Origin of the sequence: Neorhizobium sp. LMR1-1-1.1 (assembly GCF_040675795.1) — a bacterium.
GTDB classification, from domain to species: domain Bacteria; phylum Pseudomonadota; class Alphaproteobacteria; order Rhizobiales; family Rhizobiaceae; genus Neorhizobium; species Neorhizobium cellulosilyticum.
This window is the reverse complement of sequence record NZ_JBEGHE010000091.1, coordinates 1-115,343: the sequence shown is the minus strand read 5'-3', so window position 1 is coordinate 115,343 and position 115,343 is coordinate 1. Positions and strand designations below refer to the sequence as shown.

General features: G+C 59.9%; 94 protein-coding genes and 2 pseudogenes (1 of these 96 running past the window's edge). 51 read left to right on the top strand and 45 right to left on the bottom strand.

The window, feature by feature from the left end:
• Together MRBLMR1_RS29650 and MRBLMR1_RS29645 are read left to right on the top strand one after the other, a co-directional pair.
• Positions 1-597: the 3' portion of a hypothetical protein gene (locus MRBLMR1_RS29650; protein WP_500067175.1), read on the top strand. It extends 276 nt beyond the left edge of the window; the window shows 597 of its 873 coding nt (coding positions 277-873); the start codon falls outside the window, past its left edge; its stop codon occupies positions 595-597.
• Between the two features lie 110 nt (positions 598-707).
• Positions 708-1,679: a hypothetical protein gene (locus MRBLMR1_RS29645; RefSeq protein ID WP_500067174.1), complete on the top strand. Its 972-nt coding sequence runs from the start codon at positions 708-710 to the stop codon at positions 1,677-1,679.
• Between the two features lie 168 nt (positions 1,680-1,847).
• On the opposite strand, the gene MRBLMR1_RS29640 is transcribed toward MRBLMR1_RS29645, so the two are convergent.
• Entirely contained in the window at positions 1,848-2,729 is an 882-nt protein-coding gene (locus MRBLMR1_RS29640; protein ID WP_500067173.1) for an AraC family transcriptional regulator, read from the bottom strand.
• A 136-nt stretch (positions 2,730-2,865) separates the two neighbouring features.
• Between MRBLMR1_RS29640 and MRBLMR1_RS29635 the strand changes: the two genes are divergently transcribed.
• From MRBLMR1_RS29635 to MRBLMR1_RS29615, 5 genes are all read left to right on the top strand, one after another.
• Positions 2,866-3,609, top strand: coding sequence for an SDR family NAD(P)-dependent oxidoreductase (locus MRBLMR1_RS29635; RefSeq protein ID WP_500067172.1), 744 nt, complete (start codon positions 2,866-2,868; stop codon positions 3,607-3,609).
• A gap of 15 nt (positions 3,610-3,624) precedes the next feature.
• Complete coding sequence (locus MRBLMR1_RS29630) at positions 3,625-4,020, top strand: VOC family protein (protein ID WP_500067171.1); 396 nt, start codon at positions 3,625-3,627, stop codon at positions 4,018-4,020.
• 1 nt (position 4,021) lies between these two features.
• Positions 4,022-5,005 (top strand): saccharopine dehydrogenase family protein, encoded by a 984-nt coding sequence (locus tag MRBLMR1_RS29625; RefSeq protein ID WP_500067170.1) that lies wholly within the window; start codon positions 4,022-4,024, stop codon positions 5,003-5,005.
• Positions 5,006-5,018: 13 nt separating this feature from the next.
• Entirely contained in the window at positions 5,019-5,345 is a 327-nt protein-coding gene (locus MRBLMR1_RS29620) for a YybH family protein (protein ID WP_500067169.1), read from the top strand.
• A gap of 104 nt (positions 5,346-5,449) precedes the next feature.
• On the top strand, positions 5,450-5,920 hold the full coding sequence (locus MRBLMR1_RS29615) for a nuclear transport factor 2 family protein (RefSeq protein WP_500067168.1): 471 nt from the start codon (positions 5,450-5,452) through the stop codon (positions 5,918-5,920).
• Between the two features lie 246 nt (positions 5,921-6,166).
• On the opposite strand, the gene MRBLMR1_RS29610 is transcribed toward MRBLMR1_RS29615, so the two are convergent.
• Entirely contained in the window at positions 6,167-6,409 is a 243-nt protein-coding gene (locus MRBLMR1_RS29610) for a DUF2188 domain-containing protein (RefSeq protein WP_500067167.1), read from the bottom strand.
• Positions 6,410-6,909: 500 nt separating this feature from the next.
• Here MRBLMR1_RS29610 and MRBLMR1_RS29605 point away from each other — a divergent pair, with 500 nt between their 5' ends.
• The 3 genes from MRBLMR1_RS29605 to MRBLMR1_RS29595 are packed head-to-tail and all read left to right on the top strand — an operon-like array spanning position 6,910 to position 10,440.
• Positions 6,910-7,998: a caspase family protein gene (locus MRBLMR1_RS29605; protein ID WP_500067166.1), complete on the top strand. Its 1,089-nt coding sequence runs from the start codon at positions 6,910-6,912 to the stop codon at positions 7,996-7,998.
• On the top strand, positions 7,995-9,323 hold the full coding sequence (locus MRBLMR1_RS29600; RefSeq protein WP_500067165.1) for a hypothetical protein: 1,329 nt from the start codon (positions 7,995-7,997) through the stop codon (positions 9,321-9,323). The genes MRBLMR1_RS29605 and MRBLMR1_RS29600 overlap by 4 nt, the downstream gene beginning before the upstream one ends.
• 37 nt (positions 9,324-9,360) lie before the next feature.
• Positions 9,361-10,440 (top strand): ComEC/Rec2 family competence protein, encoded by a 1,080-nt coding sequence (locus tag MRBLMR1_RS29595; RefSeq protein WP_500067164.1) that lies wholly within the window; start codon positions 9,361-9,363, stop codon positions 10,438-10,440.
• A gap of 144 nt (positions 10,441-10,584) precedes the next feature.
• On the opposite strand, the gene MRBLMR1_RS29590 is transcribed toward MRBLMR1_RS29595, so the two are convergent.
• Positions 10,585-12,864, bottom strand: a complete 2,280-nt coding sequence (locus MRBLMR1_RS29590; protein WP_500067163.1) for a CDC48 family AAA ATPase — start codon at positions 12,862-12,864, stop codon at positions 10,585-10,587.
• A 41-nt stretch (positions 12,865-12,905) separates the two neighbouring features.
• Positions 12,906-13,097, bottom strand: coding sequence for a hypothetical protein (locus MRBLMR1_RS29585; protein ID WP_500067162.1), 192 nt, complete (start codon positions 13,095-13,097; stop codon positions 12,906-12,908).
• 224 nt (positions 13,098-13,321) lie between these two features.
• Between MRBLMR1_RS29585 and MRBLMR1_RS29580 the strand changes: the two genes are divergently transcribed.
• From MRBLMR1_RS29580 to MRBLMR1_RS29565, 4 genes are all read left to right on the top strand, one after another.
• Positions 13,322-14,500: an efflux RND transporter periplasmic adaptor subunit gene (locus tag MRBLMR1_RS29580; RefSeq protein ID WP_500067161.1), complete on the top strand. Its 1,179-nt coding sequence runs from the start codon at positions 13,322-13,324 to the stop codon at positions 14,498-14,500.
• The gene (locus MRBLMR1_RS29575) at positions 14,497-17,661 is read left to right on the top strand and encodes an efflux RND transporter permease subunit (RefSeq protein ID WP_500067160.1); all 3,165 of its coding nucleotides are present in this window, start codon (positions 14,497-14,499) and stop codon (positions 17,659-17,661) included. The genes MRBLMR1_RS29580 and MRBLMR1_RS29575 overlap by 4 nt, the downstream gene beginning before the upstream one ends.
• Before the next feature lie 543 nt (positions 17,662-18,204).
• Positions 18,205-19,497, top strand: coding sequence for a cytochrome c (locus tag MRBLMR1_RS29570; RefSeq protein ID WP_500067159.1), 1,293 nt, complete (start codon positions 18,205-18,207; stop codon positions 19,495-19,497).
• A gap of 70 nt (positions 19,498-19,567) precedes the next feature.
• Positions 19,568-20,530: an XdhC family protein gene (locus tag MRBLMR1_RS29565; protein WP_500067158.1), complete on the top strand. Its 963-nt coding sequence runs from the start codon at positions 19,568-19,570 to the stop codon at positions 20,528-20,530.
• Between the two features lie 12 nt (positions 20,531-20,542).
• Here the strand turns inward: MRBLMR1_RS29565 and MRBLMR1_RS29560 are convergent, their stop codons facing one another.
• The 6 genes from MRBLMR1_RS29560 to MRBLMR1_RS29535 form a co-directional block, all read right to left on the bottom strand.
• Positions 20,543-21,424: a LysR substrate-binding domain-containing protein gene (locus MRBLMR1_RS29560; protein WP_500067157.1), complete on the bottom strand. Its 882-nt coding sequence runs from the start codon at positions 21,422-21,424 to the stop codon at positions 20,543-20,545.
• Between the two features lie 135 nt (positions 21,425-21,559).
• Positions 21,560-22,714: an L-dopachrome tautomerase-related protein gene (locus tag MRBLMR1_RS29555; RefSeq protein ID WP_500067156.1), complete on the bottom strand. Its 1,155-nt coding sequence runs from the start codon at positions 22,712-22,714 to the stop codon at positions 21,560-21,562.
• Positions 22,715-22,735: 21 nt separating this feature from the next.
• Complete coding sequence (locus MRBLMR1_RS29550; RefSeq protein ID WP_500067155.1) at positions 22,736-23,749, bottom strand: zinc-binding alcohol dehydrogenase family protein; 1,014 nt, start codon at positions 23,747-23,749, stop codon at positions 22,736-22,738.
• Positions 23,750-23,758: 9 nt separating this feature from the next.
• Positions 23,759-24,742 carry a DMT family transporter gene (locus MRBLMR1_RS29545; RefSeq protein ID WP_500067154.1) on the bottom strand — a complete coding sequence of 328 codons (984 nt, stop codon included), beginning with the start codon at positions 24,740-24,742 and terminating at the stop codon, positions 23,759-23,761.
• Positions 24,743-24,763: 21 nt separating this feature from the next.
• Positions 24,764-25,747 carry a zinc-dependent alcohol dehydrogenase family protein gene (locus MRBLMR1_RS29540; protein WP_500067153.1) on the bottom strand — a complete coding sequence of 328 codons (984 nt, stop codon included), beginning with the start codon at positions 25,745-25,747 and terminating at the stop codon, positions 24,764-24,766.
• Positions 25,748-26,007: 260 nt separating this feature from the next.
• Positions 26,008-26,586, bottom strand: a complete 579-nt coding sequence (locus MRBLMR1_RS29535) for a TetR/AcrR family transcriptional regulator (RefSeq protein WP_500067152.1) — start codon at positions 26,584-26,586, stop codon at positions 26,008-26,010.
• 142 nt (positions 26,587-26,728) lie between these two features.
• On the opposite strand from MRBLMR1_RS29535, the gene MRBLMR1_RS29530 reads away from it, so the two are divergent.
• From MRBLMR1_RS29530 to MRBLMR1_RS29515, 4 genes are all read left to right on the top strand, one after another.
• A complete protein-coding gene (locus tag MRBLMR1_RS29530; RefSeq protein WP_500067151.1) occupies positions 26,729-27,943 on the top strand; it encodes an MFS transporter in 1,215 nt (404 codons plus the stop codon).
• Between the two features lie 63 nt (positions 27,944-28,006).
• The gene (locus tag MRBLMR1_RS29525; RefSeq protein ID WP_313198820.1) at positions 28,007-28,765 is read left to right on the top strand and encodes an SDR family oxidoreductase; all 759 of its coding nucleotides are present in this window, start codon (positions 28,007-28,009) and stop codon (positions 28,763-28,765) included.
• A 110-nt stretch (positions 28,766-28,875) separates the two neighbouring features.
• A complete protein-coding gene (locus MRBLMR1_RS29520) occupies positions 28,876-30,282 on the top strand; it encodes an aldehyde dehydrogenase family protein (RefSeq protein ID WP_500067150.1) in 1,407 nt (468 codons plus the stop codon).
• A 75-nt stretch (positions 30,283-30,357) separates the two neighbouring features.
• Positions 30,358-31,059 (top strand): glutathione binding-like protein, encoded by a 702-nt coding sequence (locus MRBLMR1_RS29515; protein WP_500067149.1) that lies wholly within the window; start codon positions 30,358-30,360, stop codon positions 31,057-31,059.
• Positions 31,060-31,085: 26 nt separating this feature from the next.
• On the opposite strand, the gene MRBLMR1_RS29510 is transcribed toward MRBLMR1_RS29515, so the two are convergent.
• The 4 genes and pseudogenes from MRBLMR1_RS29510 to MRBLMR1_RS29495 all read right to left on the bottom strand — a co-directional run bounded on the left by MRBLMR1_RS29510 (position 31,086) and on the right by MRBLMR1_RS29495 (position 37,622).
• A complete protein-coding gene (locus tag MRBLMR1_RS29510) occupies positions 31,086-33,824 on the bottom strand; it encodes an ATP-binding protein (RefSeq protein WP_500067148.1) in 2,739 nt (912 codons plus the stop codon).
• 186 nt (positions 33,825-34,010) lie between these two features.
• A complete protein-coding gene (locus MRBLMR1_RS29505) occupies positions 34,011-36,134 on the bottom strand; it encodes an ATP-binding protein (RefSeq protein WP_500067232.1) in 2,124 nt (707 codons plus the stop codon).
• Positions 36,135-36,437: 303 nt separating this feature from the next.
• Positions 36,438-36,683, bottom strand: a pseudogene (locus MRBLMR1_RS29500) (winged helix-turn-helix domain-containing protein); the annotation flags it as partial.
• A gap of 213 nt (positions 36,684-36,896) precedes the next feature.
• Positions 36,897-37,622, bottom strand: coding sequence for an SDR family NAD(P)-dependent oxidoreductase (locus tag MRBLMR1_RS29495; protein ID WP_500067147.1), 726 nt, complete (start codon positions 37,620-37,622; stop codon positions 36,897-36,899).
• Between the two features lie 275 nt (positions 37,623-37,897).
• Here MRBLMR1_RS29495 and MRBLMR1_RS29490 point away from each other — a divergent pair, with 275 nt between their 5' ends.
• From MRBLMR1_RS29490 to MRBLMR1_RS29480, 3 genes are all read left to right on the top strand, one after another.
• Positions 37,898-38,473, top strand: coding sequence for a helix-turn-helix domain-containing protein (locus tag MRBLMR1_RS29490; protein ID WP_500067146.1), 576 nt, complete (start codon positions 37,898-37,900; stop codon positions 38,471-38,473).
• 285 nt (positions 38,474-38,758) lie between these two features.
• On the top strand, positions 38,759-39,208 hold the full coding sequence (locus MRBLMR1_RS29485; RefSeq protein ID WP_500067145.1) for a (2Fe-2S)-binding protein: 450 nt from the start codon (positions 38,759-38,761) through the stop codon (positions 39,206-39,208).
• A gap of 11 nt (positions 39,209-39,219) precedes the next feature.
• Positions 39,220-41,367 carry a xanthine dehydrogenase family protein molybdopterin-binding subunit gene (locus MRBLMR1_RS29480; RefSeq protein ID WP_500067144.1) on the top strand — a complete coding sequence of 716 codons (2,148 nt, stop codon included), beginning with the start codon at positions 39,220-39,222 and terminating at the stop codon, positions 41,365-41,367.
• 142 nt (positions 41,368-41,509) lie between these two features.
• On the opposite strand, the gene MRBLMR1_RS29475 is transcribed toward MRBLMR1_RS29480, so the two are convergent.
• The gene (locus MRBLMR1_RS29475) at positions 41,510-42,736 is read right to left on the bottom strand and encodes a phthiocerol/phthiodiolone dimycocerosyl transferase family protein (RefSeq protein ID WP_500067143.1); all 1,227 of its coding nucleotides are present in this window, start codon (positions 42,734-42,736) and stop codon (positions 41,510-41,512) included.
• A gap of 252 nt (positions 42,737-42,988) precedes the next feature.
• Between MRBLMR1_RS29475 and MRBLMR1_RS29470 the strand changes: the two genes are divergently transcribed.
• From MRBLMR1_RS29470 to MRBLMR1_RS29445, 6 genes are all read left to right on the top strand, one after another.
• A complete protein-coding gene (locus MRBLMR1_RS29470) occupies positions 42,989-44,020 on the top strand; it encodes a sensor histidine kinase (RefSeq protein WP_500067142.1) in 1,032 nt (343 codons plus the stop codon).
• 208 nt (positions 44,021-44,228) lie between these two features.
• Positions 44,229-44,738: a cupin domain-containing protein gene (locus tag MRBLMR1_RS29465; RefSeq protein WP_500067141.1), complete on the top strand. Its 510-nt coding sequence runs from the start codon at positions 44,229-44,231 to the stop codon at positions 44,736-44,738.
• A 47-nt stretch (positions 44,739-44,785) separates the two neighbouring features.
• Complete coding sequence (locus MRBLMR1_RS29460) at positions 44,786-45,538, top strand: gluconate 2-dehydrogenase subunit 3 family protein (RefSeq protein WP_500067140.1); 753 nt, start codon at positions 44,786-44,788, stop codon at positions 45,536-45,538.
• A gap of 11 nt (positions 45,539-45,549) precedes the next feature.
• Positions 45,550-47,319, top strand: a complete 1,770-nt coding sequence (locus tag MRBLMR1_RS29455) for a GMC family oxidoreductase (protein ID WP_500067139.1) — start codon at positions 45,550-45,552, stop codon at positions 47,317-47,319.
• Positions 47,316-48,536, top strand: coding sequence for a c-type cytochrome (locus tag MRBLMR1_RS29450; RefSeq protein ID WP_500067138.1), 1,221 nt, complete (start codon positions 47,316-47,318; stop codon positions 48,534-48,536). Before MRBLMR1_RS29455 ends, MRBLMR1_RS29450 begins: the two co-directional genes overlap by 4 nt.
• Before the next feature lie 76 nt (positions 48,537-48,612).
• A complete protein-coding gene (locus MRBLMR1_RS29445) occupies positions 48,613-49,986 on the top strand; it encodes a dihydrolipoyl dehydrogenase family protein (protein ID WP_500067137.1) in 1,374 nt (457 codons plus the stop codon).
• Positions 49,987-50,023: 37 nt separating this feature from the next.
• On the opposite strand, the gene MRBLMR1_RS29440 is transcribed toward MRBLMR1_RS29445, so the two are convergent.
• Positions 50,024-50,389, bottom strand: a complete 366-nt coding sequence (locus MRBLMR1_RS29440; RefSeq protein WP_500067136.1) for a cyclic nucleotide-binding domain-containing protein — start codon at positions 50,387-50,389, stop codon at positions 50,024-50,026.
• 374 nt (positions 50,390-50,763) lie between these two features.
• Here MRBLMR1_RS29440 and MRBLMR1_RS29435 point away from each other — a divergent pair, with 374 nt between their 5' ends.
• The gene (locus MRBLMR1_RS29435; RefSeq protein ID WP_500067135.1) at positions 50,764-51,663 is read left to right on the top strand and encodes an NmrA family NAD(P)-binding protein; all 900 of its coding nucleotides are present in this window, start codon (positions 50,764-50,766) and stop codon (positions 51,661-51,663) included.
• Between the two features lie 212 nt (positions 51,664-51,875).
• Here MRBLMR1_RS29435 and MRBLMR1_RS29430 read toward each other — a convergent pair whose 3' ends face one another.
• Complete coding sequence (locus MRBLMR1_RS29430) at positions 51,876-52,748, bottom strand: MBL fold metallo-hydrolase (RefSeq protein ID WP_500067134.1); 873 nt, start codon at positions 52,746-52,748, stop codon at positions 51,876-51,878.
• A 98-nt stretch (positions 52,749-52,846) separates the two neighbouring features.
• On the opposite strand from MRBLMR1_RS29430, the gene MRBLMR1_RS29425 reads away from it, so the two are divergent.
• A complete protein-coding gene (locus MRBLMR1_RS29425) occupies positions 52,847-53,230 on the top strand; it encodes a winged helix-turn-helix transcriptional regulator (RefSeq protein ID WP_500067133.1) in 384 nt (127 codons plus the stop codon).
• Here the strand turns inward: MRBLMR1_RS29425 and MRBLMR1_RS29420 are convergent.
• The 4 genes from MRBLMR1_RS29420 to MRBLMR1_RS29405 form a co-directional block, all read right to left on the bottom strand.
• Positions 53,227-53,487: a type II toxin-antitoxin system ParD family antitoxin gene (locus tag MRBLMR1_RS29420; protein ID WP_500067132.1), complete on the bottom strand. Its 261-nt coding sequence runs from the start codon at positions 53,485-53,487 to the stop codon at positions 53,227-53,229. The two genes, MRBLMR1_RS29425 and MRBLMR1_RS29420, sit on opposite strands and share 4 nt — an antisense overlap.
• 153 nt (positions 53,488-53,640) lie before the next feature.
• Complete coding sequence (locus MRBLMR1_RS29415) at positions 53,641-54,516, bottom strand: alpha/beta hydrolase (protein ID WP_500067131.1); 876 nt, start codon at positions 54,514-54,516, stop codon at positions 53,641-53,643.
• Positions 54,517-54,568: 52 nt separating this feature from the next.
• Complete coding sequence (locus tag MRBLMR1_RS29410) at positions 54,569-56,854, bottom strand: FdhF/YdeP family oxidoreductase (protein WP_500067130.1); 2,286 nt, start codon at positions 56,852-56,854, stop codon at positions 54,569-54,571.
• A 25-nt stretch (positions 56,855-56,879) separates the two neighbouring features.
• Positions 56,880-57,926, bottom strand: a complete 1,047-nt coding sequence (locus MRBLMR1_RS29405; protein ID WP_500067129.1) for a cation diffusion facilitator family transporter — start codon at positions 57,924-57,926, stop codon at positions 56,880-56,882.
• A 312-nt stretch (positions 57,927-58,238) separates the two neighbouring features.
• Here MRBLMR1_RS29405 and MRBLMR1_RS29400 point away from each other — a divergent pair, with 312 nt between their 5' ends.
• Complete coding sequence (locus MRBLMR1_RS29400) at positions 58,239-58,766, top strand: Dps family protein (RefSeq protein WP_500067128.1); 528 nt, start codon at positions 58,239-58,241, stop codon at positions 58,764-58,766.
• An 18-nt stretch (positions 58,767-58,784) separates the two neighbouring features.
• On the opposite strand, the gene MRBLMR1_RS29395 is transcribed toward MRBLMR1_RS29400, so the two are convergent.
• Both MRBLMR1_RS29395 and MRBLMR1_RS29390 read right to left on the bottom strand, forming a co-directional pair.
• Entirely contained in the window at positions 58,785-61,520 is a 2,736-nt protein-coding gene (locus tag MRBLMR1_RS29395; RefSeq protein ID WP_500067127.1) for an ATP-binding protein, read from the bottom strand.
• A 17-nt stretch (positions 61,521-61,537) separates the two neighbouring features.
• The gene (locus MRBLMR1_RS29390) at positions 61,538-62,122 is read right to left on the bottom strand and encodes a redoxin domain-containing protein (RefSeq protein WP_500067126.1); all 585 of its coding nucleotides are present in this window, start codon (positions 62,120-62,122) and stop codon (positions 61,538-61,540) included.
• A 382-nt stretch (positions 62,123-62,504) separates the two neighbouring features.
• On the opposite strand from MRBLMR1_RS29390, the gene MRBLMR1_RS29385 reads away from it, so the two are divergent.
• Complete coding sequence (locus MRBLMR1_RS29385; RefSeq protein ID WP_500067125.1) at positions 62,505-62,906, top strand: response regulator transcription factor; 402 nt, start codon at positions 62,505-62,507, stop codon at positions 62,904-62,906.
• 169 nt (positions 62,907-63,075) lie between these two features.
• A complete protein-coding gene (locus tag MRBLMR1_RS29380) occupies positions 63,076-63,699 on the top strand; it encodes a response regulator transcription factor (RefSeq protein ID WP_500067124.1) in 624 nt (207 codons plus the stop codon).
• Between the two features lie 16 nt (positions 63,700-63,715).
• On the opposite strand, the gene MRBLMR1_RS29375 is transcribed toward MRBLMR1_RS29380, so the two are convergent.
• The 7 genes from MRBLMR1_RS29375 to MRBLMR1_RS29345 all read right to left on the bottom strand — a co-directional run bounded on the left by MRBLMR1_RS29375 (position 63,716) and on the right by MRBLMR1_RS29345 (position 70,797).
• Positions 63,716-65,194 carry an ATP-binding protein gene (locus MRBLMR1_RS29375; protein WP_500067123.1) on the bottom strand — a complete coding sequence of 493 codons (1,479 nt, stop codon included), beginning with the start codon at positions 65,192-65,194 and terminating at the stop codon, positions 63,716-63,718.
• Positions 65,195-65,502: 308 nt separating this feature from the next.
• Positions 65,503-65,892 carry a hypothetical protein gene (locus MRBLMR1_RS29370; protein ID WP_500067122.1) on the bottom strand — a complete coding sequence of 130 codons (390 nt, stop codon included), beginning with the start codon at positions 65,890-65,892 and terminating at the stop codon, positions 65,503-65,505.
• A 45-nt stretch (positions 65,893-65,937) separates the two neighbouring features.
• Positions 65,938-66,957 carry an alcohol dehydrogenase gene (locus MRBLMR1_RS29365; RefSeq protein ID WP_500067121.1) on the bottom strand — a complete coding sequence of 340 codons (1,020 nt, stop codon included), beginning with the start codon at positions 66,955-66,957 and terminating at the stop codon, positions 65,938-65,940.
• A gap of 149 nt (positions 66,958-67,106) precedes the next feature.
• A complete protein-coding gene (locus MRBLMR1_RS29360; RefSeq protein WP_500067120.1) occupies positions 67,107-67,826 on the bottom strand; it encodes a hypothetical protein in 720 nt (239 codons plus the stop codon).
• A gap of 24 nt (positions 67,827-67,850) precedes the next feature.
• Positions 67,851-68,681, bottom strand: coding sequence for an alpha/beta fold hydrolase (locus MRBLMR1_RS29355; RefSeq protein WP_500067119.1), 831 nt, complete (start codon positions 68,679-68,681; stop codon positions 67,851-67,853).
• A 150-nt stretch (positions 68,682-68,831) separates the two neighbouring features.
• Positions 68,832-69,854: a dicarboxylate transporter/tellurite-resistance protein TehA gene (gene tehA, locus MRBLMR1_RS29350; RefSeq protein ID WP_500067118.1), complete on the bottom strand. Its 1,023-nt coding sequence runs from the start codon at positions 69,852-69,854 to the stop codon at positions 68,832-68,834.
• A gap of 76 nt (positions 69,855-69,930) precedes the next feature.
• The gene (locus MRBLMR1_RS29345) at positions 69,931-70,797 is read right to left on the bottom strand and encodes an aldo/keto reductase (RefSeq protein ID WP_500067117.1); all 867 of its coding nucleotides are present in this window, start codon (positions 70,795-70,797) and stop codon (positions 69,931-69,933) included.
• Positions 70,798-71,225: 428 nt separating this feature from the next.
• Here MRBLMR1_RS29345 and MRBLMR1_RS29340 point away from each other — a divergent pair, with 428 nt between their 5' ends.
• From MRBLMR1_RS29340 to MRBLMR1_RS29330, 3 genes are all read left to right on the top strand, one after another.
• Positions 71,226-71,603 carry a response regulator transcription factor gene (locus MRBLMR1_RS29340; protein ID WP_500067116.1) on the top strand — a complete coding sequence of 126 codons (378 nt, stop codon included), beginning with the start codon at positions 71,226-71,228 and terminating at the stop codon, positions 71,601-71,603.
• Positions 71,604-71,708: 105 nt separating this feature from the next.
• Entirely contained in the window at positions 71,709-77,318 is a 5,610-nt protein-coding gene (locus tag MRBLMR1_RS29335) for an AAA family ATPase (RefSeq protein WP_500067115.1), read from the top strand.
• 137 nt (positions 77,319-77,455) lie between these two features.
• Positions 77,456-78,727 carry a class I SAM-dependent methyltransferase gene (locus MRBLMR1_RS29330; protein WP_500067114.1) on the top strand — a complete coding sequence of 424 codons (1,272 nt, stop codon included), beginning with the start codon at positions 77,456-77,458 and terminating at the stop codon, positions 78,725-78,727.
• Positions 78,728-78,754: 27 nt separating this feature from the next.
• Here the strand turns inward: MRBLMR1_RS29330 and MRBLMR1_RS29325 are convergent, their stop codons facing one another.
• Positions 78,755-79,177 carry a hypothetical protein gene (locus MRBLMR1_RS29325; RefSeq protein WP_500067113.1) on the bottom strand — a complete coding sequence of 141 codons (423 nt, stop codon included), beginning with the start codon at positions 79,175-79,177 and terminating at the stop codon, positions 78,755-78,757.
• A gap of 73 nt (positions 79,178-79,250) precedes the next feature.
• A complete protein-coding gene (locus MRBLMR1_RS29320; RefSeq protein ID WP_500067112.1) occupies positions 79,251-79,868 on the bottom strand; it encodes a hypothetical protein in 618 nt (205 codons plus the stop codon).
• Positions 79,869-80,284: 416 nt separating this feature from the next.
• Here MRBLMR1_RS29320 and MRBLMR1_RS29315 point away from each other — a divergent pair, with 416 nt between their 5' ends.
• From MRBLMR1_RS29315 to MRBLMR1_RS29295, 5 genes are all read left to right on the top strand, one after another.
• Positions 80,285-81,031, top strand: a complete 747-nt coding sequence (locus MRBLMR1_RS29315; protein ID WP_500067111.1) for a cysteine hydrolase family protein — start codon at positions 80,285-80,287, stop codon at positions 81,029-81,031.
• 303 nt (positions 81,032-81,334) lie between these two features.
• Positions 81,335-83,659, top strand: a complete 2,325-nt coding sequence (locus MRBLMR1_RS29310) for an AAA family ATPase (RefSeq protein ID WP_500067110.1) — start codon at positions 81,335-81,337, stop codon at positions 83,657-83,659.
• A 268-nt stretch (positions 83,660-83,927) separates the two neighbouring features.
• Complete coding sequence (locus MRBLMR1_RS29305; RefSeq protein ID WP_500067109.1) at positions 83,928-84,860, top strand: LysR family transcriptional regulator; 933 nt, start codon at positions 83,928-83,930, stop codon at positions 84,858-84,860.
• Positions 84,861-84,928: 68 nt separating this feature from the next.
• Positions 84,929-85,822: a GIY-YIG nuclease family protein gene (locus MRBLMR1_RS29300; protein ID WP_500067108.1), complete on the top strand. Its 894-nt coding sequence runs from the start codon at positions 84,929-84,931 to the stop codon at positions 85,820-85,822.
• Positions 85,823-85,905: 83 nt separating this feature from the next.
• Positions 85,906-86,547, top strand: a complete 642-nt coding sequence (locus tag MRBLMR1_RS29295) for a hypothetical protein (protein ID WP_500067107.1) — start codon at positions 85,906-85,908, stop codon at positions 86,545-86,547.
• A gap of 48 nt (positions 86,548-86,595) precedes the next feature.
• On the opposite strand, the gene MRBLMR1_RS29290 is transcribed toward MRBLMR1_RS29295, so the two are convergent.
• Positions 86,596-87,021 (bottom strand): cupin domain-containing protein, encoded by a 426-nt coding sequence (locus MRBLMR1_RS29290; RefSeq protein ID WP_500067106.1) that lies wholly within the window; start codon positions 87,019-87,021, stop codon positions 86,596-86,598.
• A 38-nt stretch (positions 87,022-87,059) separates the two neighbouring features.
• Positions 87,060-88,514 carry a catalase gene (locus MRBLMR1_RS29285; RefSeq protein WP_500067105.1) on the bottom strand — a complete coding sequence of 485 codons (1,455 nt, stop codon included), beginning with the start codon at positions 88,512-88,514 and terminating at the stop codon, positions 87,060-87,062.
• Positions 88,515-88,714: 200 nt separating this feature from the next.
• Here MRBLMR1_RS29285 and MRBLMR1_RS29280 point away from each other — a divergent pair, with 200 nt between their 5' ends.
• Positions 88,715-88,867, top strand: coding sequence for a hypothetical protein (locus MRBLMR1_RS29280; protein WP_500067104.1), 153 nt, complete (start codon positions 88,715-88,717; stop codon positions 88,865-88,867).
• Between the two features lie 37 nt (positions 88,868-88,904).
• Here the strand turns inward: MRBLMR1_RS29280 and MRBLMR1_RS29275 are convergent, their stop codons facing one another.
• Positions 88,905-89,870, bottom strand: a complete 966-nt coding sequence (locus MRBLMR1_RS29275) for a magnesium and cobalt transport protein CorA (protein WP_500067231.1) — start codon at positions 89,868-89,870, stop codon at positions 88,905-88,907.
• Positions 89,871-90,136: 266 nt separating this feature from the next.
• On the opposite strand from MRBLMR1_RS29275, the gene MRBLMR1_RS29270 reads away from it, so the two are divergent.
• The 5 genes from MRBLMR1_RS29270 (at position 90,137) to MRBLMR1_RS29250 (ending at position 97,508) form a co-directional block, all read left to right on the top strand.
• Positions 90,137-91,555, top strand: a complete 1,419-nt coding sequence (locus tag MRBLMR1_RS29270) for a cytochrome ubiquinol oxidase subunit I (protein WP_500067103.1) — start codon at positions 90,137-90,139, stop codon at positions 91,553-91,555.
• Between the two features lie 13 nt (positions 91,556-91,568).
• The gene (gene cydB, locus MRBLMR1_RS29265; protein ID WP_500067102.1) at positions 91,569-92,576 is read left to right on the top strand and encodes a cytochrome d ubiquinol oxidase subunit II; all 1,008 of its coding nucleotides are present in this window, start codon (positions 91,569-91,571) and stop codon (positions 92,574-92,576) included.
• Positions 92,576-92,713, top strand: a complete 138-nt coding sequence (locus MRBLMR1_RS29260) for a DUF2474 domain-containing protein (protein WP_500067101.1) — start codon at positions 92,576-92,578, stop codon at positions 92,711-92,713. The genes cydB and MRBLMR1_RS29260 overlap by 1 nt, the downstream gene beginning before the upstream one ends.
• 143 nt (positions 92,714-92,856) lie before the next feature.
• Positions 92,857-97,005, top strand: a complete 4,149-nt coding sequence (locus MRBLMR1_RS29255; protein WP_500067100.1) for a GAF domain-containing sensor histidine kinase — start codon at positions 92,857-92,859, stop codon at positions 97,003-97,005.
• A gap of 326 nt (positions 97,006-97,331) precedes the next feature.
• Positions 97,332-97,508 (top strand): hypothetical protein, encoded by a 177-nt coding sequence (locus tag MRBLMR1_RS29250; RefSeq protein WP_500067099.1) that lies wholly within the window; start codon positions 97,332-97,334, stop codon positions 97,506-97,508.
• 93 nt (positions 97,509-97,601) lie between these two features.
• Here the strand turns inward: MRBLMR1_RS29250 and MRBLMR1_RS29245 are convergent, their stop codons facing one another.
• Entirely contained in the window at positions 97,602-98,372 is a 771-nt protein-coding gene (locus MRBLMR1_RS29245; RefSeq protein WP_500067098.1) for a PIN domain-containing protein, read from the bottom strand.
• A 161-nt stretch (positions 98,373-98,533) separates the two neighbouring features.
• The gene (locus MRBLMR1_RS29240; RefSeq protein WP_500067097.1) at positions 98,534-99,406 is read right to left on the bottom strand and encodes a LysR family transcriptional regulator; all 873 of its coding nucleotides are present in this window, start codon (positions 99,404-99,406) and stop codon (positions 98,534-98,536) included.
• A gap of 140 nt (positions 99,407-99,546) precedes the next feature.
• On the opposite strand from MRBLMR1_RS29240, the gene MRBLMR1_RS29235 reads away from it, so the two are divergent.
• Together MRBLMR1_RS29235 and MRBLMR1_RS29230 are read left to right on the top strand one after the other, a co-directional pair.
• Complete coding sequence (locus MRBLMR1_RS29235; protein ID WP_500067096.1) at positions 99,547-100,257, top strand: SDR family oxidoreductase; 711 nt, start codon at positions 99,547-99,549, stop codon at positions 100,255-100,257.
• A gap of 4 nt (positions 100,258-100,261) precedes the next feature.
• Positions 100,262-100,642 carry a VOC family protein gene (locus MRBLMR1_RS29230; protein WP_500067095.1) on the top strand — a complete coding sequence of 127 codons (381 nt, stop codon included), beginning with the start codon at positions 100,262-100,264 and terminating at the stop codon, positions 100,640-100,642.
• On the opposite strand, the gene MRBLMR1_RS29225 is transcribed toward MRBLMR1_RS29230, so the two are convergent.
• From MRBLMR1_RS29225 to MRBLMR1_RS29210, 4 genes are all read right to left on the bottom strand, one after another.
• The gene (locus tag MRBLMR1_RS29225) at positions 100,623-101,033 is read right to left on the bottom strand and encodes a hypothetical protein (protein WP_500067094.1); all 411 of its coding nucleotides are present in this window, start codon (positions 101,031-101,033) and stop codon (positions 100,623-100,625) included. The two genes, MRBLMR1_RS29230 and MRBLMR1_RS29225, sit on opposite strands and share 20 nt — an antisense overlap.
• A gap of 275 nt (positions 101,034-101,308) precedes the next feature.
• Positions 101,309-101,896 (bottom strand): response regulator transcription factor, encoded by a 588-nt coding sequence (locus MRBLMR1_RS29220; RefSeq protein WP_500067093.1) that lies wholly within the window; start codon positions 101,894-101,896, stop codon positions 101,309-101,311.
• Between the two features lie 86 nt (positions 101,897-101,982).
• Positions 101,983-103,329 (bottom strand): COG3904 family protein, encoded by a 1,347-nt coding sequence (locus MRBLMR1_RS29215; protein ID WP_500067092.1) that lies wholly within the window; start codon positions 103,327-103,329, stop codon positions 101,983-101,985.
• A gap of 155 nt (positions 103,330-103,484) precedes the next feature.
• Entirely contained in the window at positions 103,485-104,249 is a 765-nt protein-coding gene (locus MRBLMR1_RS29210; protein ID WP_500067091.1) for a metallophosphoesterase family protein, read from the bottom strand.
• Between the two features lie 233 nt (positions 104,250-104,482).
• On the opposite strand from MRBLMR1_RS29210, the gene MRBLMR1_RS29205 reads away from it, so the two are divergent.
• Positions 104,483-104,917 carry a hypothetical protein gene (locus MRBLMR1_RS29205; protein WP_500067090.1) on the top strand — a complete coding sequence of 145 codons (435 nt, stop codon included), beginning with the start codon at positions 104,483-104,485 and terminating at the stop codon, positions 104,915-104,917.
• Positions 104,918-104,984: 67 nt separating this feature from the next.
• Here MRBLMR1_RS29205 and MRBLMR1_RS29200 read toward each other — a convergent pair whose 3' ends face one another.
• From MRBLMR1_RS29200 to MRBLMR1_RS29185, 4 genes are all read right to left on the bottom strand, one after another.
• Complete coding sequence (locus MRBLMR1_RS29200; protein WP_500067089.1) at positions 104,985-107,207, bottom strand: DEAD/DEAH box helicase; 2,223 nt, start codon at positions 107,205-107,207, stop codon at positions 104,985-104,987.
• Positions 107,188-108,510, bottom strand: a complete 1,323-nt coding sequence (locus MRBLMR1_RS29195) for an ATP-binding protein (protein ID WP_500067088.1) — start codon at positions 108,508-108,510, stop codon at positions 107,188-107,190. Before MRBLMR1_RS29195 ends, MRBLMR1_RS29200 begins: the two co-directional genes overlap by 20 nt.
• Positions 108,507-111,596, bottom strand: a complete 3,090-nt coding sequence (locus tag MRBLMR1_RS29190) for a TerB N-terminal domain-containing protein (RefSeq protein ID WP_500067087.1) — start codon at positions 111,594-111,596, stop codon at positions 108,507-108,509. The genes MRBLMR1_RS29195 and MRBLMR1_RS29190 overlap by 4 nt, the downstream gene beginning before the upstream one ends.
• A 583-nt stretch (positions 111,597-112,179) precedes the next feature.
• Entirely contained in the window at positions 112,180-112,683 is a 504-nt protein-coding gene (locus MRBLMR1_RS29185) for a hypothetical protein (protein ID WP_500067086.1), read from the bottom strand.
• 672 nt (positions 112,684-113,355) lie between these two features.
• On the opposite strand from MRBLMR1_RS29185, the gene MRBLMR1_RS29180 reads away from it, so the two are divergent.
• Positions 113,356-114,357 carry an IS30 family transposase gene (locus tag MRBLMR1_RS29180; RefSeq protein ID WP_500067085.1) on the top strand — a complete coding sequence of 334 codons (1,002 nt, stop codon included), beginning with the start codon at positions 113,356-113,358 and terminating at the stop codon, positions 114,355-114,357.
• Between the two features lie 125 nt (positions 114,358-114,482).
• Positions 114,483-115,104 (top strand): annotated as a pseudogene (locus MRBLMR1_RS29175) (helix-turn-helix domain-containing protein).
• Positions 115,105-115,343: the final 239 nt, after the last annotated feature.

The following is a 115,343-nucleotide window of genomic DNA, read 5'->3' as shown; positions in this document are numbered from 1 at the left end:
ATGAGCGTAGCACCGTCACGAAGCCTACCGTCTTCAGAGGTTAGCTTCATTCAGGTAGGCCCTCACTTCCCTCGACCTCGCGCGATGGGATTAGGTTTTCAATCATCCATTGATACTGCGATGTTCAAACAGAATCTTGAGGCATTTGTCTTAGGATACCCGGCCGTCGACCCGATTGAGAAAATACGCCTTATATCCCACCACTTTCTGGATGCACTCGCCTTCTGGTCGATCGAGGACCTCGTACTCAGCACGACAACAATTCTTGAGATTATCGCTATTACCGCCAAAACTGTCGGGGGACCGCTTGGGCAGCCAGTCGGAAACTACGCACAACGGCTAGCTTATGCAGCAAGCCGCTTTGCGTTGCCGCAAGTGCCGCACGATTTCCGCGATATGCGCAATGATCTCGTTCATGAGGGCACACTGTCCGGCACGGGATTTCCGGGCAAGACCGCAGGTGACTGTGGGCTGGCAACTGCAGAAGCGCTGGACTGGATAGACGTCTACATTTTCGCAGCAATGAGGATGGGGCGACCGGGTCGCGCCAGATTCACAGCGGAGCCATTCACCCAAGCAAACAGTTTTTCTCTTTAATAGATTGGCCGCGCTGGCCGTTTTCGCCATTGAAGGTGTGACAACAACGGAGGCAAGCCATCGCGATATCCAGGTAAGGGCGGACAATGAATGTACTAGAAGCACGAGACATGCTGCGTTCGGCGGACGAGGAAGAGCCGGTTGTCTTACCTGCCTCAGTGCTCTCAAGGCTCGATTTGATCGATATTCGCGACGGTTGTGGTTTCCAAATCGGTTCCGTTGCGGGAAATGTGCACAATCTCGCCTGGAATGGGACCATCTATCGGCGAGGTGGTAAGCTGGTCGGAGAAGCCGACCATACCTGGACGCGGAAGTATTGGTATTCTCCGATTGGGCTTGAACAATACCTCGATCTTGTACGTAGAGCTGTTGAGGCTCGACAGAAAGCGTGTGGTGATGTCGAAGTCACTTACCAGGATGACGACGGCGCTTACGTCGCTCTGCGTTTTGAAGTGTCGACATCGGAGACCAACCTCGGAGCGGCTTACAAGGCCGTGCGCAAAATTGCGGACCAAGTCGAAGAAGCTGCGCAAGGTGCCGCTGACGAGGTAGGTAAGCGTATTGCTGAAATCGCTGCACGTCTCTCAGGATGGGGGACTGATAGCTTGGACGCCCTCGTAGATGCTGTCGAGAATGCATCGACCACTCAAGCCAAAGGTCGATCACTTGAGGAGCTATGTAGTCGGTTGTTCGAGACAGTGCCGGGCATGGCGGTGACACAGCGCATTTTGACAGAGACCGAAGAGATCGACATCTCGATCGTGAATGGCAGTGATGAACCCCGCCTTAGGCGGGAGGGCGCGATTATTCTAGCGGAATGTAAGAATTGGTCGGGAAAGTGTGGCAAAAACGAGTTCGTAGTATTCCGCGCCAAATTGGAAAACCGTAGTCAAAGAACGACGCTTGGTTTTCTAATCTCATGGAATGGTTTCGCGGAAACGGTGACGAAGGAAATGCTTCGGGGGAGCCGCGAAGAGCTCTTGATCGTGCCACTCGCGGGCGATGATCTGCGAAGGGCTGTGCGGGCCAATAATTTCGCAGAGGTAATGTTGCGAGCGTGGGACACGGCAGTCACGCTTTGACTGATGTCTGGTTCATGGTCGACTTTCGATGACCTATATTGGTGATGTGAAGGTCTGGTTTTGGGTCGGGAGCGGACCTTCATAGCCGCTTCGAGGAATGTCCGCATCTGGCGCTTCAGCGACATGGCGGCATTCGATCGGATGAGGTGGTTGGAGGAAAGCATCCCGTTACGCAGGCACGCCCCGAAGGCGCAAGACATCCTTCGAGGGTGGTAGCCCGAACTGCCTTGCGTATTCCCGGCTGAACTGGTTCGGGCTTTCATAACCAACGCCGAAGGCGACCGACGTTGCCGTTCCTTCACCAGCCATCAAAAGCCTGCGCGCATGCAGTAGCCGGACCTGCTTCTGGTATTGGATCCGGCTGAGCGCCGTGATTGCCTTGAAGTGTCGATGGAACGCCGATACGCTCAATGCTGCCATCTCCGCGAGAGCCTCGACCCTCAGGGGCTTGGCAAAGTTTTCTCGAATCCACTGGATCGCAACGCCGATCCGCGACAGTGCCGCATCGGGCGCTGCAATGTCCCGCAGCATCCAGCCCAGCGGGCCCTGCAACACCCTGAAGAGGATCTCACGTTCGTAGGCCGGTGCAAGCACGGCGATTTCGTCCGGACGGTCCATCAGCCGGAGCATCCGCACCCAGGCGTCGAGGAATTCCTCGTTGACCGGCGCGACGGAAAAACCGGAGCCGAACAGCTTGCTGCACACCTGCACGGGCAGATCGCTGATAAGGGCGGCGACCGTCGGTGGGTGGAGCGTCAGGCTGACCGCGAGGTAGGGTTCTCCCGCCACCGAAGGGTGAACCGACCCCACCGCCGGAAGGTCGATCGACATGACGAAATACGTCGCCGGATCGTAGGCGAATGCCCGGTCGCCGACCGTCATCGTCTTCGACCCGGTCAGGATCAGGTTGATCATCGGCTCATAGACGGCCGAAAGCCGATGCTCCGGGATCTCGCCCTGCACCATCGCGACGCGTGGAATTCCCGTTTCCGTGCGGCGGTTTTCCGCCCCCGATGCCAGAGCGCGCAGCTCCTCAAGTTGTTTTTCCATGAAGGTGACCGTGGCATGTCAGGATCGCCTCCGCAACGGGGAAGCAGAAATAGGCAAGCTTCGGAGAGGAATAGGTGAGCGGGCGAGACGGCACAGGCCTAGCTTCAGGGCACAGCAAACAGCCAAGGAAACAGCCATGAAGATCGTCATCGTCACCGGAGGAAGCCGGGGTCTTGGAGCCAGCACTGCCATCGAATGCGCGGCTAAAGGAATGGGCGTCGTCGTGACCTACAACAGCAACCCGGCGAAAGCGGACGATGTCGTGAAGACGATCATGGAGATCGGCGGTCAGGCCGTTGCCCTAAAACTCGACGTCGGCGACATCGGCTCGTTTCCGGCCTTCCGGGATGCGGTTGCATCGAAACTGCAGTCTATCTTCGGCCGAGGCGACTTCGATTATCTCGTCAACAATGCCGGATACGGCCTCTTCAATCCGATCGCGACTGTTACGGAGGAACAGTTCACCGGGCTGTTCAACGTCCATCTCAAGGGGCCGTTCTTCCTGACCCAGATCCTGCTGCCGCTGATGGCCGACGGCGGCCAGATTATCAACATCACCAGTGCAACGACGCGCGTGGCGACTGCAGGCGTCGCGCCCTATGCCTCCTTCAAGGGTGGTCTTGAGGTCCTGACCCGCTACATGGCCAAGGAGTTCGGTGAACGAGGCATCCGGGCGAACTCGATCGCCCCCGGCGCGATCCGCACGGAACTCGGCGGCGGCCTGAACGACGAGTTCGAGGCGATGCTTGCAGGCCAGACGGCACTCGGCCGCGTTGGCGAGCCTGAAGAGATCGGTGGCGTCGTCGCCAGCCTTCTGTCTTCCGAGAACCGCTGGATCAACGCCCAGAACATCGAGGTCACGGGCGGCTACATCATCTGAACGAAGGAGAGCAATATGCTCGACCATGTCTTCATTTCCGTCAGCGACATCGATCGCTCGATCACCTTCTACGAAGCGGCACTGGCCCCTCTCGGCATCGTTCACGCCCATGACTACGAGGGAAAGGATGGCCCTCCCGGTCATCCTGATCTGAAGGGGTTCGGCGCGAACGGCCGGGTATTCTTTTGGCTCCGCGAAGGCGTGGTCGAAGGCCGCGCAGCCCATGTCGGCTTCGTCGCCGATGGCACCTCCCAGGTCGACGCCGCCTTCGCTGCAGCTATCGCTGCGGGAGCGTCAAAAATCCATCCGCCGGGAGCACAGCTCCACTACGACCCCCGCTATTACGCCGCCCAGGTCCGCGATCCGGACGGCTACAGCCTCGAATTCGTCTACAAGGAATGGCAGCACTGACATGACAAAACTGATGATCTACGGCGCATCCGGCTATACCGGCCGTATGGCTGCGGAGCATGCGAAGAAAGCAGGCACGCCGCTTGTTCTCGCCGGTCGCAACGAAGCGACCCTTTCTAAGCTTTCCGCAGAACTCGGCGTCGAATACCGCGTCTTTGGTCTCGACGATGCTGCAGCGATCGATGCCGGTCTGGCCGGCATCTCCGTCCTCCTGAACTGCGCCGGCCCGTTTATGCGTACTGCCGATGCCCTGATGAATGCGGCTATCCGCAACGGTGTGCACTATCTCGACACCGCGGCCGAACTCGACAGCTATCGTCTGGCCGAGAGTTTGGACGACAAAGCGAAGGCTGCAGGTGTCATGCTCATGCCGGGTGGCGGCGGAAGCGTCGCCATGCTCGGCAGTCTCGCGGGACATGCGGTGTCGCGTGTGAAAGACCCTTGCAAGATCAGGATCGCGCTGCATGTGGCGGGCGGACTGTCACGCGGATCGGCGATCAGCGCCAGCGAGAACGTCACCGTCGGGACCCTAGCGCGGGTGGACGGCGAGCTTGTCGCCATTGCCGCCGACGGCATCCGGAAGTTCGATTTCGGCAAGGGTGCGGTCGATTGCTTCCCGGTGACGTTGCCCGATCTCGTCACCATCTGGCGGGCGACAGGCATTCCCGACATCGAGACTTTTGTACATGTCACCGGCGATGGTTTCCCGCGGGGTGATCTGTTTCTCCTCCCGGACGGCCCGAGTGAAGAGGATCGGCTTGCGAACCGTTACCAGGCGGCCGTCGAAGTTACCGATGCCGACGGCGTGGCCAGCCGTTCCATCCTCGATACGGTCAACGGCTACACCTTCACGGCAATGGCGGCGGCCGAGGCCGGCCGGCGTGTGCTGGGTGGCGAATTCCGTCCCGGCTTCCAGACGCCGGCGGCCCTGTTTGGAAACGGCTTCGCCCAGACCGTCGCCGACACGACGATCGTCGATGCCTAAGGAAGCCGGCACTATGCAGAAGCTCGTTGAATCCTTCATCGCGACCGCCAATGCTTTCGATGTCGAAGGGGCGCTGTCGCTGTTCGCACCCGACGCCGTCATCGACGATGTTTCGGTTGGCGACACGTTCGTCGGTCGCGATGGTGTCCGTCAATACCTTGAGCGGTTCTTCGTCGGTTACAACACCGCGAGCAAAATGCTGTCCATCGAAGAACTGGACAGCGTCCAATCGTATGTCCGGCTCGATTTCACCGGCGACTTCGGACACGAGATCGGCATCTTGAAGGTCGCGATCAACCGCGACGGTCTGATCGAGTGCATCGACGCCGATCTCGAGTAACTCATCAACCAGCAGTCCTATCAAACCATAACCATCGGCGCACAGCGCCGATGCCGGGAAAGGCGTGCATTCCGCAGGCCTCCGGCGCAACAAGGGGTAAGTTCATGACCATTTCGCCATCGTTCGCACAGGGCGCGGCAGACAGCCTAGCCGTCGTCGAGGCCCTCTACCGCTTCGCCGCCGGCATCGATCGTCGCGACAGCAACCTCCTTGCCTCATCGCTGGCGGAAAATGCCGTCTCCGACTTCCGTCCGGCGGCGGCCAAGGCCGGTTTCGAATATCCGGTCATCGAGGGCCGGGATGTCATCGTCTCGGCGCTAACGACATCGCTCGCCGCCCTGGACACCACGCATTCCGTCAGCAATCCGCGGGTGACGATCGACGGTGACACGGCACGCATGGATGTTCTGGTCGAGGCTCAGCACGTTCCGCGCAGCGACCCCTCGCGCTACTACCTGATGAAGAACCGCTACGACGTCGAACTAAAGAAGAGCGGCGACATCTGGGTCATCACCCGCAACACGGTCGATAATATCTGGCGCTCCGGCGACATCGGAGTTCTTTCTGGCATTTAGCCTCTATTATGTGTGCTCAAGAGGAACGGCGGCGAGACATCGTCTCCGCCGCCGTCTCCATATCCTCCAGGTTCAGCAGCCGAACAAATGCTCAAGCAATCTGGTAGCAGGGCGGCTCAGAGGCGCACGAGTTCTAGGGGCAGCGCCAATGTCCGCTCCTGCGCCATTTTTGCCGTGAGTTTCATACCTGATTTTCGGTCTTGCGCTGTCGTGCTTGGTTGTTGGATGCCAATGATCAGATATCTCCTAGCCGTCGTCCACCACTGCCGTCTCCGGCCTGTCGCCGCCCAGAGCGTGTTCGCTTCGCCAGGTACCATCCGCGGCCTGGTAGGTGATCTCGGCGTCGCGACCCTCAAGATGCTGGCGCTCCGCCGCAGCCTTGGCCGCCTTGAGCGCCTGTCTGTGCGTTGCGAACGGTTCGGACCAGACGTTGTCGAGACGATAGGCGTAGCCTCCGTCATGCTGGCCGACGTGATAGGTGATCTTCATGGAGGTTCTCCGGAAAGGGCCGTGTGAGACCGCTGCTATTGCTTTGACCGTGAATCCTGCAAATGTGGACTGCCCGGTGGAGTCTCACAATAGCGACCACTGTGCCCCCAGATTGTCCAATACATCCCCGTCAAGCGGATCAACCGTCGAAAACAAGCACAGGTCAATGGGAGCGGAGGCAATCGACGAGCCCTTTCCGCGGTTGTCGTGCTTACAAAGCGGCGAAATAGATGTGGGAGCGGAGCGCTATATCCTCACACAAGAGGCACCCGGTTCTGGGGGCGAGACTACGCAGACTATTTCGTGAAGACGCACGGTCTTTGCTTGCGAAATGGTCCGATTTCATGAAGTTTATGCACAACTTTGAAGTTACTTACACGCGGGATTGAAGTGCCGTCTGACGCAGCTAGGGGAATGGTCAATAGATGAGGCTAGAGGCGGCCAGGGTTTATGACGACGGAGTAACTGACAACCCTCGCACCCACGTCCTGATAGTCGGGGTGGGCAGCTATATTCATGGTGAAGATGGAAGGAATCCGACAGCAGTCGGCAGCAGTCTCGCTAGGTTGACCTCTCCACCGAAGTCCGCGGTCGCAGTAGCTGAATGGTTTACGAGAGAGTTCGACCACCCTGATCATCCGTTGGGGACCGTGACGATGCTCGTTTCTGCCGAGACACCGGTTAAATTCGCCGCATCTGACGGCGAGAGGGAACTGCCGGAAGCCGACTGGGAAAACCTCCGTCTTTGCCTAGCCGACTGGAAAGATGCGTTCCAAGGCCATCCCGACAACATGATCGTGTTCTATTTCTGTGGCCACGGGATCTCGCTAGGTCAAAAGGCCGCTGCTTTGTTGTCCGATTTCGGCAACGATGACAACGCCTATGAGCCAGCGATCGATATCGACGCGCTGCTGGGAACCCTGCGGAACGCCCGGCCTAAGAAACAGATGTTCATCGTCGACTGCTGCCGGACACGGGCGGATTCCCTTTACAAGGACGAGGCACGGATCGGCGGCAGGGCTCTGTCGATCGCGCCCAATTTTGAATCGGTTGCCAGGCAATGTGTCATCTTTCCATCGATCGACGGGCAGAGGGCGTTCGGCTTACCCGATGAGGTCAGTGTCTTCACATCGTGTTTCCTCGATGCTGTCAGGTACGCCGGCTTCGATGACGCCACTGGGCAGTGGACAAGCACGACGGGGCTTATCTTGAACGCGATCGAGCGTCTCGTGTCATGCCGCCTTCACGCCGACATGCTCGGTCGCACTGTGCCGACGGCGATGAACGCCGCCATCTTCGAGTTCAATCAGATCGCCGATCCGCAATTGGCTCGATCGGTAGTGACGATCGACTCTTCGGTACCTTGGCCCAATGCAGTCTTCACGGCTTCCTGCATCAACAACACGACCCTCGCCGCGCAGGAACGTGCCTCGTCCCGCGACGACCCGTATCGTTGTTGCGTATTCGAAGTAGAGTTCGGGAAATGGGAATTCGCAGGAGAAGCGGCGAGCCGACCGCCTCGGATATTGTCAACTCAGCGGACCGTCACGCGACCCGTCGCCTATGTCAAACTTGAGGTGACCCCATGATCCAGTTGGAAATTGGAGTGGTTGCGGAGTCGAAAAAGGACGCTCTCCAGCGTGGCGCGATCGTAACTATCACCCAGATAGCCAATTTGGCGGGCGAGAAAGTCAGGAGTCCCCAACCACGGACCAAGGTGATCGACATTTCGGGCGACTTGCCGTCCTACAGCGTATTCTCTTTTGAAGATCCGGGCGTCTACGAGATCGCCGTCCGATCTCCCTATGGCACGGATTGGAAGGAAATAGCGTTGCAAGAGGCTATGAAGGTCACGATGCGGATCAGACATCGCAGACGAGAGCTGGACTACGCGTCAATAGTCGAGCTCCCGCGGCTGTCAAATTCGTGGTTGGAAACCCCAAAGCTTCCGAACGGAAATGATGCCCCGGAAGTGGGGCGGAACGAGATCGCGAGTGCTACGGATCTTATAAGCTATGGCCGGGTCTTCAATTACTTCAATCAGCTGGCGATCCGCGCGATCGACGCACCAACTTTTTCAAACTTTTCCCACACCAATTTACTTCGGCCACTCGATCGGGCTGCCGCTTCGCCATCTGTCGAGTATGGTTTCACTGTCCCGCGCTTTTCAGATTCGGCTAGGATCGACGCACCGACTGTGGGTGAACTTAACAATCTGTATTTCAGTCTTCGTGGGCAACAGAATGACGGGATTGTTCCCACTCGATGGCAAAACTCCTTTGGAAGGAATGGGCGAGATCTCGTGTCGATTCCGTGGCTCTGGTTTCCGCTTGTCGACGATTCCGACCGCAGCGTCGAATTCACGCTCCGGCAAAGTCGATCCCACGTCGGGCCGACGACCGTTCTGGACGTGCAGGACACCAAGTGGGGGGCGTTGCTCGAATTCGTAACTCAAGGCCGTATGTTCGAAGCCTCCCGAGTGGTCGACAGCCTTATGCAGGACGATGCCATCGGGCCTGCCAAAAGCCTTCCGGAGTACGCATTGCAGGGCAAGCTCCAGGATCCGCTTGTAGCAGTGCTCGGAGGTATCATTCTCGTCTCCAATGTCGTCGAGCTCCGCGACGAACGGTGGGATGCGTGGCTTGAAAATCTCGCGAACTGGTTTCCGAATCTGCCCGACGCGGCGGCCATCTATGGCTATCGATGCCTTCAGCGAGGGCAGGGCGACCCGGCGAGCCATTGGCTGAGGCGTTCGATCGATCAGGGACTTCCATACTTCTCGGCGACATTTCGCCTTCTGACCTTGAGCCTCTCGCAGTTGGGAGATCGGGAAACGCTCGATCTGATCTCTCCCGCCGCCGCAGCCGTCGACGTAACCCAGCCGTTCACGGTTATTCACGTCCCTTGGGGTTGATCGATTCACAAACGGGCGAACACAAAGGGTGCCGGAAATGTTGAAACTGACGATGTATCCCGCCACCGACGGCGATTGTCTGGTTCTGACCTGGGGAGAAGGGAAGGAGCTTTCGAATGCTATCGTGGATCTCGGCCGGGGCCCCACCTGGAGAGCGGTGCGGCAGGTTATCAGCGATCTCGAAAACATCGAGCTTTTGACCATCAGTCACGTCGACTCCGATCACATCGCCGGCGCGGTGCAAATGGTACGTGAAAAGACGCCGCCCTTCCAGCCTCGCCGCGTCTGGTTCAACGCCCTTCAACAACTCGAGCGGGCGATGGACCGCGGAAGGTTCGAGCCCTTTAGTCCGGTCGAGGGCGAGAAGCTTTCCAAAGGGATCTCCGACTTCAAATGGCCACGTAACGCCGAGTTCGAAAGCCGGGTGGTCTCGACGGATAGCCCCGAGGCCTCCGGGTGGATGGAACTGGGTGGCGGAATGAAATTACTTCTTCTTTCACCTGACGACAGAAGCCTGGCAAAGATGTACCCGATATGGGAAGCGGCCCTAGAGGATGCAGGCCTGCGGACGTTCGATCCCGACGATGAGGTCGACGACGGCGGCCTCGCATTCGAGGTTTTCGGAACGCTCCCCGACGTCGAGGAGCTGGCCTCCGTTCCTTTCGAGCCGGACGACAAGGAGGCGAATGTTACGTCCATTGCCTTCGTGGTCGAGTTCTGTGGCAAGCGCGTGATGTTGACGGCAGACGCGAATTCCGAGGTCATTGAGCAACGGTTACGACCCTTTGCAGAGGCGGAAGGCGGTCGGTTTAAGGTCGATTTGCTCAAAGTTTCTCATCACGGTTCGAGAAAGAACACATCTCCGAACTTCTTTAAGATGATCGACTGCCAGAGGTTCGCCTTCTCGACGGATGGGTCGCGCAGTCACGGGCACCCGCACCCGGAGACTGTCGCCCGCATCCTGGTGAACGATCCGGAGCGACAGAAATCGCTGTATTTCAATTATCTCGGCCCCCATGCCAAAGCGTGGAGGAACGGGCTGTTGGAAGCAAAATGGAAGTACCAGGCGGTATTTCCGGATGCTGCGGAGCCGGGAACCCTCGAAATAGAACTTTGAAACGGGTAGGCCGCCCAAGGCGGCAGGTCACCGTGATCAGCACAGTTTAGACCCGTGAATTCAATCCAGCTGGCGAGAGAAGCGGGCGACATCCGCAGCCGGGAGAGGAGACAGGCACTCCTGGCGGCGGATGTCGATCCTGACTTAGCTGCCCTGCCTCAGCTGGACAAAACCGATGCCTTGCCGGGTAGGGGCCTCCTGCCTTAGCGTCTTCACCATGTCCTCGTATTCGCGCTCGACTTCCGGAGTCACCGACGGGCGCGTCTCGTGGAATGCCCGTTCGAAATCATCGGCACGGACCTCGGCCACGTCGATGTTGGAACGCAAGGCCAGAAGTCCGGCTCGTCTCGTCAAATCCTCGAGGTCGGCCCCCGTAAAGCGCTCTGTGCGCTCCGCGAGAGCGTCGAGGTCGACGTCAGCGGCGAGGGGCATTCCCTTGGTGTGGATGCCGAGGATTTTCCGACGCCCCTTTGCTTCCGGGACGGGAACGTAGACGAGCTCATCGAAGCGACCCGGCCGGAGAAGCGCGGGATCGAGAAGGGTCGGCCTGTTCGTCGCGGCCAGGACGACCACGCCCTGAAGCTCTTCGAGGCCGTCCATCTCGGCGAGAATGGTGTTCACCACGCGCTCCGTCACCGCTGGTTCCCCGAGACCGCCTCCGCGGGCAGGAGCCAGCGAGTCGATCTCGTCGATGAACAGAACCGTCGGCGCGACCTGACGCGCGCGTTCGAACAGGCGGGATACCTGCTGTTCGGACTCGCCGTACCACTTCGAGAGGAGATCGGAGGATTTCGTCGCGATGAAGTTTGCTTCGGCCTCCCGCGCGACGGCCTTTGCCAGGAGGGTTTTCCCGGTTCCGGGTGGCCCGAAGAGCAGGAAGCCCTTGGCAGGGCGAATGCCGAGACGCTTGAAGGACTGGGGCGACTTGAGGGGAAGCTCGACACCCTCCTTGAGCCGCATCTGGGCGTCGTCCAGCCCGCCGATGTCGTCCCATGTGACGTTCGGAGCCTGGATCATGATCTCGCGGAGAGCCGAAGGCTGGATTCGTTTAAGTGCGCTCAGAAAATCGGCCTGCCCGACGCTGAGGTTTTCGAGGACGGCGGGCGGAATGCCTTCCCGCAGATTGATGTCCGGCAGAATACGCCTCAGGGAATCCATCGCCGCTTCGCGGGCGAGAGCACCGAGGTCGGCACCGACGAAGCCGTAGGTCGTCCTCGCGATCTCCTCCATGTTCACGTCTTCGGCCAGAGGCATGCCGCGGGTGTGGATGGCGAGGACTTCCTGTCGCCCTTTCTGGTCGGGGACGCCGATGACGATTTCACGGTCGAAGCGACCAGGACGCCGCAGGGCCTCGTCGATCGCGTCACGGCGGTTGGTCGCGCCGATGACCACAATGTTCTGGCGTGGCTCGAGGCCGTCCATGAGCGTCAGCAACTGAGCGACGATCCGACGTTCGACTTCTCCAGTGACGTTTTCCCTCTTGGGTGCGATCGAGTCGATCTCATCCACGAAGATGATCGCCGGGGCATTCTGCGACGCTTCCTGGAATATCTGGCGCAGGCGCTTCTCCGACTCACCGTATTGGCTGCCCATGATCTCGGGTCCGGCAATATGGTAGAAGCTTGCCTCCGTCTCGTTCGCGACGGCGCGGGCCAGCAGCGTCTTGCCAGTGCCCGGCGGACCGTGGAGGAGCACGCCCTTGGGGGGATCGATGCCAAGGCGCTGGAAGAGTTCCGGATGCCTCAGGGGAAGCTCCACCATTTCTCGGACCTGCTCGACCGCGTTGCCGAGCCCGCCGATATCGTCATAAGTGACGTCCGCGCGCCTTGCGTCCTTGGGCTCCTCGAACTGGGGCCGGAGTTCGACTTCCGTCGTTTCCGTCATCTGGACGATGCCGCGGGGCTGGGTGGACACCACGACCAGGCGGATTTCCTGAAGACCGTAGGACGGCAGTTCCGCAAAGCCCCGCATGGCGGCGCTCATCCGGGGGTCGCCCGACCGCGCACGCTGCTGGACGGAGGTGGAGATCACATCCCCGGCGACCATCGGGCGCTGGTAGAAGGTTCGCCGCAACGCTTCGCCGGAGCCCTGTAGCCTGAGGTTCTTCTGCGCGGGCGCTAGCACGACGCGGGTCGCGGGTTTCACGTCCGCCTTCTTCACCTCGATGTAATCGCCGCTTGTCGCTCCGGCATTGACGCGCTGGAGGCCGTCGAGGCGGACGATGGCGAGGCCTTCGTCCTCCTGATACGAGTCCACGGCGATGGCGGCCGTGTGCCGTTTGCCGACCAGTTCGACGATCTGGCCTTCCGTTATGCCGAGCGAAGCCATCGTATTGCGCGGAAACCGGGCAAGACCGTATCCGGCGTCCTGGGGCTGCGCATTTGCGACCTGCAGCTTGAGTGTTTTGTCATCAGCTTCCGCCAACGTACCTCTCCTTTTTATGTGATGAATCGCGACGGATGACGTCAGCGCTTGGCGACGGGCTTCCCGTAGAGTTCGGGCATGTCGGCGATGTAGACCCGAGGTGTCGGGCTTGCCCGGAAGGCCTCGCCAAAAGCGACGAGATATCCGAGCATACAGACCATCAAGCAGAGGATGAAAAGGATCACGGGGCCCGTGCCGTAGCTGGCCGGGGCGGGTGGATAGCTGTCTCTCATCGGTTTTCTCCTTTCTGGAGGCGTTGATGAGAGGGAGGCTATGACCGTCGGTGCGGCTGTTATTGTATGAAATGGCGACGCGCATGCGGGGGTGGTTCGAGGGGATAGGATTGTCCAAAAGCGCTGAACTCCGGACCGCGCGAGGGCCGTAAGTTACAATAGCCGCGCCGGGTCCGCGGACAGAGTGTCTCCCTGGAAATACCTCGAGAGACAAGGCTCCGACCATGAAACCCCACCTACCCGCCAGCTCGCGGAAGCATGTGCAGTCAGCCATCTTCGCGACGTTGGCCACATTGTATTCCGCTACGGCGACGCTGGGACAGGATATGTCAGCGCCCCCGCCCGTCACCGTCGCCAAGCCGCTGGTCCGCGAGGTCACGGAGCAGGACGACTTCATCGGCAGGTTCCAGGCCGTGGAGGAGGTTCTCGTTCGCGCGAGGGTCGGAGGCTATCTCGACAAGGTTCAGTTCACGGACGGTTCTCTCGTCAAGAGCGGGGACCCGCTGTTCGTGATCGACCAGAGACCTTTCAAGACAGCGCTCGAGGAAGCGACTTCCGCCCTCGAGGTCGCGAAATCCACCCTCACTTACGCCGAGGCCCAGTTCCACCGCGCGGAAACGTTGTCCACCAACGGCAGCCAGTCGATTTCGATACTGGACGACCGCCGACGGGAATGGATATCGGCGCAGGCCAATGTGCGTGGCGCGAAAGCGAGCGCGGACCGCGCTCAACTGGACCTCGACTATACGCAGATCACCGCGCCGTTGAGCGGGCGGATCGACAGGCACATGATCTCCCCCGGAAATCTCGTCCAGGCCGACCAGACGGAATTGACGACGATCGTATCGCTGGATCCGATCGATTTCTATTTCGACGTCGACGAACGCAGGTTGCTCTCCTACGCGGCGCTCGCACGCGAGAACGGACGGTCGCTGCAGGAAGGCGGCGGCGGTCTCGACGTCGCCGTGACGATCGCTGACGGTTCCTCGAAGCCTTTCCACGGAAAGCTGAACTTCTCCGAGAACAAGGTGGACAGCCAGTCCGGCACCATGCGGGTGCGGGCACGTTTCCCGAATCCGGATTTCGTCCTTCAGCCTGGCTTGTTCGGCAGGATCGAGGTGGGGGCGTCGAAGGCCTACTTGGCGATCCTCGTTCCCGACGAAGCGCTTTCGGCGGACCAGAACCAGCGCGTCGTCTACATCGTCGGAGAAGACGGAACGGTAACGACGAAGGCTGTGCGGACCGGACCAAAGCTCTACGGTTACCGGGTGATACGCGAAGGCCTTGGCGGCGATGAAACGATCGTGGTCAACGGCCTCATGCGGGTGCGCCCCGGCCAGAAGGTAACGCCCAAGATGACACAGCTTCCGCAGGAAGCTCCGGTACTGGGAGCGGTCCAATGAGATTCTCGCACTTTTTCATCAGGCGGCCGATTTTCGCCTCCGTCCTTTCGATCGTCCTGCTGATCGTCGGAGGGATCGCCTACTTCAACCTGCCAGTCGCTCAGTATCCCGACATCGCGCCGCCCACGATCGTGGTGCGCACCTCCTATCCGGGTGCGGATTCTCAGACCATCGCGGACACCGTCGCGACGCCGATCGAGCAGGAAATCAACGGCGTCGAGGACATGCTCTACATGTCGTCCTACTCGAGTGCGGACGGCGCGATGTCGATCACCGTGACCTTCAAGCTCGGAACGGACCTCGACAAGGCGCAGGTCCTCGTCCAGAACCGCGTCGCGATCGCGGAGCCCCGTCTCCCGGAGGACGTCCGCCGTCTCGGCGTGACGACGGTGAAGAGCTCGCCGGACATCATGATGGTCGTCCATCTGCTTTCTCCGGACAGCCGCTATGACCAGCTCTACATCTCGAACTACGGCCATAACCGCATCCGTGACCAGCTCGTCAGGCTCGAAGGGGTAGGGGACGTCACCCTGTTCGGCGAACGCGAATACTCCCTCCGTATCTGGCTCGATCCCGAGAAGCTTTCCGCGTATGGAATGACGTCAGGCGACGTGGTGCAGGCATTGCGCGATCAGAACGTCCAGGTCTCCGGCGGCTCGATCGGCAGCCCTCCGGCGGCAGGCACGAACGCGTTCGAATACACGGTGAGGACCGAAGGCCGCTTCAGCGATGCCCGCCAGTTCCGATATGTCATCGTCAAGTCGACGGATAGCGGCCGTCTCGTTCAGCTTCAGGACGTCGCCCGCATCGAACTCGGTGCAAAAAACTACGTCACGAACAGCTACCTGGACGGCATCCCGGCGGTCGGCCTCGGTATCTTTGCCCGTCCGGGCACGAACGCCCTGGAAGCGGCGGCGGCGGTCAGAAAGATCATGGAGACCGAAGCCAAGAACTTCCCTCCGGGCCTTGAGTACAAGATCGTCTACGACCCGACCAAGTTCATCTCGGAGTCCATCGACGAGGTCTACAAGACGATTTTCGAAGCCGCCGTGCTTGTCGCCATCGTGGTTCTCGTGTTTCTCCAATCCTGGCGCACGGCGCTTATCCCGATCGTCGCGATCCCCGTGTCGCTCATCGGCACGCTCGCGTTCCTGCTTGCTTTCGGCATCTCGCTGAACATGCTTTCACTCTTCGGGCTGGTTCTCGCGATCGGCATCGTCGTGGACGACGCCATCGTCGTCGTCGAGAACGTCGAACGAAACCTCAGGAACGGCCTGACTCCCAGCCAGGCGGCGCACGTGACGATGGACGAAGTCGGTACCGCCGTCGTGGCTATTTCCCTGGTGCTTATCGCCGTTTTCGTTCCGACGGCGTTCATTCCGGGGATCACGGGACAGTTCTATCGGCAGTTCGCTGTCACGATCTCCGTCGCGACGGCGATCTCAGCCCTGAATTCGCTCACGCTGTCTCCTGCCCTGGCGGCCATCGTGCTGCGCCCCCACGAGCACGGCAAATCTACGGGTATCTTCGCCCGCTCCGGTCAGTGGGCGGCCGACAAGTTCAACGGTGGCTTCGATCGGCTCAGCGACGGATATTCCTGGATCGTCCGCCACATGGTGCAGACAACGCTCGGATTGGCGGTTTCGATCGTGGCATTCCTCGCGCTGCTGGGCGGTACGTTCTACATGACGCAGATCGTGCCGCGGGGCTTCATCCCGACGATGGACCAGGAATACGCACTGGTGGTCGTCCAGCTTCCGGATGGCGCTTCCCTCGGCCGTACCGATGACGTCGTGAAACGCGCTTCCGCGATCATGAACAAGATGCCGGGGATTGCCCATACCGCGTCGTTCGCCGGATTCAGCGGGGCGACGTTCACCAACGCGTCGAACCAGGGTCTGATCTTTGCCACCTTCGACCCGTTCGAAGAGCGCCTCAAGAAGGGGCAGTCAGCCGAAAAGCTGATCGGCCAGCTCTACGCCAACCTCCAGTCGATCGAAGAAGCGTTCATCATCGCCATTCCTCCGGCCCCGGTCCGCGGCGTGGGGAACTCAGGCGGCTTCAAGATGCAGATCAAGGATCTCGACAACTCGGACATGAAACGCATCCTCCCGCTCGCCTACGAGGTCATGGGAGCCGCCAACAAGACAAAGGGGCTGACTGGTGTATTCACCACGTTCAGCGCCTCCAGCCCGCAATACTTCCTGGACATTGACCGCGACAAGGCACGCTCGCTGAACGTTCCCATCCCGAACATCTTCGAGGCTCTGTCGGTCAACCTCGGAACCTCTTACGTGAACGATTTCAACGCTTACGGCCGAGTTTATCAAGTGCGGGCGCAGGCGGAACAGAGCCACCGGATGGAAAGGGACGACATCCTGGCCCTAAAGGTGCGATCGGCAACCGGAGCGCTCGTTCCCATGGGCACCCTGGTCGACATCAAGGATACAACGGGTCCGTCTCTCGTGCAGCGATACAACATGTACGTATCGGTTCCGATCCAGGGAAGCGCGGCACCCGGTGCCTCCACGGGGAGCGCACTCGACGCGATGGAGCAGGTAGCAGCCAAGGTGCTGCCGCCGGGGACGAGCTTCGACTGGACCGAGTTGTCTTACCAGGAGCGCAATACCGGAAACACGGCGACCTACATCTTCATCCTGTCGGTGGTCTTTGTCTTCCTCGCCCTGTCCGCGCAGTATGAAAGCTGGACGTTGCCGCTGGCTATCATCCTGATCGTGCCCTTGGCGATCCTCGCCGCGCTCATCGGCGTGCATCTGCGCGGCCTGGACAACAATATCCTCGTGCAGATCGGTCTCATCGTGCTGATCGGCCTCGCCGCGAAAAACGCGATCCTGATCGTGGAGTTTGCCAGGCAGGCCCAGGACGAAGGGGCGTCGGCCGTCGAGGCGGCCATTAACGCAAGCAAGTTGCGGCTGCGCCCCATCCTGATGACCGCATTCGCGTTCATCTTCGGCGTCGTGCCGCTGATGATCGCCGAAGGTCCGGGTGCGGAACTGCGGCAATCGCTGGGCACCGCCGTGTTCTCGGGAATGCTGGGCGTGACGTTCTTTGGCCTGTTCCTCACTCCCGTGTTCTTTGTCCTGCTGCGGTCACGTTACAAACGTCCCGCCGCCGAGCCCGAAATGAAGATCGCTGCCTGACGCCACCGAAATCGACGTCATGGAAGAAAGCGCCGCCCCCCCCCGGGATCGGCGCTTTTTCTTTGAGATAGCAAGCACAGGGGCGGATCTTACAAAATCTTATCTACCGGAAATCGAATCTTGCAAGAAAACCGCGATGATTTCGGGCCTTATACATACAGGCGAGGCAACACGGTCGACCTCCTCCTCCCATCGACCGCCTCTCCGCGAAGGTGAACCCGTCGCCTTCCAATCGTAGTCCATCCGCCATGGCTGCGACTTTGCGATCCCTGCTCCTGGCCGCCCCTCCCAGACAGAGCAGGGATCGCCGCCTTCGCGGCACCAAGGCGACATCACTCACGCAAGCATGATTTCAGCGGTAGCCGTATCGCGGGTGCAGGATTGTGCAATCCGGAAGCCGGGAAATAGCGTCCTCTCGGAAGTTAAGCGCCGAGCGAACGCGGGTTCGAAGGACCAAGGGTTCGCCCGGCATGACGGAATGGAGCGGCGGGCGCATCCAGGGTGCGAATGGAACGCCGGGGTTCAAACGGAAAAGGCACGGCCATGGGACGCTGGCGGAAATACATCATCGGGATCTGTACCATCGTGGTCGTCGGCCTTTTTGGCGCGGCCTGTTTTTTCTTCTGGCCTCATGCACTTCCGGAAGTCCAGGCGAGCAAGGCCCAGCCGACAGGAGCCGAACTCATCGCTCGCGGCGAGTATCTCACGGTCGCAGCGGACTGTGCCGCCTGTCACACCACCAAAGGCGGCAAGGCTTTCGCGGGCGGTCTGGCGTTCAAGCTGCCGTTCGGAACGATCTACTCGCCCAATATCACGCCGGATAAGACGGTCGGAATCGGTGATTGGAGCGATGCCGAGTTCGTCAGGGCGATGCGCTCGGGTGTCGGCAAGCATGGCGAGGATCTCTATCCGGCTTTCCCATACACCTCCTACGCGCTCCTCTCGACGGACGACATCCTCGCCATCAAGGCTTACCTGACGACACTCGCTCCGGTTACCGAGGCCGCGCCGGAGAACGCGTTGGCGTTCCCGTTCAACCAACGGCCGCTGATGCGCGGATGGAAGCTTCTCTTTGTTCCGCGGGGTCCTTTCGAACCGGATCCCGCCAGGGACAAAGTCTGGAACGACGGTGCGTACCTCGTCGAAGCCTTGGCGCACTGTGGCGAATGTCACACGCCACGCGGCCTGATGTTCCAGCGGAAGCAGGGTGTCGCCCTCTCCGGCGGTGACGTCGACGGCTGGAAGGCGTGGAACATCACTTCCGACAAGGAATACGGACTTGGAAACTGGAGCGACGAACAGATTGCGGGAATGCTGTCGGCCGGGCACGCGAAAGGCCGGGGCGTGGCCGCGGGTCCGATGCGCGAGGCCATTGACCTCAGCCTTAGCAAGCTGCCCAAATCCGATATCGATGCCATTGTGGCGTACCTCCGAACAGTCCCGGCAGTAGCGGGTGATCCCGATCTCAAGGCAGTGAGGCGCAAGGAAGAAGAACTGGGCGCGACGTCGACTCCGGTTTCCTCCGATACTCAACCCGGAAAGCAAATCTACGCCGGAGCCTGTGCGAGCTGTCACGGATGGGATGGCGAAGGACAGTTCAATCCGCGCGCTGCGATCCTCGGCGGGCACGCCCTGAGTGATCCGACGGCAAGCAATGTGGTGAGGGTCGTCCTGCAGGGCTCGTCCGACCACGGGGCGGCTCCGGGAAGGACCATGCCTTCATTTGCGAAGATCTATTCGGACGAAGATGTGGCCGCGCTCGCGAACTACGTCGTCGAGCACTTCAGCGGGCGAACGGGGACAGTCACCGCCAAGCAGGTCTCCGAAGCACGCTAATCGATGACGGCCCGCGGAAAGGGCAGGGCACGCCCCATTGCCGCAAGCCCCCAAAAACCGGACAACCGTGATGAACGCTTACAGTCAGCTCATCGAGCACATCGCGCCACGCAGCGAGTTCGCCACGGATGACCCCGTCTTGATACTACGCCATGCCCGGGACTCGCTGGAGGAAGGCGTCCCGGTGGCGCTTGTGACCCTGGTCGAAATAAGGGGAGGCGCAGCCCGCCCCTTGGGCGCGCAGATGAGCGTTCGCGTCGACGGTCGATACTGCGGCTTTGTGTCCGGCGGATGTACAGAACCAGCCGTCGCAGCCGAGGCAATAGAGGCACTCAGAGCAGGGCATGACCGCTTCCTTCTTCTTGGAGAAGGCTCGCCGTTCTTCGACATCATTCTCCCCTGCGGGGGCGGTATCCGGCTCTCGATACACGTGCTCAAGGATGCCGGGGCCATCGACCAGGTGTTGGCCCATATCGGCGGGCGTCGTGAGGCAGCTCTCTTGTACAAGCCAGCTGAGGAGTGCCTGGTCTGTAGCCCGGCTGACAAAACCGGGTGGCAGAACGGCTGGTTTGCCAGGATCTACAGGCCGCCCACGAAGATCGCGATATCGGGCAACGCCTTGGAAATCGATGCCACGGCAAGGGTTGCCGGGGCGGCCGGATATGGCGTCGATCTCTTCGGAATATCCTATGGGAGAAAAGCCACCGATCTGACGCTGGACAAGTACACGGCGGTGGTCCTCCTCAGTCACGATCTGGATGCAGAGCTCGCAACCCTGAAAACTGCACTGAAGTCGGAAGCCTTCTACATCGGCGCGCTCGGGAGCCGCCGCACGCACGAAAGGCGACGGAAGACCCTTGAGGAGATGGGCTATGGAGAAGCTGACATCTCGCGGATCAAAGCGCCGATTGGGATATTCGACAAGGCGAGAGACGCTTCGTCGCTTGCCCTTTCGGTGGTAGCGGACGTCGCGGCCGCGGCCTCCGCAGGCACGTCCCGATCCGCCATCGCCGGCACGACCGGGAAAAGTTGAAACTGGCGGGCCTCATGCGGCCATGAGCGGTCCACTGCCCTTTGTCAGGTGTTCGGTCAGAAAAGAGACGATCGCCTTGACGAGATGACCGCTCTCGCCGTCCTCACCCAGCACCGCGATCTCGGTCATGGGCAGAGCTGGCCAATGGTCCGGCGCACTCAAGATCTGCATGCCCTCCTGGACGAGGGAGCCAGCCAGTACGGTCACGCCAAGTCCGCCCGCTACTGCTGCCTGGATGCCCATGAGGCTGCTTGCCGTACAGACGGCAACCCACTCCCGACGCACGTTGTCCAAAGTGGAGACCATGATGTCTCGATAGGAACAGGGAGCCCTCAGCATCACCAAACGGGCGGGCTTCGAAAAATCCAACTTGAAATCGGCGGAGGCCATCCAGACGAGGGGTTCGCGCCAGATGACGCGCCCCCGGTTGCCGTGGCCGTCTTTCTTGCAGATCACGGCGTCCAACTGTCCGTCGTCGTAGGCCTCGAGAAGGTCGCCGCTCAGCCCGGTCATCAAGTCCAGATAAACGCCCGGATAGAGGCGGCCGAAGCGAGCCAACAGGCGCGGAAGCTGGTCGGGAACAAAGTCTTCCGAAACCCCCAGCCTCAAAGACCCGCTCGCCGGAGGTTCGGTCAGTTCGCGAACGAGCGAGTCGTTGAATTCGAGCATTCGTCTCGCGGCGACCAGAAGACGTTCCCCTTCGCGGGTCAGCGTCAACGATCTGCTCGTGCGCTCGAAAACCTTCTTCTGCAGGAGTTCCTCGAGGCGCAGGACCTTCTGGGACACCGCCGACTGGGAGCGGCCGACGATATCCGCCGCAAGCGTGAAGCTTCCGGTCTCCGCGACTGCGACGAACGCTCGAAGCAGGTCTATTTCCAGGTCCGGATACTTCATGCGGGGCCTCAGCTCGATCAGGTTGCTCATAGCTTAACTACCAATACGGCGTACTCAAAATAGACGACCACGCCCAGTCATTCGAAGCCCGTAAGGGCTCGGATAGGTGGGCGTGGTCTGTTTAAATCGATGGCGTCAGGAACGCTGGCCCTTCTTGAGAAGGACGGGGCCGCCGTCGATCTTGATGCGGAACAGTTTGTAAGGCTTCACGCGAAGGTCTTTTCCGTTGTGGAACCCGGCCTGCCGATTGAGCTGGTTGGCGGTGAAGTACAGATATCCGTCCGAAGCGACCGAAAGCGTATCCGGCCATTGGATTTCCTTGGACTGCGCGATCGTCGACCACTTGCCGTTCTCGAGCATCCTGATGCTGTGGTGCTCGTAGTCGCCGCCATAGACGCGGCCCTTGTCGTCGGATTCGAGGCCGTCGGAAGCGCCTTTGAGTCCGAGGTCGACCACCTGTGCTGCGAGTTTGTCTTCAGGAAGTGTGGCGTCACGCAGCGAAGCGGTCGGAACGGAGTAAAGATGACGACTGGACAGCGGCGAGAAATAGAGGGTCGCACCGTCAGCCGAGATCGCGATGCCGTCGCTCGCGATCTTCACCAGGGATGTCTGACCGCCCTGCGGGCGGTTGAGAAGCTTCTGATCGTCGATCTCGGCAGTGAATTCCGGATCAGGCGCTGTGGTCTTGTCGCCGGAGAGTCTCCGGGTGGCCGTGCCGGTCGCCAGATCGACGACGATAATGGCTCCCGGACCTGTCAGTGAGGAGTCGGTGATGTAGGCGACGCCCTCGCTTCCCTGGGTGAGGTCGAAGCGAACATCGTTGACATAGGTCGACGTCAGGATGACGTCCTTGGGAAACACGATCGTCTTGACGATCTTGTTCGTCTCGAGATCGACCGCGATCATCTTCGGACCTTCCGCCAACGGCGGCTTGAAGCCGGGCGCGGCAGTATCCAGGATCCACAGCCTGTTTTCCGCATCCACCACCACGCTCTGTACGCTGATCAGCGACTTGCCGGGGTTCGAGGGATCGGCCTTGTTGATTGCGGCATCGGGGTAGGCGACGGCCTTACCGTTGACGACCTCCGCGACGGTGAACGGCACGTCGTCGCCCCAGCGCGGGTAGTTGACGAAAATGCGGCCGTTGGCGGACACCGTCACGCCAGTCAGCATCGCATCGGGGAACGACGCGACCGCTTCGATCTTGCGATGCTCGTCTGCGGCCAAAGCCGCGGTGGAAGCCAAGGTGATCGCGATGGCGGTACCGATTTTGAGTAATTTCGTGTTCATGACATTCTCCAAAAATCCGGGTTAGAACCCGCTGAGTACGGTTTTGCCGAGACCACGCCCGCTCTCGAGGAGAGCGTGAACGTTCTTGAGGTTTTCGGCGGTGATTTTTCCTGCGTTTTCGCGCATCGTCGTCTTGATCACTCCGCTGTCGACGAGAGCGGAGATTTCAGTGAGGATGCGATGCTGCTCGTCCATCTCCGGCGTCTGGAACAATGTCGGGGTGAACATGAGCTCCCAGTGAACCGAGAGGCTCTTTCTCTTGAATTTCACGACGTCGAAGGTATCCGGGTCATCGATCATGGCCAGCGCGCCACGTGGCTTGAGGATTTCCAGGATGGCCTGCTGATGGCGGTCGGTCGCCGTCAACCCAGCCACGTACTTGACGTGAGGGATACCGATGCGGCGCATCTCCTCATCGAGCGGCTTTCGATGATCGACGACGTGATGGGCACCCATCTGCTTGACCCAGTCGATCGTCTCGGGGCGCGAGGCGGTCGCGATGACGGTCAGTCCTGTCAGGCGACGCGCTACCTGGGTAAGGACGGACCCCACGCCACCCGCGCCGTTGATGATCAGGATCGCCTCCCGGCTCGACTTCGTGCCATACGGGACGCCGAGCTTTTCGAAGAGGAGCTCCCAGGCAGTGAGAGACGTCAGAGGCAGCGCTGCTGCCTCTGCGTTCGAGAGGGTCTTGGGCTTGGGGCCGACGACCCGCTCGTCCACCGCATGGTATTCGGCATAGGTTCCCTGCCGATTGATCGCGCCCGCATAGAATACGGCGTCGCCCGGCTTGAAGAGCCGGACCTTGGAGCCGACCTCCTCGACAGTCCCGACGGCATCGTATCCGAGTATTCTGGCCTGCCCGTCGGTGGGGCTGGAATTGGCGCGTTGCTTGACGTCCGCGGGGTTGACCGAAATGGCCTCGATCTTCACCAGCAGGTCATGCGGTCCCGGTTCCGGCTTAGGCACTTCGATATCGACAAGCGCATCCGGCTCGGTCACCGGCTTGTTCTTGTAGTATCCGATCGCTTTCATTTTTGTCTCCTAGAGGTCTTGCCTGTTCGGTTTCTGGCGAGGGATCGCGTTCAGCATTATGCCGATCACGATCGCAGACGTACCCGCGGCAAGGGGGGCGGTCAGCGGCTCGCCGAGGAGCAGGAGCGACAACAGGACCCCCGTGACCGGAACGCCCAGCATGGCTGTCGACATCGTCGTCGCCGGCAGCCATGAACTGGCCGCGTTGACTGCGACAAAGCAGAAAGCAGTCGCTACTGGACCGACGAATACCGTGGAGGCGAAGAACGTTATTGTATCATCGGCCGAGAAACCGCCTTCGATAATCCAGGCGAGTGGGACCAGAACGATCGTAGCCAGCAGCATCTGCCAAGGGGCGAGGTCGAAGGCCGATGAGACGGCCTTGAAATAGCGCAGGTGGATGATGCAGAGCGCCCAGCATATCGACGCGATCAGCAGCGCTCCGTTGGAAGCGACGACCACCGGATTGCCCCAGTCGATAGCAGAAGGATTGACCAGTATGGCCACCCCCACGGCGGCAAGCATGATGCCGCCGATGCGCAGACTGCCTACCTTCTCTTTGAATATCACGATCGCGATGGGCGTCACCCAAAGCGGGGTGGTGTAGCTCAGAATCGCTGACCTTCCGGCCCCAAGATGGGTCATTGCCAGAGCGCCCAGCATAGTGAAGGCCGCCATCTGTAACAGGCCGATCGAGACGATGAACGGCAGGTCACCGCGTTTCGGAAGGCGTATCCCTCCACGGAACATTTGTGCCAGGAAAAGGGCGGCACCGCCCGTGCCGAACCTCAGTGCGGAAAACCAGACGGGCGTAACGTGGGCCAAGCCAACCTTCATCACCGGCCAGTTTGCACCCCAGAGTACGATTGCCACGACCAGGCTCAAAAGCGGTAGCAGTGCTGCCTTCTGGCGGTTGTCCCGCCATGTCGTCGCTCTGGGAAATTCGCATGGGGGCGCGTTACGCAGGCCCTCGCGAGATGCGTTCGTGGACATTTTTTGTCTCCGGAGAGGTCGCTATGCGACGTCGATAACTATCTTGCCTTTGGCAGAGCCCGATTGAAGCAGGTCATAGCCCGTTGGCGCGTCCGCGAGGCCGAAACGGCGCTCGTCTATCAGCGGCTTGAGAAGTCCGCTGTCGACCTTGGTCGCCACCTGCCGCAGGATATCGCCGTGCCTATCTGCACCGATTTCGTACAGCATCGGTATCAGCGTGAAGACGACACCGAACGTGAGCCCCTTGCTGTGTAGTGGGGTCAAGTCGAGCGTTGCGCGCGCTGCCGTTGTCGATATCCGACCGCTGATCGCCGCTGCCTGGAACGAATTCGCGAGGTTTTCACCCCCGACAGTATCGATGACGACAGGGAAACCGTGGCCTTGGGTGATCCTGGATACGTAGTCCGCGGGGTTTTCCTGCTTATAGAAAACGACGTGGTCGGCACCGAACCTCCGGACTATGGCTTCATCCGACTCTTTGCCGACCGTCGCGGTCACGACCGCCCCGAGATCGCGGGCGAGCTGGACGGCGATGTGGCCCACGCCGCCAGCCGCCCCGTGGACGAGGACATGTTCAGACGCTTGGAGATTCGTTCGGGCGATCGCTTCCCAGGCGGTAATCGACACAAGAGGAAGCGCGGCGGCCTGACGCATCGAGAGGTTCCGAGGCTTTCTGGCGATGAGGCGCGCATCGGCGGCAATAAACTCCGCCAACGTTCCGCCATGTCCTCTGACGCCGCCGGCCAAGCCATAGACTTCGTCTCCGGACGAATAGCCGGAGACGGCCTCGCCCACCTTGACGATAGTCCCGGAGAAGTCACATCCAAGCACCGCCGGCAACGCCGGGCCGATGGGTAAACCTTCGCGGATTTTGTTGTCGATCGGGTTGAGAGATGCAGCTGCTATGCGGACAAGGACCTGTCCCGGCTTCAATACTGGATCAGGGATACTCTCTACGGCGAAGTTGTCGATGCCGCCAAACGCACTGAGGACGAGGGCTTTCATTGTTGGCTCCATTATTCATGTCGATAATAGTGTGAGCCACCTGCCCATAAGGCAAACGCATAATTCTTTTGGCAACAATTCGATTTACAGCTAGATCGCGTACGATTGCTCGTCAAACGAAGGTGTCCGCGAAAGCACGACAGCTGCTTCGGGCCGTGGCGGCTCTATGCATCCGCTACGGCCCCCGGGATATATTGAACGATTGGGGCTATTTGATTTGCAGACGTCGGAATACGTTTCCGGCAGCTATCAAGAACGGATCAGGCTTGGTTGTTGTCGAGAAGTCCCATGCCGATCGACATGAAATCGTCCAATGGCCGCCGATCGTTCGTGATTTTCATCCGGAGAACAGTACCCTCCCAGCTATTGATGAGGAAGCGTGACATCGCGGCCGGATCGAGACCGGGTTTGATTTCTCCGATAGCCTGTCCCTCGACTATGACGCTCGACAACAAGTCCGCCCACGTCGATAGCGAGTCCTTGAGCGCCTCCCGTAAAAGCGGAACATCGTCCGAGCTTTCCGCTGACAGGTTGCCGATCAGGCAGCCCTTGTCGAAGCCGTCCTTCTCGTATCGGGAAATGAAAAACCCGAAATGCTCCCGGATCCGGGTGAGGGGAGACAGGGCAGCATTAGACAATATTTCCCGCTTCGACGATGCGACATACATCTCCAACACTTCAAGAGCGAGACCCTCCTTGGTCTTGAAGTAATTATAGAAACTGCCTTTGGGGACGCCGGCGGCGTCCACGATTTGCTGCACGCCACACGCGCTGTAGCCAAGAGCGTGGAACCGGTCCTGAGCGGCCGCGAAAATCTTCTCTCTGGTCGGTGAGGCCATGAGTTCTCCTTCGGTCCCGGGATATGAACGAGGCCATCTGAATTCAAGTGTCGGCGGTCATCGAGCGATAAAAATAAACTCGATTGACAGCATAATACGACCGGTCATATTAAAACGCAAGACGGAACGGAGGCGCGTTGCCATGGCGACTGAAATCCAAAACCAAAAGCTCACACCGGCCTGGGTGATGGCGCTGGGAACATTTGCGATCGGAACCGAAGGTTTCATGATCGTACCGCTGCTGCCCAACATGGCTGACGACCTGCAGCTGTCCATCGCGACGCTCGGAACACTCGTGACCGTGTTCACGCTTACCCTCGCGTTCAGCTCGCCGATCCTGACGACACTGTTCGGCAGCGTGGATAGACGACGCCTCTTGATCTCAACGATGGCGTTCTTTGCCTTGGCCAACCTCGTCGCTTGGCAGTCGAGCGGGTACTGGGGCATTTTTGCCGCCCGTGTGCTTCTCGCCCTTGCCGCAGGACTTTACACCCCGAACGCCAACGCGCTGATCGGCGTCCTGATCGCACCGGAAAGACGTGGCAGGGCGCTTGCCATCGTCAACGGCGGGATGACGATCGCAATCGCACTCGGGCTGCCGATCGGATCGCTCGTGGGAAATGCGCTCGGGTGGCGCGTGACGTTCCTCGGCGTCGGCATACTCGCAGCGATCGCTGTCGTCGGTTTGATCGTCGGCCTCGATCGGTCCGCCGGGGCCGGACTTCCGGTGCCGAGCCTTTCCGCCAGGATCGCAGTCGCGAAGCGGCCGCCTGTCCTCGTTGGTCTTGCTGTCACGCTGTTCTGGGCCGTCGGTGCCTACACGGTCTGGACCTATATCGCCCCATACTTGACCTCTGTGGCGCACTTCGGCCCGAACGGAATCAGCTTCATCGTCTGCCTCTGGGGCGTCGGCTCGGCAGTCGGCGTGTTCAGCGGTGGTTCCCTCAGCGATAAATTCGGGGCCAAGACAGTAATGGGCACCAGCCTCGCAATCCTGGCAGTCGCGTTCCTGGTTCTGTCCTTCACTGCGTTCTTCCTCACGCCTTCGCAGGCCGTCGTCCCAATCGTTATTTCGGTGGCCGTATGGGGCGTCACTGTCTGGGCATTCTTTCCGGCGCAGATCTCCCATCTGATCCAGACGGGCGGCCAGTCATCCGCCCCGATCGTCCTCTCGCTCAATGCCAGCTTCATGTACGGCGGCTTCGCGATCGGAAGCGCCATCGGCTCCTTTGTTGTCGCCCACGGGAAGGTCGCCGATCTCGGCCTCGCAGCGGCGCTCGCGGAAATGATCGGCGTTGCACTCCTCTTCGGTTTCGCCTCCAAGGCGGCATCCCCAAACACGTCGCCCGCCCGCTGAACGACAGCGGTCTCGACGCGGACCACAAACCTCAAACCCAAATCAACCCCAAGGAGAATGACCATGAAAATGTCCGGCAACACGATCTTCATCACAGGCGGTGGCTCCGGTATCGGCCGGGGTCTGGCCGAGGCCTTCCACAAGCTGGGCAACCAGGTAATCATCTCGGGACGCCGCAAGGCCAACCTCGATGAAACCATCAAGGCGAACCCCGGCATGGCAGCCTACGAGATGGACATCACCGATCCGGCAAGCATCGAGCAGGTCGCCGCCAAGATCATCGCAGACTACCCGGCGCTCAACGTGCTGTTCAACAACGCCGGCATCATGCCGTTCGACGATGCGGCCAAGGCGATCGATGAGAAGACGATGCAGAACATCGTCACCACGAACTTCCTGGGCCCGATCCGAATGACGTCCGCCCTGATCGAGCATCTCAAGAAGCAGCCTTCGGCGGTGATCATCAACAACACCTCGGTACTCGCCTACGTGCCGCTCGCCTACAATGCCGTCTACTCGGCGACGAAGGCAGCCCTTCATTCCTTCACCATGTCGCAGCGCTTCACCCTGCGCGACACGTCCGTGAAGGTCCATGAAATCGCTCCGCCGTGGGTCGATACGGACCTTATCAAGAAGAGCGGCGATCCTCGCGCGATGCCGCTCGACGCCTTCGTCAAGGAAACGATGGAGAAGCTCGCGACCGACCGGGAAGATATCTACGTCGACGCGATCCAGATGCTCCGCGACAACCCAGGTTCGAAGGAGCACGAGTTCTTCTTCCAGTTCAACGAAGTGATGGTGAAGGAACCGATCCCGGTGTGAGGCCTACCGGCCGAATTCGGAGCGGTCGGTACACGGCCGCTCCGGCAAGCCGCCTGCAAAGGCACGTTAGAACGACGCCCGGAACGTGGCGCTTTCAAGAGGACATACCAATGAGCTACAAACTTCTCGTGGACGGGGAACTGATCGACGGAGCAAAGGACGTCGGTGTCATCAATCCGGCGACCGCGCAGGAATTCGAGATCGCTCCGCGTGCCGACAAGGCCATCGCATTGAGAGCCATCGCCGCGGCGAAAAAGGTGTTCCCCTCGTGGGCGGCGCTTACCTACGAGCACCGGTCCGGCTATGTCGAGGCGTTCGCGGCCGCTCTGGAAGCCCGCGCTTCGGATTTCTCCCGTCTTCTCACCCTCGAACAGGGGAAGCCACTGCCGCAGGCGGAAGCCGAAATCCGGGGTTCCGTCGCGGCGCTCCGCTTCTTTGCTTCCCAGGAAATCAAGCCGAAAGTGATCCGGGACAACGAGCACGAATACATCGTCGAACAGCGTTATCCCCAGGGCGTCGCCGCCGCGATCACGCCGTGGAACTTTCCGATCTCCCTCCTGGTCTACAAGGTTGGGGCCGCGCTGATGACCGGAAACCCGGTGATCGCAAAGCCAGCGCCGACCACCCCTTTGACGACCTTGCTTCTCGGCGAGTTGGCTGAGAAGATCTTTCCCCAGGGCGTATTCCAGACCCTCGCGGACACCAATGATCTCGGACCGCTACTGACGAGCCACGAAGACATCGCGCATGTCAGCTTCACGGGATCGACGCCGACCGGGAAGAAGGTCCTGGAAAGCACGGTAAGCACGCTCAAGCGCTTCACGCTTGAACTCGGCGGCAACGATGCGGCCATCGTGCTGGACGACGTCGATATCGACAAGGTCGCTCCAGCAATCTTCCGCGCGGCAACCCTGAATGCCGGACAGATCTGCTTCGCGACCAAACGCGTCTATGCGCCAAAGACGCTCATCGAACCGCTCACCGAAGCTCTGGTCGCCCTCGCCAATGATGCCAAGGTCGGTGACGGCCTGGAACAGGGCACCACCATCGGTCCGATCCAGAACAAGATGCAGTACGACAAGCTGCAGGGGTTCATCGAGGACTCCCGTCGCAACGGCAGGATTGTCGCGGGCGGCGTGCCGGCGGAGGGCGACGGCTATTTCATCAGGCCGACAATCGTCCGTGACTTGCCGAACGACGCGCGCCTCGTCAAGGAAGAGCAGTTCGGCCCGGTTCTTCCGATCCAGGTCTATGACAGCGTGGACAGCGCGATCGCCGAAGCCAACAGCGTCGAGTTCGGGCTGGGCGGTATCATCTGGACGAGCGACTTCGAAAGAGGCGTCTCCGTCGCGTCCAAGATCGAGACCGGGACCATCTGGGTGAACCAGCACATGTCGCTCCCCTATGATGTCGCCTTCGGCGGCGCAAAGCAATCTGGTCACGGCGTGCAGAACGGCATCGAAGGGATGGAGGATTTCACCCAGCGCCGTATCGTAAACGCCCGCAAGGCGGCTTGATAGCGGTCGTCTGAAAGATACGTCGGCGGCAAGGCTGCCGGCGTCCCGTTCAACAGTCACTTGAGGTCGATAACCTTGAAACTCTTTGCTCACCCAGGTGCCAGTTCCCTTTCCGTGCACATCCTGCTCAGGGAGACCGAGCTGCCGTTCGAACTCGAGGTCGTCAACGTCACGGAGAAGATAAGGGCCTTCGGCGGCGATTACCGCGAGATCAATGCAAGGGGCATGGTTCCCGCCCTCGAACTCGAGGATGGAACGATCCTAACCGAAAACCTCGTAATCGCGCAGTACATCTGCGATGCCGCCGGACGTGTTGACCTGATGCCCGCAGCCGGGACACGGGAGCGCTACGCGGTGATGGAATGGCAGAGCTTCATCGCCACCGAGCTACACAAGGCGACTTCACCCCTCTTCTGGCCGCTCGACGAAGAAGCCAAGTTCTTTGTGCGGAAGCGTATTTCCGGCAAGTATCAGGTGGTGGAAGAAGCACTGCGGGGCAGGCCGTTCCTGACCGGCAACCATCTGACCGCGGCCGACGCGTATCTTTTTCCGATCCTGAGCTGGGCCCTTTTCTTCAAGATGGACCTGTCAGAGTTTCCGAATATTCAGGGTTTCCTTCACCGGATGGGCAAAAGGCCGAGCGTGCTGAGCGCGCTGGAAGCAGAGGGCAGGGGGCTTGTCACCATCCTTGCGGACGAGATCGAAGTGCGGCCGTTTGAAGCGTACGACCCGGCCGCCCGTGCTCGCAGCGCCCCCGGGTTAGAGGCGAGCCGTTGATAATCAGGTTGTTCCCCAGCTGAAGCTCACGATGCGAGAAGCTTGCGCGCCGTATCGATATCGGCGATCGGATGAGTGCAGTCGAACTTGGCCAGTGACGACACGAGTTCATCCTTGGCAGCTGCCACTTGCGAAGGTGGCACGAGGCGGACGAGGCATATTGCGCATCGGAGCTCCCAGAACGCAGCCCCCATGGATCGCGCCAAATTCAAAGCCTCTCGTAGAAGATCGACGGCCTTTTCGCGGTCTCTTTTGATCAACGTCACCGCCTTGAGTCTCAACAGCTCCGGTCTGCACCATCCCGCATCGCCGCACAGCGCCCTATCGAGGGCGGCGGCGGAAGCCCTGCATCCTGCGAGAACGGTCATATACTCCAGGCGCATGCCAACGCCTTCCAGCAGCACACCCTGCAGTGCCGTCTGCACTTCGTCGGTCTGGGTGTTGTCCGGCACGATCATGTCATAGCCATCCACCCACTCCTGCCAGCGAACCAGCATGTCTCTTGCAGTCAGTTGTCGGACTGTGTCGAGCCTGGCCCGCGCTTCGACGGTATTTCCGGAGAGATATGCGACGGGTACAGCGGTGAGGCAAAGCATCAGGCAGCTCGATATGGAATGCCCGAGCTGTTCGGAACCCGCGAGCATCTCGCGGACTGCGACAAAGCTCTGGTCGATCTTTCCCTCAAGAAAGTCGATCATCGCGACCACGGCCTTCGCGATTGTTCCCTGGTCGTAGCCAGTGCCGTTGTTGAGCGTCGTCCTGACTGCCCGGCTCGCTTCGAGAAGAGATATCTCTGCCTGCTCCCTGGACGAGGAAAGCTCGCCATGAAAGAGATAGTTGTGCTCCAGGAACCGACTGTAGCTTGCGGCCCCCGGAAATCGCTGCTGCAGATCCTGGGCGATCGCGATCGAATCTGTGTAGCGCCCGTTTGAACTCGCAACCGAGGCCTTGCCCCCGTAGGCCCTCATGATGCGGCCGGGATTTCCCAGTTGCTCGGCTATCACGGCGGCGCGCTCGAATTCGGCGATCGCCTCTTCGTCGCTCTTAAAACCGCGGATGTGATAAAGACCGCTACCGCGAGATACCCGAAGCTGAAGCTCGATGTCCGTACCGACATGCTTCGTGGAAGGGAGGAGGTCCAGAGCCTTCTCGACCGCGATCAGCTGCTCATGCATCACACCGAGTTGCGTCCACAAGACATTGGATATCGCGATCAGTTCGACGGCCAGATTCAGGTCGCCTTGCGGGGAGAGCGCCCACTTGGACGCTGAGCGCAGATCGTTGATGAGCGCGCCGTACCGCCGCATCCAATCGTGAGTCGGGAGGGCACGCCAGTCGTATTCGGCCCGCAGCAGTTCCTCACGACAATAAAGTGCGTGAGCCGAGCGGTACTGCGGTTGTAGTCCGCTCGCCGCGAGCTTCTCTGACGCGTATCCTTTCGTCGTGTCCAGAAGGCGATACCTGCCGTCGTTGTTGGACACCGCAATCAAGGACTTCAGGACGAGGCCATCGAAGGCGTTGTCGAAGCGCTCTCCCATTAGCCATTCGCGGGCTATTGCCTCAGCGCCTTGATCGGAAAACGTACCGGGAAAAACCGCTATTTGCGCAAACAGCGTCCTTTCGTCTTCGGTGAGGCTGTCATAGCTCCAATCCAGGGTGGCCCTGAGTGTCTGCTGGCGAGGCGGCGCTGTTCTCCTGCCCCTACGCAGGATCGACAGGGGATCGTCGAGCGAATCGAGCACGCTCGCCAGACCGAGATTGCTGACGCGCGATGCGGCCAGCTCGATCGCCAACGGGATACCGTCCAGACTGCGGACGATGTCCGCGGCCGCTAGAACGCTCTCGTCGTCATCGAAGGTCAAGGTCTCCGAGGCAAGCCTGACCGATTCGACCAAAAGCTCCACCGAAGGAAAGGCGAGGAGTTCGACCCGCGACGTCTCGGTATCAGGCACGGGCAGCGAGGGCAGTTGCCTTACCCTCTCGCCCGCGACGCGTAACGGCTCCCGGCTGGTGGCCATCACCGCGATTCCTTTGGTCGCCTTGAGGATCTGGTCCACTGTGACCGCTACGGCCTCAATAAGGTGTTCGCAGTTATCAAACAGAAGGAGCGCGTTGCTTTCCTGAAGCGCGTTCAACACCGCCTGACGATAGTCCTCGGTAAAAACGATCAAGCCGAGCGCCGATGCCAATGTCGGCATAATCAGGCTTTGGTCTGTAAGGGAGGCTAGGTCGATGAAAATGACCTTTCGCGTCTCGGATATCCGCCCGGCGATCTCGAGAGCGACAGCCGTCTTCCCCATTCCTCCAGCGCCGGATATTGTTAGTAGCCGGGTCGAACCCAAGGCGGAAAGGGATGATTCCACGAAGCTCTCACGACCGATCAGCCGGCCCGGAAACCGCGGCAAATTGGAGTCCGGAACGGCAGACGGACTGCCATGGAAGGTATAGCCAGCGTTCGAGACCTCGACGGGTGCGACGAAGATGTAGCCTCGACCAGCGATGTTTTCGATGTAGCGACGCCCGCTGTTTTCGCCGAGTGCTTTTCTCAGGGTGACGATATGCACTCGAAGAGCGCCTTCTTCGACAGTTGTCGTGGGCCAGGCCGCCTGTAGCAAGTCCTCTTTCGAGACAATTTCCCCGGCTCGGCTTGCTAGAACGACAAGTATTTCGAGGGCTTTCTTGCCCAACTGATAAGGCTTCCCAGCTTCGGAAAGCCTTTTGGTGGTCAGATCCAGCTCAAAGCTTCCGAATTTGAGAAAAGACATCGTATTCGCCGCAGTACCCGCTGGATTGAAGGAATACAGCGGGTATCACATCTGAACGACCGTCTTGCAACGGATATCGGATCTATCGGACGTCAACTCGTGAAGACGTGATGACTGCCGGTGCGATGTCCGAAAACGCGCGACGCGCGGCGGGTACGCGATCAAATTATCGGACTGACGCGGACGTCAAAGGAAACGCGCGATCAGGTCCTGTTCTGGGCCCGACGGTATCTCCGGGTATCTCGCGACCGTGCCCTTTAGGGCGTCGATACCGCGCGGCGTCAGGCTTGCGAGGCTGGACGCGCACCGGAGTTCCCAAACCAAATGGCCGTGCTGACGGGCGAATTTTATCCCGGCGTCGAGTAAATCCACAGCTTGCGAAGGGTCCTTGGTCGCGATCCGCTCGGCCTTGAGTCTGACGACTTCGGCGTGGCACCATCCCGCATCACCCTCGAGTATCCAGTCCAAAAGCCCTTCTTCCAGGTTCTGCCCGCCTACGACTGCCATGTGCTCCAGCATATAGCGCTCCGAGTGCAGCCACGGCTCGATGGATAGGACAGTGCGCGCCGCGTTCTCGCTCCCCGCCCTCGCCAGGCTCTCGAACTGGTCGGCCCAGATTTTCAGCCTGCCAAACGAGCTTTTCTCCGAAATTTCCTGGAGCCACTGAAGGTGTCTCCTCGCTTCGTCGGCAAGGCCGAGTGACGAATAGATCGGATAGGCTCCAGCGGCGAGTAAGAGGGCAAGGGAAGACGGCTGATCGATCTCGACGGCTTCGCGGATTGCATCCTCGATCGTCGCTCTGGCTACCGCAGCCTTCCCGCTCAGCCATGCCGACTTCGCCATCAACGTGAAATGCAGGACGCGATGGTCCTGTCCGATCGCGCTTGTGGTCGTCCTGGTCGACCTCGCGGGATTTGCGAGAAAGTACGCGCTGGAAATCTCTCTGGTTCTGTCGATAGCGCCGGCATAAAGCGATGCGTATGTGGTCAGGCATTCACTGGCCGCAGCGGCGGCTCCGGTGTCGCCGGGTATCTGTCTTTGTGCTGTTGTTACCGCTTCCGTGTATCGACCCCGAACCATCAACATCGAGAATAAGCCGCTTCGAGCCAGAACGGCCGTCCGACCGTCCTGTACGGTATCTGCGAGCTCGGAAGCGGTAGTGAACTCTCGGATAATGTCTTCGCCCGTCTCGAGACTTCTCACGTGGAATAGCAGACCGCCACGCAGGACGCGTAATCGCGCTTCGAGGGCGGAATCGACGATCGCGCTTGTCTCGAAATGGAGAAGGGCGGATTCAACAGCCTCGAGACCCTCCCTGTAAAGACCGAACTGTAACCATACCGCGTGCGACTGGATCATTAGCGTCGCGCCGAGCAGCATGTGCTGGGACCGCATGCACCAGTCCAGGGCACCTCGGAGATCCCCGATGAGATCTCCATGAACCTCGTACCAGCGCGGGACGGAGAGAACTTTCCAGTCGGTTTCCGATGCCACTAACCGCTGGAGGACATAGTGGGCATGATTTTTGCGGAAATTGGCCTCGTCGGCTGGCGATTTCTGGACCATCACCCTGACATAGGCTCTGGTTGTTTCGAGAAGCCGGAAACTCCCCACCTTGAGGGAGATCAGCGATTTCGCGACGAGGCCGTTGAACGCGTCGTCGAAATCTTCAGCTGGGAGCGCATCCCCGGCGATCAAACGAGCCGATTGGATCTGAAAGCTTCCGGAAAACACTGACACGGCCGCCAGGACGGTCTGCTCTTGCGAGTTCAGCAAGCGATAGCTCCAGTCGAGCATCGCCTCAAGCGTCTGATGCCTTGCCGGCGCGGTTCTCCTCCCTTTCCTTAGAGTGGCGATCGGATGGTCAAGCGAGGCCAGGAGGTCCGAGACGCCGAGGTGCACGGCACGGGATGCCGCCAATTCGATAGCCAACGGGATGCCATCCAAGGCCCGCACCACATCGGCCGCAGCGCTCATTGTCTCAGGCTTCGAAAAGTCGAGATGCCCGGAAGCAAGCTCGACCCTATCGGCAAAGAGTCTAAGGGCGGAATATTCCGATACATCGCTGGGGACCACGCCCTCTTCGGGAAACGTCAACGAGGGGAGTCGGCTGACGTATTCGTCCATGACACCCAACGGCTCCCGGCTGGTCGTGAGTACCGTCGTTGCAGCGGTGCGATAAAGTATCGTCTCCACCACCTCCGCGCAGCTGTCGATCACGTGCTCGCAGTTGTCGAATACGAGCAGGTATGGATTCTCGGCGAGGGCAGCCAACACCATCGGCATTGGCTCGTCGGCGAAGCTGATCAATTCCAGTCGCATCGCCAGATAGGATACCAGCTGGCTTTCTGCCGTGAGAGTGGAAAGATCGAGGAAAATGACCGGACGTCCGGCCGATCGGAAGTGATTTCCGATCTCGACTGCAACCGAAGTCTTGCCGATCCCTCCGCTCCCGATGATACTCAGGAGCCGATGGCTCCGCAGCACCTCAAGCGATGATGTGATGAATGCGCTTCTGCCGAAAATTTCCGATGAAACATGCGGAAGACCGGGTTCGACATGACCGGAAGAGGCCAGCCTGCCCAACTCGACCGTTTTTAGGAAAAGGTATCCACGGCCAGGAATAGCCCTGATCCAAGGGTCATCTGGTTTCGTGCGAAGTACCTTCCGAAGCTCGACGAGATGGACACGGATAGCGATGTCGTCGACGGTGGCTTTCGGCCAGACCGCCTCCAGCAACTCCGCCTTCGAAAGGATACGTCCGGCATTCAGCGCGAAGTACCGCAAGAGGTCGAAGGCTCTCGCGCCCACTCGAACAGGTTGGCCACTATCGAGCAGTCGCCTTGAGTTGACGTCCATTTCGTAGGTTTCGAAGCGAATAACTGTCAATTGAACACCGGGCTCGCAGGCATGCCGGAGAGCTGAAGGTTCTAAACGAGTAGGGTGCTATCGGGGCCGTGCCCTTGGATTGCACCCGACATCTGCCGCGGTAGCTCTCCCTAACCCGGCACGGATTTCGTCAGTGGCGAGCTCGATCTTTGCAGCGCTACGCCGCCGATCCGAGCCCGACGGTCAAGCGTTGTATCCGCCGTCGACGTTCAGGACGCTGCCCGTGATAAATGTCGCCCCGGGCCCTGCGAGAAACATGATCGCATGAGCCACCTCGGATGGCCGCCCCAGCCTCTTGAGCACGTTCGCCTCCCGTTCCGCCGCGAGCGTTTCCTGCGAATGCACGCCTTCGCCATCGCTTTCCAACGCCCCGACCTGCACGACATTGACGGTTATTCCCCGCGGACCGAGGTCATGCGCGGCTCCCTTGCAGAAGGCGGCTATCGCCGCTCTCGTCGCCGCGAATTCGGCCAAACCTGGCGTGCCTACCCGGTCTGCTATGCTCGAGCCCAAGGCGATCACGCGGCCACCATCGTTCATGACCTTCGACGCCGCCTTTATCAATGCGAAAGCGCCTTTGACATTCATCGAGAGCTGCTCGTCGAGAGCCTCCTCATCGACGTCCTCGTCATCGACCTGGCCTTCCACGCGGCGGAAATTGTTCGCGACCAGCACATCCAGCCGCCCGAATGCGGCCATGACCGCTCGAACGAGTTGGGTGGCCTCAATGGTGTTGGGTCGACTGCTCGTCGGAAAACAGACAACACGTCCCCCATACGACCGGAGCGACTCGAGGAAGTGAGCGTCAGGCTCAATCTCAAGCGCTAGCGCAAGATCCGAACCTCCCTCGGCGAGCGCCTGGACGGTTGCCTGGCCAATGCCACTATCCGCCTGGGTTACAAGAGCCACCCGGCAAATCGAGGCCCGATCCGAATTTTGTCCCACCACGTTCACGAGAGCCTCATCAAGCTTGCATTGGCGAATGGAACCCCACTATCTATCTGATTTATCGGGGAACCTCCGCCCGCAACTACGCGGCTCCAAGACGGCGGTATTGTAAAATCCGGTCCCGGCAACTGTTAAGGCCGACATTAATCGCCATAACTTCTTTTTACATCTCATAACTCGATTTCACGTCCCGCAACACGGCACCCTCACTGCATCGAAACAGCGAGGACATCGTGATGAACAAGACGATTTCTTTCATCCCGCTCCAGGACGAAGCAAACGGCTCCAAGACGTGGGGCCTCGAGGCGGATTACCGCGCCATCGAAGGTCTGGTCGAAAGGCAGAGCCTTGCCGACAAGAGGATCGCGACCTCGGTCGAAACCAAAGAGAAGCTGACGGCCGGCCTGAGCGAGTGGCAGCGCAAGAAGATAATTCGCTACGTTGACGGGAACGTCGACTCCAAGCTGCGGGTTTGCGACCTCAGCGAACAGGTCCGCCTCAGCGTCAGCAGGTTCTCGAAGGGGTTCAACGTAACGTTCGGCCGACCGCCCTACGACTATGTCCTTTCCAGACGCATCGAGGCAGCGAAGTACCTGATCGCTTCGACCGATGAACCGTTGAGCCAAATCGCGCACGCTTGCGGCCTGAGCGATCAGGCCCATCTCTCCAAGGTGTTCAAGCGTCTTGTCGGCACGACGCCCTTGAAATGGCGCAAGAGCGCTTCCGTGGCGCGATCGACGCAGTGGGATTATCTGACAGCGGGCACGCGCCACGCAAGTGGCCGCTTCGACCAGGCAGTTGCCGCTCTCTGAACGGGCGGCGACCGCGCACATGTGCCCTATACGCGCTGCGGTCACCGTCATCTTGTAGGCGGTTCTGCCACGCCCCCCGGTTCCCGCTCTCGAGTGCAGAATCGTCCAATTTTCCAGAGTACTCCACCAGTAAGATATCCAATGACGCTTCGGTTGTCCGGCAGGCGTGGCAAGGCGGATTTGTCCGCTCGACAGTGATCGTTATCGCGGCAATCGCGGATCATTTCATGCGCGACCGGGCGGATCGTTCTGCGTCGGACATCAGGTGACGGAGAAGGGCGAGCGATGAAACAGGTAACGATCAACGGCACCATCCACGAAGTCGATGTGCCGGACGATATGCCTCTGCTGTGGGTACTTCGAGATGTGCTCGGCATGACGGGAACCAAATACGGATGCGGGATCGCCCAGTGCGGCGCGTGCACCGTGCATCTCGACGGGGTGGCCGTCCGTGCCTGTCAGACGACAATGGATTCCGTCTATGGCCAGCCCGTCACCACGATCGAGGGTGTCGGAGGAACTCCCGTCGGTGCAAAGGTGCAGGCGGCCTGGCTCGAAAAGGAAGTCGTTCAGTGCGGCTACTGTCAGTCGGGGCAGATCATGTCCGCGACGGCGCTTCTCAACGAAAACCCCAAGCCAACGGATACCGACATCGACGACGCTATGGCCGGAAACATCTGCCGCTGCGGCACGTATGTACGTATCCGCGAAGCGATCCACTCGATTGCAGTGTGAAGGATACCACAGTGATCGAGAACCTTGTCTCCCGTAGAAACTTCCTCAGGGGTACAGCCCTTGCCACCGCTGGCCTCGTCCTGGCGGTCCAACTTCCCGACAGCGTCCGCCGCGCAGCCGCTGCCATGGGCGACCAGAAAAGCTTTGTCCCGAACGCGTTTGTCAAGATCGACGCCGACGGCATCACCCTGATCATGCCCCACACAGAGGTCGGGCAAGGGATCTACACGTCGAGCGCTATGCTCATGGCCGAAGAACTTGAGCTGGACCTTGACCAGGTGAAGGTCGAAGCCGCGCCGCCGGACATATCCAAATACATGGACCCGATCCTTTATGATCAGGCGACAGGTGGATCGACTTCTACCCGTTCCGACTGGATGCGGTTGCGCGAGGCCGGAGCCGCGGCGAGGATCATGCTTATCGAGGCGGCCGCGGAAGGCTGGGGTGTTTCATCCGGCGAGTGTCGCGTAGCGAGAGGGATCATCTACCATGACGCCTCGGGTAAGACGGTAACCTACGTCGACATCGCACCGCGCGCCGCGTCGCGGGAGGTGCCCAAGGAGATCAAGCTCAAGGAGCCTTCGCAGTTCCGGCTTATCGGCACAAAGGCCAAGCGGATAGACACACCTGCCAAGGTCAACGGCTCGCTGATCTACGGGATCGATACCCGGCTGCCGGGTATGGGATACGCGACCTTGTTGATGGCACCCGTCAAGGGCGGTAGGATCGCAAGGATGGACGAGGCCGCGGCCAAAGCAGTGCGCGGCGTCCGCGACGTCGTCAGGACGGACGACGCAGTCGCGGTCATCGGTGACCATATGTGGGCGGCCAAACAGGGCATCGACGCTCTCGAAGTGGAGTGGGATCACGGTTCGAACTCCTCGGTCACCAACGCAGCCATTGTCATGGACATGCAAGAGGTGTCGATGAAGCAGGGTGTCGTCGTCAGGGACCAGAACGACGCCCGATCTGTCATCGATAAGTCGAAGACAAAACTCGAGGCTATCTACCATTCGCCCTTCCTCTCCCATTCGCCGCTCGAGCCATTGAACTGCACGCTGCATATCGAGAATGACAAGGCCGAGCTTTGGGTGGGCACACAGGTTCCTGTGCGAGCGCAGAAGGCGGTGGCCGATGCCACCGGACTCGCCCCCGAGAAAATCACGGTCAACAACCAGCTGATGGGCGGCGCGTTTGGACGTCGCCTCGACATCGACTCTATCGAGATAGCCGCCCGCCTCCTCAAGGACATCCGCTATCCGGTGAAAGTGGTCTGGACGCGTGAGCAGGATATGACCCACGACTTCTATCGTCCATACTATTACGACCGCGTCGCCGCGGGTCTGGACGAGAGCGGTCGCCTTGTCGGTCGCACCCACCGTGTGACGGGGTCTTCGGTCTTCGCACGCTGGGCTCCGGCGGCCTTCATCAATGGCGTGGACCCGGACGCCGTGGATTGCGCCGCGGAGACGCCCTACGACGAGGACGCCGTCCTGGCCGACTATGTGCGGCACGAACCCGCCGGGGTGACGACAAGCTGGTGGCGCGGCGTGGGGGCAACCCACAACCTTTTCGTGGTGGAGAGCTTTGTCGATGAGATGGCGCACGCCACAGGCCAGGATCCACTTGAGTTTCGCCGCCGCATGCTGACGAAGAACCCGCGCGGCCTTGCCGTGCTTAACCTGGCCGCCGAGAAGGCGGGCTGGGGCGAGAAGCTCCCGCCGGGGCGGGGGCGTGGCATAAGCCTGCAGGTCGCCTTTGGCAGCTATCTGGCGCACATTCTCGAGATAGAGATCACGTCGCGAAAGCAGATCAGGCTGGTGCGCTCGGTCATAGCGGTCGATTGCGGCATCGTCATCAATCCGGACACCGTTCGGGCCCAGATGGAAGGCGGGGTGCTTTTCGGACTGGGTACGGCGATGTTCAACGAGGTGACATTCACGAACGGGGCGGTGGACCAGAGCAATTTCGACACCTATCGCATCCTTCGCATAAACGAGGCACCCAAGGTCGACGTCTACCATGTCGATAGCGGCGAGAAGCCGGGCGGCGTTGGTGAGGCAGGAACTGCTGCTGCTGCGGGTGCACTTGCCAACGCTATTTTCTCTGCAACGGGCAGACGCGTGAGGTCACTCCCGCTTTCACAGGCCGCCGTATGACGACGCGAACCTTCAGCTGGTAGGCCCCTCTCGGAAATAGCCGGGAAACGTCGTTCCGGCTATTCCTGGCCGCAGCCTGATTAAGGGAGGGGGCTACGGGCGGCACGAGCCACCCGTTCTTCCTGCAACTATGCAACTTCCTTCACAGATCGTCGAGGATTTCGACCATTCTATCCAGAAGTCCTTCCGTACCACCGACACTCGTGTGGACCAGGCTGAGAACGCCGCCAAAACTCGCGGCCGCAACGACATCCTGCCCCGGAACGGATCGGAGAACCGGAGCCCACACGCGTTCGACCGTTAGTTCGCCGTAGCTGGTAGGAAAACGGACAAGGCCAAGATTCGTCATCACGGTATCGTACGGGATTTGCCGGACAATACGTTCTCGGCTCGCACCATAGCTGCTGTCGTCCGCAAATCGTTTCGCGAGATCGGCGATAATCCGGCGCGCCATTTCCTCGCTTCGAAACATATCGATCTGCCGCCCGACGCGACGCGCCTCAGCCCAGAAAGTTTGATCACCTTGCTCGAAGGGCGTGATGGCGATTGAGAGAAACAGCCCGACTTGGTCCGGTACCGAAAGGACCGGTTTGAAGTCTATCGGGGACATTACGCGTAGGGTCGCGCCATTCCATCGGCCGTCCAGAGACATTTGCGCTCTCGCCACCGCCGCCGTTAGCATAGAATTGACCGTCGCGCCTTGGGACCTAGCGAGAAAAAAGAGCCTTTCTGAGAGATCATTCTCAAGATCCACGGCCGTAACAACGGCTTTGAGCTCCTCTGCCTCCGATAGATCGGATGAAGTCCCTGAGTGGTCGTGATCATCGCGAGGCGTGTTTTGTAGAAACTGCGGGAGTTGCATTCCCAACCGCTGTTCCAGGAGGTCTGCTGGCGGCATGTCGTGAAAATTGCCGCCGCTCAAGGCCACCAATATCTCGTGCATAACAAAAAGGGCGGCCAGACCGTCGGCCACGCTATGATGAAACGTGAGGATGACCGTGGTGTCCGCGGCACCAGTCAACGCCACCGCGCGGACCAATGGACCGGCGGCGGCCGAGAAAGGTCGGTTCACCTCATCCTGAGCCACTTGGTGCCATCGGATTCCCTCGCCGCGGATCACCATCAGCGGGATAGGGTTTTCCGACGCCAGGAATGCATGAACTCCGTCTTCGTCCCACCCGATCGATGCTCGAAGGAGTTGGTGTCGTGCCTGTACGGTCTGTATCGACTTAACGAGATCCGCTTCCGGGACAACACCTCGTACCCTCACCGCTACGGAAAATACCATCGCTCCACCCTCGCCGTAGGCGGCGAATAGGTGCTCGAACGTGCCAAGTTTCCTGATTTTCCGTTGCGTCATTACCGTCATGTCATGCCTCGCTACCTGAACTTACGAATAGCGACGGGATAAGCATGGCGGACACAGCCATATTGAAGAATCGGGTTCCAGCGTGGGCCGCTCGATGGCGTCATCCGTCCACCTTGCGAACCTGACTGCGGAGCAAATTACCACCTCTGTCACCTCGGAGGGCTGAATCGTCCTATTCCCGCCAAGGTCCAGCAACTAGCCATTGAGCTATCCCGAACCCAAGCGGCCTAGTCCGAAGATTTGGTGCATAAGATGCCTCAGACCTATCCCATCCTCATCGAAGCGCTCGCTCAGATCGCCGCCTCAAACGACAGCGACCAGATTTCCGAGATCGCGCGGAACGCCGCTCGGCGTATCCTCTCAGCAGAAGCTATCGCGATGATCCAGGCTAGGGGTGACGTCGGTATGCCGTCTTGGTCCCCGGCCGCGGACAAGCTTACCACGAACGCGCCGGCTGTAACGATCGCGGTAGGATATGTCCCGATGGGTGCTGGAACGCTGGCGATCGACGCAATACCGGAAACTGCGGCAGAGCTCTGCCCCATATCCACGGAACGGCTGCCCGCCCTGTTCAGCGGCCTCTCGACTGAATACCGGAACTATGACGGCGATCGAGACACCGTGGCCGAGATAATCGCCGCACAGACGCTTGCGAGCGCGGCGTCGGCCGCAATTTCGCGTTGCGTGAACCTGACCGCGTTGGCGAGCGCGAGGGCTCGTCTCGAGTTGGAGCGCGATGACGTGCGCCATCGTCTGAAGAACGCCTACGCATCAGCCATCGGCCTTGCCAATCTTTCGCTTCCGAAAGAGCACTCCAAAGACTTCGCCGGTCGATTGCGCACACTCGCCGAGGTGCACCATTTTCTCGACGACGAAGATGACAGGAAATTCGGGATCCCTCTCAGTGAGGTCTTAACCGCGGTCCTTTCGCCCTATCACGACTCGACACAGCCGAGGGTGATGGTCGAAGGCCCCGACATCGACGTCAGCTCGACCATGGCCGCGGCGCTGGGGCTGTTGGCGAACGAACTGGCGACTAATGCTCTAAAGTATGGGTCGCTGTCTGTGAGCACGGGCCGGATTCTTGTCCAGTGGACTGTGTGCGATGACGAACTCGGCTTCTCGTGGAGGGAGATCGGCGGTCCCGAGGTCGATTGCGGAGCCTCGCCGAACCAGGGCTCTAAGCTGATGCGCATGATCGTCGAGAGCCAGCTTCGTGGAAAGATGGCTCAGCGTCTCACTCCAACGGGTCTCTTGTTCTCCGCGTTGATGCCTATGGCTTAGCGATGCCCGTAACCCTATCGGCACTTTAACGACGCTGTCCCCACGCAGGCCTCCATCGGCGACACGGACATCTGAAACGAGGACCTTGTTTACGGCGCGCCCGGATTTTCCAAGAACCGCGGTGTTGGAACGACCACACTCGGCCCGAACAATTCGACAACCAATCGAGCGATCACGCGCCGATCTTCAAACCAAGACTGGAGCTAAAATGCTGAGGACGATCCTAGCCGTCGCCCTGATGGGCATCTGTCCATACGCCTCCGCGCAGGATATGCCCGCGCCTACCGTCACCGCTGCCGGTGCCGTGCTTGATGCACCCGGACAGGGCGTGATCCCGTCTGTCAGCATGCATACGGCGGCCCTACCACAGCTCTACGATCTCGACGCCCAGCCCAAAGAGCAGATTTCCCCCTTGGTCCAGCGGCAGTACCTGAGCGGCGTGCAGTCCACCATCGTCAAGTGGACGGTCAAGAAGGGTGGCGTTTTCCCGTTGCACCATCACGCCAACGAGCAGATCACCTGGATCACCGAAGGTCGTTGCGAGGTGTCCTCGCAGGGTAAGAAGTTCATTATGACGGCGGGCACAGTTCTCGTCATCCCGCCGAACGTCCCGCACGAATTCCACTGCACCGAAGACACGATCGACATCGATTTCTTCGCGCCGGCCCGACAAGACTGGGCCGACGGCGCTCCCTCCGTGGCCGCCGGATCGAAATAGCCGAACCGGGCCGCAGCTGCTTTCCTCTTCAAATAGAGAAATCCTAAATGTCAGACACAGGTCAATTCCGGGCGACCCGGAGGTGGTTTCTATCTTCTGTCGCGACGACGATGTTCGTCGCCAGTATGGGCAGCGCGTTTGGCCGGACTTTTTCCGGAAGCCTGCCGTGGACCGCCGCGTCGGCCGATCCGCCCGTGCCGTTTTCTCCGGCGGGTTGGCGGTTCTTTACCGAAGGAGAAGGGCGGCTGGTAAGCGCCATCGTTGACCGCCTTATCCCGGCGGACGATCTCAGCATCGGGGGGAAGGACGCGGGATGTGCGGTCTACATCGACCGACAGCTCGCCGGGGACTACGGCTCTTCAAGCAGACTTTACACGAAAGGCCCATTTCTCAAGGGTATTCCTCAACAGGGCTACCAGGGACAACTCAATCCAAGCGAGCTGTATCGCCGCGGACTGGCAGCCATAGCCCGGCACGTCGCCGAAAAGTACGACGGGAAAGCTTTCGGCGATCTGCCAACGGAGGTGCAAGACGGTTTCCTCGCCGAGCTCGAGGCCGACCGCATAGAGCTGCCCGATGGTGTCGGCGGAAAGGAGTTCTTCGGTTTTGTCTTGAACAACACCATGGAAGGTTTTTTCGCGGACCCGGTCTACGGCGGCAACAAGGACATGGTTTCCTGGAAGATGCTCGGCTTTCCGGGCGCGCGCTACGACTATCGCGATCACGTTTCCAAACACAACCAACCCTATCCGCATCCCCCGGTATCCATCCTGGGCGCGATGGACTGGGCGTCGAAATAGAAGGCCAGACAATGACGAATATCCTTCCTCGAAAAGACGTCGTGATCATAGGGCTTGGATGGACGGGGTCGATTCTCGCGAACGAACTCGCAGACGAAGGCCTTGACGTGCTGGCCATCGAGCGCGGCCCGTGGCGCGACACCGGAACCGATTTCAACATCGGCTACGTGCAGGACGAGCTGCGTTACGGGATCAGGCGCGACCTTTTCCTCCAGCCAGCCGTCGAGGCGATGACGATGAGGAACAACGTCTCCCAGACGGCACTTCCCATACGCGACTACGGTTCATTCCTCCCCGGCAACGGCGTCGGGGGAGCCGGAGTTCACTGGAACGGTCACACCTGGCGCTTTTGGGATTCCGATTTCGAAATCCACTCGAAGCTAACCGAACGTTACGGCGCTGCCCGCCTCGAAGGCCTTCAGCTCCAGGACTGGGGGATCACGGGTGCGGAAATCGAGCCATACTATGATCGTTTCGAATACCTGGCCGGGATATCCGGCAAGGCCGGAAACATCAACGGCAAGATCCAGAGCGGCGGCAATCCGTTCGAGTCTTCCCGATCGAGGGACTATCCGCTGCCTCCGATGCAGATGACATACGCCCCGACGCTGTTCGCCGAAGGCGCGCGGTCGGTCGGTTGGCATCCTTTCCCGACGCCCTCGGCGAACCTATCCGAGGCGTACGTGAACCCACTCGGGGTCGCGATGGGCCAATGCACCTTCTGCGGCTTCTGCGAGCGCTTCGGGTGTGCCAACTACTCCAAGGCCAGCGCCCAGACCACCATTCTTCCTGTCCTCATGAAGAAGAAGAACTTCGAGCTTCGAACCGATAGCGAAGTCCTTCACATCGACCTGGACAAGTCCGGTAAGATGGCCCGCGGCGTCACGTACGTCGATACGTCGGGAACCGAGTTCTACCAGCCGGCGGACATGGTGCTCGTGTGTGCCTTTGGCTTGCACAACACGCGTCTGATGATGCTCTCGGGTATCGGCAAGATCTACGACCCCCAGACCGGGGAAGGGACGATAGGGCGCAACTACGCCTATCAGACCGTGTCGGGTGCGCAGTTCTTCTTCGACGACGACAAGAATTTCAACCCGTTCATCGCAGCTGGCGCGCTTGGGCAGACGGTGGACGATTTCAACGGCGACGCCTTCGATCACGGTCCGCTCGATTTCGTCGGCGGGGCGGGGATCAACTGTCTTCCCAGCAACGGCCGGCCGATCGCCACTAGACCCGTGCCTCCCGGCACCCCCCGATGGGGCTCTCAATGGAAGAAGGCAACGGTCAACTCCTACAAGAGCACCATGAGCCTTTTCTCCCAGGGCTCAAGTTACCCGACAAGCTACAACCACCTTGATCTCGACCCGACCTACAAGGACCGCTTCGGCCGTCCGCTCATGCGCATTACCTTCGATTTCCCGGACAACGACCTCCGCATGTCGCACTACGTCTCAGACAGGATGGTCGAACTCGGCAAAGCGCTCGGCGGTCGCGAGACCGTTGTGCCCAAGCTCAAGAAGGGTTGGGATGCACTGGCGTACCAGACAACGCACAATACGGGCGGCGTCGTCATGGGCAACGATCCCCGGACGAGTGCGGTGAACCGCTATCTGCAGAGCTGGGACGTCCCGAACGTCTTTGTCGTCGGAGCATCCGCTTTCGCCCACAACGCCGGAAAGAACCCGACCGGAACCGTTGGAGCGCTGGCCTTCTGGGCCGCAGACGCCATCAGGAACCAATACTTACGAAACCCCGGAACGGCTTTGGTGAGCGCATGAGACACGCCCTGGCATTTCTCACGACAACTGCCCTGTGCGCCGTTTTGTCCCCATTGACGGCAAGCGGAGCAGATCAAGCCGACCAGATAAGCCGCGGCCAATACCAGGCGGTTATCGGAGACTGCGCGGCCTGCCACACCAAACCGGGTGGCCAGCCCCTCGCGGGTGGCGCGCCGCTCCAGACGCCTTTCGGTCCGCTCGTCCCGCCCAACATCACGCCGGATCCTGAAACCGGAATTGGCTCCTGGACCGCTGATGACTTCAAGACGATGATGCGGACGGGCATCGGTCATGGAGGCAAGCGCCTTTACCCGGCGATGCCATATCCAGCCTATACGAAAATGTCCGACCGCGACGTTTCCGACCTGTGGCAGTATCTGACAACCGTTCAGCCAGTCAGGAACGAGGTGGAAGCAAACCAGCTACCATTCCCCTTCAACATCCGCCTATCGCTTTTGGGATGGAACTTGCTCAACTTCACCGAAGGAGCCTACCAGCCAGATCCGTCCCGATCCGACGAGTGGAACAGGGGCGCATATCTCGTCACGGGTGCAGGACACTGCTCCACTTGCCACACTCCGAAAACGATCCTGGGCGCAGACAAGGACAGTCAGTTTCTCAAAGGGAGCTCCCTTCAAGGATGGTACGCACCCAATATCACCGGAGATGTCCATTCGGGCGTCGGATCCTGGACGAGCGAGGAGATCGTGGCCTACCTCAAGACGGGGGTGGGTACGAAAACCATAGCGTCCGGGCCGATGGCTGAAGCCATCGAAAACTCGACGTCCAAGATGAACGACGCGGATCTGGCCGCGATCGCCAATTATCTCAAGTCAGTTCCGGGCGAACGACCGGCTGGCAACGCCGCGCTGCCCGCAAACGATCCCCGCATGGTGGCTGGCCAGGCTATCTACCGTGACAACTGCTCCGCATGTCATTCGGCAGACGGAAAAGGCGCGATGCCGCTTTTCCCGGCGCTGTCCGGCAACCAGATCGTCCAGCAAGACAGCGCCGAGACCCCAGCGCATCTGGTCCTTTTCGGGAGCCAAGGGGCGCAGACGGATGCCAGACCGACAAAGCCATCCATGCCCGCGCTCGCCTGGCGACTGAGCGATAAGGAGGTCGCCGATGTCCTGACCTATGTTCGCAATAGCTGGGGGAACGTCGCGCCCGCCGTTAAGGAAGGCGACGTGAAAGATACGCGAGGAAGTCGATAAGCTCGATTTTACAATCAGATAGTCTCTTCGAATGGTTTCATCTGAAAGGAGCGAAACCCTCAAGGAGAAACTGAAAATGGCACGAGTAGAATCCTTCGACATCCTCGTCTTCGGCGGTGGCAAGGCGGGCAAAACACTCGCGATGGACCAGGCAAAGGCGGGTAAGCGCGTTGCCGTCGTCGAGGCGGGACTTATTGGCGGGTCCTGTATCAACATCGCCTGCATCCCGAGCAAGACGCTCATCCGCAGCGCCGAAGTCGCCCATTCAACCCGCCGTGCCGCCGAATTTGGTACGCAGGCGGACAACGTCCGCACCAGTCTGGACCTCGTCCGCAACAGGACCGCGAGCGTCGTTGCGGAGATGGTCGCATTCAACCAGTCCGGTTTCGACGCAAGCGGCTTTGAACTCGTTCTCGGTTGGGGGCGCTTCGTCTCGCCCAAGACGATCTCCGTCGAGACCGGGAACGGCGTGAGAACGCTTACAGCCGACAGGGTCTATATCAATCTCGGGACCACGGCCGCCGTGCCGGATGTCCCCGGTTTGGCAAAAGCCGATCCAATCACCCATGTCGAAGCCCTGCAGCTCGGTGACATGCCGACGCATCTTCTTGTTCTCGGCGGCGGCTACATCGGAATGGAACTTGGGCAGGCGTTCAGACGGTTGGGCGCTGATGTCACCATCATCGAAAGCGGAACGCGTCTTGCCCCGCGCGAAGACGAGGACGTGAGCGCAAGTCTACAGGAGGTGCTGCAGGGCGAGGGTGTCAATGTCGCCCTCGGTTGCACGGGAACGACTGTCACGGGTAAGTCGGGCCAGTCGGTCACCATAACGACGGCGGATGGACGCCGGTTCGAAGGATCCCATATTCTCGTCGCCGCAGGCCGACGCCCGCGGACCGAGAACATCGGCCTTGATCTCGCCGGGGTTGAACTGGACGCCAAGGGCTTTATCAAAGTCGATGAACATCTCCAGACCACTGCCGACGGCGTGTGGGCGATGGGCGAGGTGGCGGGAACGCCTATGTTCACCCACGCCTCGCTCGACGACTACCGGATTGTCGCGAGCCAGCTCAAGGGCGGTAACCGCACGACCCAAGGGCGTATCATTCCGTACTGCGTGTTCATCGACCCCGAATTCGCCCGTGTGGGCCTGAACGAGAGCGAAGCTCGTTCTCGGGGGATCGAGTATCGGACCGCACGGCTGCCCATGGACGTCGTGCCGCGCGCGCGGACCCTTTCGCAGCGGAAGGGCTTCATCAAGGCACTGGTCGCGAAGGATTCCGATCAGATCCTCGGCTTCAGCATGCTGGGCGTCAACGCCGGGGAGGTCATGAGCGTCGTTCAAATGACAATGCTTGGCCAACTCCCGTTCACAGCCCTCCGGGACGGCATCTTTGCCCATCCGACGATTACTGAAGGCCTGAACATGCTCTTCGGCAACGTCAAGTAATATGAGACCATAGTGGCCGTCGCAGAGGCGGCGGCCACTACAGGAATTCCGTTTCCCGCGGAATCTCGAAAAGCCTCCGTATGCGGGATGCCAATGTATCGGGATGCGGCACATGCGTAAGGGCGCTTGCGTTCGTCAGGTGCTCCTCGTCTTCCATCCGCCGGGAAAGAAGAACGCCGAGCTCCTCTGCGAGTGCAGGGCGGTCACGCATCACTGCGGCAAGATCATCCTTCGATATCTCGTAGATCACTACGAAAGTCAGCGCCCTTGTGTCTCCGGCTTCGGCGGCATTGACGAGTACGCCGCGCTCACCGAAAAGGTCACCTGGCGACAGACGGGCGAGTTCGGCGCGAACGTCGTTCTCCGTGTGCTCGACCACGGCGACTCCGGTCCTCATTATCATCAGCGAGGATACCTGTGCTCGACACTGACCGCCTTGGTCAATGGTCACAAGCAGAGGCAGGTCGAAGAGCTGTTCCCTTGGCATCACCCACGCCGAATAGGAAGATGAAGTCAGTGCCGCGGGCCTCGGATGCCAGCTTCCACGGTGATAACTGCGCGGCTGGCCGAAGTCGCATTCATCTCAGAGATTTTTGGGATCGCGTGAAGGTGAGATTGTACAATCAGCGTCTTTATCTTGGGCCCAAATTCCTTTGGCTATCTGGTCCTTGAACCTGGCCCTGTGGAAGGGCTGCCATGTAAGGACCAGCGCCTACCTCGTAAGGGTTCGATAACGCCAGCTTCTAGGCCGGGGCGTCTATGGAAAAGGTAATTATAATGACTAAGGTTTCAGCCCAGCAAGGTGGCCGCATCGCTGTCGTTGGTGCGACGGGTCGGATCGGCTCTGCGTTACTTAGTAAGCTTGCCGATGACAATGTCGATGTAGTCCCGCTGTCTCGCAGTGCTTCTTCGGATCGATTGCCGCCTGGGATGGTTCCTGCGATCATCGATTTTGAAGCGCCTTCGACATTGTCCAAGGCGTTGGAAGGCGTAGACAAGGTGTTCATCGCCCACGGCACCTATGCAAAGCAGGTAGAGAACGAGATTGCTCTCATTGATGCCGCAGTCGGAGCTGGAGTTTCACATATCGTCAAAGTTTCGGTCATGGGTCCTCCTGTTCGCCTGCACCCTTTCGACTGGCACGCAAAAATTGAAGCACATCTCGCAGCTTGTAATATCGGTTATACGCTGCTGCGCCCCTCCGCTTTCGTTGACATTCTGGCACGAGCAGCGGTGCCGGTAGCGGATGGCTTTTGGGGCGGAGCTGCGGGAGATGGCCGAGTGAACTTCATCGACACGCGAGATATAGCAGACGTTGCGCGGGTGGTTTTGCTTGACGGACGGTTCAACGATGTCCAACGCGCCTATCATCTAACCGGTCCGGCCTCTGTGAGTATGCCGGAAGTAGCCACTGAACTTTCCGGACAGCTTGGACGTGAGGTGAGGTATCTGCGACGTACTCCCTCCGAACATCGAAACGTTCTACTCCAAATGGGAATGAGCGAGATGGCTGCAGATATCGCGCTTGGGCTGGATCATCTTTTTGAACGATCAGTTCAAGCGGAAACTACCGCCACCGTCGCCGAATTGACCGGACACGCTCCACGGTCAGTAGCTGAATGGCTAAAGGACAACATTTCCGCCTTCAAAAAGAATCCTGTCGCGGTTCAAGGGTAAGGAGCTGTAGCTTTCGGGTGGACCTATCACGCTTGGTCAACCTGTGATGAAAACAGCGCTTACCCATAGAAGCTGTTGGATCATGCTGTTCTTCATCGGCTGAGTTAATTCGCCGACATGGAATGCACGAAACGAGACCAGAAGGATTGCACTATACCGCTTCGATGGAGCCGGGGCTCCTCAGATGTGTTTCTTCCCGACTCCGAAGACGTTCACTGATGCGCGATCCACTGCGCCGGCACTAGCTTGAACCCGCTACCGTCTCTGACGACGTTCGCAACGCCTGGATACTCGATGTGCATCCCGGCGACGGTCAGGCCTTCATCGGCCGCCCGCCCGAGAACGGCCTTCCGTGTCTCGACCGCCATGGCGCTGTCATAGTCGGTCAGGAAGCCAGCCTCCGGAATTTGGGTCTGGATGTGCGGAAGCCCGACGATATCACCCCAAACCAATATCGCTTGTGTACCGCTGCCAACCCGATAGCCGACATGGCCGGGCGTGTGACCGAGTAATGGTATCATCTCGATCCCAGGCGCGACTTCGCCTCGTTCCGTTAGCACAATCCTATCAGCGTAGGGCAGCAGCGCCCGTCTTGCCCCCTCAGCTCCCTGCCGATCCGCGACCAGGTCGATGTCCTGCTCAAGCCAATGCCGCGCTTCTTCGCGATGGAATACGACCTTGGCGTTCTCGAACACGGCATTGCCCTCAAGATCGACCAGTCCGCCGACGTGGTCGCCGTGGAGGTGCGTAAGCAATACCGTTTCGATGTCCTCCGGTTTCAGGCCTACAAACGATAGCGCCCGCGCCACCTGCCCGGCGGTCGGGATCACGCCTGCACCCAGACCGCAATCGATGAGGATCGGTCCATGCCTTTCGCTTCGTACGAGATACGTGTTGATCTCGAGCATGAAGTCGGCCCTGCGCAAGGCCTTTCGCTGGATCTCGACGCCTTCTTCGACCGGGATATCTTTGAGGAACGTCGCGAGTTCGAGCTGCACATATCCGTCGGACAGCGTGGTCAGCACCGCTCCCCCGACCTGCCAATTGACGGCGCTCGCCGTGCTTGTCACGCTGTTTCCTGCCATTCTAGCTCTCCTGCAATTCATCTGTGACGCACTGGTATCAGAATGATATCTAGTGTAAATTACGCACTATAAGGTGACTAGATTTCCCCGAGGGTACCATGCCAAGCGACAAGCCGATCTACCCGAACCGGATCCTGCTCGACCAGGTCGCCGACAAGTGGACCATTCTGGTCCTCGGCGCGTTGTGCGCGGGCGGCGGCAAAGCCAGGTTCAACGCCATCCTCCGCGAAGTGGATGGGATGACCCAGAAGACCCTCACGGTATGCCTGAGGAAGCTAGAGCGGAATGGTCTGGTAGCGCGGACGATCCTTGATACTGCTCCGATCGGGGTTGAGTATTCGACGACCCCATTGGGATATACGCTGAGCAAGCCATTCAAGGCCCTTCACGACTGGGCGGAAGAACACCTCGATGAGGTGGAGGCGTCCCAGCGGAGGTTCGACGCGAAGGACCCGGCACCACAGGAGATCGCCCTCGGCTAGTCGTCGTCCCCTTGCGTTGTGACGTCCGCCAAGAGTGCTGCTGCCGACCTGTATTGCACGCCAAGCCCGGCCTCAATCTCGGAATCCGCTGCATGTATTGCCCTGCGCAGCGACTGCATACCTGTCTCGTTGTCGGCAAGCATGCGGATGCCGGCGCGCACTGCCTCGGTCTCCGTGGCGAAACGGCCTTGCTTGACGAGATCGGCGAGTATGCCGTCGTAGCTGTCACCGAGAGAGAATGCTTTCGCACGTGCCACCATCTGCTCCTTGCACAACAATTATCATCAGGGGATGCCGGAAATCTCGAAGCGACCGAGAAGAGGTGCACAGTCCGGTCGCGTTCAAAGTTTATGGTCACACCAAGCCAAACATACTTGGTATCGGGCCTGGAAGCTGGAGCCTAAGTGACTTCAGTGGGGGACGTGGCCGCGGAAGATGGGACCGCCTCCTGGCATTGTCCTCATAAGGGCTTCGACCGGATATTCGTCCTGTTCACCGTGGGCGTATTCCACGATGTCGACACTCGCGTCCATATGCGCAGCCGTTAGGAACTGCGGCAGTGCCTGCAGAAGATATTCGGAGCCGTGCGCGGTTCCCTCGATAAGGTTTACGGTACAGCGCACGTTCGCCTCTGCCATGGCCCTCTGTAACATGTCCGCCCCTATTGCCGGGACGATCTCATTCATAGAGTTGAAGAGGAGCATCCGTCCTGCGGATGAAGTGACCCTTTGCATTGGGCTAGATTGCTTCAGAAGACTGAGATTGTTCGCCACCAGCGCCAATATGACGCTCCTGAGAAACGGTATCTGCTCGCCCGCCTCACGAACGGTTTCCAGGCTGACCCCATAGTAGTCTCGCAGGTGATCGCTGTCGCCGAGGGTGGCCGAGCCGTCCATAAAGCTCTTGAAGTCGATCAAGGCCGACCAAGCCACGACGGGAATTCCCTCTTTCAGGCCCGCCTCGATGGCGACGGTGCCCCCGATGCCAACCCCCATGACCGCGACGCGATCTCGATCGAAATCGAACTCCGAGCCTCGGATCCACGTAAGCGCCGCAAGCGCATCGCTCAGGGCACGCCCGTTCGGCCCGCTGCGATCGAGCTCGAAGTTCGCGGAGAAGACAATGATACCCGATCTGCACAAGCGTTCGGCCAGGACAGCTTCGCCGCTTTTGTCGCCGTCCAGCCATCCGCCATGGAGCAGAAGGACCGCACCGCGGGGCACGTCCGGGACGTAAACGTCCAACGCGCGGCACTCGCTGTATTCCAGGTCACTGAGAAATCGCATGGCTTTGCCTCTTGTCGTTGAAGCCGTCCCCGGCGAACGCGCGCATGAAAACTCAGGCGGCGGCTGAGACGATGACGGGCACGCTTTTGTAGGAAGGGGTCCCGGACAGGCGATCGAAGTGCTCGAGGGTTATAATGACGTTGAGCTCCGGATAGTAGCCAGCCACCGATCCCTTCGGAATATTGTACTCTACCACCGTGAACTTGCTTGCCTTTCGGGGCGCGCTCGAAAGGATCGCGGTCAGGTCGATGAGGTCGCCGTCACGGAGCCCTCGATCCGCGAGGTCGGTCTTGTTCATGAAGACAACATCGCGTCTGCCGAAAACGCCGCGATAGCGGTCGTCGAGCCCGTATACGGTCGTGTTGTACTGATCGTGGCTACGGATCGTCGTTAGCATCAGCGCGTCTCGATCCCGGAGAAGATGGTCTCCGTCGAGGCCAGGCGGTATCATGAAAGTCGCCTTGCCGCTCTCGGTCTTCCAGACGCGGTAGGAGGCGGGGACATCGAGGCGGAACCCGCCTTTGACACGTACCCGCTTGTTGAAATCATGGAAATCCGGAAAGACGATCTCTATCTTGTCGCGGATACGGTCGTAGTTGCTGATCAATTCTTCCCAGTCGATCCCATGGCGCGCCCCGAGGGTGGCCTTGGCAATGCCTGCGATGATCGCGGGTTCCGACCGGAGCAGTTCTCCCGGAGGGTTGAGAAAGCCCCGTGACGCGTGCACCATCGACATCGAGTCCTCGACCGTGACAGACTGGGGACCGGACGCCTGGGTGTCGAGGTCCGTACGGCCGAGACAAGGGAGAATGATCGAGGTCTTGGCGAGCAGAAGGTGTGACCGATTGAGCTTCGTCGCGATGTGGACCGCGAGATCCAGCTTCCTCATCGCTTCGAAGGTGGCGTCGGGGTCCGACATGGCGACGGCAAGATTGCCGCCGAGGCAGACAAGCGCTTTCGACCTGCCTTCCGCGATAGCCGCAATCGTTTCCAGCGCGTTGTGGCCCTTTTCGCCCGATGGTCGAAAGCCAAAAGCCCTCTCCATCCCGTCCAGCAGGGCTTCGTTCGGGATTTCCGTGATGCCTACCGTGCGGTCTCCCTGAACGTTCGAGTGGCCGCGGAGAGGGCATATTCCGGCCCCTTTCCGCCCCATGTTTCCGCGCAGCATCAGGAAATTAGCCAACTGCTGGACATTCGCCGTCCCGTTCTCATGTTGCGTGACGCCCATGCCGTAACAAACGATGACATTCTTCGCATGGATGTAGACGTCCGCGGCGCTTGAGAATGCCTGCATGTCAAGGCCGGAAACCTCGAGGATACTTTCCCAGCTGGTCGCTTCGACATCCTGTCGCAGGTCATCGAAGCCGACGGTATGCTCGGCGATGAACTCACGGTCGAGTACGCCAGCGCCGCCTCGTAGGAGGTCGGCCGCGTCTTTCTCGAAAATCATTTTCATCAGTCCGCGGAGGGCCGCAATGTCACCGCCGATCCTGAGCTGATGGTAGGCTGAAGCGATCGGCGTGGAGGACAGGGTCACCATCTCGACCGGATTTTGAGGGGCGGCGAATTTTTCCAGCGCCCGTTCCTTGAGTGGGTTGAAGACGACGATCGGAACGCCCCGCCGCGAGGCTTCGTGCAGCGTGGTCATCATGCGCGGATGGTTGGTACCGGGATTGTGGCCAAAGCTGAAAATCGCGTCCGCATGATCGAAGTCCTCAAGCAGGACAGTTCCTTTTCCGACCCCGATCGACTTGGGCAGCCCGACGCTCGTCGCCTCGTGGCACATGTTCGAGCAATCAGGGAAATTGTTCGTGCCAAAGGCGCGAACGAACAACTGATACATGAAGGCCGCCTCGTTCGACGCCCTGCCGGAGGTGTAGAACTCGGCCATGTTCGGATCGGGCAGGCGATTGAGCTCCGACGCGATGATCTCGAGCGCGTCGTCCCACCCGATTGCTTCGTAGCGGCCACGGTCCCGGTTGTAGCGAAGCGGTGTCGTCAGCCGCCCCGCGTCTTCGAGCTTGTGATCGGTCCAGGCCCAAAGCTCTTCGACTGTATTGTTCTCGAAGAAGTCCGGGCCAACACGGCGGGCCGTGGATTCCCAGGTGATAGCCTTTGCCCCGTTTTCGCAAAATTCGAACGACGAGGTATGTTTGGGATCGGGCCACGCGCAGCCGGGGCAATCGAAGCCGTCCGGCTGATTGGCCCTGAGGAGCGTGGCGGTTCCCTGAGCTACGACCTGTTGATGCGCGAGTGTCTTGGCGACGGCCTTGAGAGCTCCCCAACCGCCTGCCGGGTCGTCATACCGCTCGATACCTTCCGGTCGTTCATCCTGCATGCTCGATCTCCGCAACGCGATGTATTCAGTCTGGCCCCAAACGCTCTAGCCCAACTGGCCTTATACTCGACGCATCCCTCAGCGGCCGCCAAAGCGTGGTGAGCGAAGGAGCGTCGCCATGAAGTGCCGCGTATCGCGCGGGCGTCTGTGGCTTGATGAAAAGAGCCACGATCTGCGGATTGGTCTTGTACAAATCCTCCTCGATGCCCTCGATCTCGGCCTCGACACCCTTCTTCGACAATGCATCGTCGAACCAGATGCTGATGGCTACAAGCAGTTGGTCGGGAGCAAGGTGAACGCTGACCATGCCATTGACCGTCATGACGGCGGGTCGGGCGCGGACATCGGTCACGATGGCAGTGACGACGCTTTCGTCGGCAGGAACCCCGATCAGAAGCGCCTTGCTTTCAGATGCCAGCTTGAATGCCGTCAACGCGAGGATCAGCGCGATCGCGACGGACGTCGCACCATCGAAGCGGGGGTCACCGAACGTGACGGACAACGACAGGCCCACGGCAGTCGCGACAAGTCCGAGAATGGCGGCGGCACCGCCGAACAGTATGGTCAAGGCAGTCGGATCGCGCCGTCGCCTCAGCGATCGAAACAGGCTTTGGCCGCCTTTTTTGGAGTTGGCACCTCCAAGCGCAAGCCAGAGGGCAACGAGCTCCGCCACGCCCGAGATCGAGAGGACGAGGTAGTTGAGTTCCACATTCTCGATCGGTCGCGGTGACATCATCTGCTGGATGCCGTCAAGGAAAGCGATCCCGGACCCCAGCGCGAAAATCAATACCGCGACGACAAAGTTCCAGAAAAAGACCTCGCGCCCGAAACCTAGCTGATGCTCCGGTGTTGCCGTTTTCGCTGAGACGAATAGTCCGTAGAGGAGGATGATTTCGGTGCTGGCGTCGATCAAAGAATGGACGCCTTCGCTGGACATGGAGGCGCTACCCGACTGAGCCGCGGCGACGAACTTGAACGCCGCGACAAGAAGGTCGGCGACCAGGGCGATGAAGACGATCCGGAGTTCGGATCGGAGTTTGCCTGGAAGGCAGAAGCGATGCGTTCTGTTCACTGTCGTGGCTCCGGGAAGACTGACCTCTGAAAAACGCAAAAGACCGCCCCGGATGTCGCGGGGCGGTCCATGGCGAGCCACTGTGGGCCTCGCGGCTTCGGAGGAGAGTCCGAAGGCTACCGTGAAAACGAAGGGCGTCGGCTTGAGACGCTGAACTTGCCACAGAGCTAAGTCGTGCCGGCCGGGTTTTCGAGTCATACAAAGGTGTGGGTACCCGGAGGCTCGATTGTCCAAGAAATCGGGGGCGGTCGAGGTCAAATATGCCGAAACACCGGACGAAACCCTGAGGGCGTTCGCGTTCGCCACTATCCGATGGAGCAGATTATGGACCAGGTTCCTGCCACGACCATTCGCAAGGCACCCCTTACGACCCCGACCGATCTCGGAGGTAACGCCCGCACCGACATCGCCGGCGCACTCACCACACTGCTTGCCGACGTCTTTGTCCTGTATCTGAAGACAAAGAATTTCCACTGGCACCTTTCAGGGCCGCACTTTCGCGATTTCCACCTCATGCTCGATGATCAAGGAGAACAGCTGATCGCGATGACCGACGCGATCGGCGAGAGGGCGCGAAAGGTAGGCGGCACGACCCTGCGATCGATTGGTCATGTTTCCCGCCTGCAGCGTCTTCCGGACAACGACGCCGACTTCGTCACTCCGGGGGACATGCTCGCCGAGCTCAAGAGCGACAACGAACAGCTGATTGGCATTATGCGCGAAGTCCACGAATTGACCTCCGAACACCGGGATTTTGCTACCACGAGCCTTCTCGAAGGTTGGATCGACGAAGCCGAGGGCCGAGTGTGGTTCCTCTTCGAGTCGGGCCGCCGGAACTGACCACGGCAGGCGCGAACTTCAGAGCAAAGCCTTGGCTGCCGCGATGTCGTCGACGCTCTCGTCGTATTCCACGACATCGAGGACCTTGAGCAGTCTGCTCCTGGCACTCTCCAGCCGATCGGACGGAGAGTGTTTGAGGATGCTGGTCGCGCATCGCAGCCCGAAGGTGGTTCCCGCCTGACTGACAGCAAGGTCGTATCCGGCAGTCAGCAAGTCACGACCCAGGCCGGGCGAGTGGGGCATCGCCAACTCGCCCCTCAGGCGCAGCACTTCCGAACCACACCAGCTTCCTGACGGATCGATCCTCTGGAGAGTGGCATCGTCGGCAAGCCGCCCGGCCATTACGATGGAATTTTCGAATGGCGCTCCCTTCATCCCTCTCATGGTATGCTCGAACAGCGAGCTATCCTCGTTACGTAACGCCGTCCGGACGTTATCATAGCCGTTTCCCCAGTCGCGCCACCGCAGGAGAGAGTTCTTTGCAGAAACCTCCCGGAGGATGTCCAGTAGTCGACCGCCGAGCTCCGCGTCACTCAATCCGAACGCGGTCGGGCAGGCCGAGGCCGCAAGAAAAAGGCAGGTCGATATGGCGTGGTCGCGGGCTTTTGTCTCTTCCAACGTTTCGTTTAGCGCGGCCCTAGCTGCGGAATAGCGTCCTTGGATCCAATGCGTCTTCACCACGGTGCACAGCGTACTGATGCGCGGATCGAAACTGCTGCCGCTATTCGGCTGGGAACCGATGGTATCGCATCGGGAGCTGAGAGCAATCCACGCGTGTTCCATGGCTTTGTCGAAATCGCCGACGTAGTGGTAGTTGTGATTGAGAAGGCGGCTTCGGGCCTGTGGAGCGATCGTGTCAAGCTCACCATCGAAACCGTTCACGAGGTCGATCGCGCCCTGATAGTCTCCGTTTGACGTTTGAATGGCCGCTATTCCAATAATCGCCCTCATAAGCTTGGTGCTATTTTTTCCGGCGACGGCCAGATCGAGAACCTTGTAGTACTCCGCGATGACGTCCGCGTTCCGCTCTATCGATTTCGTGTGATAAAGAGCGCTTCCATAGGACATCCGAAGCCTCATCTCGAGGGCGGCATCAGCCCTGCCTCGCGCTTCGAACGACCTCAAAGCCCGCTCGGCGACGACCAGTTGTTCGGCGATCAGACCGAATTGCACCCAGATCGTGTCCGAGGCTGCCGTCAGCTGTATTCCCAACTCGTCGTTCCCGCCGGCCTCAAACGCCCAAAGCAGCGCTGCGCGCAGGTCATGAACCAGGTCTGTGTTCATCGATCGCCATCTGGCCGGATCGGTCGTCAGCCACTCGCGTTCCGCGATGCGGGTTCGATCAAGGCAGTATACCGCATGGGCATAACGGCACGAGGTTGCGAACTCGGCTTGCGCGAGCTTCTCGCGGGCATAGTCCCTCGTGGCTCCGAGCAATCTGAAGGTACCGCCTTGCTGCGTGACGACCAGAAGCGATTTGAGAAACAGCCCATCGAAGGCTTCGTGGAAATCCTCCGCACGTTCGTCGCATTCGGCGACGGCCATGGCTGCCTCCGGGGAAAATGTCCCTGTGAAGACGGAAAGCCGCTGAAGGAGCTCCCGCTCGTTATCGGAAAGCGTCGAGTAACTCCAGTCAATGGTCGCGCGAAGCGTGTGTTGACGTGGCGGCGCGGTCCTGCGTCCGCGCCTGAGCACAGCTATTGGATCGGCGACCGATCGGTGGAGCGTCGCCAGATCCATGTCGAACGAGCGCGCCGCCGCAAGCTCGATGGCAAGTGGTATCCCGTCGAGCCTGCGGACAATGTCAGCGGCAAGCTCGAGCGAGGAGCGTTCGGCGAGGTCGATGTTGTCGCCAGCGAGAGCGGCGAGAGCAACGAACAGCTCGACACCTGGATAGTCCCGCGGGTCGGAAGATCCCCTCGCATCCATCGGATATTCCAGCGGCGAAAGCTGCCGTACCCTTTCCATTGATGCCCTCAACGCTTCCCGGCTGGTCGCCAGGACTTGTGTGGTTGGGGACGCGCGCAACAGCGCTTCCGCGGTGTTCGCGGCAGCGTCAACGATGCGCTCGCAACTGTCGAAGAGCAGCAAGGTCGGCGTCTTGGACAGCTCCGCCAGGATACCGGGCAAAATATCCTCGCCGAAAGTGTTCAATCCAAGCTGGCTGGCCAGGGACGGAAGAAGCTTGGCTCCGTCGGCTACCGCCGCGAGGTCCACGAAGACGATACGTCTGCTCGCGGAAAGGGCATGCGCACACACGACCGCGACGGACGTCTTTCCGATCCCTCCCGGTCCCGCGATGGTCAAGAGACGCGCGGTTTTTAGCAGCTCAAGCGTCGAAGCGATAAAATCGTCTCTCCCAATCAATCTCCGCGGAATGCGCGGCAGCGCGCTCATCAAGTCGGTGGGAACAGGTGGATCCGGCTCGGGAGCCTCCTCGTTACGTGTTAACGGACGCACGTTCCCAGCGAACACGTAGCCACGGCCTGGGATCGTCTCGATGTAATGCTTTGCCCGGTCGCCCAATGTCTTCCGGAGAGCTACGAGGTGTACCCTGAGCGATCCCTCGTCGACCGTCGTCGTCGGCCAGACAAGTTGGATCAACTCTTCCTTGGAAATGACTTCCCCGGCGCGAGAAACGAGTGTGGAGAGAATATCGAACGCCCGGCCACCAAGCCTCAGAGGCTGCCCCCCTTCGGTCAGCCGTCTCTGGTCAATATCTATTTCGTAATCGTCGAACTGCAGGAGAGACATCGGCAGAGCCTCACCGGTCAATCGATTGGGCCGACCGGAAACGGTCGTAGCAGGTGTGCTCTGACAGCGCCGAGAATTTCGCGGCCGCTCGTCCAGCGATCTCCTACCTCGGCTTGCACCCAGCGGATCACGCCGCGGGCGTCGATCAGGAAGGTCGCCGAGACTACGGGTGCGGCCCTTTCTCGATTGAAGCCGTACAGCCTGGAGACAATTGCCCGCGGTTCGCAGTCGCAGAGAACCGGAAAGGCCGGAGAGGCCCCTTCGCAATGGGCCGTAACAACCGAGGCTTCCGCGGCGATTATCCCAATTAAAAAGACGCCGAGGCGGGCGAGTTTCGGATGTAGTTCAGCAAGGGCGCTAGTCTGCTGCGACCAGCCGGCCGACCCGGAATAGAAGTGGAGGACCGAGGGCGTACCCAGAAGCTCGACGGAACCAAAGGCACCTTTATCCCAACGCGGTAGCACGAAGCCAGAAGCGTAATCTCCGGCTGGTATCGTACCTTCGGGAAGGAAAATTGGACTGGGAGAGGGGCCGTCATCGACGCACGGTATCGCCTCGCTGCGGCGTAAATCGAAGGCGGGTGCGATGGGCATGCTATTCATTCCGAGTCACCTCGTCGAGCGGCAAGACCTTTGATGGCGCAAGCCGTTTGGATTGGTGCCAGCCAAAAGCCGGGACTAACTCTTGAGTACAGCGTCTCATATAACCTCGGACTCCCCTAACGGAGCCCCCAACTGCCGAGCCGGCGGGTTCCTGGCCTTTTAGCCCGTCGATAGCTTCACTGAAAACATGAGTTAACGCTTGTGAAATGTTGTTAAATCTCAGCTTTCGCAAATGCCGGGAATGCTGAAGAAATTGAAAGAACAGACTGAATCGCATCCGTTTTTCCGGAACCAGTCCGCGCAACGTACGTTCTCCAGAAGTTCGCCCGGCGCATACGGATTCATAGTCCTGCAAAGGGCAGTGGTTCCTGAGGCATGATTCGTGACAGAAATTCCCATCATCGCTGTTATCGACGACGATGCCGGCGTAAGATCGGCTATCGAGGACCTTCTCGGGAGCAGCGGGTATCGAACGCACGTTTTCGAAGACGCCGGCGAGTTTCTCCGCTCCTCGGCAGTGTACGAATGCAATTGCGTCGTAAGCGATTTCCAGATGCCCGAAACGAGTGGGATTGACCTTCTCAGGGCGCTCCGCTTCCGCAGGATCGACACACCGGTGATCATAATATCGGCGTTGATGGTGCCGACGGTACAGGCTGAAATCGCCAGGGCAGGAGCTTTTAGCTTCGTGGAGAAACCTTTTATCCCGGAAACCTTCCTGGAGGCGGTGCGCTCGGCGGTCGCCAAATCTGTGAGATGGAGCCGGGTCGCCACGAATAGGTAAAATGTCGAGGATGTAATCTCGATAAAGTATTGGAATCCCCCAACTAGGCTGGCCCACAGAATTGCCATGGGAAACTTCCCGGTCTAAATTTGCTCGGACTAAATTCGATGGTTTCGCGCTCTTCACGGGGACGACGAGGCATCGGCTTTGTGTGTGCAAGGGACGGACCGTGGAAGAGCAGGCTTTATCATCTCCGCTGATACGTGTTGTCGATGACGACAAATCGGTGCGGGTAGCGTTAGTGGATCTCTTCAAATCGATCGATCTCGATGCGATAGCGTACGACTCTCCCCGCGCACTGCTTGACGCCGACGACCTGGCAACACCCGGATGCATAGTCCTCGACGTGCGTTTTTCTGGAGCCAATGGTCTCGACTTCCAATCGGATCTACAGCAGGCGGGAAACAGGATGCCCATAATCATGGTGACGGGCCACGGGGATATCCCGATGACTGTCAGGGCGATGAAAGCCGGAGCCGTCGATTTCCTTACAAAGCCATTTCGCGAGCAGGATCTAATTGACGCTGTCACGGGCGCGATCAAGCGCGACGAGGCTATTCGAGCAGAGTCCCAGGGACGTTCGGACATCGAAAAGCTTTGGGAAAGCCTCACACCGCGAGAAGTGGAGGTCATGCGCGCCGTCGTGAACGGGCTTATGAACAAACAGATCGCTGGGCAGCTTGGGATCAGCATGGTCACCGTAAAGCTTCATCGATCGAACGTGATGAAGAAAATGCGTGTGAGGTCGGTGGCTGATCTCGTCAAGAAAGCTGAACTTCTAGCTCAGAAGTGACGCGGGCCTGCCGACGTCAAGCGGCCCGACCGAAAGGCTTAAATAGGGCTTGCGATGTCCTTGACGGAAACGCAGCGCCGTGGTTCGGGTGCTGGTATCCGTGATCGCGCCGGATTGCGGCGGCGGCCGCGACATCAAGGGCGCGTTCCGTCATCGCAGACGCCGAGAGCTTCTCCCTCGCGTATTCGCGGACGAGCCGCGGAAGCGAATAGGTACCGGAGTTGAGCTTCCCGCAAAGGAGCGACTTCACGACCAGTCCGTCGATAGCCTCTTCGAGTTCACCGGATGCCATTTCACAGCCTTTCACGCCCAAGGCCATTTCGCGCGTAAATTCACCTTCGAAAACCGAAATCGTCGCGAGAACTGCCTGCATCGTCTCGTCGAGGAGATCGAAACTCCAGTCGAGGTTTGCCCTAAGGGTCTGCTGCCGGGGAGGGGACGTGCGATTGCCCCGGCGGAGCGCCCGCAGCGGACGGTCGAGGGACGACACCAGATTTTCCAGTCCAAGGTCGGCAACGCGGGATGCGGCCAATTCGATGGCAAGCGGGTTTCCATCCGTCTTGCGCACGATTTCGGCGGCGAGTTCCAATCCCCGCGCGCTCTCGATGGCGAGCTCCTCGGCGACCAATGACACGCGATCAGCAAAAAGCTCGATCCCGGCGAACGCGGTGACGTCTGAGACACGCTGGTTGTCGGCGGGGATCGTCAGGCCCGAAAGGTGGAGTACATTCTCGCCGATAATTCCGAGCGGTTCGCGACTTGTGGCAAGGATGGCCACATCGGGATTGCGGTAGGCGATGGCCTCTGCCACCACGGCAGCCCGGTCAATCGAGCTCTCACATCCGTCGAGAACGATCAACGAGGTCTTTCCGACGAGGCTATCCACGACCTTTTCGATCGTATTGGGCGATATGTCTCCCGTTTTCAGCGCGATCGACAGAGGCGAGAGGGAGCTGTGGGTGCGGTCGGCTATGTCGACGTAGTAAACCGCATCGTAGGCGTCCTGAATCTGCCGTGCTATCTGTACGGCAACGGAGGTCTTTCCGATGCCTCCTTGCCCCACGATGGTCGAGATGCCGAAGTCTATTACCGACGCCCATCTGTCGATGATCTGCTGTCGCCCGATAAGCCGGGAATAGGAGCCGGGAAGCGGATCAGTCTTGGACACCATTGGCTGGTGACGAGGACCGCCCAGCTTCCTCACTGGCGCTGTTAAGGTGTAGCCCCTACCGGCGACGTTTTCGATCATCTTCGAAGGCCCACCATCGTCGAGCGCTTTGCGGAGCGCGACGATATTCACGCGGAGCGAACTTTCTTCAACATGGGTGTCCGGCCAGGCGGCTTCCATCAGCTCTCCCTTTGACAGGACCTCGCCGGATCGCGAAGCGAGTGCCGTAAGAAGATCGAAGGCTCGCGAACCGAGGCGGACGTCTTCGCCGCTCCTCTTGAGGCTCCGGCTCTGGATATCCATTTCGAAATCGCCAAATTGCAGCATCGTCATCGTCCACCTGCAACCGTTTGGGGATCTCTCCGCGCTCTTAGTCGCGGGCGATCCTGAGACAGAAACCTCGGGCAACGGCTCATGCGCTGCCCTATGCAATGGATAAACGACTGGCGGTGGGGAACAATTGTACTGTGGGTTGGCCCGACCTATCCCAAAAGACAGGTCCTTCGAGTTTGGCGGGGGCCGCGGATTGGCTATGCCGGGGACGCCGAAAGCCACGCGCGCGAACGCCATGGTCCCTCAACCAGGTTTGTCCGGAAGACGCTCAATCCGCCACCCAGAAGATATGGCTCGGTTGTTCAGGGCGCTGACGGCGAGACAGCGTCCGACGCGTTGGGGAGAGACACCGGGTGTCTGGTCGGGAGCAGGTCGAACTGGAGCTGGAGGCCGCAGTCTTTCGACGGTTGCAACGTATGCCGTAAACCACGCTGTTGCTCCGTCAGACGCCGGGCCGCCCCATCGAGAAATTCCGCAAACGACCTCTGATCTATACCGTCAGCGGCGTTTACGAGGGCAATCAGGCTGTCGGCAATGGCTTCCTGGACCGTTAGGCTTTCAGTCATGGCAAACTCCGGTTGTCCGTCTGCTTTGCTTCGAGCGGCCCCGGTGATCACTAAGCCAACGACCAGCGAGCGCCTGAAGATGATTCCGTGCGCTTCTCCCATGAAATCGCGCGACACGGCCGCCATTCAAGGCCGTTTCCAAGATGGCGGCCGGGTTTGTCGAGGCCCCGGTTACATCGTCAGAACGATTCGGAACCTCGGCTTGCCGTGCATCATCTTTTCATATGCTTCAACCGCCCGTTCGAGCGGGAACTCCTCGATCATTGCCGAGATGCCGAAAAGGGAGCTGAAACGCAGGGTCGTGTCCCCGGTTGCGGGATCCCCGGTAAGCGCTCCGGCTACTGACCTTTCCTTGAAGAAAAGGTCGCCAGACGCAAGCTCGATCGGCTCCGGCGTAGCGCCGAGGACGATTGTCTTGCCGCGGGGCTTGAGACCCTTCACTGTGTCCGCGACGCCCTTGCCGCCGGAAGCGGTAGCGAGAACCAAATCCGCGCCGCCGATCTTCTGGAGCGCTTGATCGACGGGCTCCGCCGTGCTGTCAATGTAGTGATGGGCACCCAGTTGCCTTGCAAGCTCTCCCACTGCCGCTCCGCGTCCGATGGCTGCGACCTCGTATCCCATGCTCCGTGCGTATTGCACGGCGAGATGACCGAGGCCGCCGATCCCGACGACAGCGACGAGGTCCCCGGCCTTAACGCCGGAATTCCTGAGCGCGCTGAAAGTCGTCAGGCCTGCGCAAAGGAGCGGAGCGGCTTCGACGTCCGTGAGATCGTCAGGTATGGACATAAGTCCCGACGCTTTGGCGATCATCCACTCGGCGTAACCGCCATCGTGGTGCACGCCCGTGAATTCCTGGTTGGTGCAGTTGACGAGATGGCCCGAGCGGCATTCCGCGCAATGCCCGCAGCTACCCGCCAGGAAGCCCACGCCTACCCGCTGGCCGACGCTCCAGCCCTCGACGCCCTCGCCGAGGGTGTCGATCTTGCCGACCACCTCATGGCCCGGAACCCGCGGCCAGGCGATCGGGAAAGCACCCTCGACCGTGGCGGCGTCGGAATGGCAGACACCGCAAGCTTCGATCTTGATGCGCACATAGCCGGGCCGGGGGAGCTGCGACTGCTTCCTTGCGAGCTCTAGCTTTCCTGGAGATACCGCTTGCACGGCGAGATAGGTTTCTGGGGTTTCGGTCATGTCGTGTTCCCTGGCCTGATTGCGATCTGCTGTTGGACTTTTCGCAGCTGGTCAGCGTCCGTTCTTGTAAGATCGTGTATCCGCCAGACGAAGGGCGCAGGACACACTCCCCGGGCGGCATGTGTCTGCCACCCGGGGCCGCGGTCCGGTTACCCGAGCTTGATGTCGTAAAGGTCGATCGACACGACCAGAGGCTCGGCCATGGGCTGGCCGTCGGGCTGTCTCGGGAAGATTCGGCGGCTGGTAGGGATCTTGATACCCTGAACGTCGATGTAGCCCTCGATATAGTGAGCACCCGGGGTGTTGCCCGCAATCTCGACATCGTAGTCATGGCGTTTGAGGAGACCGTCGTCGCCGAAATAGATTGTCTGCACTGTGCTGTGCGTCGCGATTGCAGCCGGGAACGTGATCTTGAGTCTGTGCCAGGTTTCACCCTTTTCAGACCAGTCTGGAAGCTCTTCGACTACAACACCTTCATGGGCGAGCAAGAAGGGCATGTTCAGGTAGGTCCACATTGCGATACCCGCGAAATAGGCCAGCTGGAGCTCGCTCCACGGTGTTTCCAGCGTGTGGCCTGCAAACGACGAACGCGGTTCACGTAGTTCCTCGAGAACGTTGCCCTTGGCATCGCTCAAGGCGACTCTCCCAGGCTCGAAACTCGATACCTTTGCTTCAGGACCGAAGGGCGAATGGGATGCCCATTCCCTCGTCAGATCCACGGTGACGCTGGTTTCGGAAAGAGTCGTCGGCTGCCCCTTGAGCGTCCAGAGAGCTCCTCCCTGAACAAGCCGCGCCTTGAGAAGAGAGAACTTTTTCCATTTTTCGAGGCCACCATGGGCGTCGATGATCTTGCTGACGAGCGGATTCATTTCATCATCCTTTTGGTTGCTGGTTCAGAGTTCGAGGAAGGTCTTGACGTGAGCCACGAAGACCTCGGGCTGCTGGAAGAGCGCGCCATGGCCCGCATCCGGATAGAGAATGAGGGTGGCGTCCGGCATGTTCTTGAACATCACGTAGGCGTTGTCGGACGGGAACATCGTGTCATCGCTTCCATGTACGATGAGCGTGGTCGTCTTGATGGCTTTCAGGGACTCGTGGCCGGGGTCCGGGCGAGCGCACCAGTCGATGATGGCCTTGGCCTGCGGGTTGCTCACAGCGTCACCATTGTCGGGGTCGCGGTCTTTGGTGCGGGCAAGTGCCCTTTCGATAAAGGCCTTGCCCGCGGCCTGGCTCTTGTCAGACGGCGTGAAAAACAACGGGAGTCGAACATCGGGCGCATTTTTCGCAAAGGCCTCGCCGACGACCTCAAGGAGGTGTTCCTCACCGTTCATCGGCGCGCTGCCTGCAATCACCATGCGGCCGATCGCGACGCGTCGCCGCGCTGCCATTACCTGCGCCAGGAAGCCCCCAAGGGAAAAGCCGAGGATATCGACTTCACCGAGGCCGAGGCCCGCGATAAAGGCCTCCGCGTAGTCAGCCATTCCCTCGACGTTGTCAGGCGTAGTGCCGCTGGAAGCCCCGACGCCCGCGTTGTCCAGTACGAACACCTCGCTGACTTCAGCGAGGGCGTTCACGACAGCGGGATCCCATGCGTCCATGGTTCCGGTGAAATGCTGTAGAAGGACAAGTTTCCTCGCGAACCTATGACCGATCCGGCGATAGGCGAGCCTTGCCCCCGGTACGTCGATGTATTCGGTTACTGCCGTTTCGAGGGTGGCGTTCATATCGGTTCCTCATAGATTTGGAATTCAGCGTCGGGGTGTGGGCTTCGTTAGGGCGAAAGCCAGCCACGGACAGGGCGAAGCCTGCCCGTCGCGGTGGTTGATTTGAATGGGATGAAAAAGGGGGAACGTCCGGGCCGGAAAACGGCGGACTTATTTCGCCGTAGCAGGCTGGCCGTACATCCTACCGGAGAAAAGCAGCCAGATTGTCATCAGCGCGAGACCGAGCACAAAGACGTTCGCAAGTGCAAAGGTGATCGGGGCGATCACGGAGATGGCGGAGGTGTCACCGTGACCGAGGAGTCTGACGGGGGCCGTCGCGATAGAGGTGGCTCCGAAACTGAAAGCCCAGAAGCCCATGACGGCACCCGCTTCGCGCAACCATGGCGCAAGCCGCAGGAGTACAACAAGCTGCAGGATGCCATAGCCGATCAAGGCGTGAACAAAAATGTCGGGCGCGCCTCCGCTGACGGAAATGTAGGCGACAGCGCCGACGGGTGCGGGGGCGAGCTGGACGCCAAGCGTCGGCCTGAGCGCCGGGGGTGTCATCGGCCCTGTAAGCAGGCGATGAAGCAGAACGGATTCGATCGCGAGCCAGGAGAAGATACCTGCCCCGAAGGCCAGCTGACCCCAGTCCTGATATCCGAGCGAGGAGGCGATCGTAGCTGTGACGAAACTTCCGGCCACCGTCGGCAGGTAGAGGACCGCCGTGGTGGTCGCCGGATCACGTTCGCCGTGCCAGAGCCCCCCTGTCCGCCAGACTGCGAAAATCGCCGTGAAAGCGAAACCTAGCCCGAACAGAACGGCACCGACCATATAGGAGTAGGGTTCTACTGCCCCGGCGATCAACATCGTCGCCACGCCAATCAATCCGATGAAACAGCATTGGACCGGATGGTTGACCTCAGCTGCGAGCTTGTCCGCGACAAGCATCGCCTTGACCACAAACAGCACAATCAAGATCGCCCACACGGCCGCTGCGAGCGCGAGGATATATTCCGACATGCCGAAACCGATGTGCCAGGTCTGCTCGGCCGCACGCCAAGCGTTGCCCAATCCGGCAAGGCCGAGAACCATTCCGAAATACGCGGCCGGGGTTCTGGCTGCGATGCCCGCGATCCAGCTCGTGTGAAGCTCCTGCGGTTTGGGTTGAAACGCGGTTGAGTCGATTGTCATGATACACCTGTCTCGGGGATTTGAGTAAGACACCCACCGCCTTGGTCCATCGCGGCGGGAAGTCGAGCGACGGCATTCAGCGGACGCTGCGGTCCAGTTCATGAAATTCGTCATCCGACAGACGAATGCGGGCGGCGGCCACGTTCTGCTCGAGATGGTTGACCTTGGACGTGCCGGGGATAGGCAGCATCACCGGGCTACGCATGAGCATCCATGACAGCGCGATCTGGCCGGGCGTTGCGCCGTGACGCTTCGCGAGCGAGTCGAGAACGCCGCCGGGGCGCGCCAGATCGCCCGCCGCAAGCGGGAACCACGGAATGAAACCGATGCCGTTCCTTTCGCAATAATTCAGAACATCCTCGCTCCCACGATCGACGAGATTGTAGCGGTTCTGAACCGTTGTGACCTTGAAGTACCGCGAGGCGGCTTCGATCTCGGAGATCGACACTTCGCTCAAGCCGGCGTTGGCGATCACGCCCTCGTCGAGAAGCTGGCGGATCGCGGCGAACTGGTCCTGCATAGGGACCCGCGGATCGATGCGGTGCAGCTGCCAGAGTCCGATCTGTTTGACCCGGAGCTTTTTGAGGCTGCCCTTGGCGCGCTCGATAAGATATTCAGGCCGACCATGGGGCATCCACTGATCGGGACCGGGACGCCGAAGCCCGGCCTTGGTTGCCACAAGGATGTCGGGGCGGCCTGCAAGAGCTTCGCCGATCAACTCCTCGGCGACATCCGGGCCATAAGAGTCCGCCGTGTCGATGAAGTTCACACCCAGTTCAGGCGCTCGGCGAAGCGTCGCCAGCGCCTGCTCGCGGTCTGCCGGCGGCCCCCAGACGCCTCGTCCGGTCAAACGCATCGAGCCGAAGCCGAGCCGGTTGACGACGAAATCTCCGATTTTGAATGTGCCCGATGCCGATGCGATAGTTTTCACGGTGTCTGTCATGTCTGGCTCCCGTTCTCTGGTACCGAAGGCGGCACCGTTAAATCCGAAAGGCGATCTGCCCCGGTGAAATTGTCGTTCTGGGGCACGCTATGACGATCGCGGATTCCGTTATTGTATCATCGCGCACGGCAACGGTTTTTTGCCCCGCTCTATACCTAGAGGTAGGTGGACGGGAGGTGGCCGTCTGATAAGGTCGCTTGTGTTCGTGTTCCTGCGACAGGACGCATGCTTTGGGCCAGACTACCGGATTATGGCTCCTAACGTGCTGAGGTATCGGCGAAAGCCGCGCTGGGATCAGGGGGCCTGTTTCGCTTGAATGACATTGTGAGCAAGTCAGTTCAGATGGAAAAATCCGAAATGCTTTGTGTCACATCCATGCCGGAGAGCCTGCGCGGCTTTTCCAAGATAGGCCATCGGAGCCATGTGATTTGCTGACGATCGCCATAGTGGAGGATGACGACGGGGTACGGGTCGCGTATGCGGACCTGATGTCGTCCTATGGATACGAAGTGCGTGCTTTCGGTTCCGCGGAAGAATTCATAGCCTCGAACTGCCAGGGCGAAGTCGAGTGCTTGATCCTGGACCAGCGACTGCCGGGCTTGAGCGGACTGGAGCTCCAGTCGCAGTTGAAGCGGCAGCACTGCGAGCTTCCGATTGTTTTTGTGACCTCTCAAGACGATGACGTCACAAGGGCCAAGGCGATCGAGAACGGAGCGGTCCATTTCCTCAACAAGCCGATCGACGCCGACGAACTGGTGCGCTGCGTGATCGACGCACAAAACCGCGGTGTCTCGGGGGGGCGCTAGAGCCCAACGGCAACGATGGGCAGGGAGGGCCAACTGTCGAGATGCTTCTTCCTTTGACACCGGCGATGTGGGACATTTCCAGGAGCCTCGCCGGGAATCCACGCCATGAAGGATAGGTCGGATAGCGGTCTCGCCTCCCGTTCCGCGGAGAGTGCCAATAGCGACGTTGTCGCCCGTCTGAAGGGTTATGACGGCCGGGATTTCGTCGCCCTGCATATCGGCGACGACTACTTTCTGGCGCGCGGACGGAGCCGAGACAGCGGATCGACGGAGGTTGTCCTCCTCGCAGGTCCAAGTTCCAAAGCCAACGCGAGAGACTTCGCCCAGCGCGCGGCCAACGAAATGCGGATGGCCCAGTATCTCGATGGGGAATGGGCAGCCGTGCCCCGCTCTATCGTGGACGAAGAAAATTTCACTGGTCTCGTTCTCGACAACGCGGACGGAACGCTTCTGTCACGGCTCATCGGTCGGCCATTCAACGTCGATGAGCTTTTCCCTATCGCGATAGCGATGGTCCGGGCCGTGGAGCGAATGCACGGTATCGGTATCGTTCATAAGGATATCAAACCCGCCAACATCCTGTACGACGCCTCTGCAGGCGTTGCCCGACTGACAGGGTTCGGCATCGCGACCCGACTGCCGAAGGAACGGCAGGCTCCGGCACCCCCAGATTTTATCGCAGGTACCTTTGCCTACATGGCACCCGAACAGACCGGGAGGATGAACCGGTCAATCGACACGCGAAGCGATCTCTATTCGCTCGGCATCACCCTCTATCAGATGGCGACCGGGGAACTGCCTTTCGCCGCCAACGACGCAATGGAGTGGATCCATTGCCATGTAGCCAGGACACCGACACCAGCCTCCGTGAAGAACGGCGAGATTCCGCTGCCGTTCTGCGACATCGTGATGAAGCTGCTCTCGAAGGAGGCGGAGGATCGATACCGAACCGCGAGTGGCCTGCGCGCCGACCTCGAAAGGTGCCTTCGCGAAATAGAAATCCAAGGCGAATCACCCCGGTTCGTGCTCGGCGCGGAAGACACGCCGCAGAAACTTCTATTCCGTGAGAAGCTTTATGGCCGGGAGCGCGAATTCGGGCAGCTCGTTGCCGCGTTTGACCGAGTGGCCACGAAGGGTATGACTGAGGTCGTGCTGGTCTCCGGCTACTCCGGCATCGGCAAGTCGTCCGTTATCAACGAGCTTCACCGATTCCTCGTTCCTCCGCGCGGTATTTTTGCCGCCGGGAAATTCGACCAATATAAGCGCGGGATTCCCTATGCCACGCTTGCACAGGCCTTCCGCAGTCTGGTGAACCAGCTCCTGTCTCAGGACGAAGGCAGTCTTTCAGTGTGGAGGACCGCTATCGGCGGGGCGCTCGGGATCAATGGCCAGGTGATGGTGAACCTGGTTCCGGATCTCGAACTCATTATTGGCCCCCAGCCGCCTCTTGCAGAGCTGACTGGCGGCGAGGCCCAGAACCGCTTCCGGCAAGCCTTCCGCCAGTTCGTCAGCGTGTTCGCCAGACCGGAACATCCGCTCGTTCTTTTCCTCGACGACCTGCAGTGGCTTGACGCCGCCACCCTCGATATCTTCGAGGACCTCGCTCTCCATGGGGGCGATATGCCACTGTTGCTCGTCGGGGCCTTCCGGGACAATGAAGTCGGTCCCGACCACCCGTTGAACCGGACAATAGCGTCGCTTAGAACGGCGGGCGCGGCCATCCAGGACGTCTTGCTCGACGGTGTCCGGCAGGAGGACATAGCGCTGATGATCGCGGACGCGCTCGATGAAGGGTCGCCACGGGTCCTGCCGCTCAGCTTACTCGTTTACGAGAAGGCCGGGGGAAACCCCTTCTTCACGACGCAATTCGTAGCGTCTCTCGTGGACAGGGGGCTACTTCACCACGATCCAGCTGTTCCAGGGTGGCAATGGGACATACAGCAGATCGGAAGCCTGAATGTCAGCGACAACGTCGTTGACCTCATGATGCAAAGGCTGAGACACCTTCCAGCCGCATCGGGCGATGTCGTAAAGCAACTCGCCTGCCTCGGAAACACCGTCAAACTTGAAAATTACGCCGATATCTTGGAGATATCGCCCGACGAGCTCGATGGTCTTCTAAGGGAGATTCTGGACAGCGGCCTGCTCTTCCAAATGGGAGGCTCTCTCTTCTTTGCACACGATCGTGTGCACGAGGCGGCCTACCTGCTCCTGGACGACAAGGAGAGGGCGGCCGCACATCGGTTTCTTGGAAGGCGGATGTTACTCTGCTCGGACGACAACGAGAGCGAGGCGAGCCTTTTCGAGATCGCGGATCAGTTGAACCGCGGCGGCACCAAGGATCTCGCTGAGGCAGAACTTGAAAGCCTTGCTTCCTTGAACCTACGGGCCGCACGTAAAGCGCGCGGTTCCGCGGCCTATGGCGCGGCTTGCAGATACCTCGCCATCGCGATGAACCAGCTCGGCGGGGACGAGTCGCCGAAAAATCCCTATCTTGCGTTTGCAGTCGCGTTGGAAGAGGCCGAGTGCGTTTTCCTGAGCGGCGATTTTGCCAGGACTGAGCTCCTTATAGACAAGCTGCTCGGCCGCGGCGGCACCAAGGTCGAGCTCGCAGCCGTCCACCGTCTCAAGGTCGAATTGCGGATCGTCCACTCTGACAACGACGCCGCCGTGGATGCCGCACTCGTCGCACTGCGCCTCTTCGGCATCGACCTTACGGCGCATCCCACACAGGACGGCGTGGACGCCGAGTATGCCGCGATATGGGATAACCTGGAAGGCAGGCCGCTAACCAGCTTTGCCGATCTTCCGCCGATGACGGACGCCGAAACGCTTTCAGTGATGCGCATTCTCGCGGAGATGTGGCCGCCGGCATATTTCACCGACTTCCATCTGTGCGCGATCGTTACCTGCAAGATGGTCAACCTAAGCCTCAGGCACGGGAGGGCAAGCTCCTCCACCCAGGGGTTGGCATGGTTCGGCTGGCTTCTCGGCCCGTTGTTCGGTCGGTTCCGGGAAGGGCTTGAAGTCGCTCAGTTCGCGCAGGAAGTCGCAATAAACGGCGACAACCGTCTCGATCTCGCAAGAACCGGAGTGGCGCTGGGACTGACGACGACCTGGACACGGCCGCTCGGAGAGGCACTCGATATATTCGAGGCAGCCGATCAGGTTGGACGGGAGTCCGGCGATATCTACTACGCCTGTTACGCGCTCTCGCAGTCCGTCCAGTATCGCTTCATCGGAGGACAGGCACTCGAGAAAGTCGGCTCATTCAGTCGACAGGCGCTATCCTTTACACGGGATGTCGGTTTTCAGGACGCAGTCGACCAGATCGCGGTCTTCGAACGCGCGACAGCAGCGCTTTCGGGTCTGACGAACGGGCTGGCGACCTTCAGCGACAACTCCTTCGACGAAAAGGACTTCGAGGAGCGCCTTTGGCGATCGCCGGGAAGCGTGGCCGTCTGCTTCTACTGGACGAGAAAGACGATGCTTCGTTATCTGGCAGAGGATTTCGCGGGTGCGATCGCAGCCGCTTCAAACGTCTATCCGACACCTTGGATCGAAATCGTTCAGGTTCAGCATGTCGATTACCATTTCTACGGCGCTCTCTCGCTTTGCGCACACTCGAGGGCGGTGGGCGGACTCTTCGACAAGGCTGATCGAGAGCAACTCGACCATCACTACCGACAGCTCGGCGATTGGGCGATAGGCACCGCCTCGGAGACGTTCGCGGCAAAACACCTGCTGCTTTCCGCTGAGATCGCCGACCTCGACGGGCAGCACATGGAGGCCCAGCAACTGTATGCGGCAAGCGCAACGCGGGCGAGGGACAACGGGTTCATTCAGGACGAAGCCGTTGCCTGCGAAGCCGCTTCGCGTTTCTACGCCCGTCTCGGGCTCGACCAGATCGCGCGGATGTATATAGCCGAGGCCCGCTCGGCGTTCCAGAAATGGGGCGCGGCCGCCAAAGTGCGGCAACTTGAAAGGCTGTACCCATCGCTGCCAAAGACCCCGATGCCGACCGCGTCGGCGTTGGCGACCGCGACAGTCGCAATCGAACAGTTCGACCTCTCGACAGTCATCAAGGTGGCCCAGACGGTCTCAGGCGAAATCGTGCTGGAGAAGCTCATAGACGGTTTGATGCGCACGGTACTGGAACATGCCGGGGCAAGCCGTGCCATGCTTGCACTCGGCACGGAATCAGCTCACGCGATCGAGTCCGTCGCCACGACCTCGGACGGAGGTGTAGAGGTTGTGTGCGGTGAGGCCGATACGGCGCGGTTCGAATATCCCGCCGGGATACTGGCTGAAGCGATGCGGACAGGCGAGACGGTGATCGAGGACAACGCAGCGGCCGGACCGCGTTTCGCCCAAGATGAGTATATCCGCTCAAAAAGGGTCCGCTCGCTCCTTGTGTTGCCCCTGGTCAATCAGGGAAAGTTGATCGGGGCGCTCCATCTCGAGAACACCCTTGCGGCAGGCGTGTTCACGCGGGAGAGACTCTCGATCCTGAAGCTGATCGCATCACACGCGGCAATCGCGCTCGAGAACACCAGGCTCTATAGAGACCTGGAACGGCGCGAGGCCAAAATAAGGCGTCTCGTGGATGCAGATATCATTGGCGTCTTCATGTGGAACTACGAAGGCGACATCACGGAGGCGAACGATACCCTCCTCGCGATGCTGGGGTTCAGCCGGGAAGAATTCGCGAAGGGAGGTCTGCGCTGGGTGGACCTCACCCCGAAGGAAGACTGGGACGCCGATACCCTGGTCGTCGACGAGATCAAAACAACGGGAAGAGCGCGGCCGTGGGAGAAGGTGTTTCTCCACAAGGACGGTCACCGCGTGCCGGTCCTTATCGGAGCTGCCGCCTTCGACGCCTCCGAAACAGAGGGGGGCGTCGCGTACATCCTCGATCTCACCGAAAGGAAGCGCGCCGAGGAGAGCGTCCGCGCCGGCGACCTTAGATATCGCGCGCTCCAGTCGGAGATGGCCCACGCAAACCGCGTGGCTACGGTCGGCCAGCTGTCGGCCGCGATCTCGCATGACGTCAAGCAACCTCTCCTCAGTATCGTGACGAGTGGTGCCGCCGGCCTGCGTTGGCTGGACCGGGAGCCACCTAATCTGGTCGCGGCGAGAAGCGCGCTCGAGCGAATGGTCAGCGAGGGACATCGCGCCGGGGAAGTCTTGAACCGGACCAGGGCGCTGGTGAGAAAGTCGTCGCCGCAGAGCCAGGTCTTCGCCCTGGGAGACCTTGTATCCGAGACCATAAGTTACGTCGGGGTCGAGGTCAGAGCCAACGGGATCGCGATCCGCATGGACACGCCCGAAACCGAGGTCCAAATCTCTGCGGACCGGGTTCAGATCCAGCAAGTCATCCTCAATCTCGTCATCAACGGAATGGAGGCGATTACCGGAGCGGGCGTGTCCGGGGGAAGCCTAATGATCACCGTCGGGCGCGAGAACCTCGTAACCGCTTACGTCGATGTCTGCGACAACGGTCCCGGGGCTGCCCCGGAAATGGCTGGCTCGGTATTCGATGCATTCAACTCCTCCAAACCCGACGGGATGGGAATGGGACTGGCGATCAGCCGGACGATCATCGAAACGCACGGCGGAACTCTTGCTTACCGGCCGAACCATCCAAGTGGAGCAGTTTTCAGATTCACGATCCCCGTGGCCGGGGACGTGCCGACGGTTGCGCCGCCAGCATGACGCGGCTGCTGCCGCTCCTATTTCGCGGCTCGCGTCGCCGGAATTGGATTTTGCAATAAGGACTGTCAGTTGCGTCCTAACATCCCTCGGATACTTCAACGAATTCGGCCCGACCGGGCCCAAGAATGGTTGTCCCGATGTTGCTAGAAGCCGCGCTGACCCGTCTGATCAAGATTGGCACCCTGAACGTAAGATTTCCCGACGGAACCTCCCAGGCCTTCGGGACTGGCCGTGAGCCCCGAGCCGCCATCGTCATCAAGACCGAGCGGGCCAAACGTCGCCTGCTGCTCAATCCGGCCCTCGCGCTGGGCGAGCTATACATGGACGGGGAGGTGGAACCCGGGCCGCGCGGCCTTTTCCAGACACTCGATTTTCTGGCGATGAACTCGATGGAAGGCGGCAGCCATCCCCTCGACAAGTTCATGGAGAAGGTCCGCTGGTTCCGTCGCAACCTGGACCAGTTGAACTTTGCCGGGCGATCCAAGAGAAACGTCGCCCACCACTACGATCTCGACGGACGTCTTTATTCGCTGATGCTGGACGAGGATCGCCAATACTCCTGCGCTTATTTTCCGGAAGGCGACGAGACGCTCGAGGAAGCCCAGCTCAAGAAGAAGCGGCATATCGCATCGAAGCTCAGGCTCGACCGCCCCGGTCTCGAAGTCCTCGATATCGGATGCGGCTGGGGAGGGATGGCGCTTTACCTTGCCAGGGAGTTCGGAGCCCGGGTCACGGGCTTGACGCTTTCCGAGGAACAACTCAAGGAAGCCCGCCTTCGTGCTAAGAAGGCGCAGCTCGAGGACATGGTCACGTTCGAACTGATGGACTACCGGAATTGGACGCGGCAGGTGGACCGCGTGGTATCCGTCGGAATGTTCGAACACGTCGGCGTCAATCATTTCCGTACATATTTCGACAAGATCAAGTCGATCTTGACTGACGACGGCGTGGCATTGATCCATGCCATCGGCCGCGCTGACGGGCCGGGCAGTACCAACCCCTGGATCGCCAAATACATCTTCCCCGGAGGGTATTCTCCGGCGATTTCGGAAGTCATGTCGGTTGTCGAGAAATCGGGGCTCTGGGCCACGGATATCGAGATCCTCCGTCTGCACTATGCCAAGACACTGGAGCAATGGCATCATCGGTTCTCCGACAACAGAAGCAAGCTGGCCAAGCTCTACGACGAGCGCTTCTGCCGGATGTTCGAATTTTACCTGATCGGCTCAGAGCTGGCCTTCCGCCGGATGGGGCACATGAACTGGCAGCTACAGTTGACGAAGAACGTCTCTAGCCTGCCGCTCGCCCGCGACTATATGTTCGACGCGGAAAGGAACTCCGCCGCAAAGAGCAACGCCGTCTCCGGGCTGACCGCCGTCGGCTGGGACCGTCAGCGCGAGATGTCCTGACGTCGGAGGCAATGCCTTCTCGCTATCTCAATGATGCGTGCTCGAATATCTGAACAGCAACTTGGCGTTCGGGCTATCGAGGGTGTAGCGGATCACGTCACAGCTCCCCTTCGCCCGCACGGGCGAAGGGCCTGTTAGCGCGATGTTGTTGCCGCTGAAGTACCCGACGACCTCGTACGGGGCCGGAGGACATCCTTTGCGATAGGTATACGCAGTCCCCGAAATTCGATTGCCTTCCTCGAAGCCCTTGAAAACGACGCTCCCCTCCTGGATTCCAAGTCCAAGCAAGGATGCTTTCGGAGTGAAGTAAGTCGCCGTTGCCTTGCCATTCACGACGAACCAGTTGATCACGGAACCGTTGTGCTCGTAGATGTCGAGTTCTCCGGCGACGGCTTGCCCGAATGGAATCAACGAGACCAGCAATGTCGCGAGTGAATAGAATTTCCGCATGTTTCCGATCTTTTCTTCGAAAAGGGCTGCAGCGCGACGCCGAAAAGCGGCCGGTACGCCTCTAATTTCAACGTCAACGGTATTCGCACTTGCCCATGAAAAGTTTTACCGGGCCGCCGCTCCGGTCCATCAACTGATTTCCGTCGAGTTTGAAGCCGATGCCTTGCGGCCCACCCCATTCGTAGGAATACCCCACACCGGATCGTCCCGCGAAAAGCTTCTCGGGGGAAACTTTCGCCACGATCGCGTCCTGATGTTTACTGCTGCGCCGGATTTCGACAACGCGACCGTCTGAGAATGAACATTGGACGATCACTGGAAGGGTAGGGAAAATCCTCGTTAGTTCTTCCTTTTCCGCAATCTCGGCCGCTGTCGCCCTGTTGGCAAGAATGCCCGCCTTTCCCTCTTGGTAGCATCCCAGGATCGCCGCGAAGTCGTATTCGCTTGCTGCTGCCTCCTTACAAGATCGGTAGGCGGCCACGAGGTCGTCATCCTCTCTCGGCGGACGCAGCGTCTGCAGAGCGCGGCGCTGTACCACTATACACTCGTCCTGACCCGGCCAGTCGTCCGCGTTGCGATCCTCGCAAAGTCTGGAGATCTGGCGATCGACAGTATCCCGCTCCCATGCATCGGCCCGCGCTCCCGTTCCGAAGATCAGGGCAAAGAAAATGAGTGTCTTCAATAAGCGCATATGATTCTGCTGGGCGAGTTGAGAGTGGGACTATGTCACCTGCTTCGTTAGAGGCAAATAGCCGGCGGGGAGGTTTGTGCAGCCATTGTTCGACCCAAATGCGCGCGAAGACGAAGACGAATGACCGCGCCAGCTCATATAAGCGTCCACGTCTGTTCTGTCGGTTAGATCGGGCCTCGGTCAGCCGAATTTCTCCAAAAGGCCCACTGATCCGCTGCAAAGTGACTGGATGTTACAATCACGGCGCTCCGAGCCGCTCCAATCTAACATCCGTATCCACCGATAACGAAGACCGCGCCCCAATCGATAGCGAGCCGAGATCGAGGGATACTGGTTCCAGAAATCAATCAACTGCCTCCGCGATTGCGAGGACGCGCGATCGTCGCACGGCAAAACCGCCCAAAGAGGAAACCTCCATGACGGACAAAGTCATTCCGATCGCCTACCGCGACCCTCAGAACCCCGCGCTCCCCAAAACCGACGTCGAGATCGACATCCGACGGACGGCGCTGGTTATTACCGATCCCCAGATCGACTTCCTGAGCCCCAAGGGTGCGGGCTGGGGAGCGTTCGGCGAGAGTATCACCGAGCACAATACCGTCGAGAACATCGGCAAGCTCTTCGAGGCATCGAAGAAGGCCGGGATCGAGGTCGTCATATCACCGCACTACTACTACCCGTTCGACCACCGCTGGGATTTCGCCGCGACGGGCGAGACGCTGATGCACAAGCTCCGGATGTTCGACCGCCGCGATCCGTTGTCGCTGGAATGCTTCGAGAACTCCGGTGCGGACTGGATGCCCGAATACAAGCAGTACATCGAAGACGGGAAGACGATCGTGTGCTCGCCGCACAAGATTGCCGGACCCCAGACCAACGACGTGGTCTTCCAGCTGCGGAAGAAGCGTATCGACAAGGTGATCCTGGCGGGCATGGCCGCTAACTTCTGCGTCGAATCCCACCTCCGCGACTTTGTCGAGAAGGGCTTCGAGGTTGCTGTGGTCCGTGACGCCACTGCGGGTAGCAAGCTGCCCGAAGGCGATGCCTATCTCGCGGCACTGGTAAACTTTCGCTGGTTCGCGAACGCGCTCTGGACGACGGAAGAGGCTGCCGATCGGCTCGCCCAGGCTTCAGCGTCGCGCGCGGTACCGTTGGCCAGCTGACTGCGGTACCAAATAGCGAGATGTGATCTTAGAGGGAACGGCAGCCGGTTTTCACCCGCTGCCGTTTCGGTTGCTTGAAGCGGGATGGCGTCACAGGCTTTTGTCCCGTTGTAGGCCACTCAATCCTTCGGTGACCGCGTGCTAAAAAGGCCGAGGCTACGGTGAAAGGAGGCATCCGGCGCAGATCATGAGCCTGAAGGTCGGCCATGCTGGTTCTGTCGTTTGGGGGCATGGGGATGCTGCTCGCGATGGATAGACCAAACTCAACGCTATGCTACCTTGGGTCGAACCAAGGTGATTCCAATGTCGTCTGCGCCGAAACCCAGTCTCCACATTCGAGCGACTTCGCTTGGTCCAGTTGCGCAGCTCGACGCCGACCTCAGCAAATTCGCCCAGAACCTTGTTTACGCCCGGAACGGGACCGGGAAGTCGTTTTTGACTAGGGCATTGAGATATCTCGATCTCCACGGCGAAGGCCAGGACATTCAGGATGCTCCCACAAACCTGATTGCGGAGGAGTCCGCCAACGGTCAGGGACTGTTCGAGTTGTCTCAGGGCGGTACGAGCATCGGCAGGCTCTCCCTTGATTTGACAACCCGCAAGGCTACTCCGCAGATCGGTGACCGTATTTTTCACGTGTTTTCGGAGGACTTTGTTCACTCCGAACTCAGACAGAGCAATTTCGTCGTAGACGGCAACATCGAAAGCAAGATCACGCTCGATCAGACGATCATCAGCACCAAAGACGCCGAAGACAAGGTGCGACTAGCTGAGACGCGCCTTAGCGAGACGATCGCGGCGTTGGAACGCGAACTCGTCAAGGCAAAGGACGACCAGCTTTCGACCAAAGCGGGGGTCAACCGACGGCTCAGAGAATATATGGCCATTCAGCTCTCGGAACTGATGTCTGGCTATTCTGCCTTACCCGCGCAGCCGGCACGGAATTTTGGAAACGTGCTTAGCGATCTCGACGCACTCAAGAGCGTGCCTGCGGAGCCAGACTATCCTGGTGACATCGACAACATCACGTTCAGTGCTTCAATAATCGACACCGTTAACGGAAACCTCGCACGGATGACGTCGCCATCCAGCGTTGCCGAGGCAATCAAGGCAAAGATCGCTACGAACCACGCCTTTATCGAAACCGGGATAGGTATGATGCAGGCTTCCGGTGAGGCCAGTTGCCCTTTCTGCGAGCAATCAGTCGAGCATCCGCCCGCCAAGGACCTGATAGCGGCATACATCGCCTTCTTTGCCGACTCTGAAGGCGCGCACAAGAAGGCCCTAAGAGAGGACTGGGCTCGGATAAAAGGCTTGCGGACCGCGGTCGCTGCCTGTGAGACGTCATATTCCCGGAACCTTTCGAAATTCGACAATCTCAAGAAGCTCGTCCCGTCGCAGAAGAATGTCATCCTGCCCGATCTACCAACGACGGCCGCAGCTACCGATACCTTGCTCGAGGCATATACCGAAGCGATTCAATCCAAAGGTAACAATCCGGGTGGGGAAGTGAGGCTTCCGGAGGTCGATATCCCGTCCTCCTTTGCAGCCATGCGGGAGATGATAGGTGAGATAAATCAGACGTTTCTCGCACTGCGAGCGGCCGTCGGTGCCTCGGACACGGAACGGCGAAACCTCCACCGCGAGGCCTGCGATATCTTCGCTGTCGAATTCGTCAGGTCCAGCTGGTCGTCATTCGAGGCGGTCCGCACTCGGCAGGAAGATGTGCGCGTCGCCGCGGCTGAGCTTGCCGAACTAAAGAAATCCCAGCTCTCGGACAACGCAAAGGACCGAGTAGCGACGACATTCGAGGCCTTGATCGTCAGCTTTTTCGGGCAGAAGTATAGCTTTGACAAAGCCTCTTTCACACTCAGGCGAGATAATCGCGAAATGGCCCGGGGACCGAGCCGCACGCTGAGCGATGGCGAGAAAACCGTAATCGCGTTCTGCTACTTCATCGCGTGCGTCCACAAAAAGGTGAAGTCGACATCGGACTACGGAAAGGTTTTCCTCGTTTTCGACGACCCCATAACATCGATGTCGTACGACTACGTGTTTGCCATCGCACAGACGCTCAAGCACCTCAGTGTCTCGACGACAGGAACGGTCTCAATCAATCCCGCCGACATAAACAAGGGATTTCTGAGGCCAGAATTGCTGGTCTTCACGCATAGCAGCTACTTCTACAACATCTGCGTAACCAATAAGGTCGTGAAGGATGAAGGGGCTTTCTTTCTCCACAAGGCGGGTCAGACGCACCAACTGTCCAAGCTCAAGAAGTACATCGCGCCGTTCGAGGAGCATCTTCGCGAAATCGTAGGTGTGCATGGTGGAGCTGAGCCGAGCCATACGACTGGGCATGCAATCCGTTGCGTTCTCGAGGCCGTCGGCCGCTTTTGCCATCCTGACAAATGCGACAGCCTGTCGAACTACATCAGCTATCTGGCCGGAGAGGAGGGCTTCGAGATCAAGAGTGTCCTGATCAACAATCTTTCGCATGGCACTTACTACGATGAGACGCCAAGCCCGGACGAACTCAAGGATGCGTGCGAAGAGACAATTCGGATCGTTGAGAAATATGCCAAGGGGCAGCTAGAGGTAGCCCGAGCCCTGCAAGGCGCTGGCTGAACGTCGGACCTGAGGAGACTTCTTGCAAATCCGAAGTCTGTAGTTCGGCAACCCTGCCGTCCGGGACCGTTCTTGCGACAAAGACCGCTATGACAAGCAGCGCCAGTCTCAATGCAATTGCCCGCAAAAGTGCTTCGGAAGCGTCCATTCATCGTTCCTCCCTAAGAAAACTTGGCGATAGCTTTCTCGAAAAGGCGACTTTCGACAATGCGGGAGATACAACGAGACCCTTAGGGAAATCCGAAGGGTCCAAACAGCGAGGGGAAAGATGCGCTTCGATTTGACCGACCTACGCTTGTTCCTACATGTCGTCGAGGCGGAGAGCATCACCCAGGGCGCTGAAAGGGCGGGGATGGCCTTGCCTTCAGCAAGCGCCAGGATTCGGGGGATGGAGGAGACCAGCGGGGTTCTGCTTCTCGATCGGGGAGCCCGTGGCGTTCGACCCACAGCCGCCGGGGAAGCGCTTGCCCATCACGCCCGCATCGTCCTTGGACAGATGGAGCAGATGCGGGGAGATCTGCAACTCTACGCGCGCGGACTTCGAGGCAAGATACGGGTGTTTTCCGGTCGCGCCGCCATGGCTCATCTCCCCGAAGTCCTTCGCGGATACCTGGTCGACCACCCAACCATCGACATCGACTTGGAGGAGCGGCAAAGCGTCGACGTCGTTGCCGCGGTGGCGGGGGCGCAAGCTGACCTCGGCATAGCAGCGGACACCACCGATACCGGGACGCTGGAGACCCGACCTTTCGAGACCGATCGTCTCGTGGTCGTCGTGCCCGACGGCCATCGTTTCACCGAATGCGAACATGTTAGGTTCAGCGAAGTCCTGGACGAGCCCTTTGTAGGTCTACCCGCGGATAGCGCGCTCCAAGGGCACCTTGCACTTCATGCGGCACGCGAGGGGAGGCCGTTCAAATTGCGCGTCCGGCTCGACAGTTTCGAGGATATCTGCGCGATGACGAGCAGCGGGATCGGGTTATCGATCGTGCCCGAGGTCTACGCCCTGAGATATCAGGCCGAAATGGCTTTCAAGATAGTCGGGCTTACAGATGGGTGGGCGCTGCGCCATCTTCTCGTCTGCGCCCGTAGCTTTTCCGCGCTGCCAGCTCATGCCCGCGATCTTGTCCAATACCTGACGTCCAGGAACCGCAATCCGGCCTCGTCGCTCGACGAGGTACACGGACGAAAGTCGGGTTAGACTGATTTCCCGGGTGGGCCGACGCTCCTCCGGTCCTACGATATTCTGGCCTTAATGCGAGATCCTACATGCGTGGCCCGTCACATAATTCCAAACTCCCTTTTCCCTTGACCTACCGTGGCGTTGTTTATTCCGGCTTTCGCCACCTCATGACCGCCATTGACCCTCCTTCTTCGATCAAAGAGGTCACCATCACAGGTCGGCTGCACCGTTTCTTTGAAAGCGGGGGAAGCATTGCGGATAGCATACTGGACGAAATTCTTTACCTAGACGCCACCCAGTTCCAGGCCAAATACGGCAAACGCGTCACGTGGATAGCGACCCAAGACGGAAATCGCACCGTAGATACTCTCTATGAAGAGTACGCTTCGCGGGACGATGTCTCGCCATACCCGCTGTTCCGCACACGGCTCAAATCCCTGGAAAAGCGTTCCACTCCGATAACGCAGGCGCTGATCGCCAAAGCAGCGCTCTACAGCCAGGCCGACTGGATAACGGATCACGGCGGCGGCCGCCGGAAAAAGTTCATCTATGACGGCGATCTCTACCCGGAGCAACGAGGCGAATACTCCGCCCTGACTTCCTTTCTCAAGGCGATCGGCCGCTATGGCGAGCGGGAGATAATGCATTCAAGATGGAAGGCGAAATGGGCTATCGACGACATGCTTTCCGAGCCTCCCATGTCGGATGGTGCGCCCGGCTATATCTACAAGATTACGGATGTCACGACGGGTAAGGTTTATGTCGGCCTTACCGTGAACAGGCCCGACATCCGTTGGGGCCAGCATCTTCTGATGGCCGCCAGGGGCGGAGGTAGTCTCCTGCACCAGGCAATACGAGCCGAGGGCCCCCAGAACTTCACGATTGAAACCCTGGAGGTTGTGGAGGGCGGCGAAGGAAAACTCGCCGAGAGGGAAATCGTATGGATGAAGGACCTCGATAGTCTACATCCAACGGATTGAACACCAGGACCGGAGGGCAGATCGGTTCCTACGACGGCAGATCGGTGGAATGGGACGGAAGGCGCTTCAGATCTATCGCGTCCATGCGTCGTGTCATTTCCCGCGAGACCGGGCTTCCCGAGCACGTCGTCGAAAGCCACTTCAGGCAAAACAAGCCGTTGCCACTCAAAGCCCGGAAACATAGCAAACATCCCGAGGCCGGGTCGCCGCTTTTCCGGCAACAGCTCGGAATTCTCAAGCGGGCGCGCAAAAACGGAGATGCTGTCGATCCGGAATGGCTGGACTACGATCGCTTCAAGGCCGACGTCATGTCAAACACCGGGGAAGGACAGCTCACGAGGGTCGACGAGAGACATCCATGGGGGCCGGGTAACTGGACATGGATGAGCCGAAAGGCGATCGTCGAGCGCAGCCACGGAACATCGATCGAGGCATTCGGGAAAAGCTGGAGCACTCTTGAGCAAGCCCTTGCGGAGTTCGGAATTCGCAGGAGTACCTACCAGCATCGCATCAACGCCGGGATGTCAGTGGAGGACGCTTTATCGACACCCCTCGGATCAACATCCAAGAAAGAATTCACGTTCGAGGGAGAAACTTGGCCAAGCAGGAACAAGGCATGCAAAGAACTGGCTGGCAGGTACGGCATCACCCCGGATAAGGTTAAGGACCGCCTTGTTCGCGGAGTTCCATTGTCGCGATGGAAGGAACTGGACGCCAAGAGCTGACGGCGGCTCATGCGCGTCAGCTCCTGAAATTCGAAAGCCTTCTGCCACTCAGGCGCTGGCGTTCCTCGCCATGAAGGTTGCCGGAGTACCGTCTTCCGGGTTTACGAACACGATGTCGGTAGGTTCGCGGCGCGGCGTATCGACGGAGAGGAAGACGACGGGCTCCTCCAGGATCTCTGGCAGGGCGTGGACCGTGCCCTTCTTGAAGTAGAGGAGCTGACCAGGGCCGAACTCGGCCTCTGTCGAAGCGTCCTCCATCCAGAAAGTGCCGCGCCCCGACAGCACGAAAAGGTACTCATCGCAACCGACGTGGTAGTGCGGCGGCGTCCCCTTGTAGACCCGGAAAACCCGGGCGCTGGCGGCAATCGTGCTGGTCAGATATTCGTCGACCAACAGGGTGTCAGCCGTCTCGGGGAACTTCTTGACGATCTCCAACACGTTGAACCGTGCCGAGTGATGTTCGCTATCCGTCATCTTCATATTCCTTTCTGAAGTCGGGTGATGGGAAGCCGTCATTCGGCGGCGTTTTCGACGGCAAAACCAAGCGCCCTGGCAACCCCAGCGCCATATTCGCAGTCGGCCTTTGTGCAGTTCACGATGTGGCGCTCCTGCACCGTCACCGAAGTCCCTGCCATCGCGCGCGCGGTGTTCTCGAACAGCGCGCGCTTCTGGTCAGCGGACATCGCCCGGAAGAGATTGCCGGGCTGCTCGTAATGATCTTCATCAACCCGATGATCCCAGTGAGCCGCATCACCTTCAAGGGGCAGCGGGGGCTCGCGAAAGTCGGACTGCTCAGCCCACTGTCCCGCCGAGTTGGGCACGTAGGGCGTCGTAGCGCCGTGGTTGCCGTCAATGCGCATCGCGCCGTCCCGATGGTAGGAATGGAACGGACATTTCGGGGCGTTGACCGGGATCTGATGGTGGTTGACCCCCAGACGATATCGAGCGGCGTCACCGTAGGAGAACAGGCGTGCCTGAAGCATCTTGTCCGGCGAGAAGCTGATCCCGGGGACGATGTTCGCCGGAGTGAAGGAGGCCTGCTCGACCTCGGCGAAGAAGTTCTCCGGATTGCGGTTGAGCTCGAAGTAACCGACCTCGTGCAGGGGGTATTCAGCGTGCGGCCAGACCTTGGTCAAGTCGAACGGGTTATGGCGATGCGTCGCTGCCGCCTTCTCGGTCATCACCTGGATGAACATCTTCCAACGCGGGAACTCCCCTCGTTCGATGCTCTCGAAGAGGTCTCGCTGATGGCTTTCGCGGTCGGAGCCGATGAGCGCCGTTGCCTCGGCGTCCGAGAGATTCTGGATCGACTGCTGGGTCCGGAATGTGAACTTGACCCACGTGCGCTCGTTTTCCGCGTTGATGAAGCTGTAGGTGTGCGAGCCGAAACCGTGCATGTGCCTGAAGCTCTTCGGAATACCGCGCTCCGACATGACGATCGTAACCTGGTGCAGCGCCTCTGGGAGGAGCGTCCAGAAGTCCCAGTTGTTTTCGGCGCTACGCATCCCGGTGCGCGGATCGCGCTTCACGGCATGATTGAGGTCCGGAAAACGCAGGGGATCGCGGAAGAAGAAAACCGGGGTATTGTTGCCGACGAGGTCCCAGTTGCCCTGCTCGGTGTAGAATTTCATGGCGAAACCGCGAATATCGCGCTCGGCGTCGGCCGCGCCGCGCTCGCCGGCCACCGTCGAGAACCTGACGAACATAGGCGTCTGCTTACCGATCTCGGAGAAAATCGCCGCTTTGGAATATCGGCTGATATCGTGGGTGACGGTGAAGGTCCCGTAGGCTCCGGCACCCTTGGCATGCATGCGCCTTTCCGGGATCACCTCCCGATCGAAATGGGCAAGCTTTTCGATCAGCCAGACGTCCTGCAGCAGGGCAGGGCCGCGGCGGCCCGCCGTTTCGATGTTGAAGTTATCGACTACGGGAGCTCCGGCGGCGGTCGTGAGGCTTTTGTCGGTCATGGTGTTCTCCGGTGGCTGGAACGGTTGCGGTACGCGAGCCGGATGGGGCCGTCAGTCGTCGGCAAACCCGGTGCTTCCGTGGGTGTAGGCGCATGGAAAACTGGCTTCTTGTACATCTCGACACCCGCCGACACGCCGGAGGGAACAAGGACGCTTGCACGGTATTGAGGGGAAGGTTCACCGACACGGAGCATGTGACAATGGCGACAGAGCTTCCACTCCAACATTGTTTCGACGAAGGCCGGGCGGCTGCTTTCGACGGATCGGACGAGAACACCTGCCCATACCTGGACGGGACGTTGGAGTTCGAGACCTGGATGGAAGGATACTCGTCCGTGATCGAGGACAACTGAGAGAGCCGGAAGTCGATCCCCGCAATCGCGCTGCGCCTCAAAGCCAGCCGCTTCTCCGGAACCGCGCATACAGGAGCGTGCATAGAACCGCGACGACACCGAGCACGACATAGTAGCCATACTCGGTTTTGAGTTCCGGCATGTTGCGGAAATTCATTCCGTAAATTCCTGCGATCGCGGTCGGTACTGCGAGTATCGCCGCCCACGAAGCCAGCTGTCGGGTTATTGCGCCCTGGCGCTGCTGTTCGAGCAGGCTGGATGCCTCGAACACCGACGTCATGATCTCGCGCAACCCGCCGACCAATGCCTCTACACGCCTGACGTGGTCGTGCACGTCGCCGAAGAACGGACGTGCGTTAACGTTGACGCATGGTAGATCGAGGTGGGTGAGCTTGCCGACAACCTCGCCCATGGGGCCGAGAACCCGCTGGAACTTGAGCACCTGTCGGCGCATCCGGAATATGCGCCTGATCTGCTCGGGATCGAGAAAGGACGAAAGGATGTGCTTCTCGAGTTCCAGCACCCGGTCCTCGATCGTCTCCACCATTGGAAGGTAACCATCGACCACAAAGTCGATGATGCCGTGCAATACATAGTCGGGGCCGAGCGACAGAAGCTGCGGCGACCTTTCAAGGTGCTCCCGTAGCGATTGGTGGGATCGTTCCGGGCCGTGGCGTACCGAAATCAGGTGGCCCTTCCCGACGAAAATGCACGTCTCGCCATACGCGATCTTGTCGCCTTCGAGGTGGGCGGTTTTGACCACGACGAAAAGCTGGTCGCCATAGACGTCGATTTTAGGCACCTGTCGTCCGGTCAACGCGTCCTCGACCGCGAGGGGATGCAGCGCGAACATCTCCTTGAGGGCGTCCATCTCGTCCTGGGTGGGGGCCGACAAACCGATCCAGGCGAACTCGCCTGGCCTGGTTTCATACCGTTCCGCTTGGAGCGGAACCTCAGCGAGGCGTTTGCCGTCACGATAGAGATACGATGCCAAGATACCCATGTCCGCCCTATAGAGAGGGAAAGCCAGCTCCCGAGTGATGTCCGATCGGCTCCCCGGGTCCCTATCCCGGCGCTGCGTCATGGTCTTTGACGATCCTGCGGCCGGGAGCTTTCTTGGTGCGGACTACGTCGAAAGGCGCGTACCGATACTGTTTCATACAAGACCGCAAGCAGGGGATGTCCCATTGCTGGCGCGATAGCTCGGTAAAGCGCATCCGCCGCCCCAGACCAAACCCGCCGATACGGGCCGCTTCCGGAGAGATAGACATGCTCGGACTGACAGCACTCGAACTGGCGCGAATCCAGTTCGGGTTCACGGTATCCTTTCACATCGTCTTTCCGGCGATCACCATCGGTTTGGCGAGCTATCTGGTTGTGCTCGAGGGCATGTGGCTGCTCAGGGGAGACGAGGTCTACCGTGACCTCTACAGGCACTGGTCGACGATTTTCGCGGTCAATTTTGCCATGGGCGTCGTATCCGGGCTGGTGATGGCATACGAGTTCGGTACGAACTGGAGTTTCTTCTCCGCGTTCGCCGGCCCTGTCACTGGACCTCTTCTGGCATATGAAGTGCTCACCGCGTTTTTCCTCGAAGCGGGATTTCTCGGCGTGGCGCTTTTCGGCTGGAACAAGGTCGGTCCCGGGCTTCATTTCTTTGCCACGACGATGGTGGCCCTCGGAACCCTGATATCCGCCACCTGGATTCTCGCTTCGAACAGTTGGATGCAGACGCCACAGGGCTTCGAGATCATCGACGGCCGTGTCGTCCCCGTGGACTGGCTAGAGGTGATCTTCAACCCCTCGTTCCCCTACCGCTTCACCCACATGACTATCGCGGCGTTCCTCAGCACGGCTCTGTTCGTGGGAGCGGCGGGGGCTTGGCACCTCCTGCGTGGAAACGACACCCCCCGTGTCCGCAAGATGTTCTCAATGGCGATGTGGATGGTCCTCCTGGTCGCGCCGATCCAGATCGTTGTCGGGGACGCACATGGTTTGAACACGCTCGAGCATCAGCCAGCAAAGATAGCGGCCATGGAAGGCCACTGGCGCAACGCGCCGGGTGCGGGCGTCCCATTAATCCTGTTCGGAATACCCGATATGGAAAGGGAAGAGACTCGCTTCGCCATCGAAATCCCCCGTCTCGGCAGCCTGATACTCACCCATAGCCTAGATGGGCAATTCAAGGGGCTTTCCGAATTCGACGAGCGTGACCGTCCGAACTCACTGGTGTTGTTCTGGTCGTTTCGCGTCATGGTCGGCCTCGGCATGCTGATGCTTGTGCTCGGTATCGTCGGCCTGATCCTGAGGTGGAGGCGGCGGCTCTTCACGCACCGGGGCTTTCTACGGTTCGCGGCCTGCATGGGGCCTTCCGGGCTCGTCGCCCTTCTCGCTGGTTGGTACACGACCGAAATCGGTAGGCAGCCCTGGGTCGTCTACGGCGTGATGCGTACGGAAGACGCGGTCTCCAACCATTCGGCTCTGGCGCTCTCCGTGACCCTCGTCGTGTTCGTCATCGTCTATTTCATCGTGTTCGGGCTGGGCGTGAGCTACATGCTCAAGCTGGTCGGCAAAGGGCCAGTCGAGGGCAAGCATCATACCGACGCGCCCGGTGACCGGGGAGGCGCAATGCGTCCGGCCAGACCGCTTTCCGCCGCCCCCGACGATATCGACCCCATCCCCGGCTGAAAGGAACACCTCAATGGGCATCGATCTTCCGCTCCTATGGGCGATCATCATCGGCGTGGGCCTCATGATGTACGTCGTGATGGATGGTTTCGACCTCGGCATCGGAATCCTTTTTCCCTTTGTGCGTGACCGCGAGGAACGTGACACCATGGTCAACAGCGTGGCTCCTGTCTGGGACGGGAACGAGACCTGGCTGGTCCTTGGCGGCGCGGCGATGCTTGCGGCGTTTCCCGTGGCCTACTCGGTGATCCTCAGCGCCCTCTACCTTCCTCTGGTCTTTATGCTCGTCGGGCTGATCTGGCGTGGAGTCGCGTTCGAATTCCGGTTCAAGGCCGACGAGGGCCACAAGGCGTTCTGGGACAAGGCATTCGCGTGGGGATCGTATATCGCGACCTTCTGCCAGGGTATCTCACTCGGGGCCTTTATCGACGGATTCACCGTCGAGAACGGCGCTTTCGCGGGCGGCATGTTCGACTGGCTCACGCCCTTCAGCGTTTTCACGGGTGCGGGACTGCTGGTTGCCTATGCGCTGCTCGGGGCCACATGGCTTGTGATGAAGACCGATGGGAAGCTGCAGGCCGACATGAGACGCCTCGGGCATCCGATCGCCCTTGTGCTCTTTCTGGTGATCATCGTCACCAGCCTCTGGACGCCGCTTTCCCATGAGGCGATCGCCGAACGCTGGTTCTCGATACCCAACGTCTTCTTTATCGCGCCCGTTCCGATCCTCGTGGTCCTATCGACGGTGGCGCTGTCCAGATCGCTCAACAGGAACAGCCAGTCGCTGCCATTTGTACTGACCCTCACGCTCCTCTTCCTCGGCTATACCGGGCTTGCGATCAGCATGTGGCCGAATATCGTGCCGCAGTCGATCTCGATCTGGGAGGCGGCTTCGCCACCTCAGAGCCTCGGCTTCGCGTTGGTCGGGGCCCTCTTCATCATCCCCTTTATCCTGGCCTACACGACGTGGTCCTACTACGTCTTCAGGGGCAAGGTCAGAGCAGGCGAGGGATACCACTAATGGAGCGGGCATCCGGACAACGAAGCCTGCTCGGCAGACTGCTCTGGCTGGTGGGTATTTGGGGGGCGAGCGTACTGTGTGTTGGGCTGGCCGCGGTCCTCATGAAAGGCCTTATGCGCCTCGCGGGCATGGTCTGATCGGCTGGGCGTAGTGCGTGCCCCGCCACATTGTCGTTCTTTTTCGTGAAGGAAGTCGTTTGCAAGGTTTTCAAACATCGGGAGAGGTGCCAAAAGAATAAGCTAAATTGTAGCTTCGAGATCCAAGGTCACAGAGCAACCGGATGCCGTCCGAACAGGAAACCACAGCACAGGCCAACGTTCCTGCGACGTCCAGCGCGAACAGTACGGATAGCACGAGCTTCGTCGTCGTTCTCGATGCAGCCAGATCGAGCATGTCTTCGGCCAACCTGTCCCTGACCGAGGCCCACGTCAAGCGCCTCTGGGAGCTCGCGGACAACCGTATCGAACGAGCCGCCGCGTGTTGCCTGCAGATCGAGTTGCACCTTCGTCGGTCGGAAGTGCCTCAAAGCATAACGGTGGCTCTCAACTGCCTACGCGAATTCGATATCGTCATCCCGGAACGGCCCGATCAGCTTGAACTCGAAGCCGAGGCGATCGCCGTCTGGGGGAGATTGGACGGACGTCCTGTCGATGCGCTCATAGACCTTCCGATGATGGAGGATGTCGAGAAAAAGGCGGTTATGAGTGTGCTCGGTGCAATGAGCAACTCGGCGTTTCTCACAGACGAAAGGCTGCTTGGCGTCACGCTCTGCCACATGGTGAACCTCACGCTTCAGTACGGTATCACCGAGCAGGCGGTCCTCACGTTCGTCCTATTCGGCTTTTTCATCAGCCATCATTTTGGCCGATACAAGGACGGCCTCAATTTCTGCGAACTCGCTCTGACCGTAGTTAGCCGATACGGATACTGGGAGTACGAGGCAAAGGCGATCACCTTCCTGGAACTGGTTGCGATCTGGACGCGCCCGATCAGCGCGGTGATCGGGCTGACAAGGTCCTGCATAGCCGCACGCGACCGAAGCAACGACATCCCGTATCTATGCTATGCCTATGTCAGGATCGTCACCCATCGACTGGCGCGTGGCGACGATCTGGCAGAAATCTCGGCCGAGATAGACACATCCACCGACCTTGTGGTCCAGGCGGACTTCGTCGCAAATCTATTGCCGCTGACCGGACAGAAGAGATTTGTCGAAGTGATGCGGTACGGCCGCGGCATCGGAGACATTTTCGACGACGACAGTTTCGACGCCCTGGACTTTGAATCCCGCTTTGTGCCCGAGCAGACCCCGACCTACATCTGCTACTACTGGATTCTGAAGGCCCAGGCATTCTTCATCTACGGCGAGTTCGAGAAGGCCAAGCATGCGATCGAGCAAGCCGCGGGCCTCACCTGGGCCTCCACCGGACATATCCAGCTCGTCGATTTCCATTTCATATATGCCCTTGCCGCCGCGGCCTCGTGCGAAAGCAGCGCGGATGAGAGCTACTCGACGATCGTTGGAAACGTGAACTGGCTTGCGCGGTGGGCGGCAACGTGTCCGGAGACATTCCTCGGCAAGCAATTGCTCGGGCTTGCCGAGGTCGCCCGCATCGACGGCGAGTTCAAGAAGGCCGAGCGCCTGTATGAACAGTCCATCGAACTGGCCTCAAGGTTCGGCCTTCTGGCGGACGAAGCCATCTCTTTCGAGATGGCCGGGCGTTTCTACCGTCGGCGCGGAGCCGTGCAGTCAGCCAAGGAGCACTTCACGAAGGCGCGCGATTGCTACTTCAGGTGGGGCGCTGGCGGGAAAGTCGCCCAACTCGAAGCGAGCTATCCGGAATATTTCGCCCACCAGCTGATCGCGGCTCCTGAAGTCGTCGAACTCAGGGCGGGCACCGACCTGGTCTCCAGCGTCCTAGAAATAACCCAGTCACTTTCCGCGACCATCGACATAGGTCACCTTTCGGAGACGGTTCTGGCGGCGGCGCTCAGGATCACCAACGCCGAAGAAGCTCTGCTCTTTGAGGTGCAGGAGGGTGAAGTGTGGATCGGGGCGAGGGGCACTAGGACAATCGACGGGATTGCCACCGATTTGGCCCGCGTCGTCGTCGCCGACGAAGATGGCGTGACTATTTCGAAAGTGCTGGAAGCCGCCAGGACGCTCTCTCCTGTATGGAGCGCCGGTGCGGAAACCAGCGGGGACAGACCGGATCGCGGATCGGACGGAGCACTCACCGCGCTTTACCTGCCCTTGGTCAAGAAATCGCGCCTGGCAGGCGTGCTACTCGTTCGCCGCCACCCGGGCAGCATCGAATTCGACAAGGATGCTATCGCGGTTCTCGCGACCGTCGCGCCTCATGTCGCGATCGCGCTGGAGAACGCACGTTCCTTTGCAGACCTCAAGTACGAGAACGCACTCCTCGCCGAGAGCGAGCAGGAGTTCCGGATGGCGAACGACACGATGCCTTCCATGAACTGGAGCGCCGACGCCAACGGCGGGGACGAGTGGTTCAACAAGGAATGGTACGAATATACGGGGCTCACTCCCAAGGAAGCCTGCAACGGCGGGTGGAAATACGTTTTCCACCCAGACGACCGGGCGGAATCCGCGGCAACCTGGTATCGGATCGTCACCCGACGTGAAATGAGCGGCCTACAGGCACGTCTGCGCCGACATGACGGCGAATACCGCTGGTTTATGGTCCGCGCGAAACCGCTCTGCGATTCCACTGGGCGCATCGTCCGCTGCTACGGTTCGGAAAGCGATATCGACGATCTCAAACGCGCGGAAATCCTTCTCGCCGGGGAAAAGCGGTCGTTCGAAATGATCGCGTCAGGCGAGCCGCTCGGAACGATCCTCGACTCGCTTTGCCAGACCCTAACCGTCCTCAGCGACGGCGCGTTCGTTTCCATCATGCTTATGGACGACGACAGCGGGACCCTGCGGCCAGCGGGAGGGCACAGGTTGCCCGAAGGCTTCAACGAAGCGGTCGGGGGAATTGCCCTCGGACCTCAAGCGGGTTCCTGCGGCACTGCCGCCTATCGTCAGCAACCAGTGATGGTTGATGATGTCGAGACCGATCCGCTCTGGGCCGACGTCCGTCACATCGCCGACAGGTTCAAGATCAAGACCTGCTGGTCAACGCCGATCATGTCGGCGCGCGGAAGCGTCTTTGGAACGATCGCGGTCTATTCCGATAGACGCCGGATCATGGGCGAGCGGGAACGTCAGGCCATCGACCATTTCACCCAACTCGCCAGTTTCGTCATGGAGCGCAAGAACTCGGAAGAAGCGCTCATGAAGAGCGAGGCTCTCCTGGCTGAAGGGCAGCGTATCAGCCACACCGGAAGCTGGGCCTGGAACGTCGCGAGCGACAAGCTCCGGTGGTCTGAGGAGCACGGAAACATCTTTGGCTACCGGATAGAAGAGGTCGGTGGCACCTTCAGTAATATGCTGGAACGAATGCTTCCCGACGAGGCGGCGCTCGTCGCCAATTCGATGAGGGAAGCATTCGCCTGTAAGGAGGGTTTCCAGTTCGAGTATCAGGCGACGCTTCCGAACGGCTCGGTAAAACACCTACTTTCAACGGGCCGCGCGGTCGAGGGAGAAACTGGCGAAATCATCGAGTATATCGGTACGACTATGGATATCACCGAGCGCAAGCGGGTAGAGGCGGAGCTACAGCGAAGCGCCCTTCATCTCAGGGAGGTGCAGGCCGAACTCGAACACGTCGCGCGGGCGACGAGCATGGGAGAGTTGGCCGCGTCGATCGCGCACGAGGTAAACCAGCCGTTGACCGGGATCGTCGCAAGCGGAGGCGCTGCCCTCAGATGGCTTTCGAGACCGACCCCAGACGTCAGCAGAGCCATGGTCAGCCTCAAAAACGTCATCGACGATGGTCGTCGGGCGAGCGATATCGTTACCCGAATCCGGAAGATGTTTCGAAAGGAGATGACGACCGTCGAGCCGATCGCGATGAGAGAGCTTATCTCGGACGTCACCATCCTGACCCGGGGGGAACTCCAGAAAACCAAAGTCGCGCTCAGGCTCGACATACCCGACAGCCTGCCCTCGGTCCCTGTTGACCGCGTCCAGCTTCAGCAGGTTTTCGTCAACCTCATATTGAATGCCATCGAAGCGATGAGGGAGACTACCGATCGCGACAGAGCGCTTGCGATCGATATCGGCCAGGACGAGGATTTCATTACGGTCGGGGTCACCGACAACGGGCCGGGTATCGCTGAGGACCGTGTCGAGAACATTTTCCGTCCGTTCGAGACCTCCAAGGAGAACGGCATGGGCATGGGCCTTTCGATCTGCCGGACGATCGTGGAGAGCCACGGGGGACAGATGCGTCTCATCCAGGGCGGGTCGCCGGGATGCCGTTTCGAATTCACCTTGCCACTCGTCGCTCCCGAGCTCTGATACACTGAGCCACCTTGGGTTCGAGCCATGCGCAAGAGCAGTTGACGGCCTATTGCGTTCTCTATATGTTCGCGCCATGACCAAGTATGCGCGAGACAATCGAATACGCTGATGAAGCACCGCTACATGCGGTGCTTTGCCTGTCAGCCACTTGGCGATTTCGGCTACTGTCTTTTCCACTCCTGTCTATAAGGCCCACGGAGCCGACCCGAACCCGGTTCCAGAGTTGATCATTGTCGTAGCCGTTCCGGCGTGAAAGCAGGGATAATCCGAACGCGGGGCTGTGCTCTAAGTCCCCGTCTCATCTCGCTTACAGAGGCGAAAAGATGTCTGATGAAAAGGAACGCGAAGAAGGTCCACGGAAGACAGACGAGGCGGCTCCTCAGTCATTTCTCGAAGCCGTCGAGATGGACGGAGCGATCATTAAGGGCATGCGCGTCCGTGTGGGAAAAGGCAACGACAGGCAGCCGTTAAAGAGACGGCGTCATTCGACTGACGAATGATGGATCGGTGACGCCCGTACGCAACCTCAGTGCGATAGCAAGACCCCGACCGCGAGTTCCAATATTGGCCGTCTTCGTGTATGAGGTCATGAATTATCGGAGAATCTCTTGTCGAACACGATCCGGGAATGGCACAGGGCTGAAGCGGAAAAGCGCATCGTCGAAGTTTTCGAAGATGCGCGACGCGGTCATGTCCAGAGGATCGCGGACCGCGGCGGGGTATTCGAGGTGACGTTCAGGGCGGACAGCGGAGAAAGCGCCGCGGACGTTCTTTCGCGAGGCGGTCCTTCCGAAGACTAGCCATAGGATGCAGAGAGTGTCGCGAACGGGTGCTCGTGCCGTGTCGCGAGTTCGCGGGACATCGTTCTGCAGGTTGACGGTCGAAACTGGCATCGGGACGGTCCATTCCTGCGCCAGCGGTGCAAAGACGCCGGGTATTGGAAAATACCGATTGATCTGGACAAAATCCGGGGTGTTCGACGTCGCTATCGGTAACGAATGCACGATAGCGACCGATGCTATGAAGAGGTCCTGCCCCGGCTTTTTCTCCTTTTTCGATTCCGGGAACGTGTACCAGAGATTTTTCAAAGGCCTGCAGCAGTACATTTGCGCAAGGAGGCGTGCCACCTCCGCCGTGATCGCCGGGTAGTAGTGCCGCCCCGCCAGGACGCCGTCGAGCCACGCGCGGAGTTCGGCTGCCTTTTCCGGCTTGGTCCTGCGTATTTCCTCGATGCCTTGTTCGATCTCGAGGATCGCAGGGAAGGGGATAGCGATCTCAGCCTGGGAGCGGAGCCAGTTTTTCAGCTCTAGCGGAGGCTTTGGCTTCCGCGCATCGCTCAGAATGTTCGTATCGAGGAGAAACATGCGTGAGACGGCCGATTTTTGATTGTATCGGCTTCCGACGGTCGCCGGCTGAGATTAAGAACGGCTTAAACTCGGTGAAAAAGTATCCGTTTCGCATTCCGCGCACTCAGACGGGGCCGTTTATTTCAGGCCCGAACCGCCGAATTCGGACAGCCGCATCCTTATGCATCCGGTGGTGCGGCGCGTTTGAGCCGCGCGGCCAGGAAATCGACGCATAGCCTCACCTTGGCGGCCGCCAGTCTGTTGTGAGGGAATATGGCGTGTATGGGCGCAGCGGGCAGCTTTTGATCCGGCAGGACGATCTCCAGCTTCCCCGAAGATACATCGTCCTCGATGTCCCATATCGATTTCAGGATAAGACCGCATCCCTGCAACGCCCAGCGATGGGCCAGCTCCCCGTTGTTGGTGCCGAGGCGGCTGTGGACATTGACCGTGCGTCCGTCGTGGAAAGTCCATTGCGTGTTCGCCGGATCACCGAAAGACACGACGTCATGATTGACTAGTTCCTCGATTGAGGCTGGACGGCCACGTCGATCGAGATATGCCGGGGCGGCGCATATAACCCGCCTGTTCGGGGCGAGCTGCCGGGCGATGAGACTGGAGTCGGCTAGCGCACCGAACCGGATCGCCAGATCGTATCCCTCTTCCACGATATTGACGACGCTGTCCGCCGTATCCAAGCGGACATTCAGGGACGGGTGGGACTCCTGAAACTCGGCCAATAGTGGCGCTAGCCATCGCACCCCGAAGGCGAAAGTCGCGGTCACCCTCAACGTCCCGATAGCAGAGTCCCTACCGCTGGCGGCTTCCGCTTCCGCGTCCTCAATTTCGGCAAGTATGCGTACGCTTCTGTCATAGAACCGCGAGCCTTCTTCCGTCAGGGTGAGAGACCGGGTCGTCCTGTTGAGAAGGCGGACGCCCAGCCGCTCCTCGAGGCGGGACAGCTTGCGGCTGACGACCGTGAGCGAAAAACCGAGTTCACGCGCTGCTCCGGAAAGGCTCCCAGCCTCCGTGACCCGGACGAAAACAAGCATGTCTAGGAAACCATCGCTCATATTATTGCGGATATCGCATGAGACTGTCGACGGCAATGACCATTCTTGCCAATCGCGCAAGCAACTATCTTTCAGGCGTGCCCATCGCTGTGGCACGCAGTCAGTCAAGGAGAATTCGTATGACATCCCTCAATAGCCAAAAGGTCCTCGTCGTCGGCGGCAGTTCTGGCATCGGACTTGCAATCGCACAGTCAGCCGTGCTGGCGGGTGCGGAGGTGACCATCGCCTCGCGTTCCGCCGATAAACTCGCCGCCGCTCGCAAGTCTCTCGGCGACGTCTCCACCGCGGTTATCGATACCGCTGACGAGATCGGCATCGAGGCCTTCTTCCGGGAGAACGGACCGTGGGATCATATCGTCATCTCGGCCGCGCAGACACCGAGCGGCCCCGTCCGCAAGCTCCCGCTCGAGGACGCGAAGAAGGCCATGGAGAGCAAGTTCTGGGGAGCCTACCGGATCGCAAGGGTCGCCAAGTTCAATGAACGCGGGTCGCTTACCCTTATTTCAGGCTTCCTTAGCGAACGCCCGTCCGCGTCGTCGGTCCTCCAGGGCGCGATCAACGCGGCGCTCGAGTCCCTTGGTCGTGGTCTGGCTCTCGAGTTGTCGCCGATAAGGGTCAACTCGGTTTCGCCGGGCCTGATCGACACCCCATTGTGGTCGAAGATGGAGGACGAGAGCCGAAAGTCGATGTTCGAGCGAGTTGCAGCGAGCCTCCCGGCCAAGACTATCGGCCAACCAACCGATATCGCCAATGCGGTCATGTTCCTCATGACGACGCCCTTCGCGACCGGGTCGAATGTCCGGGTCGATGGCGGCGGCGTGATCGGGTGATCGGATGCGGCTGGATCACGTAACCCTCCGGACCGCTGACCTCGAAGGCACGAGGGAGTTCCTTCAAGTCCTTCTAGGACTGACGATCGGATATCGCCCGTCCTTCGGATTTCCGGGGTATTGGCTGTACGACGGTGACGAGCCCATCGTACACCTCATTCCGGGTGACGGCCTTCCCGTCGGCCGGAACGGCGAAACGATCGACCATATCGCATTTCGCCTCGACGGTTACGACGATTTCAGGGGCCAGCTCGACAACAAGGGCACGCCGTATTCGACTATGGACCTGTCGGAACTGGGCGAGCGCCGTCTGTTCGTCAGGACGCCCGGCGGAATTCTGATTGAGCTTGTATTCCGCGAAGCCCCTAAGCGTCTGCCATCGTGATCGAAGGGCGTATTTCCTCAAGCGGACGGCTGCCGCGATCCGCGAGATCGGTTCGCTCGTCGTGTTTGATCGATGGCCGGACTTCCACGGTCAGCGGGCGTCCCAGAACACCGAGATTGGCCAGAGCGGCCCGTTCAAGGGCCGCCGCCCCGAGATCGCCGATGGCGAACAGTGCGGTCCCGTTCGACGGAGACCTGCCCTCGCGACCATCGGGCCTGAGGAAACGGAGCTTGGGGGTGAAAAGCACCAGATCAGCACGGTGCCAGCTATCCTGAAACCAAGGGGCGCTGGTCCGGTCGGGTACGAGGGCGACGCCGTTTCCGTGACGGAAGAACTTGTCCAGCCAGGGTACCAAACCGTTCCGACCGCCGAAGGGCGGATTCATCCACACGAAGCCGCTCCAGGTCCGCGCGAGTGATCTCGACGTCAGGTAACGCGCGGCCGGAACGAATGTGGCTCCCCCCCTCAGGCGAGGCGCCGTCCATATCGAAATAGCATTCGAGGGCGTCGAATACACGCTTCGGCGTGTACCACTCGTCGGATTTGCCACTTGTTTCCCTGTATGACATGTCGGTATGCGCGGTGAATAACCAAGCATACCCAAAAAATTGAGCCGGCAATCCCGCCGGCGAGATTCCCGCTGGCCTAAGGTGACACGCGACAACCTTATTGGTCGACAGTCAACTGAGATCGGGCCCGATCCTCGTAACGCTTGAGCATGCGCTGCAGGGAACGCCGATCGAGGTGAAGCTTGCGGGCAGCAGCCGAAACGTTCGAACTGGTGAATTTCATGATCTGCTCGATGTGCTCCTGCCGTACCCGGCCGGGAGACTGTATTCTGCAATCGCCGGGAACCCGATCGGCACCGTTCAACAGGATATTGACCAGGAACTCCTCGTCCGTCGGTTTGGGCACGACATCGTACGCGCCAGCCTTGGCTGCGGCGACGGCCGTCGGGACGTCGGCAAACCAGGTGTGGACGACGGTTCTTGTCGATGGAAAATGAGCCGCGATCAAACGGACAAGGTCCATACCCGACCCATCGGGAAACGGGAGTTCGGTCACCACGTAGACGGGTCTGGCTTCGAGACACGCCGACCTCGCATCGGCAAGCGTGGAACACCTGACCACCGCGTAGCCGAGACCCGAGAGCCTCAAGGCGAGCGACGCCGACCGTTCGACAAATGGATCCGCTATCAACACCGCGGTACCGGAACATTCCGGGGTGACAATGACGTCATCGATGTAGTCCATCGGATTGCCTCGTCTCGTTTAGGACGAGGCAAGAATATCTTCGGCGAGCGGCAACTATTGTAATATCTGGCATCCCCGGGCGAGGGTCAGGATTTGAAGCAGAAGCGGTTTCCGGTGTCGCTGTTTAGCACACAGAATGTGTAGGCGGCGTCGGCGACGGGCCGGGCGATTTTACCGTTTATGTACAGCGTGTCGCCATCCTTGCTGATGATCGTCTTGTTTCCCGTCGGCCAGACGAATTCGTAGCGATCCAGGCGCTTCCCGTTCGCGACCTCCCCGATATTGACCGCCACAGAACAAGGTTGTCGGTCAAGGAGCGCCGTTGGAGAGAAGACCGTGCAGACGGCGGATGTTGCATTCGGGTTTGCGACACGAGACGGCTGGGTTGCGATCGTCTGCCCAAGTGCAGAGACAGGCGTGTCAGGTTTGAAGGTCGCAAGGCGAGGGATGAACTGACTGCGTTCCTCAAACTCCTTGAGGCTGCACTGACCCTGGCCAAGCATGACGTTGTACATGCCGTTGTAGCCACAGCCCGAGAGATGCGTTCCCTTGTCCGCAATCAGGCACCCGGCTTCGGAGTACCCGGCGTCACCGCTTGTTACCGAATAGATTTTTTCCTTGGGCGTTTCGCTCAGCAGCTTCACCACATTGTTGCCGCCGTTGTTCGGGCCGAGATCTTGCTGAAGTTTTCTATAGTCGGCGGGTGTGCCCATCAGCCCGACCTGCCAGTGAAAGGAGTTCTCGCAGGCGTAGTATGCCTGCTCTTGAGTGAGGCCGTCCCCTCTGGACATCCCGAAGATCTCGATCTCGAAACGGCCAGCTTTCTCGACGGTGTCGATATAGAAGAGGTCGTTGCCGATATGGTTCAGCATCTGCTGGACAAGATCCGGCCGCATCATGGTCGAGTTCGACCAGGGGACGTGGTTGTTCGCCAGGATCATGATCTTCATCACGGATTCCACGGCGGCGTCATGGGCGATCGCGAGCGCGCGGACACTGATCATCTCGTCGGACTGGATATCCAGGTAGGGGCGATGGAAGCCCAGCTTTCCGCCGAGATGGAGCTTTCTGTTCACGAAATTCACTTCCGCGCCCTGGGCGATTCCCATCATGAACATGATCGCGCAGATGGAATAACACTCGTCTCCCTGGTAGATAACGGTTCCGATACCCTTCTGATAGAGGAACTCCGCCATCCGCACGCCTTCGGCGACGCTGCCGCCCGGACTGTTGAGGCAGATCGTATCCTTGGCGGAACTTTCGCCATCCGATCCCTTGAACGCCGTCGCGCCAATGGCCTGCAGCCGTTCAAAGTCACCCTCGACGATCTCGCCTTCGAGCCTCACCATACAGATGTCCTTGGACGACATAGTGAAGGTCGCGGCCTGTGCCGCAAAGCCTGACAACAGGAGGATGGCAAAAGCGGCGACCATGACGCCAAGATCTGATCGCGGGGGCCTTACAGCCAGTATCCGAAAGATGCGTTCGCAAGCTGAAGCCATCGTCACCCAATCTCGCATGAGGCTCTTCGGCTAGCGAGATTAGCGGAACTGCGCCGCAGGGCAATTCGCTGGGCGGAATTCATCCTTCACGATGCCATAAGCATCCCGCAAAGCCGCGTCGTGTCCTGGATCTCGTAGCGGTCATCACCACCCGTCGACAGGATGAAGGCCGGAGAGGCTTCCTCCGAGAGGACCGTCGCGCAGAGAATTCCGCTTTCGCAGGCACCGCAGTCGATGTTGATACGATTGCGGTGGACCTCGGGAAGCAGGCTCTCCGTAACCGTATGCCCGTGGACGACTGTCTTGGGGAGGCGGTCCCTGCAGGCGATAAGCGTCTTGCTATCCCAACGCAGTCGGTAGGGGTCCTGTTGATCCATGGATAGCGCCGGGTCAATGCCAGCGTGGACCAGAATGTATTCCGGAAGTTCCAGGAACGCGGCGGCATTGCGGATCATGGCTACGTGGGAGGCCTGCTCAATCCTCAGGATCTCCGCAAGCTCGTCTCGAAGATAGATGAATTCATCCTCAAGGCGGAAATCGTAGCCCTTGTATCCATAAGAAGCGACGGTGCTCAGGCCGCCATTCCAGCACCACACTTTCGAAGATGCGCTTCCTCCGTCGATAAATCTGAGCATGAGGTCTTCGTGATTGCCCATGATCAGCCGCGAGGCGGGATTTCGGGCAAGCTCGCTTCCCACCATGTCGAGGCAGTCTTTAGAGTCCGGGCCCCTGTCAATGATGTCTCCGAGAAACACAAGCCGCGCGTCCGGGTGGAAAGCGTAGACGTGCTTTAGAAGCCTTTCCAAGAGGTCGGCGCGCCCATGTATGTCTCCGACAGCAATCGTATCCATTGAAATCCCCGTATTTTCTCAGCTTCCTTAGCGGGGCGACGATGAGAACGGCGTTGAGCAGTTGCTTCAACTTTTAAGGGTTGCCGCGATTTTTCCACGACCTCGAGCTCCGCCATGACGCGGCCGACCAAGATCGTCTGTTCTTCTTTTGTTTACAAAAGGGCTTGCGTAGGTCGCGGTTCCACCCGACCATGTCTCCATGAACGCCGCCAGACGGCCGCCAAGGAGACGCTATGACCCAAGAAACCATCCCTTACGTCCATCTTATCGAACGCCAGATCGTCACGCTCCTCGCGGACACCATTCTGCAGGCGGGATACCTTATTGAAATCGACAACGGCGGTGGCGAGGACGAGATCGCACTCGCGCCGACCGCAGAACGGAGCGCTGTCATGGAAGCGCTTTTCGCCAGCGGTTACGACACCTTGAACATCTACGACAATGAAGGAAACTATCAGGGGTTTTTCTATCTGGTGTATAACCTCGGCGCGTACGTGATCTCGAATTACACGGGCAATGAGCTCTTCGATCGACTTGCGCGCCCGGCGGAGGCCCTGTCGAGAAAGATCGAGGGCTGGGTCGACGATGCGGGGTATTTCGACCGGGAGATGAATACCGAAGTCAACGCCGATTTGACGTACGACACGGCGCTGCCGCGAGCCGCCTGACAGGTGGGGCGCTGGCGGCAGTCGTACTGCCGAGGGGAGCCGCGCACTCCTGGCAAGAGTGGCTGCGTCAGCCTCTACCGATCGCAGCCAGCCCGGCAGCGACGTCCTGAAGGGAGCCATAATCGAGCCGCTCCCGAACGGTGACCATCGTCATCAGATCCCAAGAGAGATGGTTGTCGAAGCGCGCGACATTCGGCCGGGCTACCCCGGTCATCAGGGCCTCGATCGTCGGCACGTCTCCCGCCGCCCATCGCTCGAGGCATTGTTCGATCCCTTCCGGATCGCAGTCCTGGAGTTCGATGGAGTGCTGGTACTGCGCAGTCCGGAAGTCACGTGAGAGGAAAGCAAGGGCGAGGGTGGTCAGCTTCCTGGTGCCAATCCAGGGGAGAACCAAAGCGCCATCGGCGTAGGGCAGGATCGATCGCGTGGCCAACCCAAGTTCGACAAAACACGCCCGGGCGTTGCCCAACATCTCCGCACCTACGCGATCGACGTAGGCGTACTGTTCGGTCCCTTCGAGCACGCGTTTCATTTCCAGCGCGATGCGATCGTGCAATCCACCGCCGTTTCCGCTGAAGCGCGGCGGCTTTCCTCCACGTGTCGGCTTCACCGTTATCACCCGAGTGGCGTCGTCGACCTCGAGGACCTGCCAGCGCCGTCCGGCGAAAATCAGCGTCTCTCCGGACCTGATCGCCGAATCCAGCGGGTAGGTGCCCAGCGTTCTGGCGTCATGCATGATCCGGTATTCCCGCTCCGTCGAGAAGACCGGGTAAAAGTCGTGCGCCTCGGTAATCCTCTCCCCGAATTCCCCGATCATCAGCAGGCCCTCGGGCGATTGCTCGATCAGCTTGTTCTCTTCGGTCGCCATGCAGCGCAGGAGATCGGCGAATGTCGTCCGGTCCACCGACTTGAAGGGACCTCGATCGCATAGGACCTTCCACGCGGCCTGCGGTGAAACGCCGCCCTTCTGAAGGATGAGCGCGAGAATTTGGTGCAGAAGTGTCGAAAGATGCACCCCGGTCGGCGCTGGCGGCTCGCACCAGCCGTCCTTGAGGCACTCGATCATGGCGATGGACTGGACAAGCCCGAGGTTCAGGCGCTCGAGCGGATGCTGTCCGCGACCCGGATTGCGCTCGATGACGAACATCCGCATGACGGCCGGGCTGCCGGCCCGCCGTCCGGATCGGCCGAGGCGCTGCCTGAGCGACGAAACCGAAAAACCCGGACCGATCTGGGCGACGGATTCCACGTCGCCAATATCGATGCCGAGTTCCAAAGTCGTTGTCGCGACCGCTGTCGTCGGGCGGGGATCGTCGCGGAGCCTGAGCTCGACGTCCTCGCGTTCGGCCTTGGACAGGCTGCCGTGATGGGGGAAGAACTCGTTCGGGACCCGGTTCTCCTCGCACATCAGACGCAGGCGATCCGCATATAGCTCGACGCGCTCCCGGGAACCGCCAAACAGCAGGTTGCGGTGTCCGCGAAGGAAGCGGAACAGGTCGTCGGCGAGGCGTTCCGGAATTCCATGCCGCTCGTCCGCCTCTTTGTCGGGCGGGGCGTCGCCGTCGTCCTTGGGAGCCTCTTCTTTTTCGTAGTATCCGCGGATTTGAAGCTTGAGACCGTTACCTTCGTCGTTTCCCTCGATGACTGCCACGTTCGCGCCGCCGGCGGGTCGGAGCGCGTCGGCGGCCAGCCGCATGTCACCGAGCGTCGCCGAGAGACCTACGCGATCGATCCGCTCGCGCCCGCACTCGATCTCGATGCGGTTGAGGATCGACTGTAGCTGCATGCCGCGCTCGGTCCCGATGAACGCGTGGAGTTCGTCGATGACGACCGCTTCCAGCGAAGAGAACAGAAAACGTATCTCCTTGCCCCGGCGGACGAGGAGCGCCTCCAGCGATTCCGGCGTGATGAGCACGACCCCGCTCGGGTTCTTCCGCGCCCGCGACTTGGCATCGGCAGATACATCGCCGTGCCATTTATGGAGCGGGATATCGCAGGCCTCGCAAAGCGGCTCGAGCCGACGGTACTGGTCGTTGATGAGCGCCTTGAGCGGGCTGACATAGAGGATGCGGAAGCCGTCTCGCCCATCTCCGTCAAGGACGCGGGTCAACAGCGGCAGGATCGCCGCTTCCGTCTTTCCCGCGGCCGTGCGGGCGGATACGACGACGTCACCGCCCGCCAGAACGGCGGGGATCGCCTTTTCCTGGACGTCCCTCAGCCGCTGCCATTTCTGTGCCCAGATCCAGCGCCGGATCGGTTGGCCGAGGCGCTCAAAGGCGGAGGGTTGCAAGCTCGTCGTCCCCGTCCTCGGCATCCGCCGGGATTTCCGCCTCATCCGCGCCCTGGCGATCCTCGCTCACTTCCACACGGGTCAGAAGGTCGTTCCACTTGACCTCGGGGTTCTGCTCGAGGACCGCGAGCAGGTCCACGAACGCCTTCACTGTGTTTCGAGGCGTGCGGAAGTAGGCGTCGCCTATCGTATTTGAGCAATGCTCCATGAACGCGACGAGGGCCTCGTCCGGGACCAGATGCTTCTCCGGATCACCGCCCGCGAATACATCGCGAAGTCGTTCCAAGAGGTGGAAAAGCTCTTCCGGGGTGAGGCTGGGAAGGTTGATGACAGGCCCCGAATAGTCGGCGAGACCGTTCACCGCAAAGCTGTTCTCGGCAAGCCTGCTCTGCAGCGCCTCGTAGGAATAGAGGCCCCGGCGGGTATCGAGCAGGAACTCGGGCGTTCCGCCAAGAATGAAGCCGATGCCCTCCGTGGTCCCCTGAAGCACGTCGTTCAGGATACGGAGAATCTGCTCGTAGTTCTGCTTCCGAGCCTGGGCGCTCTGCAGCTTGTAGAGGTTCACCAATTCGTCGAGGCAGACGATCATCCCGCCGAACCCGGCAACCCGGACGAATTTCGCCAGAAGCCTCAGCCCGTCGTAGAAGGACGCGTCGTCGAGGATCGTCCTGACGCCAAGATCCTCCCGTGCCTCGGTCTTGGTGGTGTATTCGCCGCGCAACCAACGGAGGGCCGCGTCCTGGAGAGTGCCGTTGCCATCCTCGTAGCCGCGGGCGTAGGCGGCGACCACGGTCGCGAAGTCGTAGCCAGCGACCATCTCGCGGATATCGCCGAGCCCGTCCTTGACGGCCGTCTCGATCGGCACGCCCGCCGCGGCCGCTTTCTCGGTGGCCTTCTGGATGTAGCTTTCGAGAATGTTGCGCAGCGCGCCGCCATCGGGCGCGGTTCTGGTGGAAAGGCTTCGTGCCAGTTCGGCATAGAGCGAACGGGCCTGACCGTTCGTCGCATGGATTCGGCGGTCGGGAGATAGGTCGGCCTGGCACACGGCCAGCTTGCTCTGGAGAGCGATCTGCCGGACGAGAAATAGGAAGAAGGTCTTGCCCGCTCCGTATGCGCCGATCACGAAGCGGATACTCGATCCGCCTTCGCCCACGCGGCGTATGTCGCGGATGAGCGCCTCTATCTCGCGCTGACGCCCAACCTGGATGTGCTGGAGCCCGAGCCTCGGAACGACACCCGCCCGAAGCGCGCTGATGATTGTGTCGCGGTCACGCGGCTTGATGGAAGGTGACTTGGTGGTCATGCGGGCATGCCTTCTTTGATAGCTGCTAGGCTTGTCGGAGGTGCGGGAAGGAGATGGCTGTTGATGTCCAGATCGTCATCGCCTTCGATCATGAGTTCGTCGAAGCGGTCGAGCGCCCAGTCGTTGATCGCCTCCTTTGCCGCGCCAGGCATCAGGGAAGCGTCTCGGGCCAGATGTTCGAAATCATCTTTCGACCAGCTCGCGCGCTGAAGGATTTCCGACAAGAAAGCCCCGTATCGCTGCTCGAGGCCCTCGAAGAGCTCGCTCTGCGGGGTTTCGGTCTCGATCTCCGGAGCCGTGGCGACGGCATCTTCCTCTTCGTCGACGAAAATGTCGGCAAGCACGTTTGAGGTAACCCGGGTTTCCGAGCGGATGTTCTGAAGTCTTGAAAGGTCGATGCGTGTCGGCGAAGGCGAAGTTGCGGGTTTCGAGGAGAGGGCGGAAGGCATCGACGTCGACCCGGCTGTCCGCGTTGCGCTGCTTCCCGCATGAAGACCGTCGTAGAGAGACTTCTGGTCGATCCCCATTCGCTTGAAGATCGCCTCCAGCTTCCTGACCTCGTCGGCATGCAGATCGCCATCGGCGGAAGCAAGCGAGACCAGTTCGGCGGCAACGGCATCCCTGGCGCTTTCGGGGACGTCCTTGAGGCGCTTGAGCCAGTCATCCAACCGGGCCGGGTCATTTTCGTTCAGCCTGATCTCCGCTTCCAGCCTCCGCTTTTCGTCCACGGAGAGCTCGGGGGAGGCCGCAATCCGGTCGAGGAGCGCCTTTCGCTCCAGTTCGTGGAAATCGCCGTCGGCATGTCCGACGACCATGCCCAGCATCGTCGAGAGCTGCTGGGTCCGATAGGCGTCGGTTGCCGCCGGGGGGAGTGCCTGAGAGATGGGAAACAGGATCACCGCCTCATCCGCGGCCGACGACTTTACGGCAAATACCGGATCGAAGGTCGCGCCGATCCCGAAGCCCGACAAGGCCTGGCTCAGGTCGCGCAGCTTGGCTTTGCCGGGGCTGGGCCCCATCTCGATTCCGATCTGCTCGGCCAGACGGTCAATACGTGTTTCGGAGGATTGGTCCGCTAGACGCCGGAGACCCGCTAAGGGATCGCCCGGCAAACCCGCAGCGGCGGTCGTCCGTAGAGCCTCGGGAAGCTTGGATATGGCGAGCAAATTCGGTTGCAGACCGGGAAGGCGGCCGAGAGTGCGACTATAGTCGTCGAGCTGCTCCATGCAGTTGTTGAATACGCTCCGGGCTATCCGGATCGGCTCTTCACGGTCCGTAATGTCCGGAATGTCTCCGCCGAGGACCTTGATCTCGAGATTGAAGCTTCCGCTGCAGGCCTGGTACTGCTTTTTGAGCTTCTTTGTCCGTCCGGCTCTGGGTCGGTAACCCGCCGGATAGAGCTTCGCGAACTCCAGGAGGTAGAGTTCGCGCATCAGGGTAGGGACGCGCTTGGCAGGCGTGCGGACGCTGGTCTCCGGATGAGTCAACGCGAAGCGGTACATCAGGTCTGCCTCGATCGGCCGGTCGTCGCGGACACGGATGCCGAGGGCGATCTTCACCGCGGCGGGGACCTCGTAGCCGTTAGGCTCGACCCTGGCCAGGAACTGGGCCGACGGTTCACCGCTCCTCAGCTCGACTGCCGTCAGCAATTCCGTGGCGTAACGGTTGAAAGAGCCGTTGTGGCCGTAGACGTCGAGAAGCCGCCGGACTTCCGCCAGCACGGCGGCTGTGTCGGAGGCGTCGACGTCGAGCAGCAGTCGCCGTTCCAGGCCGTAGAAGTAGAGGAAGACGTAACCGATGTAGTCGTCGGGATTAGACCTGCTGCCCGCCAGCCATTCCAGATACGACCTTCGGGCGTCCGGGGACATCCCGCCATATGACGGCCAGTATCCCATGGATACTCCCGCCGGATCGCGGCCTCGTCCCACCGTGAGCGCCGGATTGACCAGGCAGTTCTCGTTTTCGTTCAGCCTTCCCTGCTTCCCGAGGAAGCCACCGAGGTAGAACATGCCGCCCGAAATCGCGACGGAAGCGACGGTGACGGACTTCCCCGGCGTAATCCACTCGGCCCCGGCCATTCGGGCGGCAGAGGAGTCCGTCTTCGGGGGAGGGGAGGCGGGCTTTGGCTCGGCTGCCTTTGGGCGATGGAAATTCAGCAAGGTGCCTGTCTGGGATGGTATTGGCGGGTGGGCTACGCCAGCCTTGTGCCCCCGTTCGGTAATATCAGCCAGGTCGTCATTCCCGCCATCAGACGAGGATTTCGGTTTTGAGGCGTTGGCGTTGATCCAATCGGTGACGTTTTTGTTGTGCGCTTCCATCGACGTAGCGCGGTCTTGAGACGGCGAGGCGGATTGCGCGGTAGCTGACTGCTCCGTTAGAACCCTGAAAGCGTCCTTGTCCCATATCAGCTCCGCCGTGGCGTCGGCCTCAAGAGCTGAAGGCATGCCGTTGTTGCTGGCGGCTTGCCGCTTTTGTTTCCGTCTCCTCCAGAACAGCAAGACACCGCCGACGGCTAGCCCCACAAGCGCGAGGTTCCAAGACGAGTTCTCTCCATCGGACGGAGCCGCGGGTAACCGGGGAGAGACGGCATCGCGTGAGGTTTCGATCTTAGTCGAGACGCTATCGGCCTGCTGCGGACTTTGAGACGGTTGCGATGGTGTAGCGGTGTGGACCGCCTTGGCCTCGGCGGCTGGTTCGATCGCGCTGGAAGTAGAGCCGCCAATAGGGCCGAGCGGCTTGGCCTCGACTTCCGGCACCTTTGGTAATGGCGTTACGTTTTCCGACGCCGAGCCAGCAAGAGTGGGCTTCTGATCTTCTACCGCCTGCGCCGTCGGGAAAAGGCGTTCGATCGTCGCCTGGTCCGCCGTCCCAGTGGGAGTCAGACCGTTTGCGGTCTGGTACGCCCGTAGAGCCGCGATCGATCTCTTGCCCCACATACCATCGGGCGCGCCCGGCTTGAAACCCTGGTCAGCCAGTGCTTTCTGGATATCGCGAACCGACCGCTCCGCAGCCCCGGTCGAAACGGGAGCCAGCGAACCTAGCAAACCCAGAGCAACAACCAGAACAATAATCGGTCGCAACTTCACGAAAACCTCACCCCAAAGTAGACGTACACTATACACGGAGAGCTTGCATGGCCAAGGGCTTGATTACATTCACGGTACCGAGAGCGTGGATAATCGAGGCGAGGGGTACCGGGGTCCAACATGCTCAACGCGGCCGTGCTTACGAGTACCGCGTCACAAGAAGCGCCGAGCGTAGATTCAACCTGTCTCAAATGCCGAAAGCAAACTTCTCGTCAGTGGCGAACCACAGTCCTCATGTTGTCAATCACGGTAGAGCGCAGAGAGAAGGCCAAGTGTTCATCTCGTCGGCCACAGGCTAACCGACATGTCGGCGGGACTTGCGAGCGTTGGGCAGCGTGACTGGGCGGTCCCATTGCCGCATGGGAGAGGCGACGGTTTCCATCGCGGCAGTCCGCTGCCCGGCCCACAGGGATTATCAAGACCCAGGATATCGTTGATCCACACGGGCACATAGACCGGATCGACGAAAAGACGCGGGACTTCGGGTATCTCGCTTGGGCGCGAGGCACATCCGTTCGCGAGGCCAAGTCTTCGGCCTCGGCCTTGATGTGGGTATATCCTTATGGGGACCAAAAATACTCCGTCACGACACTTTCCGCATTTGTCCACGAAGGGCCAAGCCCGCGCTCGGGCCGCGCAGGAGGTAAGCGCCAGCTCCGGCAATCGCGCGTAGAACGGCGCGGTCCTCGGAAAGCAAGGCATCGCCGTCGAAAAGCTGCCCCGCGGTCCCCAGTTCGATTTCCTGTCCGAGCGGTATGACGCCGACGCTGATGCGCGCGCCAACCTCGATAGCGTCGGCGTACACGCACGTTCCCATGGCCTCCCATGCGGGCTCGTAGCAGACAAACGTGATCTCGGCGCAGAATCTGCCGTCCGAGACGATTTCACGGACATAGAAGCCTTCGACCCGGCTTCTCGGTTGGAATCCAAGATCAAGCTCATTGGCCGGCTCGAACTCGATATAGGTGACGGAGGCAGGGACCTCGGAAAATTCGAGCGTCGCAGGTGACCCGCCACCCATATCATCGAGCGGCGTCAGCGCTGCTGACTCGCCATCTGTGTACCAGTCGGCGATGAGGCTTTCCATATGACGAAGCCTGAGGTTGCACTCACTAATGATCTCGATAGTCGCGCCTTTGTGTTCGATTTCAAGGAATCTCGTGGAGGGGGGGGCAACCGCTCCACGAATGGAGATACCGGGGCAAAGTCGCTCCAGCCGAGCGAGCTGAGTTCGGAAAGCTGCCGGGTAGCGGTAGGGATGGGACATGTGCATTTCTTCGGCTCCTAGTCTGGTCCCAGAAGGTTCACCGACAAGCATGCAAGAAAGAATTTCGCTATCTCGGCGCTAGGCAACAACCCCAGGGAAGCATCGTAGCGCGTCAACGTTGAAGCCCGTCAAGCCCGGTCGTGTTTGTCCCGTCCGAGCGGACTAGGCTGACATGCCTCGAGCGGGTTCGAAGTGAATGCTCAGGAGCGTCCCATGCGGATCGGCAAGGAGCGACACGCGCATTCGCCAGACCAACCGGAATGCCCGAATTTCTCGTATTTTCGCGATTTGGGAAAAATCAGCATTCGGTTTTGCGGAAGTTTGAGTTGCTCTGGGAAATTGGCGGCTGCTTTTCACACTCGATGTCGTCGGCACGCGGCATAGTATTTAGTTCCATAAGACAGATTATGCGATCTTTGTATGCAGCGGGGTACATTCTATTTCCAAGTGCGACATGCCAGTAATTTCAATGGCTTCACTTTGGATTTTGGCATGTCTCGATGCTATACGCAGATCACCCTCGCCGATCGCCGGCGTCTTCATCATCTGGTGGCGGCGAAGGTTCCGGTCAACGAGATGGCGCGTCAACTTGGTCGCCATCGTTCGACCATCTATCGCGAGATCAAGCGCAACACGTTTCGTGATCGCGAACTGCCGGACTATGATGGCTATTACAGCACGGTTGCAGACGACATCTCCAAGGAGCGCCGCAGGCGGCTGAGAAAGCTGAGACGGCATCCGCAGTTGCGCGCTCTGATCATGGAACGATTGAAAGCCTACTGGTCACCTGAGCAGATTGCCGGCCGGCTGCTGGGCGATCGCATCGGCCTCGTGCGCATCTGTGCCGAGACGATCTATCGCTTCATTTATTGCAAGGAGGACTATGGCCTCGGGCTTTATCGCTACCTGCCAGAGGCCCGTCGCAAACGCCGATCGCGAGGCTCCAGAAAGCCCCGAAACAGCGTCTTTCCCGCCACGCACAGAATATCCCAACGGCCTGATTACATTAAAGATCGCTCGCAGTTCGGCCATTGGGAAGGCGACCTTCTGATCTTTGGACGTGAACTCGGTCATGCCAACATCACCTCGATTGTCGAGCGCACAAGCCGCTATGTCGTGCTGCTGAAGAACCAGAGCCGGCATTCAAGTCCAATCATGGACAGAAACATCAGAGCGTTTTCGCCTTTGCCGGCCTTCGCGCGTCAAAGCTTCACGTTTGATCGTGGTACTGAGTTTGCCGGTTTCAGGGCTTTGGAAGACGGAATTGGTGCGCGCAGCTGGTTCTGCGATCCAAGCGCGCCTTGGCAAAAAGGCGGTGTCGAGAACGCAAACAAGCGCATTCGTCGCTTCATGCCAGGCAGCACTGACCTCGCCAACATGCCACAACGCGCGCTCAATCAGTTGGCCCGCGATCTCAATGACCAACCGAGAAAGTGTCTCAATTATCGAACGCCGGCTGAGGTGTTTACGGATCGCTTGCTCGGTGGACGATGACGCCCTACCCTGCAAAACGGCTATGATGCACTTGGGTTAGGTTCTCTAGAAAGTTAGAATGTCCTGTTTCTGCAAAGTTGGAATGTCACACACCCCGGGTCTGAACGATGCCTGGGAGAATGCAGATGGGATTGATTGCGATGAGCGAGCGCGATCTGCAGCGGATCGAGATTTTATCGAAGGTGATCGCCGGCCGGATGACCATGGTGTAAGCGGCCCATGTGCTTGACCTGACCGAGCGCCAGGTGCGCTGGCTTCTGGACCAGATACGGACTGGCGGCGCGACGTCGATCCGGCACAAGGCGATTGGGCGCCCGTCGAACAACCGGATCAGCGACGGTGTTCCCGATTACTCGGTGACGCTGGTTCGTGAACGCTATGCGGACTTCGGGCCGACGTTGGCAACGGAGAAGCTGGCTGAGCGTGATGGATTGCGTAGACGGTCGGCTGGAAGTGCGTTGGAAGGGCCATTCCCTGCCCTACACGGTGTTCGACAAAGACCAGCGCGTTGACGCATGCGGCAATCACCGAAACAAGCGCTTGGGTGTTGTTCTGGCCTATATCAAGGAGCGTCAGGATCAGCAGGAAAAGCCGAGGGTGAAGAGCAACAGCGACAAGAATGGCTATGTCAAACGTGCTCGTGGGCCGGGCGGGCGGAAGGATTTTGTGAGCGATCCGGCGGTGATCGCTCAGCGAAAGAAGGCCTGTCGCGGCAGCACGCTACTGAGTAAAGTCTCTCAAAGCTAAAGCCGAGGGGTGTGGTTACCACCCGCCCCGATTAATCGTGCAACCGGTATCAGCCTCTCCGATCGGGGCTGGTCGGCGTGCCGAAAAGCAGCCTCTCTCGGACATTTCTACTGATCGTGTCCCAGGGAGTGGTGTAGCTTAGACGGCCACGGCTCATCCCAGAGGGCCGGATGAGTGTCAGCTTGCTGCTGGCAGGCTGATGAGTGGATCATCGCTCATCGTAGCGATTGTCTCAAGGG

Excerpts from the sequence above, each read along its gene's own strand:
- MRBLMR1_RS29260 (WP_500067101.1), top strand. The coding sequence starts at position 92,576 with ATGGAGCGGGCATCCGGACAACGAAGCCTGCTCGGCAGACTGCTCTGG.
- MRBLMR1_RS29330 (WP_500067114.1), top strand. The coding sequence starts at position 77,456 with ATGTTGCTAGAAGCCGCGCTGACCCGTCTGATCAAGATTGGCACCCTG.
- MRBLMR1_RS29370 (WP_500067122.1), bottom strand. The coding sequence starts at position 65,892 with ATGGCGGCCGTGTCGCGCGATTTCATGGGAGAAGCGCACGGAATCATC.
- MRBLMR1_RS29600 (WP_500067165.1), top strand. The coding sequence starts at position 7,995 with ATGATCCAGTTGGAAATTGGAGTGGTTGCGGAGTCGAAAAAGGACGCT.
- MRBLMR1_RS29435 (WP_500067135.1), top strand. The coding sequence starts at position 50,764 with ATGACTAAGGTTTCAGCCCAGCAAGGTGGCCGCATCGCTGTCGTTGGT.
- MRBLMR1_RS29475 (WP_500067143.1), bottom strand. The coding sequence starts at position 42,736 with ATGACGGTAATGACGCAACGGAAAATCAGGAAACTTGGCACGTTCGAG.
- MRBLMR1_RS29535 (WP_500067152.1), bottom strand. The coding sequence starts at position 26,586 with ATGGCCTCACCGACCAGAGAGAAGATTTTCGCGGCCGCTCAGGACCGG.
- MRBLMR1_RS29300 (WP_500067108.1), top strand. The coding sequence starts at position 84,929 with ATGCGTGGCCCGTCACATAATTCCAAACTCCCTTTTCCCTTGACCTAC.
- MRBLMR1_RS29490 (WP_500067146.1), top strand. The coding sequence starts at position 37,898 with ATGAACAAGACGATTTCTTTCATCCCGCTCCAGGACGAAGCAAACGGC.
- MRBLMR1_RS29615 (WP_500067168.1), top strand. The coding sequence starts at position 5,450 with ATGACCATTTCGCCATCGTTCGCACAGGGCGCGGCAGACAGCCTAGCC.
- MRBLMR1_RS29620 (WP_500067169.1), top strand. The coding sequence starts at position 5,019 with ATGCAGAAGCTCGTTGAATCCTTCATCGCGACCGCCAATGCTTTCGAT.
- MRBLMR1_RS29290 (WP_500067106.1), bottom strand. The coding sequence starts at position 87,021 with ATGACGGATAGCGAACATCACTCGGCACGGTTCAACGTGTTGGAGATC.
- MRBLMR1_RS29470 (WP_500067142.1), top strand. The coding sequence starts at position 42,989 with ATGCCTCAGACCTATCCCATCCTCATCGAAGCGCTCGCTCAGATCGCC.
- MRBLMR1_RS29390 (WP_500067126.1), bottom strand. The coding sequence starts at position 62,122 with ATGAATAGCATGCCCATCGCACCCGCCTTCGATTTACGCCGCAGCGAG.
- MRBLMR1_RS29195 (WP_500067088.1), bottom strand. The coding sequence starts at position 108,510 with ATGACCACCAAGTCACCTTCCATCAAGCCGCGTGACCGCGACACAATC.
- MRBLMR1_RS29305 (WP_500067109.1), top strand. The coding sequence starts at position 83,928 with ATGCGCTTCGATTTGACCGACCTACGCTTGTTCCTACATGTCGTCGAG.
- MRBLMR1_RS29525 (WP_313198820.1), top strand. The coding sequence starts at position 28,007 with ATGAAAATGTCCGGCAACACGATCTTCATCACAGGCGGTGGCTCCGGT.
- MRBLMR1_RS29510 (WP_500067148.1), bottom strand. The coding sequence starts at position 33,824 with ATGTCTTTTCTCAAATTCGGAAGCTTTGAGCTGGATCTGACCACCAAA.
- MRBLMR1_RS29180 (WP_500067085.1), top strand. The coding sequence starts at position 113,356 with ATGTCTCGATGCTATACGCAGATCACCCTCGCCGATCGCCGGCGTCTT.
- MRBLMR1_RS29345 (WP_500067117.1), bottom strand. The coding sequence starts at position 70,797 with ATGACAGACACCGTGAAAACTATCGCATCGGCATCGGGCACATTCAAA.
- MRBLMR1_RS29285 (WP_500067105.1), bottom strand. The coding sequence starts at position 88,514 with ATGACCGACAAAAGCCTCACGACCGCCGCCGGAGCTCCCGTAGTCGAT.
- MRBLMR1_RS29465 (WP_500067141.1), top strand. The coding sequence starts at position 44,229 with ATGCTGAGGACGATCCTAGCCGTCGCCCTGATGGGCATCTGTCCATAC.
- MRBLMR1_RS29210 (WP_500067091.1), bottom strand. The coding sequence starts at position 104,249 with ATGGATACGATTGCTGTCGGAGACATACATGGGCGCGCCGACCTCTTG.
- MRBLMR1_RS29430 (WP_500067134.1), bottom strand. The coding sequence starts at position 52,748 with ATGGCAGGAAACAGCGTGACAAGCACGGCGAGCGCCGTCAATTGGCAG.
- MRBLMR1_RS29485 (WP_500067145.1), top strand. The coding sequence starts at position 38,759 with ATGAAACAGGTAACGATCAACGGCACCATCCACGAAGTCGATGTGCCG.
- MRBLMR1_RS29230 (WP_500067095.1), top strand. The coding sequence starts at position 100,262 with ATGCGGCTGGATCACGTAACCCTCCGGACCGCTGACCTCGAAGGCACG.
- tehA (WP_500067118.1), bottom strand. The coding sequence starts at position 69,854 with ATGACAATCGACTCAACCGCGTTTCAACCCAAACCGCAGGAGCTTCAC.
- MRBLMR1_RS29540 (WP_500067153.1), bottom strand. The coding sequence starts at position 25,747 with ATGAAAGCCCTCGTCCTCAGTGCGTTTGGCGGCATCGACAACTTCGCC.
- MRBLMR1_RS29455 (WP_500067139.1), top strand. The coding sequence starts at position 45,550 with ATGACGAATATCCTTCCTCGAAAAGACGTCGTGATCATAGGGCTTGGA.
- MRBLMR1_RS29585 (WP_500067162.1), bottom strand. The coding sequence starts at position 13,097 with ATGAGAGACAGCTATCCACCCGCCCCGGCCAGCTACGGCACGGGCCCC.
- MRBLMR1_RS29610 (WP_500067167.1), bottom strand. The coding sequence starts at position 6,409 with ATGAAGATCACCTATCACGTCGGCCAGCATGACGGAGGCTACGCCTAT.
- MRBLMR1_RS29270 (WP_500067103.1), top strand. The coding sequence starts at position 90,137 with ATGCTCGGACTGACAGCACTCGAACTGGCGCGAATCCAGTTCGGGTTC.
- MRBLMR1_RS29570 (WP_500067159.1), top strand. The coding sequence starts at position 18,205 with ATGGGACGCTGGCGGAAATACATCATCGGGATCTGTACCATCGTGGTC.
- MRBLMR1_RS29235 (WP_500067096.1), top strand. The coding sequence starts at position 99,547 with ATGACATCCCTCAATAGCCAAAAGGTCCTCGTCGTCGGCGGCAGTTCT.
- MRBLMR1_RS29595 (WP_500067164.1), top strand. The coding sequence starts at position 9,361 with ATGTTGAAACTGACGATGTATCCCGCCACCGACGGCGATTGTCTGGTT.
- MRBLMR1_RS29395 (WP_500067127.1), bottom strand. The coding sequence starts at position 61,520 with ATGTCTCTCCTGCAGTTCGACGATTACGAAATAGATATTGACCAGAGA.
- MRBLMR1_RS29255 (WP_500067100.1), top strand. The coding sequence starts at position 92,857 with ATGCCGTCCGAACAGGAAACCACAGCACAGGCCAACGTTCCTGCGACG.
- MRBLMR1_RS29365 (WP_500067121.1), bottom strand. The coding sequence starts at position 66,957 with ATGACCGAAACCCCAGAAACCTATCTCGCCGTGCAAGCGGTATCTCCA.
- MRBLMR1_RS29635 (WP_500067172.1), top strand. The coding sequence starts at position 2,866 with ATGAAGATCGTCATCGTCACCGGAGGAAGCCGGGGTCTTGGAGCCAGC.
- MRBLMR1_RS29250 (WP_500067099.1), top strand. The coding sequence starts at position 97,332 with ATGTCTGATGAAAAGGAACGCGAAGAAGGTCCACGGAAGACAGACGAG.
- MRBLMR1_RS29220 (WP_500067093.1), bottom strand. The coding sequence starts at position 101,896 with ATGGACTACATCGATGACGTCATTGTCACCCCGGAATGTTCCGGTACC.
- MRBLMR1_RS29280 (WP_500067104.1), top strand. The coding sequence starts at position 88,715 with ATGGCGACAGAGCTTCCACTCCAACATTGTTTCGACGAAGGCCGGGCG.
- MRBLMR1_RS29245 (WP_500067098.1), bottom strand. The coding sequence starts at position 98,372 with ATGTTTCTCCTCGATACGAACATTCTGAGCGATGCGCGGAAGCCAAAG.
- MRBLMR1_RS29550 (WP_500067155.1), bottom strand. The coding sequence starts at position 23,749 with ATGAAAGCGATCGGATACTACAAGAACAAGCCGGTGACCGAGCCGGAT.
- MRBLMR1_RS29295 (WP_500067107.1), top strand. The coding sequence starts at position 85,906 with ATGCGTCGTGTCATTTCCCGCGAGACCGGGCTTCCCGAGCACGTCGTC.
- MRBLMR1_RS29315 (WP_500067111.1), top strand. The coding sequence starts at position 80,285 with ATGACGGACAAAGTCATTCCGATCGCCTACCGCGACCCTCAGAACCCC.
- MRBLMR1_RS29625 (WP_500067170.1), top strand. The coding sequence starts at position 4,022 with ATGACAAAACTGATGATCTACGGCGCATCCGGCTATACCGGCCGTATG.
- MRBLMR1_RS29215 (WP_500067092.1), bottom strand. The coding sequence starts at position 103,329 with ATGGTCGCCGCTTTTGCCATCCTCCTGTTGTCAGGCTTTGCGGCACAG.
- MRBLMR1_RS29575 (WP_500067160.1), top strand. The coding sequence starts at position 14,497 with ATGAGATTCTCGCACTTTTTCATCAGGCGGCCGATTTTCGCCTCCGTC.
- MRBLMR1_RS29360 (WP_500067120.1), bottom strand. The coding sequence starts at position 67,826 with ATGAATCCGCTCGTCAGCAAGATCATCGACGCCCATGGTGGCCTCGAA.
- MRBLMR1_RS29580 (WP_500067161.1), top strand. The coding sequence starts at position 13,322 with ATGAAACCCCACCTACCCGCCAGCTCGCGGAAGCATGTGCAGTCAGCC.
- MRBLMR1_RS29185 (WP_500067086.1), bottom strand. The coding sequence starts at position 112,683 with ATGGAAAGCCTCATCGCCGACTGGTACACAGATGGCGAGTCAGCAGCG.
- MRBLMR1_RS29520 (WP_500067150.1), top strand. The coding sequence starts at position 28,876 with ATGAGCTACAAACTTCTCGTGGACGGGGAACTGATCGACGGAGCAAAG.
- MRBLMR1_RS29530 (WP_500067151.1), top strand. The coding sequence starts at position 26,729 with ATGGCGACTGAAATCCAAAACCAAAAGCTCACACCGGCCTGGGTGATG.
- MRBLMR1_RS29640 (WP_500067173.1), bottom strand. The coding sequence starts at position 2,729 with ATGGAAAAACAACTTGAGGAGCTGCGCGCTCTGGCATCGGGGGCGGAA.
- MRBLMR1_RS29400 (WP_500067128.1), top strand. The coding sequence starts at position 58,239 with ATGGAGCAGATTATGGACCAGGTTCCTGCCACGACCATTCGCAAGGCA.
- MRBLMR1_RS29460 (WP_500067140.1), top strand. The coding sequence starts at position 44,786 with ATGTCAGACACAGGTCAATTCCGGGCGACCCGGAGGTGGTTTCTATCT.
- MRBLMR1_RS29325 (WP_500067113.1), bottom strand. The coding sequence starts at position 79,177 with ATGCGGAAATTCTATTCACTCGCGACATTGCTGGTCTCGTTGATTCCA.
- MRBLMR1_RS29205 (WP_500067090.1), top strand. The coding sequence starts at position 104,483 with ATGACCCAAGAAACCATCCCTTACGTCCATCTTATCGAACGCCAGATC.
- MRBLMR1_RS29335 (WP_500067115.1), top strand. The coding sequence starts at position 71,709 with ATGAAGGATAGGTCGGATAGCGGTCTCGCCTCCCGTTCCGCGGAGAGT.
- MRBLMR1_RS29415 (WP_500067131.1), bottom strand. The coding sequence starts at position 54,516 with ATGCGATTTCTCAGTGACCTGGAATACAGCGAGTGCCGCGCGTTGGAC.
- MRBLMR1_RS29560 (WP_500067157.1), bottom strand. The coding sequence starts at position 21,424 with ATGAAGTATCCGGACCTGGAAATAGACCTGCTTCGAGCGTTCGTCGCA.
- MRBLMR1_RS29320 (WP_500067112.1), bottom strand. The coding sequence starts at position 79,868 with ATGCGCTTATTGAAGACACTCATTTTCTTTGCCCTGATCTTCGGAACG.
- MRBLMR1_RS29445 (WP_500067137.1), top strand. The coding sequence starts at position 48,613 with ATGGCACGAGTAGAATCCTTCGACATCCTCGTCTTCGGCGGTGGCAAG.
- MRBLMR1_RS29565 (WP_500067158.1), top strand. The coding sequence starts at position 19,568 with ATGAACGCTTACAGTCAGCTCATCGAGCACATCGCGCCACGCAGCGAG.
- cydB (WP_500067102.1), top strand. The coding sequence starts at position 91,569 with ATGGGCATCGATCTTCCGCTCCTATGGGCGATCATCATCGGCGTGGGC.
- MRBLMR1_RS29645 (WP_500067174.1), top strand. The coding sequence starts at position 708 with ATGCTGCGTTCGGCGGACGAGGAAGAGCCGGTTGTCTTACCTGCCTCA.
- MRBLMR1_RS29275 (WP_500067231.1), bottom strand. The coding sequence starts at position 89,870 with ATGGGTATCTTGGCATCGTATCTCTATCGTGACGGCAAACGCCTCGCT.
- MRBLMR1_RS29410 (WP_500067130.1), bottom strand. The coding sequence starts at position 56,854 with ATGCAGGATGAACGACCGGAAGGTATCGAGCGGTATGACGACCCGGCA.
- MRBLMR1_RS29240 (WP_500067097.1), bottom strand. The coding sequence starts at position 99,406 with ATGCTTGTTTTCGTCCGGGTCACGGAGGCTGGGAGCCTTTCCGGAGCA.
- MRBLMR1_RS29310 (WP_500067110.1), top strand. The coding sequence starts at position 81,335 with ATGTCGTCTGCGCCGAAACCCAGTCTCCACATTCGAGCGACTTCGCTT.
- MRBLMR1_RS29545 (WP_500067154.1), bottom strand. The coding sequence starts at position 24,742 with ATGTCCACGAACGCATCTCGCGAGGGCCTGCGTAACGCGCCCCCATGC.
- MRBLMR1_RS29450 (WP_500067138.1), top strand. The coding sequence starts at position 47,316 with ATGAGACACGCCCTGGCATTTCTCACGACAACTGCCCTGTGCGCCGTT.
- MRBLMR1_RS29440 (WP_500067136.1), bottom strand. The coding sequence starts at position 50,389 with ATGATAATGAGGACCGGAGTCGCCGTGGTCGAGCACACGGAGAACGAC.
- MRBLMR1_RS29425 (WP_500067133.1), top strand. The coding sequence starts at position 52,847 with ATGCCAAGCGACAAGCCGATCTACCCGAACCGGATCCTGCTCGACCAG.
- MRBLMR1_RS29555 (WP_500067156.1), bottom strand. The coding sequence starts at position 22,714 with ATGAACACGAAATTACTCAAAATCGGTACCGCCATCGCGATCACCTTG.
- MRBLMR1_RS29355 (WP_500067119.1), bottom strand. The coding sequence starts at position 68,681 with ATGAACGCCACCCTCGAAACGGCAGTAACCGAATACATCGACGTACCG.
- MRBLMR1_RS29630 (WP_500067171.1), top strand. The coding sequence starts at position 3,625 with ATGCTCGACCATGTCTTCATTTCCGTCAGCGACATCGATCGCTCGATC.
- MRBLMR1_RS29375 (WP_500067123.1), bottom strand. The coding sequence starts at position 65,194 with ATGCTGCAATTTGGCGATTTCGAAATGGATATCCAGAGCCGGAGCCTC.